General features: G+C 71.3%; 90 protein-coding genes and 1 tRNA gene. 51 read left to right on the top strand and 40 right to left on the bottom strand.

The features are described from left to right. The first annotated feature begins 158 nt into the window (after positions 1-158). On the top strand, positions 159-722 hold the full coding sequence (locus tag ACFYZA_RS35325; RefSeq protein ID WP_388494567.1) for a GNAT family N-acetyltransferase: 564 nt from the start codon (positions 159-161) through the stop codon (positions 720-722). A 16-nt stretch (positions 723-738) separates the two neighbouring features. On the opposite strand, the gene ACFYZA_RS35320 is transcribed toward ACFYZA_RS35325, so the two are convergent. From ACFYZA_RS35320 to ACFYZA_RS35295, 6 genes are all read right to left on the bottom strand, one after another. After that, on the bottom strand, positions 739-2466 hold the full coding sequence (locus ACFYZA_RS35320; protein WP_388494566.1) for a type VI secretion protein: 1728 nt from the start codon (positions 2464-2466) through the stop codon (positions 739-741). Between the two features lies 1 nt (position 2467). After that, positions 2468-3892, bottom strand: coding sequence for an ATP-binding protein (locus tag ACFYZA_RS35315; RefSeq protein ID WP_388494565.1), 1425 nt, complete (start codon positions 3890-3892; stop codon positions 2468-2470). A 19-nt stretch (positions 3893-3911) separates the two neighbouring features. Beyond that, complete coding sequence (locus ACFYZA_RS35310; protein ID WP_382596249.1) at positions 3912-5459, bottom strand: SCO6880 family protein; 1548 nt, start codon at positions 5457-5459, stop codon at positions 3912-3914. Then, a complete protein-coding gene (locus ACFYZA_RS35305; RefSeq protein ID WP_388494564.1) occupies positions 5456-6811 on the bottom strand; it encodes a hypothetical protein in 1356 nt (451 codons plus the stop codon). The genes ACFYZA_RS35310 and ACFYZA_RS35305 overlap by 4 nt, the downstream gene beginning before the upstream one ends. Further along, positions 6801-7664 (bottom strand): hypothetical protein, encoded by an 864-nt coding sequence (locus ACFYZA_RS35300; protein WP_388494563.1) that lies wholly within the window; start codon positions 7662-7664, stop codon positions 6801-6803. The genes ACFYZA_RS35305 and ACFYZA_RS35300 overlap by 11 nt, the downstream gene beginning before the upstream one ends. Before the next feature lie 174 nt (positions 7665-7838). Then, entirely contained in the window at positions 7839-8147 is a 309-nt protein-coding gene (locus ACFYZA_RS35295; RefSeq protein WP_053729027.1) for a hypothetical protein, read from the bottom strand. A gap of 403 nt (positions 8148-8550) precedes the next feature. Between ACFYZA_RS35295 and ACFYZA_RS35290 the strand changes: the two genes are divergently transcribed. The 3 genes from ACFYZA_RS35290 (at position 8551) to ACFYZA_RS35280 (ending at position 11614) form a co-directional block, all read left to right on the top strand. Beyond that, entirely contained in the window at positions 8551-9477 is a 927-nt protein-coding gene (locus ACFYZA_RS35290) for a trypsin-like serine peptidase (RefSeq protein ID WP_382596259.1), read from the top strand. A gap of 237 nt (positions 9478-9714) precedes the next feature. Continuing rightward, on the top strand, positions 9715-10707 hold the full coding sequence (locus ACFYZA_RS35285) for an NlpC/P60 family protein (RefSeq protein ID WP_382596404.1): 993 nt from the start codon (positions 9715-9717) through the stop codon (positions 10705-10707). Positions 10708-10909: 202 nt separating this feature from the next. After that, positions 10910-11614 (top strand): phosphatase PAP2 family protein, encoded by a 705-nt coding sequence (locus ACFYZA_RS35280; RefSeq protein WP_382596262.1) that lies wholly within the window; start codon positions 10910-10912, stop codon positions 11612-11614. A 72-nt stretch (positions 11615-11686) separates the two neighbouring features. Here ACFYZA_RS35280 and ACFYZA_RS35275 read toward each other — a convergent pair whose 3' ends face one another. Continuing rightward, complete coding sequence (locus tag ACFYZA_RS35275; RefSeq protein WP_388494562.1) at positions 11687-13264, bottom strand: FAD-binding oxidoreductase; 1578 nt, start codon at positions 13262-13264, stop codon at positions 11687-11689. A 115-nt stretch (positions 13265-13379) separates the two neighbouring features. Continuing rightward, positions 13380-13532: a hypothetical protein gene (locus ACFYZA_RS35270; RefSeq protein WP_382596268.1), complete on the bottom strand. Its 153-nt coding sequence runs from the start codon at positions 13530-13532 to the stop codon at positions 13380-13382. A gap of 88 nt (positions 13533-13620) precedes the next feature. Between ACFYZA_RS35270 and ACFYZA_RS35265 the strand changes: the two genes are divergently transcribed. Next, positions 13621-14412: a hypothetical protein gene (locus ACFYZA_RS35265; protein WP_388494561.1), complete on the top strand. Its 792-nt coding sequence runs from the start codon at positions 13621-13623 to the stop codon at positions 14410-14412. Positions 14413-14553: 141 nt separating this feature from the next. Then, positions 14554-14745: a hypothetical protein gene (locus ACFYZA_RS35260; RefSeq protein ID WP_382596274.1), complete on the top strand. Its 192-nt coding sequence runs from the start codon at positions 14554-14556 to the stop codon at positions 14743-14745. A gap of 394 nt (positions 14746-15139) precedes the next feature. On the opposite strand, the gene ACFYZA_RS35255 is transcribed toward ACFYZA_RS35260, so the two are convergent. Next, a complete protein-coding gene (locus ACFYZA_RS35255; RefSeq protein ID WP_345259546.1) occupies positions 15140-15484 on the bottom strand; it encodes a metal-sensitive transcriptional regulator in 345 nt (114 codons plus the stop codon). Between the two features lie 233 nt (positions 15485-15717). Here ACFYZA_RS35255 and ACFYZA_RS35250 point away from each other — a divergent pair, with 233 nt between their 5' ends. Together ACFYZA_RS35250 and ACFYZA_RS35245 are read left to right on the top strand one after the other, a co-directional pair. Continuing rightward, positions 15718-16338: a DUF47 domain-containing protein gene (locus tag ACFYZA_RS35250; RefSeq protein ID WP_053729022.1), complete on the top strand. Its 621-nt coding sequence runs from the start codon at positions 15718-15720 to the stop codon at positions 16336-16338. Positions 16339-16345: 7 nt separating this feature from the next. Next, positions 16346-17344 (top strand): inorganic phosphate transporter, encoded by a 999-nt coding sequence (locus ACFYZA_RS35245; protein WP_100577830.1) that lies wholly within the window; start codon positions 16346-16348, stop codon positions 17342-17344. A 406-nt stretch (positions 17345-17750) separates the two neighbouring features. Here ACFYZA_RS35245 and pstB read toward each other — a convergent pair whose 3' ends face one another. The 8 genes from pstB to mshD all read right to left on the bottom strand — a co-directional run bounded on the left by pstB (position 17751) and on the right by mshD (position 27398). After that, a complete protein-coding gene (gene pstB / locus ACFYZA_RS35240) occupies positions 17751-18527 on the bottom strand; it encodes a phosphate ABC transporter ATP-binding protein PstB (RefSeq protein WP_161253268.1) in 777 nt (258 codons plus the stop codon). Between the two features lie 78 nt (positions 18528-18605). After that, positions 18606-19682 (bottom strand): phosphate ABC transporter permease PstA, encoded by a 1077-nt coding sequence (gene pstA / locus ACFYZA_RS35235; protein WP_388494560.1) that lies wholly within the window; start codon positions 19680-19682, stop codon positions 18606-18608. Positions 19683-19737: 55 nt separating this feature from the next. Beyond that, on the bottom strand, positions 19738-20736 hold the full coding sequence (pstC, locus tag ACFYZA_RS35230) for a phosphate ABC transporter permease subunit PstC (protein ID WP_382596282.1): 999 nt from the start codon (positions 20734-20736) through the stop codon (positions 19738-19740). A 137-nt stretch (positions 20737-20873) separates the two neighbouring features. Then, a complete protein-coding gene (gene pstS / locus ACFYZA_RS35225; protein ID WP_382596285.1) occupies positions 20874-22016 on the bottom strand; it encodes a phosphate ABC transporter substrate-binding protein PstS in 1143 nt (380 codons plus the stop codon). A gap of 399 nt (positions 22017-22415) precedes the next feature. Next, the gene (locus ACFYZA_RS35220) at positions 22416-22844 is read right to left on the bottom strand and encodes an NUDIX hydrolase (RefSeq protein WP_388494559.1); all 429 of its coding nucleotides are present in this window, start codon (positions 22842-22844) and stop codon (positions 22416-22418) included. Further along, the gene (locus ACFYZA_RS35215; protein ID WP_382596291.1) at positions 22841-23848 is read right to left on the bottom strand and encodes a CHAD domain-containing protein; all 1008 of its coding nucleotides are present in this window, start codon (positions 23846-23848) and stop codon (positions 22841-22843) included. Before ACFYZA_RS35215 ends, ACFYZA_RS35220 begins: the two co-directional genes overlap by 4 nt. Before the next feature lie 76 nt (positions 23849-23924). Beyond that, entirely contained in the window at positions 23925-26150 is a 2226-nt protein-coding gene (locus ACFYZA_RS35210) for an RNA degradosome polyphosphate kinase (protein WP_382596294.1), read from the bottom strand. Between the two features lie 324 nt (positions 26151-26474). Then, a complete protein-coding gene (gene mshD, locus ACFYZA_RS35205; RefSeq protein ID WP_382596297.1) occupies positions 26475-27398 on the bottom strand; it encodes a mycothiol synthase in 924 nt (307 codons plus the stop codon). A gap of 201 nt (positions 27399-27599) precedes the next feature. Between mshD and ACFYZA_RS35200 the strand changes: the two genes are divergently transcribed. Continuing rightward, positions 27600-29423: a bifunctional metallophosphatase/5'-nucleotidase gene (locus ACFYZA_RS35200; RefSeq protein WP_388494558.1), complete on the top strand. Its 1824-nt coding sequence runs from the start codon at positions 27600-27602 to the stop codon at positions 29421-29423. Between the two features lie 197 nt (positions 29424-29620). On the opposite strand, the gene ACFYZA_RS35195 is transcribed toward ACFYZA_RS35200, so the two are convergent. The 5 genes from ACFYZA_RS35195 to ACFYZA_RS35175 form a co-directional block, all read right to left on the bottom strand. Continuing rightward, positions 29621-31000 (bottom strand): sensor histidine kinase, encoded by a 1380-nt coding sequence (locus tag ACFYZA_RS35195; RefSeq protein WP_388494576.1) that lies wholly within the window; start codon positions 30998-31000, stop codon positions 29621-29623. A gap of 26 nt (positions 31001-31026) precedes the next feature. Continuing rightward, entirely contained in the window at positions 31027-31758 is a 732-nt protein-coding gene (locus ACFYZA_RS35190) for a response regulator transcription factor (RefSeq protein ID WP_382596300.1), read from the bottom strand. 135 nt (positions 31759-31893) lie between these two features. Beyond that, on the bottom strand, positions 31894-33054 hold the full coding sequence (locus ACFYZA_RS35185) for a S1C family serine protease (protein ID WP_388494557.1): 1161 nt from the start codon (positions 33052-33054) through the stop codon (positions 31894-31896). Positions 33055-33176: 122 nt separating this feature from the next. Beyond that, positions 33177-34199, bottom strand: a complete 1023-nt coding sequence (locus ACFYZA_RS35180) for a LacI family DNA-binding transcriptional regulator (protein WP_167158168.1) — start codon at positions 34197-34199, stop codon at positions 33177-33179. An 81-nt stretch (positions 34200-34280) separates the two neighbouring features. Then, on the bottom strand, positions 34281-35048 hold the full coding sequence (locus ACFYZA_RS35175) for a response regulator transcription factor (RefSeq protein ID WP_382596308.1): 768 nt from the start codon (positions 35046-35048) through the stop codon (positions 34281-34283). A gap of 237 nt (positions 35049-35285) precedes the next feature. Here ACFYZA_RS35175 and ACFYZA_RS35170 point away from each other — a divergent pair, with 237 nt between their 5' ends. From ACFYZA_RS35170 to ACFYZA_RS35135, 8 genes are all read left to right on the top strand, one after another. Beyond that, positions 35286-36104: an alpha/beta hydrolase gene (locus tag ACFYZA_RS35170; protein WP_382596311.1), complete on the top strand. Its 819-nt coding sequence runs from the start codon at positions 35286-35288 to the stop codon at positions 36102-36104. Positions 36105-36137: 33 nt separating this feature from the next. Further along, entirely contained in the window at positions 36138-36392 is a 255-nt protein-coding gene (locus tag ACFYZA_RS35165; RefSeq protein WP_100577815.1) for a MoaD/ThiS family protein, read from the top strand. 10 nt (positions 36393-36402) lie between these two features. Beyond that, positions 36403-37656 (top strand): hypothetical protein, encoded by a 1254-nt coding sequence (locus ACFYZA_RS35160; RefSeq protein ID WP_388494556.1) that lies wholly within the window; start codon positions 36403-36405, stop codon positions 37654-37656. Positions 37657-37764: 108 nt separating this feature from the next. Beyond that, a complete protein-coding gene (locus ACFYZA_RS35155; protein WP_388494555.1) occupies positions 37765-38514 on the top strand; it encodes a DUF2993 domain-containing protein in 750 nt (249 codons plus the stop codon). Positions 38515-38839: 325 nt separating this feature from the next. Further along, entirely contained in the window at positions 38840-38920 is an 81-nt protein-coding gene (locus ACFYZA_RS35150) for an Ms5788A family Cys-rich leader peptide (protein WP_350751515.1), read from the top strand. Between the two features lie 145 nt (positions 38921-39065). After that, positions 39066-39911 carry a sulfurtransferase gene (locus tag ACFYZA_RS35145; RefSeq protein ID WP_382596320.1) on the top strand — a complete coding sequence of 282 codons (846 nt, stop codon included), beginning with the start codon at positions 39066-39068 and terminating at the stop codon, positions 39909-39911. Positions 39912-39969: 58 nt separating this feature from the next. Beyond that, entirely contained in the window at positions 39970-40257 is a 288-nt protein-coding gene (locus ACFYZA_RS35140) for a DUF1416 domain-containing protein (protein WP_030362227.1), read from the top strand. A 160-nt stretch (positions 40258-40417) separates the two neighbouring features. Further along, a complete protein-coding gene (locus tag ACFYZA_RS35135; RefSeq protein ID WP_261714070.1) occupies positions 40418-40678 on the top strand; it encodes a DUF3099 domain-containing protein in 261 nt (86 codons plus the stop codon). A gap of 49 nt (positions 40679-40727) precedes the next feature. Here ACFYZA_RS35135 and ACFYZA_RS35130 read toward each other — a convergent pair whose 3' ends face one another. Continuing rightward, positions 40728-41093, bottom strand: a complete 366-nt coding sequence (locus tag ACFYZA_RS35130; RefSeq protein ID WP_382596325.1) for a DsrE family protein — start codon at positions 41091-41093, stop codon at positions 40728-40730. Positions 41094-41236: 143 nt separating this feature from the next. Here ACFYZA_RS35130 and ACFYZA_RS35125 point away from each other — a divergent pair, with 143 nt between their 5' ends. The 6 genes from ACFYZA_RS35125 (at position 41237) to ACFYZA_RS35100 (ending at position 46263) form a co-directional block, all read left to right on the top strand. Beyond that, positions 41237-42004, top strand: coding sequence for a hypothetical protein (locus tag ACFYZA_RS35125; RefSeq protein WP_388494554.1), 768 nt, complete (start codon positions 41237-41239; stop codon positions 42002-42004). Continuing rightward, the gene (locus ACFYZA_RS35120) at positions 42004-42978 is read left to right on the top strand and encodes a hypothetical protein (protein ID WP_388494553.1); all 975 of its coding nucleotides are present in this window, start codon (positions 42004-42006) and stop codon (positions 42976-42978) included. The genes ACFYZA_RS35125 and ACFYZA_RS35120 overlap by 1 nt, the downstream gene beginning before the upstream one ends. Before the next feature lie 41 nt (positions 42979-43019). Then, the gene (locus ACFYZA_RS35115) at positions 43020-43892 is read left to right on the top strand and encodes a hypothetical protein (RefSeq protein WP_388494552.1); all 873 of its coding nucleotides are present in this window, start codon (positions 43020-43022) and stop codon (positions 43890-43892) included. Between the two features lie 324 nt (positions 43893-44216). Further along, complete coding sequence (locus ACFYZA_RS35110; protein WP_100577809.1) at positions 44217-44789, top strand: FABP family protein; 573 nt, start codon at positions 44217-44219, stop codon at positions 44787-44789. Between the two features lie 60 nt (positions 44790-44849). Further along, positions 44850-45287: a Fur family transcriptional regulator gene (locus ACFYZA_RS35105; RefSeq protein ID WP_161250111.1), complete on the top strand. Its 438-nt coding sequence runs from the start codon at positions 44850-44852 to the stop codon at positions 45285-45287. A 10-nt stretch (positions 45288-45297) separates the two neighbouring features. Beyond that, positions 45298-46263: a YgfZ/GcvT domain-containing protein gene (locus ACFYZA_RS35100; protein ID WP_382596338.1), complete on the top strand. Its 966-nt coding sequence runs from the start codon at positions 45298-45300 to the stop codon at positions 46261-46263. Between the two features lie 19 nt (positions 46264-46282). Here the strand turns inward: ACFYZA_RS35100 and dtd are convergent, their stop codons facing one another. After that, positions 46283-46708, bottom strand: coding sequence for a D-aminoacyl-tRNA deacylase (gene dtd, locus ACFYZA_RS35095; protein ID WP_382596341.1), 426 nt, complete (start codon positions 46706-46708; stop codon positions 46283-46285). A 166-nt stretch (positions 46709-46874) separates the two neighbouring features. On the opposite strand from dtd, the gene ACFYZA_RS35090 reads away from it, so the two are divergent. The 3 genes from ACFYZA_RS35090 (at position 46875) to ACFYZA_RS35080 (ending at position 49774) form a co-directional block, all read left to right on the top strand. Beyond that, complete coding sequence (locus ACFYZA_RS35090) at positions 46875-47468, top strand: ABC transporter substrate-binding protein (protein ID WP_388494551.1); 594 nt, start codon at positions 46875-46877, stop codon at positions 47466-47468. Between the two features lie 61 nt (positions 47469-47529). Then, on the top strand, positions 47530-48489 hold the full coding sequence (locus ACFYZA_RS35085) for an asparaginase (protein WP_382596347.1): 960 nt from the start codon (positions 47530-47532) through the stop codon (positions 48487-48489). A gap of 25 nt (positions 48490-48514) precedes the next feature. Continuing rightward, complete coding sequence (locus ACFYZA_RS35080; protein WP_388494550.1) at positions 48515-49774, top strand: GNAT family N-acetyltransferase; 1260 nt, start codon at positions 48515-48517, stop codon at positions 49772-49774. Positions 49775-49879: 105 nt separating this feature from the next. Here the strand turns inward: ACFYZA_RS35080 and ACFYZA_RS35075 are convergent, their stop codons facing one another. Beyond that, complete coding sequence (locus ACFYZA_RS35075) at positions 49880-50851, bottom strand: zinc-binding dehydrogenase (protein WP_388494549.1); 972 nt, start codon at positions 50849-50851, stop codon at positions 49880-49882. A gap of 212 nt (positions 50852-51063) precedes the next feature. On the opposite strand from ACFYZA_RS35075, the gene ACFYZA_RS35070 reads away from it, so the two are divergent. The 4 genes from ACFYZA_RS35070 to ACFYZA_RS35055 all read left to right on the top strand — a co-directional run bounded on the left by ACFYZA_RS35070 (position 51064) and on the right by ACFYZA_RS35055 (position 53626). Then, positions 51064-51660 carry a TetR/AcrR family transcriptional regulator gene (locus tag ACFYZA_RS35070; RefSeq protein ID WP_382596410.1) on the top strand — a complete coding sequence of 199 codons (597 nt, stop codon included), beginning with the start codon at positions 51064-51066 and terminating at the stop codon, positions 51658-51660. A 459-nt stretch (positions 51661-52119) separates the two neighbouring features. Further along, positions 52120-52548 (top strand): helix-turn-helix domain-containing protein, encoded by a 429-nt coding sequence (locus ACFYZA_RS35065; RefSeq protein ID WP_388494548.1) that lies wholly within the window; start codon positions 52120-52122, stop codon positions 52546-52548. A gap of 22 nt (positions 52549-52570) precedes the next feature. Next, entirely contained in the window at positions 52571-53164 is a 594-nt protein-coding gene (locus tag ACFYZA_RS35060) for a hypothetical protein (protein WP_382596370.1), read from the top strand. Between the two features lie 117 nt (positions 53165-53281). Next, positions 53282-53626 carry a DUF2516 family protein gene (locus ACFYZA_RS35055; protein ID WP_382596373.1) on the top strand — a complete coding sequence of 115 codons (345 nt, stop codon included), beginning with the start codon at positions 53282-53284 and terminating at the stop codon, positions 53624-53626. Between the two features lie 49 nt (positions 53627-53675). On the opposite strand, the gene ACFYZA_RS35050 is transcribed toward ACFYZA_RS35055, so the two are convergent. From ACFYZA_RS35050 to ACFYZA_RS35040, 3 genes are all read right to left on the bottom strand, one after another. Further along, the gene (locus ACFYZA_RS35050) at positions 53676-54935 is read right to left on the bottom strand and encodes a PP2C family protein-serine/threonine phosphatase (protein ID WP_382596376.1); all 1260 of its coding nucleotides are present in this window, start codon (positions 54933-54935) and stop codon (positions 53676-53678) included. A gap of 449 nt (positions 54936-55384) precedes the next feature. Further along, on the bottom strand, positions 55385-56449 hold the full coding sequence (locus ACFYZA_RS35045) for an NlpC/P60 family protein (protein ID WP_388494547.1): 1065 nt from the start codon (positions 56447-56449) through the stop codon (positions 55385-55387). 382 nt (positions 56450-56831) lie between these two features. Beyond that, positions 56832-57629 (bottom strand): class I SAM-dependent methyltransferase, encoded by a 798-nt coding sequence (locus ACFYZA_RS35040; RefSeq protein ID WP_388494546.1) that lies wholly within the window; start codon positions 57627-57629, stop codon positions 56832-56834. A gap of 193 nt (positions 57630-57822) precedes the next feature. Between ACFYZA_RS35040 and mshA the strand changes: the two genes are divergently transcribed. Beyond that, complete coding sequence (mshA, locus tag ACFYZA_RS35035) at positions 57823-59166, top strand: D-inositol-3-phosphate glycosyltransferase (RefSeq protein ID WP_388494575.1); 1344 nt, start codon at positions 57823-57825, stop codon at positions 59164-59166. A 42-nt stretch (positions 59167-59208) separates the two neighbouring features. Further along, positions 59209-59697 carry a YbjN domain-containing protein gene (locus ACFYZA_RS35030; RefSeq protein ID WP_382596385.1) on the top strand — a complete coding sequence of 163 codons (489 nt, stop codon included), beginning with the start codon at positions 59209-59211 and terminating at the stop codon, positions 59695-59697. Positions 59698-59729: 32 nt separating this feature from the next. Here ACFYZA_RS35030 and ACFYZA_RS35025 read toward each other — a convergent pair whose 3' ends face one another. Continuing rightward, positions 59730-61073, bottom strand: a complete 1344-nt coding sequence (locus ACFYZA_RS35025; RefSeq protein ID WP_388494545.1) for an MDR family MFS transporter — start codon at positions 61071-61073, stop codon at positions 59730-59732. Positions 61074-61248: 175 nt separating this feature from the next. Between ACFYZA_RS35025 and ACFYZA_RS35020 the strand changes: the two genes are divergently transcribed. Both ACFYZA_RS35020 and ACFYZA_RS35015 read left to right on the top strand, forming a co-directional pair. Beyond that, entirely contained in the window at positions 61249-62007 is a 759-nt protein-coding gene (locus ACFYZA_RS35020; RefSeq protein ID WP_161248451.1) for a phosphoglyceromutase, read from the top strand. 219 nt (positions 62008-62226) lie between these two features. Next, positions 62227-62640: a hypothetical protein gene (locus ACFYZA_RS35015; RefSeq protein WP_382596392.1), complete on the top strand. Its 414-nt coding sequence runs from the start codon at positions 62227-62229 to the stop codon at positions 62638-62640. A gap of 336 nt (positions 62641-62976) precedes the next feature. Here ACFYZA_RS35015 and phoU read toward each other — a convergent pair whose 3' ends face one another. Beyond that, entirely contained in the window at positions 62977-63654 is a 678-nt protein-coding gene (gene phoU / locus ACFYZA_RS35010) for a phosphate signaling complex protein PhoU (protein WP_382596395.1), read from the bottom strand. A 201-nt stretch (positions 63655-63855) separates the two neighbouring features. Here phoU and ACFYZA_RS35005 point away from each other — a divergent pair, with 201 nt between their 5' ends. Both ACFYZA_RS35005 and ACFYZA_RS35000 read left to right on the top strand, forming a co-directional pair. Then, complete coding sequence (locus ACFYZA_RS35005) at positions 63856-65136, top strand: sensor histidine kinase (RefSeq protein ID WP_382596398.1); 1281 nt, start codon at positions 63856-63858, stop codon at positions 65134-65136. Continuing rightward, positions 65133-65813, top strand: coding sequence for a response regulator transcription factor (locus ACFYZA_RS35000; protein ID WP_017242433.1), 681 nt, complete (start codon positions 65133-65135; stop codon positions 65811-65813). Before ACFYZA_RS35005 ends, ACFYZA_RS35000 begins: the two co-directional genes overlap by 4 nt. A 116-nt stretch (positions 65814-65929) precedes the next feature. On the opposite strand, the gene ACFYZA_RS34995 is transcribed toward ACFYZA_RS35000, so the two are convergent. Next, complete coding sequence (locus ACFYZA_RS34995) at positions 65930-66595, bottom strand: DUF461 domain-containing protein (RefSeq protein WP_388494544.1); 666 nt, start codon at positions 66593-66595, stop codon at positions 65930-65932. 635 nt (positions 66596-67230) lie between these two features. Between ACFYZA_RS34995 and ACFYZA_RS34990 the strand changes: the two genes are divergently transcribed. From ACFYZA_RS34990 to ACFYZA_RS34960, 7 genes are all read left to right on the top strand, one after another. Continuing rightward, positions 67231-67713: a CarD family transcriptional regulator gene (locus tag ACFYZA_RS34990; RefSeq protein WP_003953493.1), complete on the top strand. Its 483-nt coding sequence runs from the start codon at positions 67231-67233 to the stop codon at positions 67711-67713. A gap of 300 nt (positions 67714-68013) precedes the next feature. Then, complete coding sequence (gene ispD / locus ACFYZA_RS34985) at positions 68014-68751, top strand: 2-C-methyl-D-erythritol 4-phosphate cytidylyltransferase (protein WP_388494543.1); 738 nt, start codon at positions 68014-68016, stop codon at positions 68749-68751. Continuing rightward, positions 68741-69262 (top strand): 2-C-methyl-D-erythritol 2,4-cyclodiphosphate synthase, encoded by a 522-nt coding sequence (gene ispF / locus ACFYZA_RS34980; protein WP_388494542.1) that lies wholly within the window; start codon positions 68741-68743, stop codon positions 69260-69262. The genes ispD and ispF overlap by 11 nt, the downstream gene beginning before the upstream one ends. Before the next feature lie 64 nt (positions 69263-69326). Continuing rightward, positions 69327-69731: a PPOX class F420-dependent oxidoreductase gene (locus tag ACFYZA_RS34975; protein WP_382598592.1), complete on the top strand. Its 405-nt coding sequence runs from the start codon at positions 69327-69329 to the stop codon at positions 69729-69731. An 81-nt stretch (positions 69732-69812) separates the two neighbouring features. Then, entirely contained in the window at positions 69813-71210 is a 1398-nt protein-coding gene (cysS, locus tag ACFYZA_RS34970; RefSeq protein WP_388494541.1) for a cysteine--tRNA ligase, read from the top strand. Between the two features lie 109 nt (positions 71211-71319). Then, positions 71320-72276 (top strand): 23S rRNA (guanosine(2251)-2'-O)-methyltransferase RlmB, encoded by a 957-nt coding sequence (rlmB, locus tag ACFYZA_RS34965; RefSeq protein WP_167158106.1) that lies wholly within the window; start codon positions 71320-71322, stop codon positions 72274-72276. A 75-nt stretch (positions 72277-72351) separates the two neighbouring features. Further along, complete coding sequence (locus tag ACFYZA_RS34960) at positions 72352-73851, top strand: DoxX family protein (protein WP_388494540.1); 1500 nt, start codon at positions 72352-72354, stop codon at positions 73849-73851. 154 nt (positions 73852-74005) lie between these two features. On the opposite strand, the gene ACFYZA_RS34955 is transcribed toward ACFYZA_RS34960, so the two are convergent. The 3 genes from ACFYZA_RS34955 to ACFYZA_RS34945 form a co-directional block, all read right to left on the bottom strand. Next, the gene (locus tag ACFYZA_RS34955) at positions 74006-74737 is read right to left on the bottom strand and encodes an NDP-sugar synthase (RefSeq protein WP_382598600.1); all 732 of its coding nucleotides are present in this window, start codon (positions 74735-74737) and stop codon (positions 74006-74008) included. A 33-nt stretch (positions 74738-74770) separates the two neighbouring features. Continuing rightward, the gene (locus ACFYZA_RS34950; RefSeq protein ID WP_100577781.1) at positions 74771-75178 is read right to left on the bottom strand and encodes a hypothetical protein; all 408 of its coding nucleotides are present in this window, start codon (positions 75176-75178) and stop codon (positions 74771-74773) included. A 210-nt stretch (positions 75179-75388) separates the two neighbouring features. Beyond that, positions 75389-76525 (bottom strand): ABC transporter ATP-binding protein, encoded by a 1137-nt coding sequence (locus tag ACFYZA_RS34945; RefSeq protein ID WP_382598602.1) that lies wholly within the window; start codon positions 76523-76525, stop codon positions 75389-75391. Positions 76526-76943: 418 nt separating this feature from the next. On the opposite strand from ACFYZA_RS34945, the gene ACFYZA_RS34940 reads away from it, so the two are divergent. From ACFYZA_RS34940 to ACFYZA_RS34930, 3 genes are all read left to right on the top strand, one after another. Beyond that, positions 76944-77020, top strand: a tRNA-Thr gene (locus tag ACFYZA_RS34940). Between the two features lie 409 nt (positions 77021-77429). Beyond that, complete coding sequence (locus tag ACFYZA_RS34935) at positions 77430-78077, top strand: hypothetical protein (protein WP_388494539.1); 648 nt, start codon at positions 77430-77432, stop codon at positions 78075-78077. 203 nt (positions 78078-78280) lie between these two features. Beyond that, entirely contained in the window at positions 78281-80425 is a 2145-nt protein-coding gene (locus ACFYZA_RS34930) for a restriction endonuclease (protein ID WP_388494538.1), read from the top strand. A 492-nt stretch (positions 80426-80917) separates the two neighbouring features. On the opposite strand, the gene ACFYZA_RS34925 is transcribed toward ACFYZA_RS34930, so the two are convergent. Further along, positions 80918-82309: an NAD(P)/FAD-dependent oxidoreductase gene (locus tag ACFYZA_RS34925; protein WP_388494537.1), complete on the bottom strand. Its 1392-nt coding sequence runs from the start codon at positions 82307-82309 to the stop codon at positions 80918-80920. Positions 82310-82500: 191 nt separating this feature from the next. Between ACFYZA_RS34925 and ACFYZA_RS34920 the strand changes: the two genes are divergently transcribed. Beyond that, positions 82501-83226, top strand: coding sequence for a DsbA family protein (locus ACFYZA_RS34920; protein ID WP_382598610.1), 726 nt, complete (start codon positions 82501-82503; stop codon positions 83224-83226). Here the strand turns inward: ACFYZA_RS34920 and ACFYZA_RS34915 are convergent. After that, entirely contained in the window at positions 83223-83957 is a 735-nt protein-coding gene (locus ACFYZA_RS34915; protein WP_382598652.1) for a rhomboid-like protein, read from the bottom strand. The two genes, ACFYZA_RS34920 and ACFYZA_RS34915, sit on opposite strands and share 4 nt — an antisense overlap. A 371-nt stretch (positions 83958-84328) precedes the next feature. On the opposite strand from ACFYZA_RS34915, the gene ACFYZA_RS34910 reads away from it, so the two are divergent. Next, on the top strand, positions 84329-84814 hold the full coding sequence (locus tag ACFYZA_RS34910; RefSeq protein ID WP_388494536.1) for a GNAT family N-acetyltransferase: 486 nt from the start codon (positions 84329-84331) through the stop codon (positions 84812-84814). 340 nt (positions 84815-85154) lie between these two features. Next, positions 85155-85838, top strand: coding sequence for a pentapeptide repeat-containing protein (locus ACFYZA_RS34905; protein ID WP_382598614.1), 684 nt, complete (start codon positions 85155-85157; stop codon positions 85836-85838). Between the two features lie 125 nt (positions 85839-85963). Here the strand turns inward: ACFYZA_RS34905 and ACFYZA_RS34900 are convergent, their stop codons facing one another. The 3 genes from ACFYZA_RS34900 to ACFYZA_RS34890 form a co-directional block, all read right to left on the bottom strand. Beyond that, on the bottom strand, positions 85964-86464 hold the full coding sequence (locus ACFYZA_RS34900) for a hypothetical protein (protein ID WP_382598616.1): 501 nt from the start codon (positions 86462-86464) through the stop codon (positions 85964-85966). A 426-nt stretch (positions 86465-86890) separates the two neighbouring features. Then, positions 86891-87526 carry a response regulator gene (locus ACFYZA_RS34895; protein ID WP_388494535.1) on the bottom strand — a complete coding sequence of 212 codons (636 nt, stop codon included), beginning with the start codon at positions 87524-87526 and terminating at the stop codon, positions 86891-86893. Beyond that, positions 87523-88887 (bottom strand): sensor histidine kinase, encoded by a 1365-nt coding sequence (locus ACFYZA_RS34890; RefSeq protein WP_388494574.1) that lies wholly within the window; start codon positions 88885-88887, stop codon positions 87523-87525. The genes ACFYZA_RS34895 and ACFYZA_RS34890 overlap by 4 nt, the downstream gene beginning before the upstream one ends. A gap of 197 nt (positions 88888-89084) precedes the next feature. Between ACFYZA_RS34890 and ACFYZA_RS34885 the strand changes: the two genes are divergently transcribed. Then, on the top strand, positions 89085-89639 hold the full coding sequence (locus tag ACFYZA_RS34885) for a heme-binding protein (RefSeq protein WP_388494534.1): 555 nt from the start codon (positions 89085-89087) through the stop codon (positions 89637-89639). Between the two features lie 64 nt (positions 89640-89703). Next, complete coding sequence (locus ACFYZA_RS34880; protein ID WP_388494533.1) at positions 89704-91152, top strand: M1 family metallopeptidase; 1449 nt, start codon at positions 89704-89706, stop codon at positions 91150-91152. A gap of 65 nt (positions 91153-91217) precedes the next feature. Here the strand turns inward: ACFYZA_RS34880 and ACFYZA_RS34875 are convergent, their stop codons facing one another. Further along, entirely contained in the window at positions 91218-92720 is a 1503-nt protein-coding gene (locus tag ACFYZA_RS34875; RefSeq protein WP_382598654.1) for a M4 family metallopeptidase, read from the bottom strand. Positions 92721-93014 lie beyond the last annotated feature (294 nt).

Genomic DNA, 93014 nt, shown 5'->3' with positions numbered 1-93014 from the left:
CCGGAAGCTAAGCCTTTCAGCGCCGATGGTACTGCAGGGGGGACCCTGTGGGAGAGTAGGACGCCGCCGAACAAATTTTAGGGGAAAGCCCCGCATCATGATCTGTAGAAATACGGATCACGGTGCGGGGCTTTTTCGCGTTGTGGCAGTATCTGCCCATGGAAATGGAACGTCCCTCGCACCACGTCATACGTCCCGTGCGTGCCGACGAGTGGCGCAAGGTGAAGGAGCTCCGGCTCGCTTCCCTTGCCGATCCGGCCGCGCCGGTCGCCTTCCTCGACACGTTGGAGAGCGCCTCCGCGCAGCCCGATGAGTTCTGGCAGCAGCGGGCGAAGAACGCGCAGAGCCCGTCCGTGCGGCAGTTCGTCGCCGAGGGGCCGGACGGTGAATGGGCCGGCAACGTCGTGGTGCTGATCGAGGCCGAGGGTGCCGACGATGTCTTCGGGAACAGGATCGCCTCGCCCCAGGCGCACATCGTGGGCGTCTTCGTACGGCCGGAATTCCGTGGGATCGGGCTGACCGAGCGGCTCTTCGCGGCCGCGCTGGAGTGGGCCTGGGCGCTGGAGGACCCGCGGGTGAACCGGGTCCGCCTCCTTGTGCACGAGAACAACCCGCGCGCTCGGGGCTTCTACCGGAAGGCCGGCTTCGTACTCACCGGGTTCACGGCGCAGCTGACCGATGACGGGTGCCATGACCTCGAGATGGAGATCGTGCGGCCGTAGCGGCCGAGAGCGGCGACTACGTCAGGGCCTCGGTCCAGCGGGCCCGGGCCTGTTCGGGGGAGCGGAGCAGGACCAGGAGCGGGAGTCCCTGGTCCTGACCGGTCGACAGCAGCTCCGGTAGCCGGGGAAGCGGAGCCACGGCCGCGACGTCGTCAAGGACGAGCGTCATTGGTGGGTCGAGGCGACCGTCAGATGACCGTTCGGCCATGCGGCGGCCGCGCTCGACCACGTCTGCGGCGAGTGCCGTGAGGAGCGGCATCGCGGCGGGGTCGGACCGGGGGTCCTCGATCGCTTCGCCCACCACATAAAGAGTGCCCCCCTCGTTCACAAATGATTCCAGAGCGAGCGAATCCGCTCGGTTCGGTGTGCAGGCCTCGCGGATGTGGATCGAGGAGAGGCAGGTCAGGGCTCGGGCCGTCAACTGCTGGGCGATTTCCCGGCGTTCGGGGTAGCCCGTGAGTGCCGACTCCAGGAGTCCCGCGCTGCCGCTCTGTGCCTTGGGGTGGGTGCGGAGGATGCGTACGGCCTCGTGGGCGGCCGTTCCCTGGGCCCAGCGGTGCAACTGTTTCGTCGCCCTGCCGTCGCGGCTCTCCAGGGCGGCGGCGTGCAGCCAGCAGCGCAGCAAGGTCTCCGCGGTGTCTGCCATGGCGGCGTCCATACGGGCCTGGGGGCGTACGGGGGCGAGGAGGGCGGCCGCCCTCGCGGCGGCGGTGTCCGCGTCTTCGCAGCCGGCGGTGGGGGACCAGTGGAGTCTGGCGGGGGTGTCGCAGCGGTGGGTCGGGTCGTAGACGTGTACGGGGCCGAGCTTGGCCCGGGCGTCCTTGGTCTCTGCCCACAGCGTGGGGTCCGAGGTGACGACGAGGGCTGCGCCCTCTGCGTCCTGGATGGCCTGTAGGGCGCGGGGCCTTCGGGAGTCCGGGGGGCCGAAGTGGAGGCGGGGGGTTGGCTGTTCGGGCCGGGGGGTGGGGAACTGTTCCACCCCGTTCCGCGTGGTGGGGGTTCCGGCTCCCCATGCGGGGTGGGCGGGTTCGGGGATGACGGGCACTGCCGGCGCGGGGGCGGGGTCCAGCGGGTGCTCGGGGCCGGGGGCCAGTTGGCCGTCGGGGCCCGGGGCGGGCGCCAGTTGCTGCGCGGGGTCGGCCGCGGGAATCGGGGTTCCGGCGAGCGGCGTTCGCTGCGCCCACCCCTCCCCAAGGTCTCGGCTCCGCTCGACCGGGGGAGACCCCGATTGACCTGCGGAACGACTGCCCACAGCGGGAGCGGGAGGGGAGGGGGCGGCGGCCGCGTTGCTCTCGGCGAGGGTGGAGGGGGCCGCGTTCTCCACAGCAGGGGCGGAGCTGTCCTGGGGCAGGGGCACTGGGCCTGCCAGGCGTTGCTGTCTTGTTCTCGCTCGTACGGCTCGCCAGCGGGTGAACGTACCCAGGGTGAAGATCGTCAGGACGATCAGGATCAGGAGTTCGCCGATCAGGAGGCCCCAGAAGAGGCCGTAGCCCGGGAGGGCGGGGGGTGGGGTGTCCGGCCAGGCGGTGGGGAGGTCCTGGGGGGAGGTCACCAGGGATCTCAGGGCCATCGGGCTGTGGGTGAACGATACGCCTGGGGGCCAGGACCCGTGGGTGAAGAGGCCGGCCAGGCCGGTGGCCGTCCACACCAGTACCGTCAGGCCGAGCAGGAAGGCCAGGAGGCCGACCAGGAGGGAATCGGGGATGCCTCGCTGGTCGCCTCTCGGGGTGCCGGTTCCGCTCACTTCAGGCCACCGTGGACTCGGGGGAGTCGGATGCGGACAGTTGTTGTTCGATCATCGCTGCCCGGCGTTCCGTCTCCGATTCGAGTTGGGAGTCGAGCTCCGAGGCCAGGATGTCGTCCGTCGCCGCGGACTCCGTCATCGCGCGGTCGGTGAAGACCAGCGGGCGTTCGCGTTCCGTGATCAGGTGCTTGACCACTTGGACATTGCCGTTCACGTCCCATACCGCGATGCCGGGGGTGAGGGTCGGGATGATCTCCACCGCCCAGCGTGGCAGGCCGAGGACCCGGCCCGTCGCCCTCGCCTCGTCCGCCTTCTGGGCGTAGATCGTCCTGGTCGAGGCCATCTTCAGGATCGCTGCCGCCTCCCTCGCCGCCGCGCCGTCCACGACGTCGGAGAGGTGGTGGACGACCGCCACGAAGGACAGGCCCAAGCGGCGGCCGAACTTCAGGAGACGCTGGAAGAGCTGGGCCACGAAGGGGCTGTTGATGATGTGCCAGGCCTCCTCGACCAGGAAGATGCGCTTCTTCCGGTCGGGGCGGATCCAGGTGTGCTCCAGCCAGACGCCCACGATCGCCATCAGGATCGGCATCGCGATCGAGTTCCGATCGATGTGCGAAAGGTCGAAGACGATCAGGGGGGCGTCCAGGTCGATGCCGACCGTCGTCGGGCCGTCGAACATGCCGCGCAGGTCGCCGTCGACCAGGCGGTCGAGGACCAGGGCGACGTCAAGGCCCCAGGCCCGTACGTCGTCTATGTCGACGTTCATCGCCTCGGCCGACTCGGCCTCGGGGTGGCGGAGTTGTTCCACGATGTCCGTCAGGACCGGCTGGCGGTCCGTGATCGTGCCGTTGACGTAGGCGTGCGCCACCTTGAGAGCGAAACCCGATCGTTCGTCCAAGCCGTGGCCCATCGCAACTTCGATGATCGTTCGAAGCAGCGCGAGCTGGCCGGTCGTGGTGATCGCCGGGTCCAGGGGGTTGAGCCGGATGCCGCCGTCCATCGCGGTCATCGGGTCGAGCCGGATGGGGGTTATCCCCAGCTCGCGCGCGATGAGGTTCCACTCGCCGACGCCGTCCTCGCCCTGTGCGTCGAGTACGACGACCTGACGGTCGCGGAACCTCAACTGCCGTAGGACGTACGTCTTTTCCAGCGCGGACTTGCCGTTGCCGGACTCGCCGAGCACCAGCCAGTGCGGGGCCGGGAGCTGCTGGCCGTACAGCTGGAAGGGGTCGTAGATGTAGCCCTTGCCGCTGTACACCTCGCGTCCGATGATCACGCCGGAGTCGCCGAGGCCGGGGGCGGCGGTCGGCAGGTAGACGGCCTGGGCCTGGCCCGTGGAGGTGCGGACGGGCAGCCGGGTGGTCTCCACCTTGCCGAAGAGCAGGGCGGTGAAGGCGTCGGAGACGAGAGACAGCGGATCTCGCATGGCGGGTACTGCCTCTCGGCTAGCGGCGGATTCCGGTCGCGAACGGCAAGGTGTTGACGAAGGCCCGGTGGTGCTCGCGGTCGCACCACTCCAGCTTCAGGTACGACTTGCCGGCGGAGGCTCTGATGGTCCGCTTGTCGCGGGCGAGGGCCTCCGGCGAGCGCGAGGACACCGTGATGTAGCCGACCAGGTTGACGCCGGCGGCGCCGCTTGCGAGGTCCTCGCCGCGCTGGTCCAGACGGCCGTGGGCGGCGATGTCGCGCGGGTCGACGGTGCGGTTCATCTTGGCGGCGCGGGACGCCTCCGCCTCGTCGTTGGTCTTCTCCGTGAGCATGCGCTCGATCGCGACTTCGGTCGGTTCGAGGTCCATGCAGACGGCGACCGTGCGGATCACGTCCGGGGTGTGGACGAGCAGCGGCGCGAGGAAGTTGACGCCGACCGGGGTCATCGGCCACTCCTTCACCCAGGCCGTGGCGTGGCACCAGGGCGCCCGCGTCGAGGATTCGCGGGTCTTGGCCTGGAGGTAGGTGGGCTCCACGGCGTCGAGCTCGGCCGGCCAGGCGTTGCGCTTGGTCATGGCCTGGATGTGGTCGATGGGGTGGTCCGGGTCGTACATGGAGTGCACGAGCGAGGCGAGGCGGCTCTGGCCGAGCGGCTGGCGCACCCGGATGTCGGCTTCCGCCAACCGGGCGCAGATGTCGGTCAGTTCGCGGGCCATGACCACGGCGAGGCCCGCGTCGCGGTCGAGCTTGCGGCCGTGCGGGTTGGCGGCGCGGGCCATCGCGTTGGCCTCGGCGGCGAGTTCGCGGCTGTACTGCATGCAGGCCACGAGGTAGGCGCGGTGCTGCTCGCTGGAGGTGGACACCATCGACTGGAGCTGCTCGTACGACTCCTGGAGCCAGCCGGGGGACTTGGTGTCGCCGCGCTGGGCGACGTCCTTGGCGTGCGCGTCGGGGTCGGCGGGCAGGGTGCGGGCCAGCATCTGGAGGCGCGTCACGAAGCCGTCGCCGTTGGCGACATGCTTGAGCAGCGTGCCGAAGCGGTCGACGAGGGCCTCCTGGTCCTCGCTGTCGCGCAGGCCGACGCCGGGGCCCTCGATCTCGATGGCGGCGGTGACGGTACGCCGGTCGGCGTGCAGCAGGACCGCGATCTCGTCGGGGCCGAAGGGCGCGGCCAGCCAGTTCACATGGCCGATGCCGGGCGGGGGACCCACCTCGACCTCGCGCCCGTCGAGGCGTACGCCGGCCTCGGCCGCGCCCGAACGGAAGGCGGTGCCGCGGCGCAGCGAGCGCTTGTAACTGCGGTTGATCTCGAACCACTTGTAGAACGTGCGGTGCTTGTACGGCAGGTACACCGCGGCGAGCGCCAGGAACGGGAAGCCCATCAGGAGCACGATCCGCAGGGACAGGACGGGGACGAGGAGCCCGCACATCATGCCGAGGAACGCGCCGCCGATGATCAGTACGATCTCGCCGGTCTCGCGGTTCTTGCCGACGACGGCCGACGGCCGGGCGCGGCCGATCAGATACGTACGGCGGGGCGCGACCGGTTGGGACTGGGTCGTCAACGCCCTCCACCTCCAGTGTTCTTGTTGCCTGCGGTGCCGCCGGAATTACGGCGGTGAGTGTGCGGCGTGCCGGACGTCGGGCCGGAGCCGCTGCGCGGCGGAGGTGCGGCGGAGGGGACAGATCCGCCGCCGACCCCGCCGCCGGAGCCCCGGCTGCTGTGCGCGGCCACGCCACCGGACATGGGGTTGGCGGGGCGGGCCTGGGCGGCGCCGCCCCCCTGGTTGCCCCGGCCGCTGTGGGTCTTGATGCCCTGGGAGACGAGGGCTGCGGGCGAGGAGATGAGGGCGGCGGCCTGGGAGCCGTCGGTGGCCTGCTTGCGGTTGGTGCGGGCCGAGGCGATCTCGTCGCCGAAGCCGGGTACGAAGCGGTAGATCATCGCCGAGGCGAAGATCGCGAGCAGGATGATGGCGAGGCCCGAGACGACGGCCGAGAAGGAGTCGGGGCCCTTGCCGGAGGAGAGCGCGCCGGCGAGCCCGAGCACGATCACGATGACGGGTTTCACCATGATCACGGCGATCATGATGCCCGCCCAGCGGCGTACGTGGCCCCACATGTTCTTGTCGACGAGCCCGGCGTACACGACGGTGCCGAGCAGCGCGCCGACGTACAACAGGGCGGCGCGGATGACCAGTTCGAGGAAGAGGACGCCCGCGGCGAGGATCGAGACGAGGGCGACGACGATCAGCATGATCGGGCCGCCGCCGATGTCGGTGCCCTTCTTGAGGGCGGCCGAGAACGAGCCGAAGAACACGTCCGACTGGTTGCCGGTCGCGTTCGCGATGGCCTCCGTGACGGCATCGGTGGCCGATACGACGGTGTAGAGGATCAGCGGGGTGAACGCGGAGGCGAGCACGGTCAGCCACAGGAAGCCGACGGCTTCCGAGATCGCCGTCGACAGCGGCACCCCCCGGATGGCGCGCTTGGCGACGGCCAGGAGCCACAGGACGAGGGTGAGGAAGGTGGCGGCGGCGAAGACGACGGCGTACTGGGTGCGGAAGCTGGGGTTGGTGAAGTCGACGGTCGCGGTCGACTTCACCGCGTCGGAGAGCTTGCCGACGATCCAGGCGGCGGCGTCGGCGCAGCCCTTTGCGAGGGAGGTCAGGGGGTCGGAGGCGGCGCCGCTGTCGCTGGGGGGCGGGGTGCTGCCCTTGCTCGCGCCGGATTGGCAGTACTGCTTGGCAGGGCCGATCAGAAGGTCGCAGGGGTTGTTGCTGCCGCTCGGCGAGGGCGTCGGGGTAGGCGTGGGTGTCGGGGCCGCCACGGCTCGGGTTGCGAGCAGCACCGCTGTGGTCTGCAGGGTCACGAACACCCCGGCAAGCAAGCGGAAGCGGGGACGAGGACTACCGGGCATAAGTGAAGCCTCCGTACTCCTCGACGGCCTTGCTGATGACATCGGCGCTGGACGCAGCGACATCGCCGGGGACTGGGGCCGGCCCGTCGACCTGGGTGTCGGTGGCGATCTTCCAGTCGTTGCTGGACCACTTCAGATCGAAGGTCCAGGTCTTCCACGTCGTGCGTACGGGATCGGTCGAGCCGGGTCCGGACATGCCGATGAGGCCGGTGTACCAGACGGCGATCTTCGCGCTGTCCGCGCTGTAACTCACCACTTTGGTGCCGACCGGGATGGTGCGGGACACGAACGTATTGCCCTGGGGCGGATTGCCCTCCGCGTCGAGCCCGAGCTTCTTGAGGAAGTCGGCCGAGTAAGCGCCGTCCTGAGGGCCCTTCAGGCCATCGGCGGCTTCGCTCGTGTAGGTCGAGTCCAGAATCCGGTGGCGGCTGTCCTTTTTGAACATCCCGGTGGACCCCAGCACCACGGCGTAGTTCGAGGCGGCAGACTGCGCACCCTGCTCATCGTGGGCGAAGCCCGACGCGATGCCGGCCTGTTTGCCCGGTACCGGCTTCGTGCCCGTGGCCGCCGTGGACCGCGCCGCGGGCGCCTTCGCGGTGTCGCCGTCCCCCGAGGACGGCGCGTCTGCGCCCCGGTTGGCGAAGGCGATCGCGGCCACGAGGAGGACCACGACGCCGACCACCATCACGAGCGAGCGCGAGGTGCGCTGGGGGCGGCGGGCGCCGCCGTAGACGTCGCCGGTGGTCTCGGGCATGCGCGTACGGGTCTGCCGGGTCCCGCCCAGCGTGCTGAAGCGGTCGTCGCCGCGGCCGGGGTCGCCCCCGACATGGCCCGGCTCGTCGTCGAAACTCATGCCTGCGCCCCCTCGGCCGTGTACGAATCCGCGTAGTACGACGGTAGCCGTGCTGGTTGCCGCGCGGGCGCGGTGTGGTGACTCGACATCAGGGAGACGCAACCTCTGCCGGTGGGCACGACGGACGGATGGTGTGAGGGGGACGGGAGGGGTGGCGATCCGGCTGACGCGGGGTCAGACGGCCATCCCGTACACGATGGTGAAGAGCGTGCCGAGCGAGCCGATGATGAAGACTCCGGTCAGGCCGGCCACGATCAGGCCCTTGCCCTGTTCGGCGCTGAAGGTGTCGCGCAGCGCCGTCGCTCCGATCCGCTGTTTGGCCGCGCCCCATACCGCGATGCCGAGGCAGAGGAGGATGGCGACCGCCATCACCACCTCCACCATGATGCGGGCCTCGTTGCCGAGCGTCCCGAACGGCCCCCAGTTGGGGGCGATTCCGCCGATGATGGTGGTGATGTCGCCTTTTCCGGCTGCCAGGTACATGTAACTCACCGCCCCTGTCGGGTAGTTCGATGCCCCTGCCCCACGGCATGGGTCAGGTTCTATCTTCGCTGATGAAACCGGCGGAGTGGGACGCCTTGGTGCCCCTCTTTACCCGCCCTCGCACACATGTGCCGGTCGCACCGCCCTGACCTGCGGTGAACCGGGCGTATGCGAAAACGCGTATGGTCACTCTGTGTATCACGCAGGGTGACTCCGGGCAATGACTGTCGTTGTTACACCCTTGGGCCGCTTGTCGTGTCGGCGGTCGGCGGCGCAGGTCGGAGCGACGGGCCGTTCATAGAAACTTCTCAGAAAAGGTTCATGGTCGCTCTCAGTCGGGGCAGCGAGAGTCAGAGTGTTCGCAGTCAGCAAGCACGCCCGCCGACCCCAGGAGACGCACCGTATGAAGCGCACTGGCATCTTCGGGACGAGATTCGCGACCGGCCGGGGAAGGTTCGGCGCGCTGTCCGCCGCGGCGGTGCTCCTCGTCATACCGACGTACGGGGCTCATGACGCGGGGGCGAGCGGCCGGACCACGACGGCGCCGGCCACGGCCGCCAACGCCCGGGTGGGTGCGCTGTTCAAGGGGAGCCTGGACGACGGGCACTACTGCACCGCGTCGGTGGTGCACAGCTCGGGCCACGATCTCATCGTCACGGCCGCGCACTGTCTGCCGGCGGACGAGTCGGAGGGCGGCAAGGCGGTGTTCGCGCCCGCCTATCGGGACGGTTCGGCGCCGTACGGGACGTGGCCGGTGGAGTCGGTGTACGAGGACGACAGCTGGAACGAGGACGGCGACCAGGACAGCGACGTCGCGTTCGCGGTCCTGGGGGCGGGTTCCGAGGGGGGCAGGCAGATCGAGGACGCGGTGGGCGCCGCCCCGCTGTTCGCGGGCCGCGCGACCGGGGAGTCCGCGACGCTGACCGGATACCCCTCCGACACCGATGTGCCGCAGGTCTGCGAGAACACGTCCGTCGCGTACGGGGACACCCAGCAGCGCATCGACTGCCCCGACTTCCCGGGCGGCACCAGCGGCAGCCCGTGGGTCGTCGAGGGCGGGGCGGTGGCGGGGGTGATCGGCGGCTACCAGTTCGGCGGGGACGACCCCGACGTCTCCTACAGCATCGTCTTCGGGCCGCGCGTCAAGTCGCTGTACCAGCTGGCGGACGCCGCCGGTGCGCCGAAGCCGGCGGTTCCCGAGGCCTCGGCGGCGAAGGCGGACCCGGTGCCGGTGGCGGCCGCAACCGAGGAGCCCGCCGCCGAACCTCCCGTCTCCAGCACGCCCCTGAAGAACGGTCAGGCCATGCCGTGCGCCTGCATGATGCCGTGAGCGTCGGCAGGACCGGCATCCGCCGAGCGCTTCCGCAGTCCCCGTAGGCCCTGCGCCGTTACGCCCTCCCCTGCGCCTGGACGGTGACGTACCGTCATGCGAGCGTGGTCCGGGGTCACGGGAGCGACGTGTGCGACCGGCTCCTGGCCGAATGAGCGAGGGTCCGACACGAGTGCGAGCGAAGTGGCGGTGAACCGCGCCTCGATGGGGGAGGGTTGAGGGGTGCGCAGAGTCTGGGTGATCGGCGGGATCGGGTTCGGGGTGTGCCTGAGCTTCGTCGCGCTGCTCGTCGTCGGTACGTATTCGGCCGCCGCCGGGCTGGCCTCCCGGGCGGGCGGTGCCGTCGGCCTCGCCAAGGGGGCCGTGCCCGCGCTCTACCAGCCGCTCGTGCAGAAGTGGGGCGACTACTGCCCCAGTCTCAATCCGGCGATGCTCGCCGCCCAGCTCTACTCGGAGAGCGGCTGGAAGACGACCGCCGTCAGCCCGGTCAACGCGCAGGGCATCGCCCAGTTCATGCCCGCGACCTGGGCGAGTCACGGCATCGACGGCAATGGTGACGGCAAACGGGACATCTGGGATCCGGCCGACGCCATTCCGTCAGCGGCCTCCTACGACTGCGAATTGGCCAAATACGTCAAGGACGTGCCCGGCGACGCGAGCGACAACATGCTGGCCGCGTACAACGCGGGCGCGTACGCGGTCATCAAGTACAAGGGCGTTCCGCCGTACAAGGAGACCCAGGGCTATGTGAAGACCATCCGCTCCCTGGAGAAGAGTTTCGCCGCCCCCGTGGGCCGGGTGCAGCCCTCGCAGCAGGCCGCCGGGGCCATCTACTACGCGCAGCAGAAGCTCGGCACGCCCTACCTCTGGGGCGGGGAGGGGACGCCCGAGCAAGGGGGGCGTTTCGACTGTTCGGGGCTTACGCAGGCCGCGTACCAGAGCGTCGGGATCACGCTGCCCCGCGTCGCCAACGACCAGTACAACGCCGGCCCGCACCCCGCCCGCAACGAGCTGCTGCCGGGCGACCTGGTGTTCTTCTCGACCGACCTCGGCAATTCGCGGGCCATCCACCACGTGGGCCTGTACGTGGGTGGCGGGTACATGATCAACGCCCCCTACACCGGCGCCGTCATCCGCTTCGACAAGATCGACGCACCCGACTACTTCGGCGCGACCCGGGTGACCAAGGACGGCGCCGCGGCGCTCCCCACGCTCCAACCGGGGGCTTGAACAAGGCCTTTCGATGGCTGGAACTCTCCGTGAAGCCAGGGCCCTGAGCTGCGGCTATTCGTCACTCTTCGATAACGTCGAGGTGATCATTCAGTGGAGAGTGGAACGCGGCGGCCGTGGAGGGCGTTCCCTGGACAGTGACTGATGTACGTACTGACCACGGGGGTTGGTAGCAGGACGGATCAAGGCAAGGGGCCGCAGCATGGCTGGACTCGCATTCGACGGAGCGAATCCCGATGTCAGCCTGCTCTACGACATCAACGGACTCGCCAAGGACGCCCCCTCCTGGCTCGACCGGGCCATGGCCTTCGTCGGGGAGTACGGGATCCTGCTCGGCCTCGTGCTCGTCGTGCTGTGGTGCTGGTGGAGCGTGCGGGGCTCGGAGGACCGGCAGGCGGCGGTGGCTTCCGTCGCCGGGATCGTGTGGGCGCCGCTGGCCGCCGGGATCGCCGTCCTGGTCAACATCCCCATCCGCGGTTTCGTGGAACGGCCGAGGCCCTTCCTCGACCACAAGGGGCTCGACGTCCTGGTCGGCGGTAAGACCGACTTCTCGTTCGTCAGCGATCACGCCACCCTCGCCATGGCGCTCGGGGCCGGACTGTTCGTCGCCCACCGGAAGTTCGGCCTGATCGCGCTCGGCCTCGCCCTGCTCGAAGGGTTCTGCCGGGTCTACATGGGCGTGCACTACCCGACCGACGTCGTCGGCGGGTTCGCGCTCGGCACGGCGGTCACGCTGCTGCTCGCCCCGCTCGCCCAGCTGCTGCTCACCCCGGTCGTCGCGGCCGTCGCCCGCTCGCGGCGGCTCGGCCTCCTGGTGCACTCGCGCAAGGCCCTGACGGTGGTTCACGCCGCGCCCGGCGGCGCGGTCGAGCGCTCGGGTCCCGAGGAGCGCGACCTCGCGGCCTGACGCCCCCGCCCGGCCCGGCTTGTTCAGAGGGTCTGTCGGAGGGCTTGTCGGAGGATCGGTCGCAGGGTCCCGTCAGAGGGCCTGGGGGAAGTCGAAGAGCCGGTCCGGGTCGTACTGCTTCTTCAGCGCGGCCAGGCGCGGCGCGGCCGTCCCGTAGTAGGCCGTACGCCAGTCCGTGAGCGAGGGGTCCGGGTAGTTCTGGTAGGCCGCGCCCGAGGCGTACGGGCGCATCGCGTCGTGCGTACGGGCCAGCCAGGACTGCTGGGTCGAGCCGGAGGTGCCCGGCCGCCACGAGGCGATGTACTGGGCGAGCACGCGTGAGGTGCGGTGCACGAAGGCGGTGGCGTCGGGGGCGACCCGGTTGATCGCGCCGCCGAGCGCGGTGAGCACGACGGTCCCGCCGCCCCCGTTGTCGGCCGCCGCGATGTGCGTGAACTCCTCGGTGCTGGTGAGGAGTTGGCGTATCCCGGCGTCCGGTATCGCCTTGGTGTAGAAGTCGGACTTCGCGGCGTACGTCTCGCGCTGGAGCACTCCCTGCGGGCTGCGGCCGGGGGTCCGGCCGGGCAGGTGGCACTGGGTCTGGCTGAACGTCGAGCAGCCCCCGTACAGCAGCATCGCGTCCTGGAAGCCGGTGCGGTGCAGGGACACCGAGGACGCGGAGGCGCCCGCCCGGTCGGCGAGGCGGTCGAGGGCGTTCTGCAGGTCCCCGTACGAGCCGAGGGAGAACGCGGTGACGGTGAGCGTCGGGTTGCCACCGCCGGCGCCGCCCGCCAGATGCGCGGCGGACCAGATCTCGTCCGCCTGGTCGGGACCCCACTCCTGCCAGGCCCCGATCACCGCCCGCGCCTGGCGCCACGGCCAGGTGAGATAGGCGGTGACGCCCTGCGGGGCCTCGTGGGTGCGGAAGGCGAGGCCGGTGACCACGCCGAAGTTGCCGTTGCCCGCGCCGCGCAGGGCCCAGAACAGATCCGGGTTCTGTTTCCCACTCGCCGTCAGTTTCCGGCCATCGGCGGTGACGAGGCTCACGGAGGTCAGGCTGTCGCAGGCGAGCCCGTACGCGCGGGCCGTGACGCCGTGGCCGCCGCCCAGGGTCAGGCCCGAGACGGCGACGGTGGGGCAGGAGCCGCCGGGGATGGTGCGGCCGCTCTTGGCGAGGCCGGTGTACACGTCGAGCAGCCGGGCGCCCGCGCCGACGGTGCCGTCGGCCGACACGGCGTTCAGGCGCGATACGTCGATGACCAGGCGCCCGGTCCCCGACGACCAGCCGGCGTAGTCGTGGCCGCCGCTGCGGACGGCGATCGGGGCGTGGTGGGCGCGGGCGTAGGCGAGGCACTCCTGGACGTCCGCCTCGTGCGCCACGTACGCCACGGCGTCGGGCTTCTGGTCGTCGAAGCGGGTGTTGTAGAGCTGGCGGGCGGTGGCGTAGTCGGCGTCCCCGGGGCGGACGAGCTTGCCCTCCAGGGAGTGGGCCAGGGCGTTCCAGTCGGCGGGGGCCGAGGCGCTCGGCGACGGGCTGCGGCTCGCGGTGCCGGTGGGCTTGCCGGTGCCGGTCGGGGCGGGTTCCGGGTGCGCGGTGCTGCCGCAGGCGGAGGTGGCGAGGGTGCCCGCGGCGGTGCCGGTGGCTGCGGTCAGGAGGGTGCGGCGGCGCATGGGGGCTCCCGGGGGGCGTGGGGGGCGCTGGGCTGGCTCCTTCCCCGGGCCGCCCGTTCCCGAACCGGGAAAGGTGCGGGGAAAGGGGCAGGGGGGCCCGTCGGCCGCCCCGGGCTCAGTCGGCGGACGCGGCCGGGTCGGGGGAGTCGTGGGCTTCGGCGTCCGTACGGGCTCTGTCGCGGCTGCGGCGGGCCGGGCCCGTCCAGCCGCAGGAGCAACGGGCCACCGCGAAGCTGCCGCGTTCCGTGATGGTGGTCTGGTGGGGCACCTCACCACCGTACTGCGGGCGTGACGGCGGCCGTACCGCGGTCGTTAGGGGTACGGGCTATGCCAAGGGCGTTGGGGGTTCGGCGGCGATGGTGGTGCAACGGCACGGAGCCGGGCGAGCGGGCGCGATCGTGACCGCCGCGGTGGTGAGCGCGGTGGTGGCGGCCGCCGGCGGATGCGGTGGGAGCACGGCGGAGATGGCGGGCGGGCCCGCGTCCGACCCGGCCGCGCTGGTGCGCACGGCCGCCGACCGCCTGGTGGCGGCGGGCAGTTCACAGGCCACCACCTCCATGGAGATGGCCACCGGGGGCACCCGGGTCACCATCCGGGGCGAGGGCACCTACGACTTCCGGCGCAGGACCGGGCAGTTGACGGTGATGCTGCCCAAGGACGCGAAGGGCGCGGAGGAACGGCGCCCGATCACCGAGATCCTCGCGCCGGGCGCGCTCTACATGAAGAACCGGGGAGCCGGGGTGCCCGCGGACAAATGGGTACGGGTCGACACCACCGCGCTCGCCGACGGCAACCTGGTCACGGGCGGCGCCACCGACCCGTACGCCGCCGCCGAACTGCTGCGCGGCGCGCGGGACGTGACGTACGTAGGTGAGGAGAGCCTCGCCGGGGTGAAGGTGCGGCACTACCGGGGGAGCGCGGTGCTGCTGGCGAAGGTGGCGAAAGGGTTCTCCAGGGCCGCTGTGCCGTTCGACGCGTACTTCGACGGGGCGGGGCGGCTGTGCAAGGTGCGTCAGCAGTTCAGTTACGTCAACCGGGACCGGCCCGTCGCGGTCGCCTCGACGACGCTGCTGTACGGGTTCGGGGCGGCGGTCGGCGTACGGCTGCCGGAGGCGCGGGACATCTTCGACGGGAAGATCCAGCCGTAATCAGCCAGATATGGCCCCCTCAGGTGGGGTGGGGGTGGCGGAAATGGTCCGTCCGTGCCATGCGCGGTCCGTGTCTCCCTCCCTACGCTAGGAAGCCGAGCGGCGACGGCGGAAGAGCGGGAAGAGGTCGAGGAAGAGGTGATGTGCGTGGCTTCGCTTCGCGGTGCGACCGTCCAGGACCACGTGGCCCTCGTCGAGATCGAACTGTGCGGTGAGTTGATGATCGCGGCGTCTGCGGCGGAGGGGGACCGGCTCAGTCCGGACCTCATCGACGAGGTCCTGAACGTCGGACGCCCGGGCCCGCCCCCACCGCCCGGGGCCCGGCCCCGGTAGCCCCCTTGGTGTGGGGTGCGCCCTCGGGGGCGGGGGCGCTGTTGCGGGTTCGGGGTGCGGGTCCTGCGGGCCTGCCGGTCCTGCGGGGCCGTTCGCGCAGTTCCCCGCGCCCCTGAACCTGCTTTCGGCTGCGGGCCGTGGGGGCCGTTTGCGCAGTTCCCCGCGCCCCTAACCCCTTGTTCGGGCTCGCGTCGTGCTTGGTTGCTCGCGCAGTTCCTCGCGCCCCTAACCCCGTTTTCGGCTGCGGGTCGTGGGGGCTGCTCGCGCAGTTCCCCGCGCCCCTTAGCGGTGCTGGTGCGGCCCGCATTGGGGCGTTTCAGCCTGTTCGGCGTTTGAGGGCGAGTGCCCTTGAGGCGCGAACGGGGGGCGGGGCGGGGCTCCGGAGGGGGGCGCGTCAGGTGCGCATCATGCGGGCGATGGCCTTGGTGGCCTCTTCCACCTTCGCGTCGATCTCGTCCCCGCCCTTGACCGCCGCGTCGGCCACGCAGTGCCGCAGGTGCTCCTCCAGGAGCTGGAGCGCGAAGGACTGCAGGGCCTTGGTGGACGCGGAGACCTGGGTGAGTATGTCGATGCAGTAGACGTCCTCGTCGACCATCCGCTGGAGGCCGCGGATCTGGCCCTCGATCCGGCGCAGCCGCTTGAGGTGCTCGTCCTTCTGCTGGTGATAGCCGTGCACGCCGCGGTCGTGATCGGTCACAGGGGTCTCGACCGGGGGGCCGGCTGCCTCGGTGGTCGTCATCGCGTCCTCCCGTTGTCTGCCAAGTGGTCTGCCATGTGCCTGGTGGCCTGCCGTGTGGGGCAAGGGGTTTGATACCCCTCATGGGTATATGGTAACGAATTTCCGGATCCCCGGCGGGGGCCCGTGCTGATCACTGTGCCTGATGGGCGACACTGAAGAACGCCGGTTAGCCGTGGCCGGATGATGCGCCTAGCATCAGCCTGACCGAATCCCAAGCACTCCGAGGACCCCACGTGCGCTTTCGTCTGACCCCCAGGGAGACGAGCTTCTACGACATGTTCTCCGCATCCGCGGACAACATCGTCACGGGCTCGAAGCTCCTCATGGAACTGCTCGGAGCGGATTCCGCGTCCCGGGCCGAGATCGCGGAGCGCATGCGGGCAGCGGAGCACGCGGGGGACGATGCCACCCACGCGATCTTCCACCAGCTGAACTCCTCCTTCATCACGCCGTTCGACCGCGAGGACATCTACAACCTCGCCTCGTGTCTCGACGACATCATGGACTTCATGGAGGAGGCCGTCGACCTGGTCGTCCTCTACAACGTGGAGGAACTGCCCAAGGGCGTCGAGCAGCAGATCGAGGTGCTCAACCGGGCGGCCGTCCTGACCGCCGAGGCGATGCCGAACCTGCGGACGATGTCAAATCTGACCGAGTACTGGATCGAGGTCAACCGCCTCGAGAACCAGGCCGACCAGATCCACCGCAAGCTGCTCGCCCACCTCTTCAACGGCAAGTACGACGCCATCGAGGTGCTCAAGCTGAAGCAGATCGTGGACGTACTCGAAGAGGCGGCGGACGCGTTCGAGCACGTGGCGAACACGGTGGAGACCATCGCCGTCAAGGAGTCCTGACCCAGTCATGGACACCTTTGCGTTGATCGTGACCATTGGCGTCGCGCTCGGATTCACGTATACGAACGGCTTTCACGACTCGGCGAACGCCATCGCCACGTCGGTCTCGACCCGGGCGCTGACCCCTCGGGCCGCGCTTGCCATGGCCGCCGTCATGAACCTCGCCGGCGCCTTCCTCGGCAGCGGCGTCGCCAAGACGGTGAGCGAGGGGCTCATCTCCACGCCCGAGGGCAACAAGGGGATGGGGATCCTGTTCGCGGCGCTGGTCGGCGCGATCATCTGGAACCTGGTCACCTGGTACTTCGGGCTGCCGTCCTCGTCGTCGCACGCCCTGTTCGGCGGCATGGTCGGCGCGGCCCTCGCGGGCGGTACGACCGTGTACTGGTCCGGGGTGCTCGACAAGATCGTCATCCCGATGTTCGTCTCGCCGGTGGTCGGCCTGGTCGTCGGCTACCTGGTGATGTGCGCCATCCTCTGGATGTTCCGCAAGGCGAACCCGCACAAGGCCAAGCGCGGATTCCGCATCGCGCAGACCGTCTCGGCGGCTGGCATGGCCCTCGGCCACGGCCTTCAGGACGCCCAGAAGACGATGGGCATCGTGATGATGGCGCTGGTCATCGCCGATGTTCAGGACGCGGGCTCGGAGATCCCGATCTGGGTCAAGATCGCGTGCGCGGCGATGCTTTCGCTCGGTACGTACGCGGGTGGCTGGCGGATCATGCGGACGCTGGGGCGGAAGATCATCGAGCTGGATCCGCCGCAGGGGTTCGCCGCGGAGGCGACGGGGGCGTCGATCATGTTCGGGTCGTCGTTCCTGTTCCAGGCGCCGATCTCCACGACGCATGTGATCACCTCGGCGATCATGGGTGTGGGGGCGACGAAGCGGGTCAACGCGGTGCGGTGGGGGGTCGCGAAGAACATCATTCTGGGGTGGTTCATCACGATGCCGGCGGCGGCGCTGGTCGCTGCGCTGAGCTATCTCCTGGTGCACGTCTTCTTCAGCTAGCCCTGGCTTTCCGGCTCCGCCCGGAGCTCACCCCGCCTCTTCCGGCTCCGCCGGGGGGCGGGGTTTCGGCTTTTCGGGGGTGCGCGATGGGGCTTCGCCCCGGGCCCCCTTTTTTTTCGGCTGCGGACCGTGCGGGGCTGGTCGCGCAGTTCCCCGCGCCCCTAAATGCCCCGGGTACAGGCATCTTCAGACCGTCATCGGGGTTCCCCCTGGCCCTTCGGGCGCGAACGGGGTCTGGGGCGGAGCCCCAGAGGCCGAACCATCCGACCCCTTGCGCGGGCGGGTGGGTGGGCGAACACCCAGGGGCCCGGGGTAGGAAAAGGGCCCGCCTCCCGTGGTACGGGAGGCGGGCCGTTCGTCTTGCGGTGGCACCGCCATGCAGCACCGCAGACGGTCGGGGGCGGGCCTAGCCGAAGCGGCCCGAGATGTAGTCCTCCGTGGCCTGCACGGAGGGGTTGGAGAAGATCCGCTCGGTCTCGTCGATCTCGATCAGCTTGCCGGGCTGGCCGACCGCCGAGAGGTTGAAGAAGGCCGTACGGTCCGAGACGCGGGCCGCCTGCTGCATGTTGTGCGTCACGATCACGATCGTGAAGCGCTCCTTCAGCTCCCCGATCAGATCCTCGATCGCGAGCGTCGAGATCGGGTCGAGCGCCGAGCAGGGCTCGTCCATGAGCAGCACGTCCGGCTCCACCGCGATCGCCCGCGCGATGCACAGCCGCTGCTGCTGGCCGCCCGACAGACCGGAACCCGGCTTGTTGAGGCGGTCCTTGACCTCGTTCCAGAGGTTGGCGCCCTTGAGCGACTTCTCCACCACGTCCGCCAGCTCGTTCTTCTTGAACTTGCCGTTCAGACGCAGCCCCGCCGCCACGTTGTCGAAGATCGACATCGTCGGGAACGGGTTGGGGCGCTGGAAGACCATGCCGACCGTGCGGCGCACGGCCACCGGGTCGACGGCGGAGCCGTACAGGTTCTCGTCGTCCAGGAGCACCTTGCCCTCGACGCGGCCGCCGGGGGTCACCTCGTGCATGCGGTTCAGGGTGCGCAGGAACGTGGACTTGCCGCAGCCGGACGGGCCGATGAAGGCGGTCACGGAGCGCGGCTCCACGGTCATCGAGATGTCGTCGATCGCCTTGTGGGCGCCGTAGTAGGCGGAGAGGCCCGATACGTCGATTCGCTTGGCCATGACTTGATCACTGCTTCTTTCGGGATGGCGAGACGGTCGCTGGGGTGGCCCCGCCCGGCGGGACCGAAGGGTGTCGCGTCAGCGACCGGTCTTGGGGGCCTTCCAGCGGGCGATGCCGCGGGCCACCAGATTGAGGATCATGACGAAGGCGATCAGGACCAGGGCGGCGGCCCAGGCGCGGTCGTACGCCGCGTCGCTGCCGACCCGGTACTGCTCCCAGATGTAGAAGGGGAGCGAGGACTGGGCGCCTTCGAAGGGGTTGGTGTTGATCAGCTGGCTGCCGAAGACGAGCAGCATGATCGGGGCGGTCTCACCGGCGATGCGGGCGATCGCGAGCATGACGCCGGTGGTGATGCCGCCGATCGCGGTCGGCAGGACCACCTTCAGGATGGTGCGCCACTTCGGCACGCCGAGGGCGAGGGAGGCCTCGCGCAGCTCGTTCGGGACGAGCTTGAGCATCTCCTCGGTGGAGCGCACCACGACCGGCATCATCAGGATCGTGAGGGCGAGCGACCCCATGAAGCCCGAGGGCCCGAAGTCGAACATCAGCATCAGGGTCAGGATGAACAGGCCGGCCACGATGGACGGGATGCCCGTCATGACGTCCACGAAGAAGGTGACGGCCTTCGCGAGCGCGCCCTTGCCGTACTCCACCAGGTAGACCGCGGTGAGCAGGCCGAGCGGCGCGGAGATCAGGGTGGCGAGGCCGACCTGCTCCAGGGTGCCGATCAGCGCGTGGTAGACGCCGCCGCCCGTTTCGAAGCCGGGGACGCCGGCCATCGAGTGGGACAGGAAGTACCCGTTGAGGACCTTGGTGCCGCGGCTGATCGTCGTCCACAGCAGGGAGGCGAGCGGGATCACGGCGAGGATGAAGCAGACCCAGACCAGGGAGGTCGCCACCCGGTCCTTGGCCTGCCGCTTGTTCTCGACGGCCGTGGTGACCGCGTACGAGATGAGGATGAAGAGCAGGGCCGCGATCAGGCCCCACTGGACCTTGCTGCCGAGGTCGAAGGCGAGGCCGATGCCGACCGCGAGCGCGACGGAGACGACCGCGAAGCCGGCCCCCGCCCAGCGCGGAAGCGCGCGGGCGCTGAGGCTGCCCTTGCGGGGGGCCGGAGTGGCGGGCCGGGCGTCCTGAACGGCTACGTGGCTCATGCGGGGCTCCCCTCGGGGGCTGCTGCGGTACGGGGGTCTCGGGACGGGGCGTGGCTCATGCGTTGGCCCCCGAGTACTCCTTGCGGCGCGCGATGATCATGCGGGCGGCGCCGTTGACCAGCAGGGTCAGCACGAAGAGGACCAGGCCGGAGGCGATCAGGGCGTCCCGGCCGAGCTGGTTGGACTCGTCGAACTTCGCGGCGATGTTCTGCGCGAAGGTGCCGCCGCCGGGGTCGAGGACGTGCAGCGACAGGACGTAGCTCGGGGACAGGACCGTGGCGACGGCCATCGTCTCGCCGAGCGCGCGGCCCAGGCCCAGCATCGAGGCGGAGATCACGCCGGAGCGGCCGAAGGGCAGGACCGAGAGGCGGATGACTTCCCAGCGGGTCGCGCCGAGGGCCAGGGCGGCCTCCTCGTTCATGCGCGGGACCTGGAGGAAGACTTCGCGGCTGACGCTGGTCACGATCGGCAGGATCATGATCGCGAGCAGGATGCCGACGGTGAACATCGAGCGGGCGACGCCGACTTCGGTCTTCTCGAAGACGTAGGTCCAGCCCATGTACTGGTCGAGCCAGTCGTTGAGCCCGCCGAGGTAGGGCACCAGGAACAGGGCGCCCCACACGCCGTAGACGATCGAGGGCACCGCGGCGAGCAGGTCGACCACGTAGGCGAGGGGCGCGGCCAGCTTGCGCGGCGCGTAGTGCGAGATGAACAGGGCGATGCCGACGGCGATCGGGACCGCGATGGCCATCGCGATGACCGAGCTGACGACGGTGCCGAAGAGCAGGACCGCGATGCCGAACACCGGCGGGCTGCCGGCCGGGTCCCAGTCGAAGGTGGTCAGGAAGTTGCCCTGGTCCTTCGAGATGGCGATGCCGGCCCGGACGCTCAGGAAGACGGCGATGGCCGCCATGATGACCAGCAGGAAGATGCCGGAGCCCCGGGAGAGTCCGAGGAAGATCTTGTCGCCCGCGCGGCCGGTGGACTGCTTGCGGCGCTGCGCGGAGGCGGGAGCGGGTGGTGGCGGTGTGTCGGTTGCTATGGAAGAAGCCATGATCTTTCCGGTCTGTGGGCGGGGACCTGATGGGTCCCCTGGCGGCGGTGCACCGGATGGTGTGCGGCGGGGGCCGGATCGGGGCCCCCGCCCCACCTGAGCCGCCGGGTCTTCGGCCCGGCGGCTCACCTGTGGTTCTACGAGAGGGAGTTGACCGTCTCGAGGACCTTGGCGTTGATCTCGGCCGGGATGGGCGCGTAGCTGGCGTCGGAGAGCAGCTTCTGGCCGTCGGCGCCGGCCGTGTAGGAGAGGAAGGACTTGACGGCGGCCAGCGTCGCGGGCTTGTTGCCCTTGTCGCAGGCGACCTCGTACGTGACGAGGACCAGCGGGTAGGCGCCGTCGGCCTTGGTCGTGTAGTCGAGCTTCAGGGCCAGGTCCTTGCCGGTGCCGGCGATCTTCGCGGCGGCGATGGCCTTGGAGGCGTTCTCGGCGGTCGCCTTGACCGGGGCGGAGGCGCCGGTGTTGATGTCGACGGTCTTGATGGACTGCGAGGCGGCGTAGGAGAGCTCGAAGTAGCCGATCGCGCCGTTGACCTGCTTGACCTGGGCGGCGACGTCGCCCGAGCCGGAGGCGGCCTGACCGCCGGAGGCGGCCCACTTCTTGGCCGGCGGGTAGGGCCAGTCGGCCTTGGCGGTCGCGGAGAGGTACTTGGTGAGGTTCTCGGTGGTGCCCGAGTCCGTGGAGCGGTGGAAGGCCTGGATCGCGAGGTCGGGGAGCTTGGCGCTCGGGTTAAGCTTGGCGATCGCCTCGTCGTTCCACTTGCTGATCTTGCCGTTGAAGATCTTGGCGATCGTGGAGGCGTCCAGGACCAGGCTGTCGACGCCCTCGACGTGGAAGCCGACCGCGATCGGGCCGCCGACCATCGGGAGGTTGATGCCCTGGCCGCCGGAGCAGACCTTCTTGGAGTCCTCGACCTGCTGGGCGTTGAGCGGCGAGTCCGAGCCCGCGAAGCCGACCGTGCCCTGGGTGAACGCGACGATGCCGTCACCGGAGGAGGAGGACTTGTAGTTGACCTGGGCGTCCTTGCAGGCCGCCATGTAGTTCTTGACCCACAGGTCCATGGCGTTCTTCTGGGCGGACGAGCCGGAGGCCAGGAGCTGACCCTTGGCGCCGTCGCACTTCACGCTGGAGGCGGCCCCGGTGGTCTTGTCGCCGCTGCCGCCCGTGCTCCCGCCGCCGCTGTTGTTGTCGCTGCCGCACGCCGTGAGGGCCAGGGCGCTGGACACGGCGATGACGCCGAGGGCGGTGGCGCGGAGCCGGTTCTTGCGCTGAAGCTTCACTTTCGGGTGTTCCTTCCGGGAGCCGCCGGTTTCCGTTCGTTGTACGGCGGCGTGCGTTGGATGGGCGGTGTGGGCGGGATGCCGTGCACCGTGTAAGGCCGAAATTAGGCAGAACAGGTGAAGTGGTCGGCGGGGAAGAGTTAACGGAAGGTGAACCGTGGCGGGCAGTGCGGTGCCGACCGTTACCGGTTCGTGTTCAGGAGGCGTACGGAACCGGATCCGCGCCGGTCCCGCGCCCGCCCGCGACCCGGCCCCGCGCCCGCCCGCACCCCGGCCCCCGCCCGCCCGGCACCGCCACCGCGCCCGGGCCCGCCCCCACCCGGGCCGGGTCCCAGGCCAATCTCTGGCGGATCGCGAGGCGGGCCTCAGCGCGGATCCCGGGCGGATCTCAGGCGGATCTCAGGCCGAGTGCAGCGCGTCGAGCAGGGCGAGGACCAGCTGGCGGTCGCGCGGGTGGGTGAGGCGGTGGTGGGCGGCCGCCGGGGTCAGCCACAGCAGCCGGTCGACCTCGGAGTTGGGGACGAAGCGCCCGTCGCCCGCCTCGGCGGCCCAGTAGTCGACGCGCTTGGGGCGGCGCTGGCCGTCCGTGTAGTGGGCGGTGGGCAGCACCGCGCCCGGTGTGCAGGCGAACCCGGTCTCCTCCAGGACCTCGCGCAGCGCACCGTCGAGCGCGGCCTCGCCCCGCTTCAGCTTGCCCTTGGGGTGCGACCAGTCGTCGTACTTGGGCCGGTGCACCAGGCAGATCTCGATGCCGCCGTCGCCCCACGGGGAGCGGCGCCACAGGACGCACCCCGCGGCGAGGACGGTTCCGTCGGGTGCGGTGCTCATGGGGCGGCCGTGGTCGCCGGCGCTGCTGTGGTCACCGCCACAGGCTGCCAGATCCGCTGGAAGGCGAACCGCGCAGCCTCCACCTCGTGCCGCTGATCGGCGTGCAGCACCCCGAGCGCGTACGCGGTGGCCGGGGCGATCCGGGGGGTGCGGGCCGCGGCCGCCGCGGCCGAGGCCGCCTCCGCCGCGTCCCGGTGCCGGTCGAGGGCCCGCCCCGCGGCCAGCAGCCGCTCGGGCGGATCCGGCTCGCCGAGCCCGTGGTGCAGCACTTCCCGCGCGTACCGGTACAGGCGCAGCAGCAGCCGCACCTGGTGCCAGGGGCTGTCCTGGCTCTCGCTCTCCTGGACCAGGGCCTCCGCGTTGTACGGATGCGCTGCCCGGGCCAGCGGCAGCGCGGCCACCGCCCGGTCCAGCCGGTCCTCGGCGTCCAGGGCCGCGGGCGCGAGCACCTCGCAGGCGTGCGCGGCGGCGGCCGACGCCAGGGGCACCTCGCTGGCGAGCAGCGCGACCGCGTCCGCCACCGCGTGGAAGCGGGAGGAGCCGAGTGCCTGGAGCGCCGCCGAGTGGGCCCGGGTGCGGGCCAGTGTCAGCTGGCGGTCGAGCAGGGCGCCCGCGCGGGCGGCGCCCACGGTGAGCGTGCCGGTGTCGCCGCGCGCGGGAGGCACCCGGCCGCCGCCGAGCCGGTGCAGGGCGTCCAGGAGCCGGGCGAGCCGGGCCGAGCAGGCGTGCTCGCCCGCCAACGTGCCGGACAGCCAGGCGAGTTCGGCCCGCAGCTGGTCGGCCCAGGCCGCGTCGAGCAGCGGCCGGAAGGTGTGCAGGGTCGCGCTGATGCGGCGGGCCGCGGCCCGCAGGGCCTGGGCGGCCTCCTCGGTGGACTGGTTGTCGGGCCCCGCCTCGCGGTGGAGCCGGAGGCCACGCAGGAACTCCCCCGCCTGTACGTGGAGATAGGGGGCGAGGATCTCGCCCGCCAGCTCCTGCCCGGCGACTGCGGCGGCTCCGGCCACGCCGGCGCCTCTCGTGCCTCCGGTGCTTCCGATGTTTCCGGGGTTTCCGGCGAATCCGGCGGTTCCGGCGGTGTTCTCAGGGCGTTGCACGCCGGCGCCTCCGGGCGTCTATCAGCATCTCCTGTACGTTCCGCAGCGGCTGGCCCTCGGCGTCCGTGGAGTGCCGGGTCCAGTTCCCGTCGGCCCCCAGGTGCCAGGACGAGGTGCCGTCCGACATCCCGGTCTCCAGGAGCCGGCTCAGGGCCGCGCGGTGGGCCGGGTCGGCGACCCGGACCAGAGCCTCGATGCGTCGGTCGAGGTTGCGGTGCATCATGTCGGCGCTGCCGAACCAGACTTCGGGCTCGCCGCCGTTGCCGAAGGCGAACACCCGCGAGTGTTCCAGGAAGCGTCCGAGGATCGAGCGCACCCGGATGTTCTCCGAGAGGCCGGCGACCCCGGGCCGCACCGCGCAGATGCCGCGGACCCAGATGTCGACCGGCACGCCCGCCTGCGAGGCCCGGTAGCAGGCGTCGATGACGGCCTCGTCGACCATCGAGTTGACCTTGATGCGGACATAGGCGGGGCGCCCCGCGTGCTGGTGGGCTATCTCCTTGTTGATCCGCGAAACCAGGCCGTCCCGAAGGGACTTGGGGGCCACGAGCAGCCGCCGGTAGGTCTCCCTGCGGGAGTATCCGGACAGCCGGTTGAAGAGGTCCGAGAGGTCCGCGCCGACCTGCGGGTCGGCGGTGAGCAGCCCCAGGTCCTCGTACAGACGGGCCGTCTTGGGGTGGTAGTTGCCGGTGCCGACGTGGCTGTAGCGGCGCAGCGTCTCGCCCTCCTGGCGCACCACGAGCGACAGCTTGCAGTGCGTCTTGAGGCCGACGAGCCCGTAGACGACGTGACAGCCGGACTCCTCCAGCTTGCGCGCCCACTTGATGTTGGCCTGCTCGTCGAAGCGCGCCTTGATCTCGACGAGGACCAGCACCTGCTTGCCCGACTCGGCCGCGTCTATCAGCGCGTCCACGATCGGCGAATCGCCCGAAGTCCGGTACAGGGTCTGCTTGATGGCCAGGACGTCCGGGTCGGACGCGGCCTGTTCAAGGAAGGCCTGCACCGAGGTGGAGAACGAGTCGTAGGGGTGGTGGAGCAGCACGTCCCGCTCGCGGACCGCCGCGAAGATGTCGGGCGCGGAGGCGGATTCCACCTCGGCGAGGTCGCGATGGGTGCCGGCGACGAACTTGGGGAACTTCAGCTCGGGCCGGTCGAGCGCGGAGATCCCGAACAGACCGGTCAGGTCGAGCAGCCCGGGCAGCGGGTAGACCTCGGCGTCCGAGATCTTCAACTCCCTTACGAGGAGGTCGAGTACGTACGGGTCGATGGACTCCTCGACCTCCAGACGCACCGGCGGCCCGAAGCGGCGCCGCATGAGTTCCTTCTCCAGGGCCTGGAGCAGGTTCTCGGCGTCGTCCTCCTCGACTTCGAGGTCCTCGTTGCGCGTCACCCGGAACATGTGGTGCGCGAGCACCTCCATGCCGGGGAACAGCTCCTCCAGGTGCGCGGCGATGACGTCCTCGAGCGGTACGTAGCGCTGCGGCGAGGCCTCCAGGAAGCGGGAGAGCAGCGGCGGCACCTTCACGCGCGCGAAGTGGCGGTGGCCCGAGACCGGGTTGCGCACCACCACGGCGAGGTTGAGCGAGAGCCCCGAGATGTACGGGAAGGGGTGCGCGGGGTCCACGGCCAGCGGGGTCAGGACCGGGAAGATCTGCTGCCGGAACAGGGTGAAGAGGCGGGCCTGCTCCTTCTCGGTGAGCTCCGGCCAGCGGATGAGGTGGATGCCCTCGTCGGCCAGGGCGGGGGCCACGTCCTGCTGGTAGCAGGCGGCGTGCCGGGCCATGAGTTCGCGCGAGCGGGTCCAGATCAGGTCCAGGACCTCGCGGGGCTGGAGGCCGGAGGCCGACCGGGTGGCCACCCCGGTCGCGATGCGGCGCTTGAGCCCGGCCACCCGGACCATGAAGAACTCGTCCAGGTTCGAGGCGAAGATCGCCAGGAAGTTCGCCCGTTCGAGGAGCGGGGTCGCCGGGTCCTCCGCGAGCTCCAGGACGCGCTCGTTGAACGCGAGCCAGCTGCGCTCACGGTCCAGGAAGCGGCCCGAGGGCAGCTCGTCGCCCTCGCTCTCGTCCTCGTAGGCGTCCAGGTCCGCGTCGAGGTCCGGCTCCAGGTCGGAGACGGCGGCCGCGAGTGTGTGCGGCCGGTGCGCGGCTATGGAGCCGACGGACGGCTGGGCGGGCTTGAGCGGGACGTCGGCGCTGGGCTGCTGGCTCATGTCCCCATTGTTCCGCGCACCGGGGTCCTCCAGCGCGTCGGAGAGCGCGGGAGTGAGCGCCCGTGGGGTTCTGGGCGGGGGAACTGTTCCGTTCCGGGAGGCGGGCGCCGGCGGCTTCATTACGCGAGCGTCGCAAGCGTGTCTGAATGGCTGGTTACGAGGACATGACGTGCGGGCAAGCGAACCCGGGCCCCCGGGCGTCACGGCGGGGCCGCGCGTCGCCCCGGGGCGCGGCCGGGACCCAGGATGCGGCGCCGGGGCCGCATCGGGCAAGGCCGCCGGGGCCGGGCTCGGGGGTGGGCGCTCAGGCCGCCGGCCGGTGGCTCAGGACTCCGCGCGGTACATCAGGTCCACCTCGTGGGTGGTGAAGCCGAGGCGCTCGTAGACGGTGACGGCCGCCGTGTTGTCGGCGTCGACGTACAGCATCGCGGTCGGCAGGCCCTCGGCCGCGAGGTGGCGCAGGCCGGTCGCGGTCAGCGCCTTGCCGAGGCCGCCGCCCTGGGCGTCCGGCCGGATCCCGACCACGTACACCTCGCCGAGCCGCTCCTCGGCGTGCACCTTCGTCCAGTGGAAGCCGACGAGTTCGCCGTTCTTCTCCGCGAGGAAGAAGCCCTTGGGGTCGAACCACGACTCGGCCTTGCGGTCGTCGAGGTCGCGCTGGGTCAGCGAGCCCTGCTCGGGGTGGTGCGAGAAGGCGGCCGCGTTCACCGCGAGCCAGGCCGCGTCGTCCTCGCCCGGGGTGAAGGTGCGCACGGTGACGCCCTCGGGCCACACCGGCTCGTCGATGCCGAGCGGGTTCAACGGCCGCCGCAGCTGGCGCAGTTCGCGGAACAGGGTGAGGCCGAGGACCTGCGCGAGATGGCGGGCCGCCGAGTGCCCGCCGTGCGCCCACACCCGCAACCGCTTGCCGGTCGCCCCGAGCAGCGCGCTGCCCAGCGCCCGGCCGTGCCCGTGGCCGCGGTGCGAGGGATGCACGACCAGCTCGGCGGCGGGTGCCTCGACGGGGTCGGCGTCCTCCAGCTGGGCGTACCCGGCGAGCACACCGTCGGCGGTCAGCAGAAAATGCCGCACGCCCTCGCGCCGGCCCCCGCGCAACTGGAGCCGCCCCTGCTCGGAGACCGCCTGCTGCCCGTCGGTGCGGGCGGCTTCGGCGATGAGGTCGAGGACGGCCCCCGCCTGGGAGGGACTGAGCTCGTCGAGCGTCTGGATGTCGCGGGAGGACGGCGAGGGGGCGGCTGCGTCTGTCATGGATACGAGGGTACGGCGGGGGCGCGGTGGACGGGGGTGGGTGCGCGGCCCGGACCGCCGCACCCGTCGCGAAGGGGAATCGCCCCGTGGCGCGGCGAACGGCAACCAGCTCGTAACCCGCCACCCCCTGTTGCGCTACGCGCGTTGACCCTAGGCTGCGCCGGGACTTCACCGGACACTCACAGGGGACTCAAAGAACACATGCCAGCGAAACCCCACATGAAGCGTGCCGCCACACGAATGTGGGCGGGGGCCGCCGGACTTGCCACCGTCGGAGCGCTCGTCGCCGCGATGCCCGCCGACGCGCACGAGCGCGGCCACGGACACCACCCGAAGCCGGACCGCACGGTCGATGTCCAACTGCTCTCCTTCAACGACCTGCACGGCAACCTGGAACCCCCGGCCGGTTCGGCGGGCGCGGTGACGGAGCGTCAGGCGGACGGAACCACCAAGTCCGTGCCGGCCGGTGGCATGGAATACCTCGCCACCTCGCTGCGCACCGCCCGCAAGGGCCACCCGTACTCGATCACCGCGGCCGGCGGCGACATGATCGGCGCGAGCCCGCTGCTGTCCGGGCTCTTCCACGACGAGCCGACCATCGAGGCGCTCAACAAGCTGAAGCTGGACGTCACGGCCGTCGGCAACCACGAGTTCGACGAGGGCGCCACCGAGCTCGCCCGCATGCAGAACGGCGGCTGCCACCCCACCGAGGGCTGCTACGAGAAGGGCAAGAAGTTCCAGGGCGCGGACTTCCCCTACCTCGCGGCCAACGTGACGAACGAGAAGACCGGCAGGCCGATCCTCAAGCCGTACACGGTCTGGGAGAAGAACGGCGTCAAGATCGGCTTCATCGGCGTGACGCTCGAAGGCACCCCGAACGTCGTGACCGCCTCCGGCGTCAAGGGTCTCAAGTTCGCCGACGAGATCGAGACCATCAACAAGTACGCCAAGGAACTCGACCGCCAGGGCGTCAAGTCGATCGTGGCGCTGATCCACGAGGGCGGCATGCCGTCCAGCAACGCGTACAACGACAGCTGCGACAGCCAGGGCCCCGGCAGCGGGATCTCCGGCCCGATCGTCGACATGGCCAAGGGCATCACGCCCAAGGTGGACGCGCTGATCACCGGCCACACCCACCAGGCGTACGTCTGCACCATCCCGGACCCGGCGGGCAACCCGCGCCTGGTGACCTCGGCGGCCTCGTTCGGCAAGCTGTACACGGACACGACGCTGACGTACGACCGCCGCACCAAGGACATCGTGCGCACCGCCGTGACGTCGCCGAAGTCCCCGAAGTCGGCGAACCACATCGTCAGCAGGGACCAGGCGAAGGCTCCCGACATGACCCAACTGATCGCCCGCTGGGGCAAGTTGGCGGCCCCGGTCGCGAACCGGCCGCAGGGTTACATCTCGGCCGACATCAACGGGCGCGGCTCCGACGCCCCCGAGAAGCCGCTCGGCGACCTGATCGCGGACGCGCAGCTCGCCGGGCTCTCCGCCCCCGACAAGGGCGGCGCACAGCTCGCCCTCATGAACCCCGGCGGCATCCGCTCCGACCTCGTGTACAAGGCGAGCGGGAGCGAGGGGGACGGGGTGGTGACCTACGGCGAGGCGTTCACGGTCCAGCCGTTCACCAACATGATGAACGTGGTCGACCTGACCGGGGCGCAGCTCATCGCGGCGCTCCAGCAGCAGGTCAGCGGCCCGAACGCGGCGGACCCGAAGATCCTCCAGGTCTCCAAGGGGCTGACCTACACGCTCGACCTGACGAAGTCGGGTGCGGCGCGGGTGGTCGTCGACACGGTGAGGCTGAACGGGGCCGCGATCGATCCCGCGAAGACGTACCGGGTGGCGATGAACGAGTTCCTGGCAGGCGGCGGTGACGGATTCCCGGCGCTGGTCGGCACGAACAAGCTGGTCGGGGCGTCGGACCTGGACGTCTTCGACGCGTACCTGGCGGCGAACTCGTCGGCCTCCGCGCCGATGGCTCCGCCGGTCTCCGGACGCATCACGGTGCTGAAGTAGCCCCTGCGGGCGGGTAGTTGGGGGTGGCGGTCCTCGGTCGGGCCGCCGCCCCCTTTCTTTCGCCCCGCCCCACCCCTTCCCGAAACCCTCCGGGGGTGGAACGGGGAGGACTGGCTTCCGGGGGCTGCGCCCCGCGCCCCCGCAGGTGGCCCGGCACGGGCGTCTTCAACCCGTCCGGGATCCGAGGGGGCGGAGCCTCAGGGGGTTTCCGGCGGGGGGGTCGGGGCGCCGGGCAGGGTCAGGGTGGCCAGGGTGCCGCCGCCTTCGGCGGGGGACAGGGTCACCTCGCCCCCCGCGTGCCGGACCGTACGGGCCACGATCGAGAGGCCGAGCCCCGAGCCGGGCAGGGCCCGCGCCGAGGGGGAGCGCCAGAAGCGCTCGAAGACGTGTGGCAGGTCCTCCGCCGGGATGCCGGGCCCCTGGTCGCGGACCGTCAGGACACCCCGGTCCAGGGTCACCGTGACCGTCCCGTACGGCGGGCTGAACTTCACCGCGTTGTCCAGGACGTTCACCACCGCCCGCTGCAGCGCCGCCGGCTCGGCCCGTACATACCAGGGCGCGAGCTCCGCCGTGATCGTCAGCTCGGGCCCGCGCAGCCGCGCCCGGTCGAGCGCGATCCGGGTGATGTCGTGCAGGCCGACCACTTCGAGCGGGCCCTCGCGGACCGCGTCCGGACGGGACAGCTCCTGCAAGTCCCCGATGAGGGAGGCGAGTTCGGACATCTGGGCCGTCACGGACGCCATCAGCGCCTTGCGGTCGGCGGGCGGAATGGCCCGCCCCGTCTCCTCGCTCCTGGCGAGCAGCTCGATGTTCGTACGCAGCGAGGTGAGCGGGGTGCGCAGCTCGTGCCCCGCGTCCGCGATGAGCTGCGCCTGCCGGTCCCGCGAGGAGGCGAGCGCGGCGGTCATCGCGTTGAACGAGAGCGAGAGCCGGGCGATCTCGTCCTCGCCCTCGACGGGGATGCGCACCGTCAGGTCCTCGGTGCGGGCCACGTGCTCGACGGCCCCGGTCAGCTTGTCCACGGGCCGCAGCCCGGTCCGCGCGACCCAGAGGCCGGCCGCCCCGGCCGCGACCACGCCGATGCCGGCGAGACCGGTCAGCAGCAGCGCGAGCCGGTTGAGGGCGGAGTCGATCTCGGTCAGCGGGCGGGAAAGGGAGACGGTGACCCACCGGCCGCCGAACTCCTGGTACTGGGTGTGCACCCGTACCTCCATGCCGCCTTCGGTGGTGCTGTTGTGCAGGGACTCGGCCTTGAGGTTGCGGCCGGCGGCGATCGCCACGTCCTGGGGCCTGACCTGTACGGGCGGGGAGTCCGGGGCCACGCAGCGGGTGCCGTCCGGCAGCACCACCTGGATGTAGGCGAACGGCTTCTGCCCCGGCGGCATGCTGCCCTGCGACGTGCAGGACTGGAGCGCGCCCTGCACCAGGCTGCCCGGCGCGCTGGTGTTGCGCAGCGTGGTGTCGAGCTCGGCGCGCAACTGGGCCCGGGTCAGCAGCCAGCAGGCCACCGCGACCGCCGCCACCGCCACCGCGACAGCCGTCGCGACCAGCATCGCGAGCCGGGAGCGGAGCGGCATCGCGCGGTAGCGGCGCAGTACACGGTTCACTCCGCGCCGCCGGGCCGGAGTGCGTACCCCACGCCCCGCACCGTGTGCACCAGGCGCGGCTCGCCGCCCGCCTCCGTCTTGCGGCGCAGATACATCACGTACACGTCGAGGGAGTTGGACGAGGGCTCGAAGTCGAAGCCCCACACGGCCTTGAGGATCTGCTCGCGCGTGAGCACCTGGCGGGGGTGGGCCAGGAACATCTCCAGGAGGGTGAACTCGGTACGGGTCAGCTCCACCACCCGGCTGCCGCGGGTGACCTCGCGCGTGGACAGGTCCATCCGCAGGTCCGCGAAGCTGAGGACGTTCCCGGCGTCCTGCCCGGCCGCCCCCGCGTCGACCGCGTACGAGCTGCGGCGCAGCAACGCCCGGATGCGGGCGAAGAGTTCGTCCAGCTCGAACGGCTTGACCAGGTAGTCGTCGGCGCCCGCGTCGAGGCCGGTGACGCGGTCGCCCACCGTGTCGCGCGCGGTCAGCATCAGGATGGGCGTGGTGGAGCCGGCCGCGCGCAGCCGGCGGGCCGCGGTGAGCCCGTCCATCCTGGGCATCTGGATGTCGAGGACGATCAGCTCGGGCCGGTAGGCCTCCGCCTTCGCGAGGGCGTCGAGGCCGTCCACGGCGACTTCGGTGCCGTATCCCTCGAAGGCGAGACTGCGCTGCAGCGCCTCGCGGACGGCGGGCTCGTCGTCGACGATCAGGATGCGCTGCGGTTCGTCCTCGGCGGGGCTCATGAGCGGGTTTCCTTCGGGTGCGTCTTCTCGGCTCGGGACCATCAGCCTCGCATGCGGACGGTGTGGCGCGGGGCGGCTCGCTGCCCCGGGAGGGTCAGCTGCTGCCCCGCGCGGTTCGGTGGGCGTCGGGGCGGCTCAGTAGCTGCCGCCGAAGCCGCCGGAGCTGTCGCTGCCCTGGCTGTTGTCGTTGCCGCCGGTGTCGGCGCCACCGCTGCCGCCGCCGCGCAGGCTCGCGAGGTCGGACTTGACGGTGTTGATCGGGATGGCGAAGCCGAGCCCGACACTGCCGGCCGAAGAACCGCTCGCGGCACTCGAACTCGGCGAGTACATCGCGGAGTTGATGCCGATGATGTTGCCGTTCATGTCGATGAGCGCGCCGCCGGAGTTGCCCGGGTTGAGCGAGGCGTCGGTCTGGAGCGCCTTGTACGTGGTCTTCGACGAGCCCGTGTCGCCGTTGAACTGCTGCCCGCCGAACTCGAACGGCCAGCCGCCCTGGCCGCGCCCCTGTCCCTGTCCTTGGCCCTGCCCCTGGTTGCCCTGCTCCTTGGCGACGGTGACATCGCGGTCGAGGGCGGAGACGATGCCGCTGGTGACGGTGCCGGTGAGGCCCTCGGGGGAGCCGATGGCGACGACCTGGTCGCCCACCGCGATCTTGCTGGAGTCGCCGAGGGAGGCGGGCTTGAGGCCGCTCGCCCCGTCCAGCTTGATCAGCGCGAGGTCCTTGTCGGGGTCGGTGCCGACGACCTTCGCGGTGTACGTCTTGCCGTTGCTCAGCTTCACCTTGATGGAGGTCGAGCCCGAGATGACGTGGTTGTTGGTGATGATCTCGCCGTTGGCGGTGACGATCACGCCGGCGCCGGTCGACTCGCCCGAGCCGGACGTCGCGTTGATCTCGACGATGCTCGGCATGACCGCCTTGGCGACGCCGGAGACCGTGCCGTTGGTGCTGTTGGACGCGTTGGTGCCGCTGACCCCGGAGCTGACGGTGGCGCTGTCGTTGCCGACGTAGTGCTCGACGAAGCTCGCGGTGCCGCCGCCTATCGCCGCCGCGATGATGGCGACGGCCGCGATGAGGCCCACCGAACGCTTGGCCCGCCGCGGCTTCGGGGCCTCCGGCTCGGCGGTGGCGAAGTGCGCGGTGGCCGGGTACTGGGGCGGCGGCGGATAGGCGGCCGCGTAGGCCTCTGCCTCTCGCCGGGCGTCGTCCTTGGCTCGCTGCCAGGACTCGTCAGCGTGGTCGGAGTGCTGAGGCTGCTGCTCGGGGTACTCGCCGCTGTGGCGGGGGCTCTCGGTCATGTCTATGACCTTCGCCACGGATGATGAGAGCAGTCTGAGGACGGGGTAAGAAGCCCGGCAGAACCGCGTTTGCCCGAAATAAGGACGCCTCGCGGCGTCCGTCAACGGCTGGTCGGGCGGGCTCAGCCGCAGCCGCAGGAACGGCGTACGACGAGCCGCGAGGGGAACTGTTTGAGGCGTTCGCGGCGCGAGCCCGCGACCCGCAGCCCGTCGTCCAGGACCAGGTCCACCGCGGCCCGCGCCATCGCGGGCCGGTCGGAGGCGATCGTGGTCAGCGGCGGGTCGGTCAGCGCCGCTTCCTTGACGTCGTCGAAGCCCGCCACGGCCAGCTCGCCCGGCACGTCGATGCGCAGCTCGCGGGCGGCCCGCAGCACCCCGATCGCCTGGTCGTCGGTCGAGCAGAAGATGGCGGGCGGCCGCTCGGGCCCGGCGAGGATCTCCAGGGCCACCTTGTAGGCGTCGTAACGGTTGTACGGGGCCTGGAAGAGGCGGCCTTCGAGCGAGCGGCCGGACTCCAGCATGGCCCGGCGCCAGCCCTCGACGTGGTCGGCCACCGGGTCGCCGACGGCCGGGGTCGACTCGACCCCGCCGAGGCAGGCCACGTACTCGTGGCCGTGTTCCAGCAGGTGGCGGGTGGCGAGCTGGGCGCCGCCGATGTCGTCGGTCACCACCGCCACGTCGTCGATCGCCTCGGGCCGCTCGTGCAGCAGCACCACCCGGGCGTCCCAGGCGTCGATCTCGGCCGCGGCCCGCTCGCTGGGGCCCTGGCTGACCAGGATCAGGCCGGCCACCCGCATGCCGAGGAAGGCCCGCAGATAGTGGACCTCGCGGTCGTCGACGTAGTCGGAGTTGCCGACCAGAACCATTTTTCCGCGCTCGGACGCGGCCTGTTCCACGGCGTGCGCCATCTCCGCGAAGAACGGCTGGCGCGCGTCCGGGACGATCATTCCTATGAGGTCGGTACGCCGCGACGCCATGGCCTGGGCGACCCGGTCGGGCCGGTACCCCAGTTCCTTGATCGCGGCGAGGACACGCTCGCGCGTGGCCGGGGCGACCGGCCGGGGTCCGTTGTTGATGACATAGCTGACGACGGCGGTCGAAGTACCCGCAAGTCGTGCCACGTCGTCCCGCGTCACCTTGGCCACGCGCGGCAGTCTACGCGGGGTGACCCCCCGCTGGGCAGGGCGTATCGCAGGTCGTACCCCAGGTGTGATCTACCGTTCGGGTTACCGCTTCGAGGAGCGGGCCGCCGCCTCCTTCGCCTCGGCGGTGGCCGCGTCCACGACCGCCTTCGCCTTGGCGTCCTCGGAGGAGCGCTCGGGCTTCTCCGGGGTCACGAAGCGGTAGCCGACGTTGCGCACGGTGCCGATCAGCGACTCGTGCTCGGGGCCGAGCTTGGCCCGCAGCCTCCGTACGTGGACGTCGACCGTGCGGGTGCCGCCGAAGTAGTCGTAGCCCCACACCTCCTGGAGCAGCTGGGCCCGCGTGAACACCCGGCCCGGGTGCTGGGCGAGGTACTTCAGCAGCTCGAACTCCTTGAAGGTCAGGTCCAGGACCCGCCCCTTCAGCTTCGCGCTGTACGTGGCCTCGTCGACGGAGAGGTCACCGTTGCGGATCTCCATGGGGGAGTCGTCCGAGACGGCCTGCGCGCGGCCGGTCGCGAGCCGGAGCCGGGCCTCGACCTCTGCGGGGCCCGCGGTGTCCAGCAGGACGTCGTCGATGCCCCAGTCCGCGGTGACGGCGGCCAGGCCGCCCTCGGTCACGACCAGGACCAGCGGACAGCCGGGGCCGGTGGAGCGGAGCAGCTGGCACAGCGACCGCACGTGCGGCAGGTCGCGGCGGCCGTCGATCAGGATGACGTCGGCACCCGGGGTGTCGACGAGGGCCGGGCCCTCGGCGGGGGCGACCCGCACGCTGTGCAGCAGCAGGCCGAGGGCGGGGAGCACCTCCGTCGACGGCTGGAGGGCGTTGGTGAGGAGCAGCAAGGAGCTCATCGGGCTCCACCTGCCCAGGTCGTCCGCTTCGTATCGTGCACGGTTGGCTCGCCCATGACGTCGGTTCCTCCTGCTCGCTGAGAGCTCGGGGGTGTTGCGGCACTGCTTCGTACTTTTCGGAGCCTTGCTTCAGGCCCTTTGTGAGCGTTTGTTCACCCGTCCGTAACAACGACCGGGAAACACAAAAGGACCCGGGGGCTACGGTGCCCGGATCCTCTGCCAAGGAGAATAGCCCACATGAATGCCGAGGCAGATGATCGATTTCACACTTCCGCTGTTTCCTCGATCACTCCCGGCCTCCGGCGCGCAACCCTGTGTACGAGCGATGGTGTCCGGATCGAGGCGCTTTACACGCCTTGTGTGAAGGGCCACAGCGATACCGCGATCGTGGTCGCGCACGGCTTCACGGGGTCGGTGGACCGGCCCGCCGTACGACGGGCCGCGGGGGTGTTCGCGCAGTACGCGGCCGTGGTCACCTTCTCGTTCCGGGGGCACGGAAGGTCCGGCGGCCGCTCGACGGTCGGCGACCGCGAGGTGCTCGACCTGGCGGCGGCCGTCGAGTGGGCGAGGTCACTCGGGTACGAACGGGTGGTGACCGTCGGCTTCTCGATGGGCGGATCCGTGGTGCTGCGGCACGCGGCGGTCCACGAGGGGAGCATCCGGGGGCGCACCGATGCAGTGGCGGCGGTCAGCGCGCCCGCACGCTGGTACTACCGGGGCACGGCCCCCATGCGGCGGGTGCACTGGCTGATCACCCGGCGCGCGGGCCGTCTCGTGGGCCGCCTCGGCTTCGCCACCCGCATCCACTCCGAGGACTGGGACCCGGTGCCGCTCTCGCCCGTCGAGGCGGTTCCGCTGATCGCGCCGACCCCTTTGCTGATCGTGCACGGCGACCGCGACCCGTACTTCCCGGTGGACCATCCCCGCATGCTCGCGGCGGCCGGACCTGCGCGGTTGTGGCTGGAGGCGGGCATGGGCCACGCCGAGAACGCGGCCGGTGACGAGCTCCTCGGGCGGATCGCGGACTGGCTCATCGCCGCCCGGCCCGCCGCGTAGCCCATCATGGAGGGCGACGAAAGGAGCCTGACCATGGCAGCGGGAACCATCCGCTTCTGGGCCGCGGCCAAGTCCGCCGCCGGTGTCGCGGAGGAGCCGTACGCCGCCCGTACGCTGGCCGAAGCCCTCGACGCGGTGCGCGAACGGCACCCCGGAGAGCTCACGCGCGTACTCCAGCGGTGTTCCTTCCTGGTCGACGGTGACCCCGTCGGCAAGCGGAAGCATGAGACCGTACGCCTTGCCGAGGGCGGCACGGTCGAGGTGCTCCCGCCGTTCGCAGGAGGGTGACCCCCACGTCATGAGCGAGCAGTACCCGTATCAGCAGCAGCCGCAGTCCCAGCCCCAGTACGACCAGTACGGGCAGCCCGTGCAGCCCCAGCCGCCGTTCCCGTACGAGCCGTACCAGGACCACCAGCAGTACACGCAGACGTGGGAGGGGCAGACCTGGGACACCCAGTACCAGCCCACCATCCCGCCCGTGCGGGAGCAGCCGGTGGAGCCCGAGCCGCGCCGGGGCCGGCACGCCCAGCCCGACCCGTCCTGGGAGGAGCGCCCGGTGGACCCGGCTTACGCGCCGCCGAGGCACGCGGGCGCCGAGGAGACGGCGTACCTGCCGCCCCAGCACGGCGCGGGGACGGCCTCCGTGCCGCTGCCGCCCGAGATGCCGATGGCGTCCGCGCCCGCTCCCGCGCCGGTGTACGAGCCCGCGGCCACCCCGGCCCCGGCTCCCGCGCCGGCCGCCGCGCCCGGCTCCGGCCCGGCCTACGGCTCGCCCACCACGGTCGGCAACGCGCGGATCACCGACGCCCAGCGGGCCCGCGCGGAGGGCCGCTCCCCGGTCATCGCGCCCGGCATGCAGCCCGCCGCCCTGACCGCCGTCCTGGGCCTGCTCCTCGCGGTGGCCGCGCCCATCGGTCCCTACGCCCTCGCCGTCCCGCTCGTCGCCCTCCAGGCGGTGACGGCGGCGGGCTGGTTCCGGCTCAACGGGATGTGGCCGGCCCGGCAGGGCATCGCGCTCGCCTTCGCGGGCGGGCTCGTCGCCGACGTGGCCCTGCTCGCGCTCGGCCGTGAGCACGCGCCCGCCGCGATCCTGGGCACGCTCGGCGTCTGGGTGCTGCTCACCCTCGTCCTCCAGCTCCGCTCGCACGCGGACCCCGACGAGCGGATGTACGGGCTGATGGCGACCGTCACCTCGGCCGCGCTCGCGGTCCTGGCGGGCGGCCACCTCGCGGCGCCGCCGCACGCGGTGTCCGTCGGCGCGGCCGCGGTGGCCGTCGCCGCGCTCGCCCGTGCCCTGCCGCTGCCGTCGGCCGTCTCCGTGGCGGTCGCGCTGCTCGCGGCCGCCGGCTCCGGCATCGCGGTCGGCGGTCTGACCGGCATCGGCGCGTCCGGCGCGCTGCTCGGCCTCGCGGCCGGCGTCTGCGCGCTGATCGGGCTGCGGGTCGCCTCGTACGACTACCCGTCCCGGTTCGTCCACATGACGGCGGGCGTGGCCCTGCCGCTCACGGCGGCGGTGCCCGCGCTGTATCTCATCGGCCGAGCCGTGGCGTAGGGAACCGCGGCGGGTCTCGTGATCGTCATTGCGAGAACTTCTGTTTTCCGTTTTTGATCAAAGGGTCGATGGCCGACTGGCGGCCGACTGGTGGGGGACACGTAGGCAATGCGCGCACTGCGAATACTTCTGGTCATCGCGATCGTTCTCGGCGGCATCTTCGTCGCCGTGGACCGCATCGCGGTGAACGTCGCCGAGTCGAAGACGGCCGACAAGATCAAGAGCAGCCAACGGCTCGGCTCGACGCCCGACGTCGACATCAAGGGCTTCCCCTTCCTGACCCAGGTGGTCGGCAAGGAGCTCGACGAGGTCGACGTCTCGCTGTCCGGGGTCACCGCGACGGCCGGTGGCCACTCGGTCAACGTCACCGAGGTGACGGCCGAGCTGTACGCGGTGAAGATCGACAGCTCGTTCTCGTCGGCGGTGGCGGGCCGGGCGGACGGGGCGGCGAACATCTCGTACGCGGACCTCTCCAAGGCCGCGCCCAAGGGGGCGACGGTCGGCTACGCCGGGCCGGAGCGGGCGGCCAAGGGCCAGGTGAAGGTGTCCGGCCCCCTCGCGGACCTGCTCGAAGGCCAGGGCGTGATGCTGCCGGCGGCGGCGAAGGCGCTCCTTCAGGGCCGTACGGTCTCCGCCTACAGCACGGTCGGCCTGAACGGGGCGGGGGAGGTCCAGCTCCGGGCGGAGTCGTTGCCGAAGCTGCCGTTGCCGGGGTTCGACGCGCGGCTGCGCAAGGCGGTCGACTACGACCTGAAGATCGAGGGCATGCCGTCGAGCATCAAGCTGAACAAGGTCACGGCCTCGGAGTCCGGCCTCCGCTTCTCGGGCGAGGGCAAGGAAGTCCGCCTGGCGGGCTGATTCCTTCCCGCCCCCCCAGCCCCCGGCCCGTCATGGGGGTGCCCCCTGGCCCTTGAGGCCTTGGGGGAGTTTGAGGACGAGCGCCGTTCAGGCGCGAACGGGGTCCGGGGCGGAGCCCCGCAGGGGGTCCGGGGCGGAGCCCCGGGGAGGGGGCCGCATTCTGAGACGGGGGTGTCCGTAGGGCAGGAGCGGGGGCGGGGGCCCGGCCCCGGGAGGCGGGCGGAGGGGGCTTCGCGGGGGCTCGCGTATCAGTATGCGGATGATCGAGTCTCAGCATGCGACACACCGGTGACACGCCCCGGTTTGCCTCCCTACGATCGGACACATGAAGCGACAGGCGGACCTCACGAAGCGGCGGGCAGTAGACCTGTGCCGCGTCGCCGCCATGCTCTGTCGCCCCTTCTGAGCGGGACGCTCGACTCCCGCATTCCCCGGGCCGCTTGGCCGCACTCAGGCCCCTCAGGCCCACCCCTCGTGCCGCCGTACGCACGCCGCAGCCGCGTACCCGCACACCTGCACCGCCCCCGCAGACTGCCCCGGAGGAGAAGAACATGAGCCGCAGCGACGTCCTGGTAGACGCCGACTGGGTCGAGGCCCACATCGAGGACCCCAAGGTCGCCATCGTCGAGGTCGACGAGGACACCTCGGCCTACGAGAAGAACCACATCAAGAACGCGATCCGGATCGACTGGACGAAGGACCTCCAGGACCCGGTCCGCCGCGACTTCATCGACCAGGAGGGCTTCGAGAAGCTCCTCTCCGCCAAGGGCATCGCGAACGACACCACCGTCGTCCTGTACGGCGGCAACAACAACTGGTTCGCCTCGTACGCCTTCTGGTACTTCAAGCTCTACGGCCACCAGGACGTGAAGCTCCTCGACGGCGGCCGCAAGAAGTGGGAGCTCGACTCCCGCGACCTCGTGGACGGCGACCAGGTCCCCAGCCGCCCGGCCACCCAGTACAAGGCCAAGCCCCAGGACGCCTCGATCCGCGCCTTCCGCGACGACGTCGTGAACGCGATCGGCTCCAAGAACCTCGTCGACGTGCGCTCGCCCGACGAGTTCTCCGGCAAGCTGCTCGCCCCGGCCCACCTCCCGCAGGAGCAGTCGCAGCGCCCGGGCCACGTCCCGTCCGCCCGCAACATCCCGTGGTCGAAGAACGCCAACGACGACGGCACCTTCAAGTCGGACGACGAGCTCAAGGCCCTCTACGAGGACGAGCAGGTCGACCTCGCGAAGGACACCATCGCGTACTGCCGCATCGGTGAGCGCTCGGCCCTGACGTGGTTCGTGCTGCACGAGCTGCTCGGCCAGACGAACGTCAAGAACTACGACGGTTCGTGGACCGAGTACGGCTCCCTCGTCGGCGTGCCGATCGAGCTCGGCGCCAACAAGTAGTCCGCACAGCCCGCTCAGCCCCCAGCCCCCAGACCAGCAGAGACCGTAAGGAAGACCCATGTGTGGAGCGAAGGCCGGCGGCCCCGACGCCTCGACGATCAAGCCTGGTGAGACCACGATCCAGGGCCAGGTGACCCGCGACGGCGAGCCCGTCACCGGTTACGTGCGCCTGCTGGACTCGACGGGCGAGTTCACCGCCGAGGTCCCGACCTCGGCCACCGGACAGTTCCGCTTCTACGCGGCCGAGGGCACGTGGACCGTGCGCGCCCTGGTGCCGGGCGGCAGCGCGGACCGTACGGTCGTCGCCCAGACCGGTGGCCTCGCCGAGGTCGCCATCGCCGTCTGACCGACGGCGGCAGTACCGCAGTACCGCAGTACCGCAGTACCGGCCGGAGGGCCGCACCCCGGGGGTTGGACGCCTTGGAATGGGGTGCGGCCCTCCGTGCCGTTCGGCCGGGCGGCCTCTTCCCGTATCCGGGTCGGCTCCCCGGTCGTACGCTGGAAGCATGTTGGCCCGGCGTCGGCGCGGCTATTTCTGGATGATGGGCGGCTGCATCCTGCTTTTCGTGTCCGCCTGGGGCTTCGTGCGCCTGTGGTCGATTCCCGTGGCGGTCGGGATGTGCGTGGTCGCCATGGTGATCCCGCCCGTCGCCGCGATGGTCGCCAATCGGCGCGGCCCCGACGACCGCTGGTGGGACGATCCCTCGGGCGACCCCAAGTCCGACGAGTGGTGGGACGAGCTGGACGGCAAGAAGCGCCGCCCGTAGCTCGCGCCTATAGCCGGCTGCCCGCTGCCCGCACCCGAAGCCTGCGGCCTCAGTACACGAGCGCCTGTACGCCGTCCGCCATGATCTCCTGCACGAAAACCTGGGCCCCCGCGATCCGTACGCCCTCCAGGACGTCCTTCTCCGTGATCTCCCGCCGGGTCGCGCACTGCGTGCACAGCGTGATCCGGCCGCCCGCCCGAATCGACTCGATGAGGTCCGGCAGCGGCGCGGCGTGAGGGAGCGTGAACTCGGCGGCCCGGCCCGGCAGGGCGAACCAGGACGATTCGCCGGTGAGCCAGAGCGAGACCTCGACCCCGCTGGCCGCGGCCACCGCGGCCACGGTGAAGGCCTGCGAACACCGCTCGGGTGCGTCGGCACCGGCGGTCACCTTGATCACGAGCTTCTTGTTCGGCATATGCGGAACTGTAATCCGCCGGCTCACAACCTCCCCCGGCGGTTGTGAGTCCCCTGTGTGCCGCGGCTGACGCCGTCCGCGTCCCAAGCCGTGGCAAGTCTCGCCAAATCGTGGCAAGACCTTTCAAGTCCTCTGGGGAGTAAGTGAGTTCAACCGAAGTGCCGCCTGATCCGTCCGGGCGCGTACGCCCCCGTCGCCGCCGGGGCCGCACCACCCTGATCGTCGCGGGCGCGGCCGTCCTCGGGGTGCTGGCGGGGACGGTCACCGGATACGTCGTGCAGTACCAGCGTCAGCCGACCCCCCTGGGGCCGCTCGCCCAGCGGAACCTGGCGGAGTCCAGGACCACGCCGGCGGACACGCGGACGACGCCCCGCACCGTCTCGGCCAACCGCTGGTCCGAGAAGCCGGACGGCGATCTGCGCCACCTCCTCCTGCCGAAGCCGGACGGCGCGAAGACCGAGGTGGAGCCCGGCTATCGCGACCTGGAGATGACGGCGGCGGGCTACATGTATCCGGACAGGGCGTTTCCGCACCTGCTGGACGAAGGGTTCCGGCGGAGCGTCACGACGTCCTGGTCCCGGGACGGCCGGGTTTTCGTCACCGTCAGGCTGACGCAGTTCGCCGACGACACGGCGGTCAAGTCCCGGGACTTCGCCCGGAAGCAGCAGGATGGCATGCCGTCGAAGGAGTACGCCGGCAACTACGGCAAGCCGATTCCGGGCAGCGACAACGGCCGCACGTACGTGTTCGACAAGCCGTACTCCGAGCCCGGCTACGAGCCCGTGTACGAGGGCCGGGCCTATGCCTGGCGCGACGGGACGATCATGGAGATCGAGTACGTGGACAACTCGGGTTCCGTCTCGGAGCCCGCGCTCCAGGCCCTGGCCAAGCAGCAGTTGGAGCGCCTGTGATGACGAACGAAACCCCCGACCCGGCCACCGAGCCCGCGAAGCCTGCGGGGCCCGTGGCGCCCACTGAGCCCGCCGAACCCGCCGAGCCTGTGAAGCCCGCGCAGCCTGCGGAGTCCGTGGCGTCCACCGAGCCCGCCCAGCCCGCGCACCCTGCGGAGCCCGTGGCGTCCACCGAGCCCGGCGAGCCCGCGCAGCCCGCCGCGCTCGTCGGGCAGGTGGGGGTCGTCGATTCCGCCGGTTCCGTTTCGTCGTCCCGTCGGCCCCGACGTCTCGTGCCGCTCATATCGGGGGCCGTCGCGCTGCTGCTCCTCGCCGGGGGCGGGGTCTGGGCGTTCGGCGTGCTGGGGGACGCGGATCGCAGTGCGCCCACTGTCCTCGTGGCCGCCTCCACCGGACCGGCGACGCAGTCGCCCAAGGCCTCGGCGGCCCCCCTCGCCGGGCTCGGCGGCAAGTTGCTTCCGCTGCCGCCGGGCTATCAACTCGGCCCGGATCTGGGCGAGTTCGCCAACAACTCGGTGCTCGGCGCCCAACAGGCCACCGCTCTCCTGAAGGAGGGCGACCGAGGGCTTCCGGCCGACCAGCGCGAGAAGCACGACAAGGCCGTGGACGGTCTGAAGATCAAGGGCGTCGCCCTGCGCAGCTACACCGACACCAACTTCGTCACCGAGATGCGGCTGTCCCAGATGGGGAACACCCAGGCCATCAAGGAACTGAACGCCTTCCAGGGCGAGCTCACGCGCACCCTGAAGGAATTCCGCGCGGGCCCGAAGATCGAGGGCCACGCCAACGCCATCTGCTTCCTGCTGCCCAAGGACGACAAGGTGAAGCTCGACGCGATGTTCTGCAACGCGTACGAGGGCGACGTCATGGTCACCACCTACACCTACGCACCGGCTCCGCTGGCCACCGCATCGGCGGCCGGGCTGCTGCGCAAGCAGCTCGACTTCATCAAGTCTCCCGGGGAGTCCGTGTGAGTGACGTGAGCGATGTGACTGATTTGGGTGACGTGACTGACGTGACTGACGTGACTGACGTGCGTGGTTCGGCCGGCCGGACCTCGGTCCTGCCCCCGCTCCCGGAGGCCCCGCCCGCCGTCCCCGAGGCCCCGCCCGCCGTCCCCAAGGACCGCCGGGCGCTGCGGGCCGTGGCGCGCTGGACGGCGGCCGTGGTCGCCTTCGGCGTGCTCGGCAGCGGGGTCGCGTACGGGATCACCGAGCAGGAGCGCACCGACGTGCCAGGGCTCTCCACCAAGAGCGACGGTCGCTGGGACTACCCGGCGCTGGTGAAGCCGGCGCTGCCGGCCGGGGCCGCGCTGCCGTACGCCGCCGACAACCCCGGCATGATCCACTACGCCGATCTGGAGCAGCTCCTGCTGCCCGCCCCGGCGGGATCGGTCCCGGATCCCACGCTCAAGGGCGACAGGAGCCGGATCTCCACCGCCCGGTTCCTCCAGGAGTTCGGCACCGACTACCGGATCCCCAGCATGCGCGACGACCTCGCCCAGGGCGGTCCGCTCCAGATCGCGGCCCGTGGCTGGACCATGCCGGACGGCACCGCCACCCGCATCTACCTGGTCCGCTTCCACAGCGCCGGCTACCAGAGCGCGTTCACCACGCTCTACCTCTCCAACGCGGGCGTCGCCCCGCGCGTCCTGAAGGACGTGGAGGGCGAGTCGGCGCTGGACGAGGACTACGACACGGGCAACGGGATGCCGCACGTCCGGCACGACGTGTACGTCGAGTCGGCGCCGACCGGGCCCGTCCAGGTCCGGCACGCCTATCTCGCCGCCGGTGACATCGTCGCCCTGGTCGTGCAGTCGAGGAAGGGCTCCGCCGCCGCGGTCCCCTTCCACCAGACCACCATCCTCCAGGAGCAGCTCCTGGGCTGATCCGCCCGTTCCCCGGGTCGCGCGACCGGCGGCGGACCTCACGTCCCCCCGGGGCGCGCGACCGGCGGCGGACCTCACGTCCCCAGGGGCGCGCCACCGGCGGCGTACCTCACAGAGAGGGCCGGCCCCCCACCCATTAGGCTGGGGGCCGGCCCTGACCGCCCCTACACCCGCTCATGCGAGGAGCCCCCCGTGCTTGAGGCTGTTTTCTCCACCCTCCTTGTCCTGGTCTGCGTCGGCGTCCTCGCCTTCGCCGGTCTGACCGTGAAGAAGCTGTACCAGGGTCAGCGCTAACCCCGACCGCAACGAAGAGATCGCAGCCTCATGATCGAGATTCCGTCCGACCTCCACCCCGACCTGGTCCCCCTGGTCTTCCTCCTCGGTACGTGGGAGGGCGCCGGTGTGACCGACTTCCCGGGCGCCGAGAAGGCCAACTTCGGGCAGTCCGTGACCTTCTCCCACGACGGCCGCGACTTCCTGGAGTACGTCTCGCACTCCTGGATCCTGGACGCCGAGGGCAACAAGGTGAAGCCGCTGGAGTCCGAGTCGGGCTACTGGCGCATCGACAAGGACCGCAAGGTCGAGGTCGTCATGGTCCGCGACCAGGGCATCGTCGAGATCTGGTACGGCGAGCTCGCCCACCAGAAGCCGCAGATCGACCTGGTCACCGACGCCGTCGCCCGCACCGCGGCCTCCGGCCCGTACACCGGCGGCAAGCGCCTGTACGGCTACGTCAAGAGCGACCTGATGTGGGTCGGCGAGAAGGCGACCCCCGAGGTCGAGCTCCGCCCCTACATGTCGGCGCACCTGAAGAAGGTCGTCACCCCGGAGGAAGTCGCCGACATGGCCCGTGGCCTGGGCGACCTCCCGGACGACGGCATCGCCTTCTTCAAGTAGGCCGCGAGGCGGACCGCCTTCGCCCCTGGGCGTCGCCGGGATCCCTCCTACACTGGGAGCGTGGTGACCACCGACTGGCAGAGCGACCTCCGCAGGCGCGGGTACCGGCTGACCCCCCAGCGACAGCTCGTCCTGGAGGCCGTCGACGTACTCGAACACGCGACGCCCGACGACATCCTCACCGAGGTGCGGAAGACGGCGGGCGGCGTGAACATCTCCACCGTGTACCGGACCCTGGAGCTCCTGGAGGAGCTGGGTCTGGTCTCGCACGCCCATCTGGGCCACGGCGCCCCGACGTACCACCTGGCCGACCGGCACCACCACATCCACCTGGTGTGCCGGGACTGCACCACGGTGATCGAGGCCGACGTGTCCGAGGCCGCGGACTTCACCGCGAAGCTCCGGGACACCTTCGGCTTCGAGACGGACATGAAGCATTTCGCCATCTTCGGGCGCTGCGCGGACTGTGCAAAGAAGGCTTCAAGCGCCGGGTCGTAGGCTTGCCCGTATGAAGAGCCCCTTGCTGTCCAAGCCCGGCGCCGTCCCCGCCGAAGGGCGCGACGAAGGAGTCGCGGCGCACTACGGCGACCTGTTCCGCGAGCAGCGCGCGCTCGCCGGCGGCACCGGTCTCGTCGACCTCTCGCACCGCGGGGTCGTCACCGTCACCGGCGACGACCGGCTGAGCTGGCTGCACCTGCTGCTCACCCAGCACGTCAGCGAGCTGCCCGTCGGGCAGGCCACCGAGGCGCTGGTGCTTTCGGCGAACGGACACGTCGAGCACGCCCTCTACCTCGTCGACGACGGCACCACCGTGTGGATCCACGTCGAGCCCGACACCCAGGGCGAGCTGATCGCGTACCTGGAGTCGATGAAGTTCTTCTACCGGGTCGAAGTGGCCGACCGCACCGAGGAGTTCGCGGTCGTGCACCTGCCGGCCGGCTCCATCGCCGAGGTGCCGGACGGGGTGGCCGTGCGCGAGACGGCGTACGGCCGCGATCTGTTCCTGCCGCGCGCCGACCTGGAGGAGTACGCGGACCTCGCGGGCCCGCTCGTCGGGATCCTGGCGTACGAGGCGCTCCGGATCGAGTCGCACCGACCCCGGCTCGGCTTCGAGACCGATCACCGCACGATCCCGCACGAGGTGGGCTGGATCGGCTCGGCCGTCCATCTCCAGAAGGGCTGCTACCGGGGCCAGGAGACGGTCGCCCGCGTCCACAACCTGGGGAAGCCCCCGCGCCGCCTGGTCTTCCTGCACCTGGACGGCAGCGAGGTGCTGCTGCCCGGGCCGGGCACTCCGGTGCGGCTCGCGGCCGACGGCGCCGAGGGCCGCCAGCTCGGCTTCATCACCACCTCGGCCCGCCACCACGAGCTGGGCCCGATCGCCCTGGCCCTGGTCAAGCGGAACGTGCCGGTGGACGCGGAGCTGCTCGCGGGCAACACGGCGGCGGCCCAGGAGGTCGTGGTCGAGCCGTAGGACGGGCGGGCCGGCGTTCTCAGACCTCGATCTGGAGCGTGAACGGGCCGTGGTTGGTGAGGGACACCCGCATGTCCGCGCCGAACCGGCCCGTCTCCACCAGGGCGCCGAGCGCCCGCAGTTGGGCCACCACCTCGTCGACGAGGGGCTCGGCCACCTCGCCGGGGGCGGCCGCGTTCCACGTGGGGCGGCGGCCCTTGCGGGCGTCCCCGTAGAGAGTGAACTGCGAAATCACCAGCAAGGGCGCATTCACGTCCGAGCAGGACTTCTCGCCCTCAAGGATGCGAACCGACCACAACTTGCGGGCGAGCTGCGCCGCCTTGTCCGGATCGTCCCCGTGGGTGACCCCGACCAGGACACAGAGGCCCTCGCCCTCGATCTCGCCGACCGTCTCACCGTCCACGACGACCTTCGCGCCGTCGACCCTCTGCACCACCGCTCGCATGCGCCCCAACCTATGTCACCGGCGCGTCCGAATTCCGAGCGGCTGAACGGGTGCAGTGCACCTGCACGTGCCGTACCCGGAGTGGCACGATGCGTACAGGCGGTGCTTCCCCTGGGTCCCTTGGGCCGGGGGAGACCCCATGCACCGGTCGAGGGGACGAAAAAGCATGAGCACATCAGGCGCCGGGCAGCCGCCCGGTCCCGTATCGCTGACCCGGACCAACCCGCGTACCGCCGTGCGACCGCCCGTGCAGCGGGCCGGGGGCACCCTGCCGCCCCAGCGCGACCACGACCTGGCCGCGCTCCGGCTGGCCGAGCTGCGCACCCTGCGCCGCCAGTCGCAGCGCGACGAGGCCGACCTCAGCTACGTACGGCGGCTGCTGCACGGCCGGATCGACATCCTGCGGGCCGAGCTGGCCCGGCGCACCGGGCCGCAGGCGCCGGTGGTGGAGCGGCTCGCCGAGATCCTCACCGACGCGCCGTCCTCGCACCGCGCCTCGGCCCGCCACGTCACGCTCTCCGCGCCGCGCAGCGAGGAGTACCGGCTGCTCGCCGCCGAGATGGACGCCGAGGTCGAGCTGTCCGACCTGGCCGCCCGTACGGACGAGGAACTGCACACCGCGACCGGGCGCCTGATCCGCTACGAGCAGCAGGTCTCGCGGAGCCGCAAGGAGGTCCAGCGGACCGCCGACGATTGCAGTGCGGAGATCGCCCGCAGGTACCGTGATGGGGAAGCACAAGTAGACGATCTGCTCATGTGACCCGCCCGTATCGGAAGCGATCCCTCCGGGGCAGGTCACCCGCCCGGAAGGCCGCACCCCCATGACCGCCGTGACGCCCCCGATACCCCCGGTCCTCGCCGAAGTCGTACGTTCCGGATTCGTCGAGGGCCATCATCGGGGCTCGCTGGTGGTGCTCGCCGCCGACGGCAGCGTCGAGTTCTCGCTCGGCGACCCGGCCGCGCCCGTCTTCCCCCGCTCGTCCAACAAGCCGATGCAGGCCGCCGCCGTGCTGCGGGCCGGGCTCCAGCTGTCGGGCGAGCGCCTGGCCATCGCCGCCGCGAGCCACTCGGGCGAGGGCTTCCACCTCGATCTCGTACGCAAGATGCTGGCCGAGCACGGCCTGACCACGGACGACCTCCAGACCCCGCCAGACCTGCCGCTCGACCCCGCCGAGGCCGAGACGTACCTGGCCTCGGGCCAGGTCCGTGAGCGGCTCACCATGAACTGCTCCGGCAAGCACGCGGCGATGATCGCGGCCTGCAAGCTGAACGGCTGGGACCAGGCCGGCTACCTCGACCCGGCCCACCCGTTGCAGCGGCTGGTCCTGGAGTCCGTCGAGTCGGCCGCGGGCGAGCGGGTCGCCTCGGTCGGCACGGACGGCTGCGGGGCGCCGCTCATGGCGATCAGCCTGACCGGTCTCGCGCGCGCCTTCCGCACCTTCGCGACGGCGGACGCGGGCACGGTCGAGGGCCGGGTCGCCGAGGCGATGCGCGCCCACCCCGAGTACGTGGCCGGCACCCGGCGGCCCGACACCTGGCTGATGCGCGAGGTGCCCGGCACCCTGTCGAAGATGGGCGCCGAGGCCGTGCAGGCGGTGGCCCTCGCCGATGGCCGCGCGCTCGCCTTCAAGGTCGACGACGGCGCGATCCGCGCGCTCGGCCCGATACTGGCCCGCGCGCTGCACCACCTGGGCGTCGAGGGCCCGGTCGTGGACCGGATCGGCCGGGCGCCGCTGTTCGGCGGGGCCGTGGAGGTCGGCGAAATCCGGGCGACATTCTGAGCGGGAGCCGTTTAGCGTGGCCGGCATGAGCACTCCGGCCGAGCCCGACATCGAGGTCCGCACCGTCGCCGACGACGAGTTCACCGACTGGATCAGGGCGGTCAACGTGGGGTTCCTGCGGCCGCCGACGGTCAGTGACCAGTACGCGCGGGCACTGCGGGCCAACAGCGACCTGGACCGGGTGCAGGGCGCCTCCGACGGCGGCCGGTGCGTGGCGACGTTCCGCTCCTTCGCGCAGGAGCTGACGACGGTGGGCGGCGCCGCGCTTCCCGTGAGCGCGGTCAGCGGCGTCACCGTCACGCCCACCCACCGCAGGCGCGGCCTGCTGACGCGGATGATGGCGGCCGAGCTCGCCGCGGCCAGGGAGCGCGGCGAGGTCGCGTCCACGCTGATCGCCGCCGAGTACCCGATCTACGGCCGCTACGGATACGGCCCCGCCGCCCACATCACCGAGTGGGAGATCGACACCGCGCGGGCCGGGCTCGACCCGCGTTGGGCGGCCCCGGCCGACGGCGGCAGCGTCGAACTCGTGGATCTGGCCGACGCGGCCAAGCTCGGCGTCGAGGTGTTCGAACGTTTCCGGCCGACTCGCGCGGGTGCGATCAGCCGTGACCGGCGCTGGTGGGACCTGGCCACCGGCGCGGCCCGCCGCGACGAGCCGTGGACCGAGCCGTTCTTCGCGGTGTACCGCACGGCCGACGGCGAACCGGCCGGGTTCGTCCGCTACCGCGCCGACGACAAGTGGAGCGACGCCAAGCTGCCGGAGAACACGGCGACGGTGGCGGACCTCATCGCGCTCACCCCCGAGGCCGAGCGCGCCCTGTGGCACTACCTGTGCTCCATCGACTGGATCCGCAAGGTGCGCACCGGCCGCCGCGCCCCCGACGACCTGCTGCCCCTCCTCCTCCCGAACCCGCGCGCGGCCCGGATCGTGACCCACTCCGACTATCTGTGGCTGCGGCTGCTCGATGTCGTACGGGTCCTGGAGGCGCGCACCTACGCGGCCGAGGGTGCCGTGGTACTTGAGGTCGTGGACCCGGCAGGCCTGGCGGCGGGCCGCTTCCTGCTGGAGGCGGGCGAGGGCGGAGCCCGCTGCGCCCCCACCACCCGGAGTGCCGAACTGACGCTGGACGTAAAGGAGTTGGCGTCCCTCTACCTCGGCGACGAATCGGCGGAGCGGCTGCTCGCGCTCGGCCGGGTGGCGGAGGAGCGGGCGGGGGCGGCGGCCCGCACGGACGAACTGTTCCGCACGGCCGGCCGCCCCTGGTGCCCCGACATGTTCTGACCCCCACCCCCGTGGGAGGTCGGTGGCATGCCGGGTGTTCTTACGGGTGTGCCGGAGCGGGGGGCCCGGCCTTCGGCCGGCCCCGACGGTTACGACTTGGCTCGGTCACGGCTTGAGCAGCACCTTTCCGAGCAGGGCGCGGCCCTGGATCGCCCGGTGCGCGTCGGCGGCGCGGGCCAGCGGGAACACCTCGCCGATCACCGGCCGCAGCCGCCCGGCCGCCGCCTCCCGGAGCACCCGGCCGAGCAGCGCGGTACGGAGCTCAGGAGTCAGCTGTACGTCGCCGATGCCGAGCAGGGTGATGCCGCGCCGCCGGGCCTCGTCCGGGTCGACGGCCGCGAAGCCGGTGCCGGTGGGGGCGCCGTGCGCGGAGAAGCGGCCGCCGTCGGCGGTCAACGGGAAGGCGTCCAGGCCGAGTTGGCCGCCGACGCCGTCCAGTACGAGATCCGCGCCGCGCTCGCCGAGCGCCGCGCGGGCGTGCCGGCCCCAGCCCGGATCCGCCGCGTCGATGACCTGGTCGGCCCCCAACTCCCGTACCAGCGAGGTCTTTTCGGGCCCGCGTGCCACGCCCACCACACGGGCGCCGAGCGCGCGGGCGAACTGGACGAGCAGGGTGCCCATGCCGCCCGATGCGCCGGTGACCAGTACGGTCTCGCCCGGCTTGAGCGCGGTGTTGTCCAGGAGCGCGAGGGCGGTGACCCCGTCGTGCACGAGGGAGGCCGCCTCGCGCAGGCCGAGGCCGTCGGGGACGGGGGAGAGGTGGGCGGCGGGGACCGCCACGAGCTCGGCGTACGTGTCGGCCGCGCCGGACACGGCCACCCGGCGGCCGAGCAGGGCGGCGTCGACACCGGGGCCGATGGCGGTGACCGTGCCGGAGACGCCGCCGCCGGGCACGTAAGGGGGCTTGACGCCGAAGACCTCGTTGAAGGCGCCCGCGCGGATCTGGGTCTGCACGAAGAGGGTGTCGATGTGGTCGACGGCCACCACGGCCTCGCCCTCCCCGGCGACCGGGTCCGGCGCGCTCGCCGTCACCAGTACTTCGGGCCCGCCGAACTCCTCGACCTGTGCCACACGCATGTCGATCACTTCTCCCACCCGTTGTCCGCGCCGGTGCGCGGCCCGTGTCGTTCTCGCTGCTCTCGCTGCTCGTACGTCGAGTGTTCAGCCTCAAGCGCACTTGAGGTCAAGGGCGGCCCGGCGGCGGTCACTAACGGTGCTGGGATCCTCTTAAAGTGCTTAAAGTGGGGGTGTCTTCGTCGGGCCAGGAACGGGAGTCGCGCGTGGAGGGCATGGAGCCGGGGACGGTCCGGCCGGGCGGGCGGACCGCCCGGGTGCGGGCGGCGGTGCTGCGGGCGGCCGGGGACGCGCTGGTGGAGCACGGCTTCGACCGGCTCGACCTCGCGGACGTCGCGCGCCGGGCGGAGGTGGGCAAGACCACCGTCTACCGGCGCTGGTCCACGACCACGGGCCTGGTCGCCGACCTCCTGGACGACATGGCCGAGCAGTCCTCGCCGCGCGCGGACACCGGTTCGCTCGACGGCGACCTGAGGGCGAACGCCCGGCTCGTCGTCGGGACGCTGACCGATCCGCGACAGGGCGCCCTGTTCAAGGCGGTGATCGCCGCCGCCACCTGCGACGACCGCGCGGCCGGCGCGCTGCGCCGCTTCTACGCGACCCGCATCGAGGAGTGGGCCCCGTGCGTGACGCTGGCCGCCGAGCGGGGCGAGGTCCCGCCCGGCACGGACGCGCGCGAGGTGATCCGGGCGGTCTCCGCCCCCCTCTACTACCGCTTCCTGGTGAGCGGCGACCCCCTGGACGAACCGTCCGCAGACCGCGCGGCGCTGGCCGCCGGGGCGGCGGCGAGGGCGGGGGCGTACGGGAGTTGAGGGGGGTGCTGCTTGGCGGTGCCGGTGCGGGCAGGCCGACGAGCGGGTGGGTTTCGGTGCCCGGCATCGGGTGGCGGAGGGGTATCCCGGACATCAGGTCGGCCAAGTGACCCTGTACAGCCGGGAGTTGAGCCGTACCCGTGAAGACCTCCCGGGCGGCCGGCACGTCCGGATCGCGGGTGCCGGCCCAGTCCATCAGGAGGCTCTGCGCCCGGACGTTGCGCAGGACGGCGACCCCGGCCGGGTGCCGTTCCGCGTGGTGTGCGCGGACCAACGGGAGCTGTACCGGTACCTGACCACCCGGGTCGCGGCGCTCCGGCCGTCACTCACCTCGAAACGGCACCGGTGATCAAGACCATGGAACAGGCGGCGAACCGGACGGCCCCCGACAGGGTGGCGCAGCACACTATTGCAAGCATCCGCTTGCAATAGTTAGCGCGATGGGTGCACCATCGGGGCATGGCATCGCTCAACGTCGGCAATCTCGGCGAGTATCTGCGCGAGCAGCGGCGCAACGCGCAGCTGTCGCTGCGGCAGCTCGCCGATGCCGCCGGGGTGTCCAATCCGTATCTGAGTCAGATCGAGCGCGGGCTGCGCAAGCCGAGCGCGGACATTCTGCAGCAGCTCGCGAAGGCGCTGCGGATCTCCGCCGAGACTCTGTACGTGCAGGCCGGGATTCTCGACGAGCGGTCTCCCGAGGCCGCTGGGACGCGGAGCGTCATTCTCGCCGACCCCTCGCTCAGCGAGCGTCAGAAGCAGGTTCTGCTCCAGATCTACGAGTCCTTCCGCAAGGAGAACGGGCTCGACGCCGACACGGACACCGAAGGCGCGGCCGACGGCAGTGCTGCCGACGGCAGTGATGCCGACCACCCTCAAGCGAGTAACTGAGCACTGATCCGGGAGGACAGTCATGGCCATCACCGATGACCTGCGCAAGACCCTCACCGACCCCACCCCCCTCTACTTCCTCGCCGGCACGGCGGACCTCGCGGGGCAGCAGGCCAAGAAGGTTCCGGCTCTGATCGAGAAGATCCAGTCCGAGGCGCCCGAGCGCATCGAGGCCGTGCGCCGCACCGACCCCAAGGCCGTGCAGGAGAAGGCCACCGCGCGGGTCAAGGAGGTGCAGAGCGCCGTCACCACCCGGGCCAACGAGTTCCTCGGGTCCCTCGACGGCGATCTGAAGAAGCTCGGTGAGAACGCCCAGGACCTGGCCCTGCGCGGCGTCGGCGTCCTCGCCGAGTACGCCGTCAAGGCGCGCGAGGGCTACGACTCCGTCGCCGAGCACGGCCAGGAGGTCGTCAAGCAGTGGCGCGGCGAGGCCGCCGACGAGATCGTCGAGATCGCCAGTGCCGTCGAGCCCGACGCGGAGAAGAAGGACGAGGCTCCGGCCCAGGGCGAGCCCACCGTCGGCGACCTCTCCGCCGACGCCGACAAGCCCGCCGCCAAGAAGGCCGCTCCGCGCAAGGCCCCGGTGAAGAAGACCACCGTCAAGTCCGCGGAGTAGCGCTTACCGCGCCGGTTTCGCGGGGCGGGCACCTTCACGGTGCCCGCCCCGTTCAACCAGTACCTTGGCCGCTAGGCGCTCTCCACACTCATCAGTACTGACTAGGCGGTGCACGACATGTTGCTCACGGGATTCAGCCTTCTGACGTCGCTGCTCTATCTCGCGATGCTCGTCATCGCCGTGGTGGCGCTGGTCTTCGCCGTCATCGCGCGCGAGGACGCGTACCGCGCGGCCGGGAAGCAGACCAAGCCGTTCTGGCTCATCGTCCTCGGCATCACGGTCGTGGTGAACCTGTTCGTGCCGATGCTCTTCCTGCAGCTCGCCGGGCTCGTCGCCTCGATCGTGTTCATGGTCGACGTGCGGCCCGCGATCCGGCAGGTCTCCGGCGGTGGCCGGGGCGGCCGCCGGGGCGGCGGCTCCAGCAGCGACGGTCCGTACGGGCCCTACAACGGCGGCCGCTAGGCCGTAGGCCCGGGCCGCCCGTCGGGCGCGGCGGCCCCCGCACGACTCCTCAGGCCGGGCGGCCTTCCCGGTCCGCGCGCTTGCGTTCCAGCAGGACCACCGCCACGTCGTCCGTCAGCTCGCCCCCGTTGAGTTCGCGCGCCCGGGTCACCGCCGCCTCCAGCAGTGACTCGCCACGGAGGCCGGACGCCAGCTGGGTGTTGATCATCTCCAGCATGCCGTCCTGGCCGAGCCGCTGGCCGCTGCCCTCGCCGGTGCGGCCCTCGATCAGGCCGTCCGTGTACATCAACAGGCCCCATTCCCGGCCGAGTTGAACCTGCCGGCGCGGCCAGCGGGCGCGCGGCAGCAGGCCGAGCGCCGGGCCGCCGTTCTCGTACGGGAGCAGCTGGGCGCGGCCGTCCAGGGCGATCAGGGGCGCGGGGTGGCCGGCCAGGCACAGGCCCGCGCTGCGGCCGTCGGGGGCGATGTCGACCGTGCACAGCGTCGCGAATATCTCCTCGCTGTCGCGCTCGTGCTCCAGGACCTCCTGGAGCGTCGATAGCAGCTGGTCCCCGCAGAGCCCCGCGAGGGTCAACGCCCGCCAGGCGATGCGGAGTTCGACCCCGAGGGCCGCCTCGTCGGGGCCGTGTCCGCAGACGTCGCCGATCATCGCGTGGACGGTTCCGTCCGGGGTGCGCACCGTGTCGTAGAAGTCGCCGCCGAGCAGGGCCCGGGAGCGGCCCGGGCGGTAGCGGGCCGCGAAGCGCAGGTCGGATCCCTCGAGCAGTGGCGTCGGCAGGAGACCGCGCTCCAGACGGGCGTTCTCCTGGGCGCGCAGCTTCGACTCGGCCAGCTTGTACTGGGCCGTGTCCGCGCGCTTGCGCTCCACCGCGTACCGGATGGCCCGGCTCAGGAGCCTGCCGTCCAGCTCGTCCCGGAACAGATAGTCCTGCGCGCCGACCCGGACCGCCTCGGCCGCCCGCTCCGCGTGCCCGGAGGGGGTGAGGGCGAGCACCGCGTGGCGCGGCGCGAGGAGCAGCAGATGGCGCAGGGCGGCCAGCTCGTCGTCGGGGTCGCGGCCGGGCAGCGCCAGGTCGAGCAGGATGCAGTGGATGTCGTCGGTGAGCAGCCGCTCGGCCTCGGTGAGGTTGCGGGCGGTGCGGATGCGGACCCGGGTGCCCGCCGCGTCGAGCAGCTCGTGCACGGTGAAGGTGCCCGCCGGGTCGTCCTCGATGACCAGCAGGTTGAGCGGACCGTCGCCGGCGCCGCCCGGCGCCGCCGGAGGGGCGGCTCGCTGGTGCGGTACGGGTACGTGCTGGGATGCGGGCATCGTCGGTTCCGGAATCCTTCCCTCCCCCCGAGGGCGCGGAGGAGCGCCGGTCGGCGCCCCACCAGCCGGGACCCTAGCGCCATCCCCGGGCGTGGCGGAATGGCGTTGGGTGGTTCATCACTCCCGACCGGATGGCATATGCCACATGCCTGATTTGTCCGGGCCTCAGGAAGTTGCGGACTGCCCGTATCGCCGGTCCGCGGCTGCCCGGCCGTACGGGAGCGGCTGCCCGCCCGCCCCTCGAAACGGCCGGCGCGCGAAAGCCGCCCGTCCTCGGGGCCGTGGCCGTCGATACGCCCAGCCGCCCACCCTCGCCCCCGGAGCGGCCGATGCGCGCGGCCGCCCGCTCCCGGAGCCGCCGATGCGCGCAGCCGCCCGCCCCCAGGGCCGTGGCCGTCGGCGCGCGGCCGCTCACCCCCGGGCCGTCGGCGCCCCGGTCCGTACGCCCGCTACTTGTCCGGCCGTACGACGCCGAGTATCGGCATGGAGCCCGCTCCGGTGATCGTCACGGTCCGGCCGGGGCGCGGTGAGTGCACGATCGCGCCGTCGCCGATGTACATCCCGACGTGGGTGGCGTCGGCGAAGTAGATGATGAGGTCGCCCGGGCGCATGTCCTTGATCGCGACGTGCGGCAGCTGGGCCCACTGCTCCTGCGAGGTGCGCGGGATGGGGTGCCCGGCCGCGAGCCAGGCCTGGGAGGTGAGACCCGAGCAGTCGAAGGTGTCGGGACCGGCGGCGCCCCAGATGTACTTCTTGCCGATCTGGTCCGTGGCGAACTTCACGGCCTTCTTGCCCTGCTCGCTCGCGCTGCCGCTGATGTCCTTCAGGACGCCCGTGCTCAGCCAGGCCGTCTGCGAGTCGAACTCCTTCTTGCGCTCCAGCTCGGCCAGGCGCTCGCGCTCCTGCTCCTTGAGCTGGGACTGGAGCTTCTCGGCCGCCGCGATCTTCTCCGTTATGTCCTTCTGCGCGGCTTCCTTCTTGACCCGGTTGGCCTCCAGGCTCTTCCACTGGGCGGTGGCGTCCGCGCTGTAGGCCGCCAAGTCGGCCTGCGTTCTGTCCAGTTCGCCCAGCAGGCCCTGGGCCGCCTGCTGGCCCTGGCGCAGCGAGTCGGCCCCGTCGAGGAAGGTCTCCGGGTCGCCGCTGAGCATCATCTGCGCGCCGGGTGGCAGGCCGCCGTTGCGGTACTGCATCCGCGCGGTGGCGCCCGCCTGGTCCTTCAGGCGCTTGATCTTCTCCTGGCCCTTCACGATCTCCTGGGCCAACTGCACGATCTGCGCGGACTGTTGCTTGGTCTTCTCCTCGGCGAGGTTGTACGCGTCGGTGGCCGCGGCCGCCTGGCGGTACAGGTCGTCGATCTCCTTGCTCACCTCGTCGAGCGTCTTGGGCGCGCCCGGCGCCGAGGCCGAGGCCGACGGCGTCGGTGCGGGGTCGGCGAACGCCGTGCCCGGCGCGGCCAACGCGGTCAGGGCGCACACCAAGGCGATCGCGGCCGCCAACTGGCGCTTCTTCGGCACTGAGAACCCCCTCCAGTCAACTCCGGCCCCACACCGGAACGCTCCGGCCCCACGCCGGAACACACCGGACACCCCGCATGTGATTTACCGTCAGTAACATCACACCGGTGCCCGCGATGCTGCCACGCCCCCGGCCAAAACGACAGAGGCGTCGGGGCACCGGACGAGGCACGTCCCCTTGCGCGTTCCGCCGCCCGGGTCCCTCCCGTCTGACGAACCCCGGGTTCCACGCGTTCCGCCGGCCACGGGAGTTCACCCGTAAGACGACGTCAACAACTGGCTCACCCGGCTCCGGCCAAGCCCCGGCCGGGTGGCCGCCCCGGGCGGACGCGAGCCGCACCCGACGGCCCGGCGCACGCGCCGCCGCATGCCGCCCCGCGCGTCAACTGGGCGCGAGCGCAGACCAGTTGACCGTCACCTCGCCCTGCCGCCAGCGCCGCACCCCGTCCACCACCGGCCAGTCGCCCGCCAGGTCCCGTACCGACTTGATCCAGCGCTGGCGCGCGCCGAGCGAGGCGTACGGGGCCGCCGCCGCCCACGCCCGGTCGAAGTCGCGCAGGAACGCGTGCACCGGCTCGCCCGGCACATTGCGGTGGATCAGCGCCTTGGGCAGCCGCTCGGCCAGGTCGGAGGGGCGGTCGAGGGAGCCGAGCCGGGTCGCGAAGGTCACCGTGCGCGGGCCCGAGCGGTCGAGCGCGACCCACACGTGGCGGCGCCCGATCTCGTCGCAGGTGCCCTCGACGAGCAGCCCGCCGGGCGCGAGCCGCGCGCACAGGCGGGCCCAGACGGCGGCCACCTCCGCCTCGTCGTACTGGCGCAGCACGTTCGCCGCGCGGATCAGCGCCGGCGGCTCGGGCAGCGGGACCTCGAAACCGCCGTGCCGGAAGGTGAGGCCCTCGCGCCCGTACGGCTTGGCGGCAGCCACCCGGGCCGGCTCGATCTCGATGCCCACCACCGAGACGGCCGGGGCCGCCGTGCGCAGGCGCTGGAGCAGCTCCACGGCGGTCCAGGGGGCGGCCCCGTACCCGAGGTCGACGGCGACCGGGGCCGTCGCGCGGCGCAGCGCCGCCCCGTGCGCGTCCGCGATCCAGCGGTCCATGCGGCGCAGCCGGTTCGGGTTGGTGGTGCCGCGGGTGACGGTGCCGACGGGGCGTTTCGCGGGTGGGGCGGGTGGAGCCATGGGACGAGGGTAGGCGGCGCGAGCGGCAGCCCCGCAGGTCCGGGGCGGCGCAAGCGGCTCCCCGGCGGGTCCGGCAACATTTTGGCAAAGTGGAAATGAAAGGGCGGGTTCCGGTGTTCGGGGCTTTGGAGGGGCGTCCCGCATGCCCGATCCGCGTCCCAAGGCAGTGCCCCGAACCGAGGAGGCCCTCGACGTGAGCCAGTACGTGTCCCGGTTCGCCGGCACCCTGGCGGGGCCGCCCAGGCTCCGGCTGCCCGGCGGCCACCGCAAGCCCCGGCGGGTCGCCATGCTCAGCGTCCACACCTCCCCGCTGCACCAGCCCGGGACGGGCGACGCCGGCGGCATGAACGTGTACATCGTCGAGCTCGCCAAGCGCCTGGCCGCGATCAACATCGAGGTCGAGATCTTCACCCGGGCCACCACGGGCGGCCTCGCGCCGGCCGTGGAGATGTCGCCCGGTGTCCTCGTGCGGCACATCGACGCGGGGCCGTACGAGGGCCTGGCCAAGGAGGAGCTGCCCGCCCAGCTCTGCGCGTTCACACACGGCGTGATGACGGCCTGGGCGCGCCACCGGCCGGGCTACTACGACCTGGTCCACTCCCACTACTGGCTCTCCGGGCACGTCGGCTGGCTCGCCGCGCAGCGCTGGGGCGTGCCGCTCGTGCACGCCATGCACACCATGGCCAAGGTCAAGAACGCGGCGCTCGCCGAGGGCGACAACCCCGAGCCGGCCGCGCGGGTCATCGGCGAGACGCAGATCGTGAACGCGGCGGACCGGCTGATCGCCAACACCGCCGAGGAGGCCGACGAACTCGTCCGCTTCTACGACGCGGACCCCGGCAAGGTCGCCGTCGTCCACCCCGGTGTGAACCTCGACCGCTTCCGCCCGGCGGACGGCCGCGCCGCCGCGCGCGACCGGCTCGGGCTGCCGCGGGACGCCTTCGTTCCGCTCTTCGCGGGCCGCATACAGCCGCTGAAGGCGCCGGACATCCTGCTGCGCGCGGCGGCCGAGCTCCTCGACCGGGACCCCTCCCTGCGCTCGCGGATGATCGTGCCGATCGTGGGCGGCCCGTCGGGAAGCGGCCTGGCCAAGCCGGAGGGCCTGCAGAAGCTGGCGGCCAAGCTCGGCATCAGTGACGTCGTACGGTTCAGGCCGCCGGTCGGCCAGGACCGGCTCGCGGACTGGTTCCGGGCGGCGTCCGTCCTGGTCATGCCCTCGTACAGCGAGTCGTTCGGACTGGTCGCCATCGAGGCGCAGGCGGCCGGGACACCGGTGGTCGCGGCGTCGGTGGGCGGGCTTCCGGTGGCGGTACGGGACGGCTCGACGGGCTTCCTCGTCCAGGGCCACGACCCCGGGGACTACGCGACCGCCCTGCACCGCTTCGTCGAGGAACCCGCGCTGGTGGACCGGATGGGCGGCGCGGCCGCCCGGCACGCGCAGTCGTTCGGCTGGGGGACGGCGGCCGCGGCGACGGCGGACGTGTACACGGCGGCGATGCAGGAGCACCGGCGGCGGGTCCGCTCGCACCACGGCTGAGGCGCCCCGGCCGGGCCCGGGGGCTTCGCGTAGGCTCGCGGCATGGCTGACGTGCGGCAGGTCATCGAGGCGGCGCTCAAGGACGCGGAGCTCTCGTGGGAGTCCCCGGAGCCGGGCGCGTACGTGGTGACGCTGCCGGGCACGCGCAAACTCTCCACGACCTGCTCGCTGCGGCTCGGCCGCCACTCCCTTTCCGTGAACGCGTTCGTGGTGCGCCACCCGGACGAGAACGAGCCGGCCGTCCACCGCTGGCTCCTGGAGCGCAACCTCCGTCTGTACGGGGTGAGTTACGCGGTCGACCGGCTCGGCGACGTCTACCTGGCGGGGAAGGTTCCGCTCTCCTCGGTGACGCCGGAGGAGCTCGACCGGCTGCTCGGGGTCGTCCTGGAGGAGGCGGACGGGTCCTTCAACACCCTGCTGGAGATGGGGTTCGCGTCCGCCATCCGGCGGGAGTACGCGTGGCGGGTGTCGCGGGGGGAGTCCACTCGGAACCTGGAGGCGTTCGGGCGGGTCACGGGGGAGGCGGGCTAGGGGTTCTCCCACCGCCCGCCCCGGGAACGCCCTCACACCCCGGAATCCGCCCGCACCTCGACCGGCGCCGCCGCCACGGCCACCGGGGCGGCCGGGGCGGCCGGGGCGACCTGCGCAACCGGCGCGACCGGGGCCGCTGGCGCGACCTGTGCGACCGGTGCCTCCGCCGCCCCGTCCGTCGGCAGGCTTCGCATCAGCCCCCAGTACCCCGCCGCGGTCACCGACCCGAGCACCGCGCACGTGCCCCACAGCCACCCCGCCCCGAAGTGGTCGATGACGTAACCCGACATCAGCGGGGCGACCAGGGCCGCCACCGACCAGGACATGGTGTAGACGCCCTGGTAGCGGCCCCGGCCGTGCACGGGGGAGAGGCGGACCACCAGGCCCGTCTGGATGGGGGCGTTGACGATTTCGGCCAGGGTCCAGACGCAGATCGTCAGGGCGTACACCGCGACCGAACCGGCGAACGCCGTCAGTCCGAAGCCGTAGCCCGCGAGCAGCGCCGAGACCATCAGCAGGCGGCGCGGGTCACGGTGCTGGATGTAGCGCGTGACGGGGATCTGGACCGCCACGATCAAGATGCCGTTCACCGCGATCGCCAGGCCGAAGTCCGCGCTGGAGAACCCGTCCGTGCCCATCGCGACCGGCAGGCCCACATAACCCTGCTGGAAAATAAGGGAGATGAGGAAGGACAGGCCGACCACGCTCATGAAGCGGCCGTCCCGCAGCACCGTACCGATGCCGACCTGATGCTCCGTCACCTTCTCTTCGGCCGTGCGCTCGGGGCGCGACTCCGGCAGCTTGAGGAACACCACGATCGCGCAGACCAGGGTCAGCGTCGCCTCGCCGAGGAAGCCCGCCAGGTAGCTGTACTGGGCGATGAAGCCCGCCGCCATCGACGAGACGGCGAACCCCAGGTTGATCGCCCAGTAGTTGAGGGAGAACGCCCGCACCCGGTCCTCGGGCCGCACGATGTCCGCCATCATCGCCTGCACCGCGGGCCGCGACGCGTTGCTCGCCATGCCGACGAGGAAGGCGACGCCCGCGATCGCCACCGGATCCGTCATGAAGCCGAGCAGCGCGACGGAGAAGGCCGTCGCCGTCTGGGCGATGACGAGGGTGGGCCGGCGGCCCAGGCGGTCGGTCATCACGCCGCCGCCGAGGGACGAGACGACCCCGCCGAGCCCGTGCAGCGAGGCCACAAGTCCCGCGTACGAGGCCGAATAGCCCCGGTCCAGGGTGAGGTAGAGCGCCATGAAAGTGGCGACGAAGGCCCCGAGCCGGTTGATCAGGGTGCTGGTCCACAGCCACCAGAACTCCCGGGGCAGCCCCGAGACGGTTTCTCGTGCGGCGCGTCTCAGGCTGGCGACGGACATGCGGCTTCCCCCCGGAACTGTGGCTCTGCTGTAAGTGGTGCGGCTGATGTCCGCAAGTTACAAGTGGGCGAGTTCCGGGGGCCACTGAATTGACGGCGTCCGTCAATCGAGACGGGCCCGGGACCTTGGTCCCTGCGCGCGCGAGGGCCCCGGAACGTCGATTAGGCTCGGACGCATGGCCGACGCACCGTACAAGCTGATCCTGCTCCGCCACGGCGAGAGCGAGTGGAACGAGAAGAACCTGTTCACCGGTTGGGTGGACGTCAACCTCACGCCGAAGGGCGAGAAGGAGGCGGCGCGCGGCGGTGAGCTGCTCAAGGACGCCGGCCTGCTCCCCGACGTGCTGCACACCTCCCTCCAGAAGCGCGCGATCCGCACCGCCCAGCTCGCGCTGGAGTCCGCGGACCGCCACTGGATCCCGGTGCACCGCAGCTGGCGCCTGAACGAGCGCCACTACGGCGCGCTCCAGGGCAAGGACAAGGCGCAGACGCTCGCCGAGTTCGGCGAGGAGCAGTTCATGCTGTGGCGCCGCTCCTACGACACCCCGCCGCCGGCCCTCGAGGACGGCACGGAGTTCTCGCAGAGCGACGACGCCCGTTACGCGACGATCCCGCCGGAGCTGCGCCCGCAGACCGAGTGCCTCAAGGACGTCGTCACGCGCATGCTGCCGTACTGGTACGACGGCATCGTCCCGGACCTGCTCGACGGCAAGACCGTCCTGGTCGCCGCCCACGGCAACTCGCTGCGCGCGCTGGTCAAGCACCTCGACGGCATCTCCGACGCCGACATCGCGGGCCTGAACATCCCGACCGGCATCCCGCTCGTCTACGAGCTCGACGCCGACTTCAAGCCGGTCAAGCCGGGCGGCACCTACCTGGACCCGGACGCGGCCGCCGCCGCGATCGAGGCCGTGAAGAACCAGGGCAAGAAGTAACCCGCCCCGACGCCCGCCGAGCCCCCTGTCACCCGTCCCGGGTGGCAGGGGGCTCGCGTTTTTCCGGGCGGAAGAGGGCCGCTTTTACGCTCCGTCACGGCCGCGGCACCCTCCGGTCGCCGTCTCCCGGTCTCGTGGATAGCCTCGAAAGGTGCATTTCGCCCGAAGTGGTGAACTGCGTTCCACCTGGGGGAGTCCGCCAAGACGGGAGTCCAGAACGTGAATACCACCCTGCGCAGCCGTTGTGTCCGTACCTTCGCCGCCGGTGCGCTGTCCGCCGCCCTGCTGACCGCCGGTGCCGCCGGCACCTTCGCCTCGGCCGCCGCGAGCCCCAAGCCGAGCCCCTCCGCGTCCAAGATGACCGGCTCGATCACCATCAAGGCGTCCTCGACCTCGGTGAAGGCCGGCGACAAGGTGACCTTCACGGGCCGCACCAAGGGCCTGCCCATAGGCACGAAGGTGGTGCTCCAGCACAAGAAGGGCAGCAAGTGGACGACCCTTCAGGCGAGCACGCTGGTCAAGCAGGGCAGCAGCTACTCCCTCGACGCCAAGCTCAACGACAAGGGCAAGCAGGAACTGCGGATCAAGTACGACGAGGTCACCTCGCCGTCGGTCACCGTCACCGTGAAGTGACCCCCGCCGCGCGCTGAGCACGCGAGGGGCCCCGCCCGAACCCGGGCGGGGCCCCTCCTCGTGCCGGTCCCTCGGGTCAGCCGCCGCACTGGCAGGGTGCGCCCGACTGGCAGCCGCAACCGCAGCCGGAGCCGCAGCCGCACGCGCCGATCAGTGGGAGCCGGACCACTTCGACAGGTGTGACGGATGCTTCCTGGCGTGGTTCGGGCGTGGGTGAATCGGCCATGGGTCCCTCCCGGGGGTAGGCAGCCGCGACGAGCCTTCGCCCATTGCATGCCCACTGGGACGGGCGCATCAACGGCGCATGCGCGCAAGCCTGTTGGGGCCGGTACGGCCTCAGGCCCCCTCGACCTGCGCGGGCGGCTGGAGTTCGTCGGCGTGCTCGCCCGTGACCAGGTACACCACGCGCTTGGCGACCGACACGGCGTGGTCCGCGAAGCGCTCGTAGTAACGGCCGAGCAGCGTCACGTCGACCGCCGTCTCGATGCCGTGCTTCCAGCGGTCGTCCATCAGGTGCTGGAACAGGGTCCGGTGCAGCAGGTCCATCTCGTCGTCGTCCTGCTCCAACTGGAGGGCCAGGTCGACGTCCTTGGTGATGATGACCTCGGCCGCCTTCGCCATCAGGCGCTGGGCGAGCTGGCCCATCTCCAGGATCGTGGCGTGCAGGTCGTGCGGTACGGCACGGTCCGGATAGCGCAGCCGGGTCAGCTTGGCCACGTGCTGGGCGAGGTCGCCCGAACGCTCCAGGTCGGCGCTCATGCGCAGGGAGGTCACGACGATCCGCAGATCGGTGGCGACCGGCTGCTGGCGGGCCAGCAGGGCTATCGCGCGGGCCTCCAGATCGTGCTGGAGATCGTCGACCTTCTGGTCCGCCGCGATCACGCTCTCGGCGAGCTTGAGATCGGCGTCGAGCATGGCCGTGGTGGCGCGCCCGATCGCCGACCCGACAAGACGGGCCATTTCGACCAGGCCCTCGCCGATCGAGTCAAGTTCCTCGTGGTACGCGTCCCGCATGGGGTGTCCCTCTCTACAGCGGTCTCCGGGGGGCCGGGGGTGCCTGTGACCCCCACGCTCCCACGTTCCGTCCCTTACGCGTCCGATTCGGCCATAGGAAGTGAACCGCCCCTATCACCTCGGTGAACTCTGGGCGACGAACGTTCGAGCGGCCACCCGTTTGGCTGGGAGAGTGTCGGTGACCCCGCATAACCTGGGTGCATGGACGTGAACGCGGCGGTCGCCGCATTGGCAGCGATCGCCGGGGTGTGCACCGGCGTGATCGCCATGCTGGCGTTCCGCTGGAGCGAGCGCGACCAGGCGCGGCCCACCCGGAGCTCCCTGCACACCGACGCCGTACTGCCCCCTGGCGTGGACACGGTCCTTTCCGTGCTGCGCTCCTCCGCGGTCGTCCTCGACGAGAGCGACTCGGTGGTCAAGGCCAGCTCGGCGGCGTACGCGCTGGGTCTGGTCAGGGGCGGCAAGCTGGCCGTCGAGCCCATGCTGCACATGGCGCGCGACACCCGGCGCGACGGCGAGATACGGCAGGTCGAGCTGGACCTGCCCCGGCGCGGCACCGGCCGCGGCGAGGCCCTCGCGGTCTCCGCCCGGGTCGCCCCGCTCGGCTCCCGGCTGGTCCTGCTCCTGGTGGAGGACCTCACGGAGGCCCGCCGCATCGAAGCCGTACGGCGTGACTTCGTGGCCAACGTCAGCCATGAGCTCAAGACCCCGACCGGGGCGCTCTCCCTGCTCTCCGAGGCCGTCATGGACGCCTCGGACGACCCCGAGGCGGTCACCCGCTTCGCCGGCCGGATGCAGATCGAGGCGACCCGGCTCACCAACCTGGTCCAGGAGCTCATCGACCTCTCCCGGGTCCAGAACGACGACCCGCTGGAGGACGCCGAGCCGGTCCGCGTCGACGAACTCGTCGCCGAGGCCATAGACCGCTCCCGGCACACCGCGTCCACCAAGCAGATCACCATGGCCGCGGGCGGCACCGCCGACCTGTACGTGTGGGGCAACCGCGGCCAGCTCGCCGCGGCCCTCGGCAACCTGGTCGAGAACGCGGTGAACTACTCGCCGGCCAGGACCCGGGTCGGCATCGCCGGGCGGCGCATCGCCGCACCTGGTGGGGACCTGATCGAGATCGCCGTGACCGACCAGGGCATCGGCATCTCGGAGAAGGACCGGGAGCGCGTCTTCGAGCGCTTCTACCGGGTGGACCCGGCCCGCTCCCGTGCCACCGGCGGCACGGGCCTCGGCCTCGCCATCGTCAAGCACGTGGCCGCCTCGCACGGCGGGGAGGTCACGGTGTGGAGCTCCGAGGGACAGGGCTCCACCTTCACCCTGCGGCTGCCGGAAGCCGGCGCCGTTCGCGACCGCGCATCGGCCGGGCGCGGTCCGGTCACGGTCGACGAGGACGACGACGTCCCGTACGAGACCTTCAGTTCCGCTGTGCCTCATTCACCAGCCATAGTTCCTGCCCCGGAGGTCCTTCCGTGACCCGAGTGCTCGTCGTCGAGGATGAGGAATCCTTCAGCGACGCCCTGTCCTACATGCTCCGCAAGGAGGGCTTCGAGGTCGCGGTGGCGGCCACCGGGCCCGACGGCCTCGACGAGTTCGAGCGCAACGGCGCCGACCTGGTCCTGCTCGACCTGATGCTGCCCGGCCTGCCCGGCACCGAGGTCTGCCGTCAGCTGCGCGGCCGCTCCAACGTCCCGGTCATCATGGTGACGGCGAAGGACAGCGAGATCGACAAGGTCGTGGGCCTGGAAATAGGAGCCGACGACTACGTCACCAAGCCGTTCTCCTCGCGCGAGCTGGTCGCCCGCATCCGCGCGGTCCTTCGCCGCCGCGGCGAGCCCGAGGAGGTCACCCCGGCCGCCCTGGAGGCGGGCCCGGTCCGCATGGACGTCGACCGGCACGTGGTCACCGTCTCCGGCGGCAAGGTCGACCTCCCGCTGAAGGAGTTCGACCTGCTGGAGATGCTCCTTCGCAACGCGGGCCGCGTCCTGACCCGTATGCAGCTCATCGACCGGGTGTGGGGCGCGGACTACGTCGGCGACACCAAGACGCTCGACGTCCACGTCAAGCGCCTGCGCGCCAAGATCGAGCCGGACCCGGGCGCCCCGCGCTACCTGGTGACGGTCCGCGGTCTCGGCTACAAGTTCGAGCCGTAGGCCGACGGGCGACAGGCGACGGCCGGCGTGGAGACGGCCGGCATATGAAGGAGGGCGGCCCCGGATCGGATCCGGGGCCGCCCTCCTTCGTGGCTCACGTCAGCGTCGCGACGGCGTCACTGACCGGTGCCGGTGCTCGCGGTGTGCGAGGGCGAGCCGGAGCCGGCCGGCTTGCCGCTGCCGCCCGCGTTCGGGTTGGCGGAGTTGGACGGGGTGCCCGAGGGGGAGGCCTTGCCCGACGGCTCGCCGGAGGGGGTCTCCTTGGGCTTGGGGAGCTCGCTGGGGCCGACGCCCTCGAAGTAGCTGGTGGCCGGGACGACGAAGGCCTCCAGGCTCACCGCGCCGGCCTTGCTGAACTGGAAGGTGACCTTCTGCGCGTCACCGTTCTTGGCGGCCTCGCGGCCGTTGTCGACGACCGCGGAGGCGTTGTCCTTGCCGCCGATCACGACCGAGCCGTGGCCCGGGACGGTGATCGCGCCGGTGCCCTTGGCGGGCGAGAGCTTGACGGTGGCGCTGCCGACCTGGACGGAGTCCAGGGTCTGCGGGTCGGCGCCGTTGTTGAACAGCGTCGCCGCGACGACGGCCGGGCCCTCGGCGTCGGCCTTCGGCTGGGTGACGACCGTCGCGTTCTGGACCTTGATGTCGCCGACGGTGACGTAGGCGTTGTCGGCCTTGACCCCGAGCGTCTGGGCGTTGTTGCCCGCGGCGCAGGCGGAGAGGGAGGCGAGCGAGAACGCGATGGCAGAAGCGGCGAGGGCGCCGCGTCGAAGGCTGCGGCTCACGGCGGCGGCAACTCCTTGGACGTACGAGACGGATTGCTTCGGACGGGCTACGGATCAGCCGGCCGCATACCTAAGGGCCAGCTAAGGGTGTGTCAGCGGGCCTAGATTACCGAGCCGTCCCACGCGCCCCGCACCCGACCCGCCCCTACGGACGGCGGGCCCGCGGAAGTCGAGCGGATCACCCGCCGATCTCGGGCGGATCCCCCGCTGATCTCGCGCTTTCGTACGCCGTTCACATATCTACGGGTGATCAATTCCCCGGCCCGCCACGCATTCCTTACCGAAAATCCACCCGGGCGGTCGGACCCGGCCGTTCGTTGATCAATTCCGGAAAGAATCCCACGCGGCCGAACGGGTGAACGAGCGCCGAACGGAGTAGATGAAGTTCACCGCCTGGAACCCGGCAAACCGGGACGTTCGGCCTCTCGGGACCCCTTCCGGGGGTGGGTAACGTACGCGTTTCGCGGCCCCTTCGCAGCCGCTCCGACCTGCGAATACCGCCTTCCGGAAGCCCTGCGCAGCACGTTCCTGTTGCTGTTGTCAAGCCCCGAGATATGCCCTGACCTGCGAAAACGCCATTCAGAAGAAGCAGTTTCCGTGTTACCCTGGATAGCCACGGAAGGGGTACCTGTCACATGACGTTCAAGGTTGGCGACACCGTGGTCTATCCCCATCACGGGGCCGCGCTGATCGAGGCCATCGAAACTCGCCAGATCAAAGGCGTGGACAAGACCTACTTGGTGCTCAAGGTCGCCCAGGGCGACTTGACTGTGCGCGTGCCCGCGGACAACGCGGAGTTCGTCGGCGTTCGCGATGTAGTTGGTCAGGACGGGCTGGACCGGGTCTTCGAGGTGCTGCGCGCGCCGTACGCGGAGGAGCCCACTAACTGGTCCCGTCGTTACAAGGCAAACCTTGAGAAGCTCGCCTCCGGCGATGTCATCAAGGTCGCCGAAGTGGTGCGTGACCTGTGGCGTCGTGAGCGCGAGCGCGGACTGTCCGCAGGTGAGAAGCGCATGCTCGCCAAGGCGCGCCAGATCCTGGTGAGCGAGCTGGCCCTCGCGGAAAACACCAACGAAGACAAGGCCGAGGCCCTCCTCGACGAGGTTCTCGCGTCCTGACGCCGTCAGTTCCGGGGCCGCCGCCCCGGAATGCCCGGCTTTGCCGCGGTGCCCGCTGACCAGCAGTGAAAATTGCTGTGTCGCCGGGCGCTGCGGCATGTTCGTATCCCCTTACCGCCGGCGCCCGTACTTCATGTCCCGGTCGCCATCGGCGCCCGCACTGTGCGTGCCGGGCCCGGGCGGCCTGCCTGACCGGTGTCACGGAAGGGCCGGTCAGGGCGTCGCGCCCGGCACTCCCCCAGGCTCCAGGAGCAGGGGGTACTCCCAGGCCACTACCCATGTCGTTTGAGGACACAAACCTTGTCTGACGAATCGCGCTCTTTCCGCACCGCCGCGGTGATTCCGGCGGCCGGTCGCGGTGTGCGGCTCGGCCCGGGCGCCCCCAAGGCGCTCCGCGCGCTGAACGGCACTCCCATGCTCGTGCACGCCGTACGGGCGATGGCCGCGTCCCGGTCCGTCTCGCTCGTCGTCGTGGTCGCCCCGCCGGACGGGGCGACCGAGGTGAAGAACCTCCTCGCCGAGCACGCCCTGCCGGACCGCACCGACTTCCTCGTGGTGCCCGGCGGCGAGAGCCGCCAGGAGTCCGTGAAGCTCGGCCTGGACGCGCTGCCGCCGGGCTTCGACGTCGTCCTGGTCCATGACGCGGCCCGCCCGCTCGTCCCCGTCGACACCGTCGACGCGGTCATCGAGGCGGTACGCGACGGCGCCCCCGCCGTGGTGCCCGCGCTCCCGCTCGCCGACACCGTCAAGCAGGTCGAGCCGCGTACCGACGGTTCGCCCGAGCCGGTCGTGACCACCCCGGAGCGGAGCCGGCTGCGCTCGGTGCAGACCCCGCAGGGCTTCGACCACGCCACGCTCGTACGCGCCCACGAGAGCGTCACCGAGAACGTCACGGACGACGCGAGCATGATCGAGCAGCTCGGCCTGCCCGTCGTGGTGGTGCCGGGGCACGAAGAGGCGTTCAAGGTGACCCGCCCGCTCGACCTCGTACTCGCCGAGGCCGTACTCGCACGACGGAGGGCCAACGATGGCTTCTGAAGCGTCCGAATCCGGGCGGCCGCCCGGTGGTCCGGTGATCCCCCTGGTCGGGATCGGCACCGACGTCCACGCCTTCGAGCCCGGCCGCGAGCTGTGGTGCGCCGGGCTGCTCTGGGAGGACCAGGAGTACGGTCTGGCCGGGCACTCCGACGGCGATGTCGCCGCGCACGCCGCCTGTGACGCCGTCTTCTCGGCGGCCGGCGTCGGCGACCTCGGCGCCCACTTCGGCACCGACCGCCCCGAGTGGTCCGGCGCCTCGGGTGTGAGCCTGCTCGCCGAGGCCGCCCGGATCGTGCGCGCCGAGGGCTACGAGATCGGCAACATCGCGGTGCAGGTCATCGGCGTACGCCCGAAGATCGGCAAGCGGCGCGAGGAGGCGCAGAAGGCGTTGTCGGCCGCCGCCGGGGCGCCCGTCTCGGTGTCCGGCACCACCACCGACGGGCTCGGGCTCACCGGCCGGGCCGAGGGACTCGCGGCGATCGCCACGGCGATGGTGTACCGGTTGCCATAGAAACGCGGCGGACTGGGGTAGTAGAGGAGGCAACCACTTCGCTCCTCTTCCGGAAGGACCGCACGTGTCCGCTCAGCTCAGCGACGACCTCAAGGCACTCCTCGACACCCCCGTCTTCGTCAACATCGCCACCATCCAGCCCGACGGAAGCCCCCAGGTGTCCCCGGTCTGGGTGAAGCGGGACGGCGACGACGTACTGATCTCGACGACCGTGGGCCGGCGCAAGGAGAAGAACCTGCGCCGCGATCCGCGCGTCACCGTCCTCGTCCAGCCCTTCGACGCCCCGTATACGTACGCCGAGATCCGGGGCACCGCCGAGCTCACCACCGAGGGCGGGCAGGAGCTGATCGACGAGCTCGCGATGAAGTACATGGGCAAGAAGTACCGGGAGTTCAACCCGGACTCGGTCAACGACGCCCCGCGTGTGGTCGTCCGGATCACCCCGCGCAAGATCGTCGGAAGGCTCTGAGACCCAACAGTCGCCAAATTGTGTGCCCCGGGGCCGGTAAAGGGTCGCGGGGCACTGGTATTGGGCCACTACCCTGGTGTGGTGACCATTCGCCTGTACGACACCAGCGCCCGGCAGATTCGCGACTTCGTCCCGCTCACGCAGGGCTGTGTCTCGATCTACCTGTGTGGCGCCACGGTCCAGGCGGCCCCGCACATCGGACACATCCGGTCGGGACTCAACTTCGACATCATGCGCCGCTGGTTCGAATACCGCGGCTACGACGTCACGTTCATCCGTAACGTCACCGACATCGACGACAAGATCATCAAGAAGTCGGCCGAGCAGGGCCGCCCCTGGTGGTCGATCGGCTACGAGAACGAGCGGGCGTTCAACGACGGCTACACCGCGCTCGGCTGCCTCGCGCCCACCTACGAGCCTCGCGCGACCGGCCACATCACCGAGATGGTCGAGATGATGCGCGGCCTCATCGAGCGCGGCCACGCCTACGAGGCGGACGGCAGCGTCTACTTCGACGTGCGGTCCTTCCCCGAGTACCTGTCCCTGTCCAACCAGGACATCGACGACCTGCGCCAGCCCGACGAGGGCGTCGCCGGCAAGCGCGACCCGCGCGACTTCGCGATGTGGAAGGCCTCCAAGCCGGGCGAGCCCGACTGGGAGACCCCGTGGGGCCGCGGCCGGCCCGGCTGGCACCTGGAGTGCTCGGCGATGGCCCACAAGTACCTGGGCAGCGCCTTCGACATCCACGGCGGCGGTCTCGACCTGATCTTCCCGCACCACGAGAACGAGATCGCCCAGGCCAAGGCCTTCGGCGACGACTTCGCCGAGTACTGGGTGCACAACGCCTGGGTGACGATGTCCGGCGAGAAGATGTCGAAGTCGCTCGGCAACAGCGTGCTGGTCTCCGAGATGGTCAAGCAGTGGCGCCCGATCGTGCTGCGCTACTACCTGGGCACCCCGCACTACCGGTCGATGATCGAGTACAGCGAGGAGGCCCTGCGCGAGGCCGAGTCGGCGTTCGCGCGCATCGAGGGCTTCATCCAGCGCGTGGTGGAGAAGGCGGGGGGCGTCGTCGAGCCCGCCGCCCAGGTCCCGCCGGCGTTCGCCGAGGCCATGGACGACGACCTGGGCGTGCCCCAGGCCCTCGCGATCGTCCACACCACGGTGCGCCAGGGCAACAGCGCCCTGGCCGCCGACGACAAGGAAGCCGCGACCGCGCGCCTGGCCGAGGTCCGTGCGATGCTCGGCGTCCTCGGCCTCGACCCGCTGGACCCGCACTGGGCCGGCGAGACCGACCGGGGCGAAGACCTGCACGGGGCCGTCGACACCCTCGTACGCCTGGTCCTGGAGCAGCGCGAGGCCGCCCGGTCCCGCAAGGACTGGGCGACCGCGGACGCGATCCGCGACCAGCTCACCCAGTCCGGCCTGGTCATCGAGGACGGCCCCAGCGGCCCCCGCTGGACCCTCGGCCCGCGCTGAGCGGAGCCTGATGTGCCGCCCGGGCGATCGGGCGGCACACTTCATATACGTACGTACACGATCTGCATCCGCATGTGGATCGCGGATTCACTGAGGAAATAGGTAGGTCATGGCCGGGAACAGCCAGCGCAGGAACCGCCGCACGTCCAACAAGAAGGGCGCGACGGTCGGCAGCGGTGGCCAGCGGCGCCGTGGCCTGGAGGGCAAGGGCCCCACTCCCAAGGCCGAGGACCGCAAGAAGCACAAGAAGAACCGCATCGCGACGGCCAAGGCCAGGCAGGCCGCGACCCGCCGCCCCGCGCCGCGGCGCGGCGGCTCCAAGGGCACGTCGGAGATGGTCGTGGGCCGCAACCCCGTCTTCGAGGCGCTGCGCGACGGCGTCCCGGCGACCACGCTCTACGTCCAGCAGTACATCGACAACGACGAGCGGGTCCGCGAGGCCCTCCAGCTCGCCGGCGAGCGCGGCAACATCAACCTGATGGAGGCCCCGCGCGCCGAGCTCGACCGGATGACCAACGGGCTCAACCACCAGGGTCTCGTCCTCCAGGTCCCGCCGTACGAGTACGCGGAGCCGCAGGACCTCACCGCCGCCGCGTACGACAACGGCGAGGACCCGCTGATCGTCGCGCTCGACGGCGTGACCGACCCGCGCAACCTCGGCGCCATCGTCCGCTCCACCTCCGCCTTCGGCGGCCACGGCGTGGTCGTGCCCGAGCGGCGTGCGGCCGGCATGACGGCGGGCGCCTGGAAGTCGTCCGCCGGCACCGCGGCGCGCACCCCGGTCTCCCGCGTCACCAACCTGACGCGCGCCCTGGAGGCCTACAAGAAGGAAGGCCTCACGATCGTCGGTCTGGCGGCCGACGGCGAGCACACGGTCGAGGAGCTCGAGCAGATCGCCGGCCCCGTCGTGATCGTGATCGGCAGCGAGGGCAAGGGACTTGGCCGGCTCGTCGGCGAGACCTGCGACTACCGCGTGCGGATCTCGATGCCGGGCGGCGCCGAGTCCCTCAACGCCGGTGTGGCCGCGGGCATCGTGCTCTACGAGGCGGCCCGCCGACGCGCCTGAGCTGGGTGATCTTGACGGGTCTCGGACAGATTCGGACCCGTCAAGCAGTGTCCTAAACACCCATCACTCGGTTAGATGAGTGTGGACACCAGAACGCCCCGGCCCGGGTTCGACGACCAGCCTGCCCTGAGCATGGCCAAGGTGGACTGCGACCCCGCGCAGGTCATCGTCAACCACGCGAGTTTCAGGGTGAAGCTTGCCCCCAAGTCGCTGCCGCAGCCCGTCATTTCGAGCACCGCGGTGCGCCGCAGGGCGCCCGTGGTGTGGAGCGGGAAGTCGGCGCCGGGGGCGAGCGGACTGCTGCAGGCGGTCCGCGCCACCTCCGTCGGCGGCGGTGGCGCGAGTTACGACACCGGCGCGACGCAGACCATCCCGCGCATCTCCGTCGACGACACGATGCCGACGCCGCTGGTCCCCGGACCCGGCGCCGGGCCGGAGACCGCACTGCTCCCGCAGATGCGTACGCCGTACGGTCAACAGGCTTACGCCCAGGGCGACTTCGAGGACTTCGACGAGTTCGACGACGGCGCCGACGACGGCTCGCCCGCCAAGCGGCGCGGCGCCGATCCCGTCCGGCACGCCTACTATCCGGGCCGCCGGATGAACCTCGGCGTCGTGCTGCTCCCGCTGCGCGTCTTCCTCGGCTTCATCTCCGTGTACGCGGGCATGGGCAAGCTGTGCGACCCCGTCTACTTCGACGGCGGCGAGCGCGGCTCGATGGTCAAGTGGCTCAATTCGCTGCACCCTTGGGCGCTCGCCGAGCCCCTGCGCGACTTCGCCCTCCAGCATCCCGTGGGCGCGGGCCTGACCGTCGCCTTCCTCCAAGTCGTCGTCGGCGTACTGACGATGCTCGGTCTGTGGCAGCGGGTGGCCGCCGTGTTCGGCGCGCTGCTCTCGGCGGCCCTGCTCGTGACCGTCAGCTGGCAGACCGTGCGCGCCTATGACGCGCCCGACATCATCTACCTCGCCGCCTGGTCCCCGCTGATCATCGCGGGCGCGCCGGTCTACTCCCTCGACGCGCGGCTCGCCGGCGAGGCCTGGCGCAAGCTCGGCCCGCGCTCCGAACTCTGGGAGCTGCGGCGGCGGGTGCTGCGCCGGGGGCTCGTCATGACGACCGTCGTCATCGGCCTCACCCTGACCACCGGCGCGCTGCTCGGCGGCGCGGTCCGCTCCACCACCGTGGTGACCGTGCCCGGACCCGACGACGACCCGACCAACTACCTGCCCGGCACCCCGCTGCCGAGCGAGACCGGCCCGGCGCTCGCGCCGCGTACGACCCCCAGGGCGGTCAAGCCCTCGCCCAAGGCGAAGAGTTCGGCGAGCCCGTCCGCGAAGGCGTCCAAGAAGCCGAAGGCGCACCAGACGGCCACGGCGGGCACCACCGGACAGCCGAGCCACTCCGCCGGCACCGGCGGCCACGCCCCCTCCCGCCACCGGGGCACCACGCCCCAGGCGCCGGCGCCCACCAGCGCGGGTCCGACCTCGTCGGGCGGTACGGGCTCCAGCGGCGGCCACGGCGGCTCCAGCGGTGGCGGCGGCAGCAACCGCAACCCGATCGGCGGGCTGCTCGGGTAGCCCCCAACACGCTTCAGGGGGCGGCCACTTGAGCCGCCCGACGCACGGCAGGGGCCGGACGTTCGAGGCCCCAACGCACGGCAGGGGCCGGACACTTGAGGTGTCCGGCCCCTGCCGTGTGCGTGTCAGTCAAGGGAGTTGACACGCGGGTCGCTCAACTGCCGCCGCTGGAAAGCTCCTTGGCGGCTTCGGTGAGGTCCTTCACGGTGTCGATGGCGCGCCAGTACGCCCCCTGCGGCAGCGGGAAGCCGGCCAGGCGGCGTTCGCGGGCGAGGCGGGGGAAGGTGGTGCGCTCGTGGTCGCCGACGTCCGGCAGCATCGCGGTGAAGGCCGCGGAGAAGACGTACACGCCCGCGTTGATGAGGTACGGCGAGGGCGGCGACTCGATGAAGTCGGTGATGTGGCCGAAGGCGTCGGTCTCGACGGCGCCCCACGGGATGCGGGGGCGGGCCAGGGCGAGGGTGGCGGTCGCGTCCCGCTCGCCGTGGAAGGAGGCCATCTCGCGGAGCGAGAAGCGCGTCCAGATGTCGCCGTTGGTGGCGTACCAGGGCTGGTCGTGGTGGGGCAGCGAGGCCGCCGCGTACTTGAGGCCGCCGCCCCGGCCCAGCGGCTCGTCCTCGACGACCGTGGTGACGCGCAGCGGAAGATCGGCCTTGGCCAGCCAGTCCTTCAGGACGTCGGCGAGGTGGCCGCAGGAGACAACGGCGTCAGTGACGCCCTCGGCGGCCAGCCAGGCGAGCTGATGGCCGATGATCGGGACCCCGGTGCCCGGGATCTCGACCATCGGCTTGGGGCGGTCGTCGGTGTAGGGCCGGAGCCGTGAGCCCTGGCCGCCCGCCAAAACCACGGCCTGGGTCGGAAAAGTCGCAGTCGTGCTCGCAGTCATGCGGTGAACGATAGGCGTCCCCGCAGCGGGACGTCACCGCTCCTGGGCCACGCCGGAGGCGAAGGAGGTGTCGCAGACCGGGCGGGAGAACGACTGGGCCTTCACGGGCCCGTAGTGCTCCACGGCGGCCCTGCCGAGCGCGCGGGCGATGGACATGCAGTGCTGGGCGAGCGAGGGGCGGTGCTCGACCTCGCGCTGGAGGTGGGTCAGCGCGGTGCCGGGGTCCTTCTCCTGGAGTTCGGTCAGGAGCGCGTCGCGCAGTACGTCCTGCGGGGCGCGCGACTTGGCGCGTACGGAGACGTTCTCGGATGAGGCGGTCAGGATCTGCGATTCGTTTCCGGCCCAGTTGACCCGGGTGACCGCGAGCGTCCCGGAGAGGACGAGGACGACGGGCAGGACGAGGGCGAGAGTTCGGCCGATTCGGCGGGCTGTGTGCGTCACGCAGGCGAGCGTAGCGGGGAGTGATGATTTGGCGACATTTAGTCACCCTGTCGGGGGATGGTTCGACGTCGTTTTTCGAATGGTGTGTTGACGAACACGATTCGAAATGACCGGTGTGCCGGGGTATTTGTCGACAACCGGCTGCGGCCCCGCACTCGCGTGCGGGGCCGCCACAACCGTAGACCCCCTGGTGGCGGCCGCCTCACGGTCTCAGTCTGTAAGGCGCTCGCCCGTAGAGGTGGAGAACACGTGGGTCTCACCCGGACGCGGGACGACGTGAAGCTGTGTGCCCTTGTCCGGCACCGCGCGGCCGTTCACGCGGACCACGAGGTCCTTGGTCTCGCCGCCGACCTCGGCGGAACCGTACACATAGCCGTCGGCGCCGAGTTCCTCGACGACGTTGACGGTGACGGCCAGGCCGGCCGGGGCGTCCGCGGACTCCTTGGTGAGGGACGTGGCGGCGGCGCCGTTCTGCTCGACGATGTCGAAGTGCTCGGGGCGCACGCCGACGGTGACCGTACGGTCGCCGCGGTCGGCGGCCGCGGCCAGCGCCTCACGGCTGACCGGCACCACGCTGTTGCCGAACTTCACGCCGCCGTCGGTGATCGGCACCTCGACCAGGTTCATCGCGGGCGAGCCGATGAAGCCGGCGACGAAGAGGTTGGCCGGGCGGTCGTACATGTTGCGCGGCGAGTCGATCTGCTGGAGCAGACCGTCCTTGAGGACCGCCACGCGGTCGCCCATCGTCATGGCCTCGACCTGGTCGTGCGTGACGTACACGGTGGTGATGCCGAGGCGGCGCTGGAGCGAGGCGATCTGCGTACGCGTCGAGACGCGGAGCTTGGCGTCGAGGTTGGAGAGCGGCTCGTCCATGAGGAAGACCTGCGGCTCGCGCACGATGGCGCGGCCCATCGCGACGCGCTGACGCTGACCACCGGAGAGCGCCTTCGGCTTGCGGTCCAGGTACTCGCTCAGGTCGAGGATCTTGGCCGCCTCCTCCACCTTCTTGCGGATCTCCGCCTTGTTCACGCCGGCGATCTTCAGGGCGAAGCCCATGTTGTCGGCGACGGTCATGTGCGGGTACAGCGCGTAGTTCTGGAACACCATCGCGATGTCCCGGTCCTTGGGCGGCAGGTGCGTGACGTCACGCTCGCCGATGCGGATCGCTCCGCCGTTGACGTCCTCCAGGCCCGCGAGCATGCGCAGGGAGGTGGACTTTCCGCAGCCGGAGGGGCCGACGAGGACGAGGAACTCGCCGTCCTCGATCTCGATCTCGAGCCCGTCGACGGCGGGCTTGGTGGAGCCCGGGTAGATCCGGGTCGCCTTGTCGAACGTGACAGTGGCCATGACTGATGTGTCCCTTCACCGGCAGGAACGTGCCGGACGATCCGAGTAGAGGGAGGAGTGGTTTAGTCCACCTGGGTGGGCTGGGTCAGGACGCTACCGGTCGCTGTCCGTGTTGTCAGCAGCCCGGGCCACCCAATTCCGGGGGCCGGGCCACCATGCCGGGGGTGTCGGTGCGGGCGGGTTGGGGTCTTGGTGGTCACCCCCGGCCGTACCGAGCCGGCCCACCCCGGCCGGTCCGGGCCGTCGCCCGGGCCCGCCGACACCGACGGCTCGCCCTCGCCCCGGGCCCCTGTCTACGCCGGGCCGCCCTCGCCCCGGGCCCGCCGACTCCGACGTATCGCCTTCGCGGCGCCTTGGAGCCCACCCCCGGCAAATTTCCGGCCGCGCCCGGGCGAGGGTTGGTTACACTTCACGGGTTGCCTCCTTAGCTCAGTTGGCCAGAGCACCGCTCTTGTAAAGCGGGGGTCGTCGGTTCGAACCCGACAGGGGGCTCCAGGGCGAAGGGCCCCAGCCGGTGTCGGCTGGGGCCCTTTGGCGTTCATCGCTGACGTCTCCACCGGATGGGCAGCCTGGGTCGGGCGGCGCTTGAGCATCCGGAGCCCGCCGGTTTCGGGTGAGTTGATGCGGCTGGCGATGGGGTATCGGCTCGCCGGGGAGGTCCAGTCCGGCGGTCTCGTACTCTCCCGGCGGAATGACGATGGCCTGGCGGACCGTCCCGGCGCGGGTGGCCGCTCGGCGCCGTCCTTCGTGGGGGCGGGCCGCCGATGTGTGTCGATCGGGCTGCCGTGGTGCGTATCGGCGTGATTCGGCCAGGGAACGCTCGTGTATTCGCCATCTGCTGTCTCGCAGGTGAGAGCCGTGGAAGAATCGCCGATATTTTGGACTCGTCCACAGAGGGATGGGAATGAAGGACGCCACGGCTCTGGTAGAGGCGCTCACGGGACTGGCGTGGCCTGCCATTTTCGGCTTAATAGTCTGGAGGCTGTTTCCCGTACTCAAGGAGATCATTCGGTCGCGCGGCTTCACGGTCAAGGTCGGGCAGGCGGAGCTGACCGTTCAGGAACTGTCGGAGCGGGTGCTTCGGTCCACGGCGGAGATGCAGGGCCGGCTCGCGGATGTCACGGCGGTGCAGGTGCCGGAAGCGGGCGCTGCGTCCAGGACCCTCCGGAGGATCCTGTGGGTCGACGATCACCCGGAGAACAACACGTACGAGGCCGAGCAGTTGCGCACTCTGGGTGTCACGGTGGACATCGCGAAGTCCACGGCCGAGGCGCACCGGGCCATGCTCAGAACCCCCGAGCCCTTCGACGCCATCGTCTCCGACATGGGGAGACAGGAGGGCGGCGCGGACAACGCGAATGCCGGACTCGATTTGATTCACGAAATTCGGAGTCGTGGCGACGGCGTGCCCGTTTTCATCTATGCGTCCATGCGTCAGGCGGAAAGGGTGCCGGAGATTACCGCCGTCGGTGGGAATGGTTCCACCCATTCGATTTCTCAGCTGTTCGAGCTTCTGCGTGGCGTGGGCAAGTTTCCACGGGACGTCGACTGAGGGCGACGGCTTCGGAGCCGGCGCAGAGCAGCCTCGTGATGGCCGGCCGGGCGGGGCCGCTGCGCGCCTGGGGCCGTCCGGTGCGGACGTGGTTCCACTGATCCGTCGCGGGGGATGGCCGCGTTGGGCGTGACGGATGGTCCCGGGACGTCAGGTCCGGGACACTTGTGTTTTCGGGGTGTGGGGAGAGAGGCAGTCAGCGCATGAGCCGGCGTTCCAGTGGGCTTGTCGGGGTCTGGGCCGAGGCGCAGCGGCAGCAGCAGCGGCAGCGGGAGGCGCAGCAGCGGGCGGTGGTGCGGCAGCAGCGGGAGCAGCGGGCGTACGAGCGGGATCTCGCGCGGATGCAGCGCGAGCAGCAGGCGGCGTACCGGCAGGGGCGGGAGGCGGATGCCCGGCTGCGTACGGAGGAGATTGAGGGTCAAGTCGCGGCGCTGGGAGGGTTGTTGGGCGAGGGGTGTCGGGCGGCGCCGTTTCGGGTGGCGGCGCTGAACCGGACGGAGGCGGTCGCGCCGTTCGAGCCGGGGCAGCTCGCGCAGCCGGTGCCCATGCCCGACCCGGCGCACTACCAGGCCCAGGGCGGCTGGACGGCCGGGCGGCGGGCGCAGGCGCAGCATGAGGCGCAGGCCAGGTACCAGTACGACTGGCAGGCCGCGCGGGCCGCCGAGGCGCAGCGGGTGCGGCAGCTCGCGGAGTACCGGGCGCAGTACGACGCGTGGGCGTCGGGGCAGCTCGCGGAGGTGCGGGCGCACAACGCGGGGCTCGCCCAGCTGGTGGAGGCGCTGCGGGCCGGGGAGCCGGGTGCCGTGGTCGACTACTTCTCGGCCGCGCTGTATGCCTCGGGCGCCTGGCCGGAGGGGTTCCCCCGGCAGGTGGCGGCCGCCTTCGACCGGGGTGCGCGCCAGCTCGTACTCGACTGGGAGCTGCCTCCCATCGACGTGGTGCCCGAGGTCAAGTCCGTTCGCTACGTGGCCAGTTCGGATCAGGAGAAGGAGACCGCCCGGCCCGTCACGCAGCGGCGCGCGCTCTACCGGGACGCGCTCGCGCAGTGTGTGCTGCTGGTGCTGCGCGATCTGTTCGCGGCCGATGAGTTCGGGGTGCTCGAATCGGTTGTCCTCAATGGGTTCGTTGATGATGTCGATCCGGCTACCGGGCGGCGTGCGGAGATCTTTCTCGCGGCGGTGAGCGTGCCGCGCGCCGCGTTCGCGCCGCTCAACCTCGGGCAGGTCAGCGCGGTCGACTGCCTGGTGGAGGCGCTGCGTGGGCAGCTGTCGGCGCGGCCCGACCAGCGTGCGGCCGTACGTCCTGGGCGGCGGCCCGCCGACGTGGGTACGGGTGTCGTGTCGCACGGGGGCGGCGGGGAGCCGGACCTGTTCACGATGGACCCCATCGAGTTCGAGGGACTCGTCGCCGAGCTGTTCCGGGCGCGGGGGATGCAGGCGCTCACCACGCAGCGCTCCAACGACGGGGGCGTGGACGTCGAGGCGCTCGATCCCGACCCGATCAGCGGCGGGCGGATCATCGTGCAGGTCAAGCGCTACCGCAATACGGTGCCGCCGACCGCGGTGCGGGATCTGTACGGGACGGTGCAGGGGGCCGGGGCCAACAAGGGTGTGCTGGTGACGACTTCGGGGTTCGGGCCCGGGTCGTACGGGTTTGCCGAGGGCAAGCCGCTGACGTTGGTTTCGGGGGCCGAGCTGGTGGATCTGCTGCATCAGCACGGGTTGCGGGGGCGGCTCGGGGAGGGGGCCCCGGCCGGTCCCGGTTCCGGTTCCGGTGCCGGTGCTGGTGCTGCGGGGGCGGCCACCGTTCCGGCGCCCCGGGCCGCGGGCGGCTCCGGCTCCGGCTCCGCGCCGGACGAGGTCGAGGACTTCAATCTGCTGGGCATGGTGTGGGACGGGGCGGTCGCCGTCGATGTGTGCGCGCTGGTGTGCGCCGGGGGGCGGGTGCTGGCCGAGGAGGAGTTCGTTTTCTTCAACAACCCCTCCAATCCTGGGAGTTCGGTGCGGATGGTGCCGGGGGTGGGGGGTGACCGGGCTGCGATTCGGGTCGCTTTCGATGCGCTGCCGGAGGGGGCGGACCGGGTGGTGCTCGTCGCCGCCGTCGACCCCGAGGGGGCTCCGGGTGGGGATCTGGCGGGGTTCACCTCGGCGGTGATCTGCCTGCGGGATGCGGGTGGGGTTGAGCTGGATCGGTTGCCCGTTGCGGACGGGCGGCCGGGGGAGACGGCGTTGGTGCTGGGTTCCTTTCGGCGGCGGGGTGGGGGTGACTGGGACTTCGTCCCGGGTGGGAAGGGGTATCGGGGTGGGTTGGGGGAGTTGGTGGGGGAGTACGGGGTGGTTGTGGCGTAGGTGGGTTTCCCCACCCCGCCCCTTCCCGAGACCCTCCGGGGGTGTGAGTGGGCTGAGCTGGACTCCCGGGCCTGCGCCCCGGCCCCCTGCGGGGCTGCGCCCCTGCACCCCTGCGGGGCTGCGCCCCTGCACCCCTGCGGGGGCTCCGCCCCCTGCACCCCCGTATCGCGCCTGAACGGCGCTCGTCCTCAAACGCCGGACGGGCTGAAGATGCCCAACGCGGGCCAGCGCCAGGGCTTCTAGGGGCGCGGGGAACTGCGCGACCAGCCCCGCACGGCCCGCGGACGAAGGCCAACCGGAGCGCGGCCAGCCACCCGCGTAGGTCCGAGCCAAGGCCGGGTTGAGGGCGCGCCCCTGCGTCGGCCCGAGCCAAGGCCCGGTTGGGGGCGTGGGGAACCGCATGAGCGGCCCCGCGTGGGCAGGGCAGGGCAGGGAAGCGCATTCATGGCCGCGGGCCGCGTGGGCAGGGGGCCGGGTGTGGGCGGGGCCGGGTCAGTGGCGGCCTGCTATTCGGTCGGCCAGGGTCGCCAGGGGGTCGGTCGTGGGGCGGGGGCGTAGCAGCTCGCGGCGGTCCGCCGAGCGGTACGCCGCGTACATGCCCCGCACCCCCGCCCACCGGAACGGCTCCGGCTCCCACATCCGCACCTTGTGGTTGACCCAGGGGAGGGCGGTCAGGGCGGTCGCACCCGCCTGGCCCGAGTCCTGGCGGACCAGGTCGCGCAGCGTCCGCGCCGCCAGGTTCGCCGTGGCCACCCCGGAGCCGACGTAACCGCCCGCCCAGCCAAGGCCCGTCGTGCGGTCGAGCGTGACCGAGGCGCACCAGTCGCGCGGTACGCCGAGCACTCCCGACCAGGCGTGGCTGATCCGTACCCCGGCCAGCTGGGGGAAGAAGCGGACCAGGATCTCCCGCAGCGCCTCGATCGTCGCCGGCTGTGTACGGCCGTCGTTGTCGGTGCGCGAGCCGAAGCGGTACGGCACGCCCCGCCCGCCGAGCGCGATCCGGTCGTCCGCAGTGCGCTGCGCGTACATGTACGCGTGCGCCATGTCGCCGAGCGTCTCGCGCCCCGCCCAGCCGATCGCCTCCCACACCTCGGGACCGAGGGGCTCGGTCGCGATCATCGAGGAGTTCATGGGCAGCCAGGCCCGCCGCTGCCCCTTGAGGGACGCGGTGAAGCCCTCCGTGCAGCGCAGCACGTACGGCGCGCGGACGGTTCCGTACGGGGTGACCGCGTGCCCGGGGCTGATCTCGGTGACCGGTGTCGACTCGTACACCCGCACGCCGAGGGCCTCGACCACCCGGGCCAGGCCCTTGACCAGTTTCACGGGGTGGACGCGCGCCCCGTGCGGGGTCCAGGTCGAGCCGACCGCCCCGGCGACCCGGATCCGCTCGGCGGTCTCGCGCGCGCCGAGCAGTACCCGTTCCTTCTCGCCGAAGGCGACCTCGGAGGAGTGGAAGGCCTTCAGACGTCCCAACTGGGCGGGTGTGTAAGCGACTTCGAGCACCCCGCCCCGGTGGATGTCGGCGTCGATGCCCTCCTCGTCGGCGACCCGCACCACCTCGCCCACCGTGTCGTCCATCGCCTCCTGGAGGCGCACGGCGCTCTCCTGGCCGTGCAGCTTCGCGTACCGGTCGCGGCCCGCGATGCCGTTGTAGAGCCAGCCGCCGTTGCGGCCGGAGGCGCCGTAGCCGCAGAAGCGGGACTCCAGGACCGCTATGTCCAGGAAGGGGGCCGCCTTCTTCAGGTAGTACGCCGTCCACAGGCCGGTGTAGCCACCGCCGACGATCACCACGTCGGCGGTCGTGTCGCCGGGCAGCGGCTCGCGAGGGGTGGGGAGGCCGTCGGTTGCGTACCAGAAGGAGATTCCGCCGTTGATCGCGCTCATGGGGCTTGTTCGTACACCCGCCTCCCGGAACTGTCCACCCATGGAATTCGCAGGTGGCGGGCGAGTTGCGGAATCCGTGGGACCAACGGCGGCGTGGGGCGGGACCTTTGGCGCGGGTGGCGGCGGGGGTGGGTGTTTAGTGTCGAAGGTCAGGTGGTTTCGCCGCGTTTGTGCCGAAGGGTTGAGTGTTCATGGGTGTACGCAGTTTCCGTCGTGCCGCCGTCGCGGCGGTGGCGGCCGCCGCCCTCGGCCTCTCGGCGGCCGCCTGCTCCTCCGGCTCCGGATCGGGCACGTCCGCGCAGGCGGAGCTGACCGCCAAGTCCTCCCCGGACGCGGCCACGCTGGCGAAACTGCCCGCGAAGGTCGAGGGTGCGGAAATCGTCGTCGGCGACCCGAAGGCGCCCCACACCGTGACGGTGTACGAGGACCCGCGCTGCCCGTTCTGCAAGCACTTCGAGGAGGGCGGCGCGGTGGCGGTCGCCCAGCTCGCGGCCGAGGGCAAGGTCAAGGTCCGCTACACGATCGCCTCGTTCCTCGACCGCAACTTCGGCGGGGACAGCTCCAAGCGGGCCGTCAACGCGATGCGGGCCTCGGTCGAGCGGGGCAAGTTCCCCGAGTTCCACGCGGCCGTCTTCGCCAGCCAGCCGAAGGAGGAGACGGACGACGCCTTCACCGCCGACAACCTCCTGAAGATCGCCGACCAGGTGCCCGGCCTGCGCGGGGCCGCCTTCGACAAGGCGGTGCGCGAGAACACGTACAAGGACTTCGTGAGCGCGGCGGAGAAGGCGTTCGAGGACTCGGGCGTCCAGAGCAGTCCCGTGGTCCTGATCGACGGCAAGAAGCCGGCGGGCGACGGCCGGGCGCTCTTCGACGCGGACGCGTTCAAGAAGGTGCTCGCCGAGGCGGGCGTCTCCTAGCGGGGGCCCCGGGCGGCGCCCTCGGGGTTCGGCCGGCGGGCCCGCCGGAGCCGCCGGCCGGCCGCGGCCGCACTCCGTACGGTGTCGGCCGGATTCCACGGCGGACCGCCCTGCCCGCGCGTGAGCGGATACCAGGCGAGCCCGACGAGCACGGACGCGAAGTGCCCCAGATCGGTGAAGGTGCGGCCGCTGATCAGCGGGGCGCCGTAGATGACGAGCACGCCGAGCAGGTAGAGGTAGCGGTACGGAGCCGCGATCCGGTACGTGAGTACGGCGACGACCCCGGCCAGCGCGTAACTCACGCCCACATCAAGGGTGTTGACGGCGGACTGCGGCGCATGGCCGTGCCGGATCGCCCACAGCAGAGCGCCCTCGCTGATGAAGGTGGCGGCCACGTGCGTACCGAAGGCGACGACCAGCCAGCGGGCGGTGCCGAGCCAGCGTTCGGCCTGGGCGTGGAAGACGCTGTAGAGCACGGCGTACGAGAGCCAGCTGCCGCCGTCGGTCCAGAACGCGCTCGCGATCAGGACCCGGCGGGGGTTGGTCGACAGCTCGTGGATGTTGGTGGACCGCTGCCGCAGGAAGTCGGCCTCGAACTCCGGTGACATGTGGCGCATGGCGATGGTGGTGACGAACAGCGCGGCCAGCCAGAGGTAGGTGCCGGGCGCGCTGCGGATGTACCCACCGATGCGGCGGCAGATGGAGCGCGGCACGTGCCGGATCGGTCGCATGCCGGGGGTGAGGGGCCTCATGCCCCGATTCACGCACGGGGGCGGGGTGCGTGGGCGGACCGACATCCCGGCCGCCGGTTCCGCCACCCCGGATCGCCTGGCATCCGCCTCAGGGCGGGCGGAGCGGCTGTCCGGACGAGGCTTCGGGGTGGGGCTTCCGGGTGGGTTCGCGTGGGGCTGTCCGGCCGGGGCTTCGGCGACAAGTGCGGCCGCAAGCCCTGTCCGGGCGGGGCTTCGGGGTGGGTCCGCATCCTTCGGGGCCGGCCGGCCGGTCCGCGTCCTTCGGGGGCGGTTCCGATCCTTCGGGGGCGGCCGGTCCGCATGACGAAATGGTCGTGCGGGGCACGGGAGCCGGTGCCTACCCTTCGCCCATGATCCGCAACGCCACCGCCGCCGACGTCCCCGTGATCCACGAGATGATCCGCGAGCTCGCCGAGTACGAGAAGTCCCTGGACGAGGTCCGCGCCACCCCCGCCCAGCTCCACGAGGCCCTGTTCGGGGAGCACCCGGCCGCCTTCGCGCACATCGCCGAGCACGAGTCGGGCGAGCCGGTCGGCTTCTCGATCTGGTTCCTCAACTTCTCGACGTGGCGCGGGGTGCACGGCATCTACCTGGAGGACCTGTACGTACGCCCCGAAGCCCGGGGCGGCGGTCACGGCAAGGCGCTCCTGAAGGAACTGGCCCGCATCTGTGTGGCCCGTGGCTACGACCGCCTGGAGTGGTCGGTCCTGAAGTGGAACGCGCCGACGATCGACTTCTACGAGTCGTTGGGCGCGCGGCCGCAGGACGAGTGGTCGGTGTACCGGCTGACCGATGCGGCGCTGGGGAAGCTGGGGGCGGCGGAAGCCGGGGCGTAGCCGCGGTCCGTCGTGGACGGAAGCGTTCCAGCCAGGCCGGGGTGTCCGGATCGGCGACGGCGAAGGCGGGCGCGACGCCATGCGCCCGCCGAGCGCGGCCCGCTCACCCGCCGGGTGCCGCGCGCCGACGTGGGTCCCCTTCCGTACGGCACCCGGCGCCGGTGGAACGGGCGCGTCCCCGGTCGTGGTCCGGTCGTGGTTCCGGTCCCGGAAGGCGTACGGAAACGGGACGGGACGGGCGGCTGGAATGTGACATGTCCAGGCCGCGAATTTATGGAGTGAGTGGTTCCCCCGGGTCCGAGCAGGGGTGATTGTCAGTGCCATGGTCCAGCATGGGGACATGGCAGCGGCACGGAGTGCGAAGAAGACGGCGGCTACGGCGGGTGCCCGCAGGGCGGAGGTGCGACTGCCGCCACTGGCGCCGTTCGGTGCGGGCGAGCTGGAGCCGGAGGGTGACTATGACGGGCTCGAGTTCAGGGATCTCGACCTGGCGCGCCAGCAGGCGCACAGCTCGCGCTTCCTCGACTGCGGCATGTACGGATGCGTCCTGGACGACACGCGGCTGACCGGAGCCCGCTTCATCGACTCGGTCCTCTCCGGGATCCGCGGGGTGGGTACGGATCTTGCGCGGGCCAGCCTGCGGGACGTGGAGGTGCGCGACGTCCGGATGGGCGGGGTGCAGCTGCACGGCTCGGTCCTGGAGCGGGTGCTGATCCGGGGCGGAAAGATCGACTACCTGAACCTGCGGGAGGCCGAGCTGCGCGACGTCGTCTTCGAGGGCTGTGTGCTCTCCGAGCCGGACTTCGGCGGGGCCTCGCTGGTAAGGGTCGAGTTCCACGGGTGCGAGCTGCGCGGGGCGGACTTCACCGGGGCCCGGCTCAAGGACGTCGATCTGCGCGGGGCGACGCTGCTCGACATCTCGCGCGGGGTGGAGCGGCTGGCCGGGGCGGTCATCAGCCCATCCCAACTCCTGGACCTGGCACCGGCGTTCGCGGCGCAGGTGGGGGTGCGGGTGGAGGCTTGAGCCCTCCTTTCGCTCCCGAGTCCCCTTCGTCCCGAATCCCCTTCGTCCCGAATCCCCTTCGTCCTGGTCCCCTTCGTCCTGGTTCCCCGGGGCCGGCCCCTCGGCCGGTTTGCCCAGGGGCGGGGTCAGTCGGTTCGGGGGAAGCGGGCCTGGAGGTCCCAGACGATCGGGTTTTCGCCGAGGTCCTCGTGGAGGTCGGTCAGGTCCGCGATCAGGTCGTGCAGGAAGTCCCTTGTCTCGCGGCGGAGTTCGGTGTGCGAGAAGGTGAGCGGGGGCTCGTCGGCGGGCATCCAGTCCGCTTCCACGTCCACCCAGCCGAAGCGGCGCTCGAACAGCATCCGGTCCGACGACTCGGTGAAGTCGATCTCGGCGTACTGGGGGCGGGCGGCGCGGGAACCCAGGGGGTTCTCGTCCAGCCGCTCGACGGTGTCGCACAGTGCCCAGGCGAAGTCGAGCACGGGCACCCATCCCCAGGCTGTGGACACCTCGCGGTCCGCCTTGGTGTCGGCGAGGTAGACGTCTCCGCAGAAGAGGTCGTGGCGGAGGGTGTAGACGTCTGCGCGGCGGTAGTCGATGCGGGTGGGGTCGGGGAAGCGGCGGGATAGGGAGTAGCCGATGTCGAGCACGCCTCGATGGTGCCATGGCTCGGGCGCCCGCCTTTTGCGGCCCCCTTCGCGGGCCCCCCTCCCGGGGGGCGGGTGGGCGTGGGCTCTGCCCTTGGGTCCGGGGGCGCTCAGGGGGTTGTTTTGCCCCACCCCGCCCCTTCCCGAGACCCTCCGGGGGTGTGAGTGGGGGTGGGTGGGCTTCCGGGGGCTGCGCCCCGGACCCCCTTTTTTCGGCTGCGGACCGTGGGTGGCTGGTCGCGCAGTTCCCCGCGCCCCTGTAGGTGACCCCGAATGACTCTGTGCTGGCCAGCATCGGGGCATCCTCAGCCCGTCCGGCGTTTGAGGACGAGCGCCCTTTAGGCGCGAACGGGGTCTGGGGCGGAGCCCCAGGGGCCCGGAACCTAACAACCCCGGGCCACGGGCGGGTGGGTGGGCAACCCCCCCCCGTCAGGGCAGAAGGCGATGTTCCTTGGCGACGGACACCGCCCCCGCCCGCGTGTCGACGCCGAGCTTCTCGTAGATGCGGCCCAGGTGCGTCTTCACCGTCGCCTCGCTGATGAAGAGCGCCCGGGCGATCTCCCGGTTGCCGAGGCCGTTGGCCAGCTGGGCCAGGATGTCGAGCTCGCGCGGGGTCAGGGCGGGCCGGGAGGCACCCCGCAGCCGGCTCATGACGCGGCTCGCCACCGGCGGGGAGAGGACGGTGCGGCCCTGCGCCGCCGCCCGGATCGCGGCGAACAGTTCCTCGGGCCGCTCCGCCTTGAGGAGGTAGCCCGTCGCCCCCGCCGCGATCGCCCGGGTGATGTCCGCGTCCGTGTCGTAGGTCGTCAGGACCAGCACGTGAACCCCGCTCGCCGCGATCCGCCGCGTAGCCTCGACGCCGTCGATGCCGGGCCCCAGCTGGAGGTCCATCAGGACCACGTCCGGCTTCAGCTTCGCCGCCGCGGCCACCGCCTCCTCGCCGCTGCCCGCCTCGCCGACGACCTCGATGTCCGGCTCGCTGCCGATGAGCGCGAGCAGCCCCGCCCGCACCACCACGTGGTCGTCGCAGAGCAGGATCCGTACGGGCACGGACGATGGGGTCATGGGCGCGGCTCCAAGGGGATCGCGGCGGACAGGACGGTGCCTTCGCCGGGGGAGGACTCGACGGTCAGGGTGCCGCCCAGCTGCCGTACCCGCGCGTGCATCGCGGGCAGGCCGTGCCCCCGTACGCCGGGGGACGGGGCCCGGGCGCCGAGGGCTCCGGGCGTGAAGCCCCGGCCGTCGTCCGCGATGTCCAGGACCACCTGGTCGCCCAGGTAGGTGAGGCTGAGCGCCGCCGTCGTCGCGCCCGCGTGCTCGCGTACGTTCGCGAGCGCGCCCTGGGCGATGCGCAGCAACGCCGAGCCGACCCGGTCGGGCAGCGCCGCGACCGGCGCCCCGTCGATGTGGCAGCGCACCTCGAAGGCCCCCGACTCCGCCGACTCGCGCGCCGCCAGCGTGCGCAGCGCCTCGTCCAGGCCGCCGCCCTCCGCGAGGTCGGCGGGGGTCAGGTCGTGGACGAACCGGCGGGCCTCGGCGAGGTTGCGTTCCGCGATGGACTCGGCGGTACGGACGTGACGACGCGCGGCGTCGGCGTCGGTGGCCCACACCCGGTCGGCCGCCTGAAGCAGCATCTGCTGGCTGGACAGGCCCTGCGCGAGGGTGTCGTGGATCTCCATGGAGAGCCGCTGGCGTTCGGCGAGGGTGCCCTCGCGGCGTTCGGTGGCGGCGAGTTCGCGCCGGGTGCGCAGCAGGTCGTCGATCAACTGCCTTTGCCGCTCGGCCAGTTCACGCTGCCGGTCCGCCTGGCGCTGCATCTGTACGAACACGGCCGTCGCGATGGCCGCCACGGCGGGCGGGGCGAGCACCAGATTCGGGTCGAAGCCGCTGGTCGAGAGCTCGACCTGGGCGATCACCACGAAGGCGGTCAGCACCGTCACGAGTACCAGCGCCGCGCGCGGCCGCAGCGTACGCAGACCGGTGTAGAACAGCGGGACCGCGCACCACGCGAAGCTCGGCGCGAGCACCACCAGGACCATCCAGGTGGCCACGACCCCGCCGAGCCAGGCGAGCCGGCGCGGGGTCGGCCGCGAGCCCAGCGCGGGCCCCAGCACGTACAGCAGGGCCAGCGCCGTCGAAAGGGCGATGATCCAGGGGGTGCGGGCGTCCCCGGGGTGCCGGATCAGGAACCGGGCGAGCGAGGCGCCGAGCAGCAGGAAGAACGCCGCGTGCATGACCACCGGAAGCCACCGCTCGGTGCCGGGAGCATCAGCGACGGGACCATCAGCGACGAGAGCATCAGCTACGGGAGTACCGGCTACGGGAGTACCGGCGGCGGGGGTACCGGCGGCGGGGGTACCGGCGGCGGGGGTACCGGCCTCGTCCTCGCCCTGATGCGTCCGCCCGGATCCGCTCACCCCGCTCACCCCGTTCACGCCTCCCGCTCCGCTCTCGCCCGCCGGACCTCTCACCTGCCCGTACGTACGGGCAGCCCCCTCATCGTCACCCGCCCCGGCCACCCCCGCATCAACCGATCGGCTGACGGGCCCATCCGCCGTAACGCTCCGCACGAGCAGCCGGTACGCCGAGGGGGAGGGCGCTCCCGCGCCGGGAGGATCGAAGCATGAACCTCACCACGAAGAACAAGAAGCTCGCCCTGTCCGCCACCGCGCTCGCCATCGCCGCAGCCGGCACCTTCGGCGTCGTCACCGCCAACGCCGCCAACGCGACCGGAACGGCCGCCCCCGCCGCGGCCGCCGCCTCCGGCCACAACCTCACCACCTCCACCCACCTCACCGTGGCCGCCGCCACCAAGGCCGCCCAGGCCGCACTGAACGAGGCCGTCAAGGAGAACCAGAAGGTGTCCGTCGCCGTGGTCGACCGCGACGGCAACACCCTGGTGACGCTGCGCGGCGACGGCGCGGGCCCGCAGTCGCCGGAGTCCGCCGAGCGCAAGGCGTACACCGCGATCTCCTGGAACGCGCCCACCTCCGAGCTGGCCAAGCGCCTCGCCCAGACCCCGAACCTGAAGGACATCCCCGGCACCCTGTTCCTCGCCGGCGGCGCCCCCGTCCAGGTGAAGGGCGCCCCGGTCGCCGCCGTCGGCGTGGCCGGCGCCCCGAGCGGCGACCTCGACGAGAAGTTCGCCCAGGCGGGCGTCGCCGCACTGGGGAAGTAAAGCCCTGGTAGGGGAAACACGGCCGCCGTGAGCGGGTGGCCGTGTCGCCCGTAGGATCACAGACGTGGACAAACGACCGGAGAGGCGGACAGTACCGGCACGGCTCGGGGGCAGCCGACACAGCCGATTCCGCCGTACCCGCCTCGCGGCCGTCGCGCTGCTCACCGCCCTCGCCGTCACCTCCTGCTCCGGCGGAGTGATCGGCACCCCGGGCGCCTCCGGCACGCGCGACGCGCTCTTCCCCAAGCTCGGCAACGACGGCTACGACGTCCAGCACTACAGCCTCGACCTGGACTACGACCCGGGGAGCGGGATCCTGAAGGGCGGGGCCACGATCGTGGCCAGGGCCGCCAAGGACCTCAGCGCCTTCGACCTCGACTTCGCGGGCATGGACGTGGAGTCGGCCACCGTCGACGACGAGGCGGCCGCCGTGAACCGCGCCGGTGACGAACTGACCCTGCGCCCCAGGGAGGACCTCGTCGAGGGCGAGACGTTCACGGCGTACGTGCGCTACTCGGGCCGCCCCAAGACCCTCACGGACCTCGACGGCTCCGAGGAGGGCTGGCTGCGTTCGCCCGGCGGGCGCGTGCTCGCGCTCGGCGAACCGACCGGCTCGATGGCCTGGTTCCCGTCCAACAACCACCCGAGCGACAAGGCCACGTACGACATCAAGGTGACCGTCCCCGACGGTCTGCAGGCCGTGTCCAACGGCGAGTTGGTGTCACGGACCGTCAACAAGGGCCGTGCGACGTTCAGTTGGCGTACCGAGCAGCCGATGGCCACCTATCTGGCGACCGTCGCGATCGGGCCGTACGAGATCGACAAGGGGACGACCAAGTCCGGCATCCCCATCTACAGCGCCATCGACCCCGGGGTGCGCAAGCAGACCGCCGATGTCGTCGCGCAGCTGCCGGACATGCTCGCCTGGGAGGAGAAGCGGTTCGGGCCCTACCCGTTCGCGTCCACCGGTGTGATCGTGGCGCCGGCGAAGGCCGCGGGCTACGCCCTGGAGACGCAGAACCGGCCCGTGCTGCCGCTGGACCACTTCGACGCCAGCACCCTGGTGCACGAGCTGGCCCACCAGTGGTTCGGCGACTCCGTCACCCCCGCCGCCTGGCGCGACATGTGGCTGAACGAGGGCTTCGCGCAGTACACGGAGTGGCTGTGGAGCGAGGACCACGGCGGTCCGAGCGCGCAGCAGATCTTCGACGGGGAGTACGCCAAGGACGACGGCGACGACATCTGGGCCTTCCCGCCGGCCAAGCCGCCGACCGCCGCCGACGTGTCGGGGCGGCCGGTGTACGTGCGCGGCGCCATGGTCGTCCACAAGATCCGCGAGGCCGTCGGCGACGCCAGGTTCCGCACCCTGGTCCAGGACTGGGTGCGGGTCAACCGCCACGGAAACGCCTCGACCAAGGACTTCATCCGCTTCGTGGACGAGGAGGCGGGCCACCGCCTCTCGGCGGTGTGGGACACCTGGCTCTACGGAGACGGAAAGCCCGACACCCCGTAGGGTGCCGGGCTCAACTGCCCGTGGAAGCAGGCGTGTTGGTGCCCTGCTTCAGGACTTCGGGCGGGTCACTTCACGTTGATGGCGGTCCAGGCGGCCGCCACCGTCTTGTACTCGGTGCTGGTCGTGCCGTACAGGTCGCCCGCCGCCTTCAGGGTCGCGGCACGCGCGGCCTTGTAGTTGGTGGTCGAGGTCATGTACGTGGAGAGCGCCTTGTACCAGATCTTGTACGCCTTGACGCGGCCGATCCCGGTGACCTTGGAGCCGTCGTACGTCGGCGAGTTGTAGTTCACGCCGTTGATCGTCTTCGCGCCGCTGCCCTCGGACAGCAGGTAGAAGAAGTGGTTGGCCGGGCCGGACGAGTAGTGCACGTCCTTGTTGCCGACCCCGCTCGACCAGTAGTCGGCCGAAGCGCCGTCCTTGCTGGGCTTGTCCATGTAGCGCAGCGGGGTGCCGTTGCCGTTGATGTCGATCTTCTCGCCGATGAGGTAATCGCCCTTGTCCGAGGCGTTGTTGGCGAAGAACTCGACCGAGGTGCCGAACATGTCGCTGGTCGCCTCGTTGAGGCCGCCGGACTCGCCGCTGTAGTTCAGCTTGGCGGTGGCCGCGGTCAGGCCGTGGCTCATCTCGTGGCCGGCCACGTCGAGCGCGGTGAGCGGCTTGTTGTTGCCCTGGCCGTCGCCGTACGTCATGCAGAAGCAGCTGTCGTCCCAGAACGCGTTGACGTACGCGTTGCCGTAGTGGACCCGCGAGTAGGCGGCCTTGCCGTTGCCCGCGATGCCGTTGCGGCCGAGCTCGGTCTTGTAGAAGTCCCACGTCTCGGCCGCACCGTAGTGGGCGTCGACGGCGGCGGTCTCGCGGTTGGACGGCGAACCGTTGCCCCACGTGTCGGTGGACTTCGTGAAGAGCGTGCCGGTGCCGGAGCTGCCGCCCTTCAGGTCGTACGTCTTGTGGCCGCCGCGCGCGGCGTCGGTGAGGCTGTAGGTCGAGCCGCTCTTGGTGGTGCCGAGCGTGACGGTGCCGGAGTACTCGCTGGTCCCGGTGCCGGTCTCGATCTCCTCGTGGGAGTAGATCTGGGCGCCGGTGGCGGCGTCCGTGACGATGTCGCGGCGGCTCGGCGTGCCGTCCGGCTGGGTGCCGGTGACCGTGCGCTCGTACGCGAGGACCGGCTTGCCGGAAGCGGCCCAGACGACCTTGCGCGAGCCGGTGGGGGCGGCCTTGAGCGAGGTGGTGGTGGCGACGGCTATCTTCGCGTCGGTCGCCTTGTCGACGCCCTTGACGGCGCCGTCCTTCGAGGAGTGCACGACGAGGTCGCCGCCGAGGACGGGCAGGCCGTCGAGGGTGCGCTCGTAGCGGGTGTGGACCGTGCCGTCGGCGTCCTTGATGACGTCGCGGACGACGAGCTTTTCCTTGGCGCCGAGCCCGAGTTCCTTGGCGGTGGCGGGCGCCGCGTCCTGCGCCGCGCTCAGGGCGTCGGCGCGCTGGGCGCTGCTGAGGTCCAGGGCGGTGGCACCGGCGGCGCGGTCGGTGGCGCCGGCGGTGGAGCCGGCCTGTACGCCGACGACGACCATGGCGGCGGATGCAGCAAGAGCGGCGGCACGCAGAGTGGTTCGCACTCGGTGGTCTCCTTCACTCGTTCCGTGGGGGCGAATGGGAGACTGCCAGCCGATGACCACTCCTTGACAGTGACGCGACAACTATTTGACCTGATCGTGTCCGAAAACAGGTCGATGCTGTCCGCTGACCGACTAATTCAAGCCGCGCGTAAGGGAGTTGGGGGGAGGGCGCGTGTGCGCGCCGCGAGCGCGCGGAGCCTTCGTCCGGAGCCTTCGTCCGGAGTCCTCGTCCGGAACTTCGGTCCCGTG

It is taken from the genome of Streptomyces sp. NPDC001828 (genome assembly GCF_042892175.1).
Taxonomy (GTDB): domain Bacteria; phylum Actinomycetota; class Actinomycetes; order Streptomycetales; family Streptomycetaceae; genus Streptomyces.
The sequence above is the reverse complement of the archived record's forward strand: the minus strand, read 5'-3'. Positions and strand labels throughout refer to the sequence as shown.

Bases quoted from the DNA above. Each gene is read 5' to 3' on its own strand.
- ACFYZA_RS35260 (WP_382596274.1), top strand. From the start codon at position 14,554: ATGTGCGTGGCTTCGCTTCGCGGTGCGACCGTCCAGGACCACGTGGCC.
- ACFYZA_RS35030 (WP_382596385.1), top strand. From the start codon at position 59,209: ATGGCTGACGTGCGGCAGGTCATCGAGGCGGCGCTCAAGGACGCGGAG.
- pstB (WP_161253268.1), bottom strand. From the start codon at position 18,527: ATGGCCAAGCGAATCGACGTATCGGGCCTCTCCGCCTACTACGGCGCC.
- ACFYZA_RS35080 (WP_388494550.1), top strand. From the start codon at position 48,515: ATGAGCACTCCGGCCGAGCCCGACATCGAGGTCCGCACCGTCGCCGAC.
- ACFYZA_RS35200 (WP_388494558.1), top strand. From the start codon at position 27,600: ATGCCAGCGAAACCCCACATGAAGCGTGCCGCCACACGAATGTGGGCG.
- rlmB (WP_167158106.1), top strand. From the start codon at position 71,320: ATGGCCGGGAACAGCCAGCGCAGGAACCGCCGCACGTCCAACAAGAAG.
- ACFYZA_RS35140 (WP_030362227.1), top strand. From the start codon at position 39,970: ATGTGTGGAGCGAAGGCCGGCGGCCCCGACGCCTCGACGATCAAGCCT.
- pstC (WP_382596282.1), bottom strand. From the start codon at position 20,736: ATGGCTTCTTCCATAGCAACCGACACACCGCCACCACCCGCTCCCGCC.
- ACFYZA_RS35275 (WP_388494562.1), bottom strand. From the start codon at position 13,264: ATGCGCCGCCGCACCCTCCTGACCGCAGCCACCGGCACCGCCGCGGGC.
- ACFYZA_RS35100 (WP_382596338.1), top strand. From the start codon at position 45,298: ATGAAGAGCCCCTTGCTGTCCAAGCCCGGCGCCGTCCCCGCCGAAGGG.
- ACFYZA_RS35255 (WP_345259546.1), bottom strand. From the start codon at position 15,484: ATGACGACCACCGAGGCAGCCGGCCCCCCGGTCGAGACCCCTGTGACC.
- ACFYZA_RS35315 (WP_388494565.1), bottom strand. From the start codon at position 3,892: ATGCGAGATCCGCTGTCTCTCGTCTCCGACGCCTTCACCGCCCTGCTC.
- pstA (WP_388494560.1), bottom strand. From the start codon at position 19,682: ATGAGCCACGTAGCCGTTCAGGACGCCCGGCCCGCCACTCCGGCCCCC.
- ACFYZA_RS34875 (WP_382598654.1), bottom strand. From the start codon at position 92,720: ATGGTCGTCGTCGGCGTACAGGCCGGCTCCACCGCCGGCGCCACCGAC.
- ACFYZA_RS35040 (WP_388494546.1), bottom strand. From the start codon at position 57,629: ATGGCTCCACCCGCCCCACCCGCGAAACGCCCCGTCGGCACCGTCACC.
- ACFYZA_RS35070 (WP_382596410.1), top strand. From the start codon at position 51,064: ATGGAGCCGGGGACGGTCCGGCCGGGCGGGCGGACCGCCCGGGTGCGG.
- ACFYZA_RS35295 (WP_053729027.1), bottom strand. From the start codon at position 8,147: ATGTACCTGGCAGCCGGAAAAGGCGACATCACCACCATCATCGGCGGA.
- ACFYZA_RS35185 (WP_388494557.1), bottom strand. From the start codon at position 33,054: ATGACCGAGAGCCCCCGCCACAGCGGCGAGTACCCCGAGCAGCAGCCT.
- ACFYZA_RS35170 (WP_382596311.1), top strand. From the start codon at position 35,286: ATGAATGCCGAGGCAGATGATCGATTTCACACTTCCGCTGTTTCCTCG.
- ACFYZA_RS35050 (WP_382596376.1), bottom strand. From the start codon at position 54,935: ATGCCCGCATCCCAGCACGTACCCGTACCGCACCAGCGAGCCGCCCCT.
- ACFYZA_RS35075 (WP_388494549.1), bottom strand. From the start codon at position 50,851: ATGCGTGTGGCACAGGTCGAGGAGTTCGGCGGGCCCGAAGTACTGGTG.
- ACFYZA_RS35005 (WP_382596398.1), top strand. From the start codon at position 63,856: ATGGACGTGAACGCGGCGGTCGCCGCATTGGCAGCGATCGCCGGGGTG.
- ACFYZA_RS35110 (WP_100577809.1), top strand. From the start codon at position 44,217: ATGATCGAGATTCCGTCCGACCTCCACCCCGACCTGGTCCCCCTGGTC.
- ACFYZA_RS35120 (WP_388494553.1), top strand. From the start codon at position 42,004: ATGACGAACGAAACCCCCGACCCGGCCACCGAGCCCGCGAAGCCTGCG.
- ACFYZA_RS34945 (WP_382598602.1), bottom strand. From the start codon at position 76,525: ATGGCCACTGTCACGTTCGACAAGGCGACCCGGATCTACCCGGGCTCC.
- ACFYZA_RS34930 (WP_388494538.1), top strand. From the start codon at position 78,281: ATGAGCCGGCGTTCCAGTGGGCTTGTCGGGGTCTGGGCCGAGGCGCAG.
- ACFYZA_RS35130 (WP_382596325.1), bottom strand. From the start codon at position 41,093: ATGCCGAACAAGAAGCTCGTGATCAAGGTGACCGCCGGTGCCGACGCA.
- ACFYZA_RS35055 (WP_382596373.1), top strand. From the start codon at position 53,282: ATGTTGCTCACGGGATTCAGCCTTCTGACGTCGCTGCTCTATCTCGCG.
- ACFYZA_RS34920 (WP_382598610.1), top strand. From the start codon at position 82,501: ATGGGTGTACGCAGTTTCCGTCGTGCCGCCGTCGCGGCGGTGGCGGCC.
- ACFYZA_RS35305 (WP_388494564.1), bottom strand. From the start codon at position 6,811: ATGCCCGGTAGTCCTCGTCCCCGCTTCCGCTTGCTTGCCGGGGTGTTC.
- ACFYZA_RS35175 (WP_382596308.1), bottom strand. From the start codon at position 35,048: ATGAGCTCCTTGCTGCTCCTCACCAACGCCCTCCAGCCGTCGACGGAG.
- ACFYZA_RS35190 (WP_382596300.1), bottom strand. From the start codon at position 31,758: ATGAGCCCCGCCGAGGACGAACCGCAGCGCATCCTGATCGTCGACGAC.
- ACFYZA_RS35145 (WP_382596320.1), top strand. From the start codon at position 39,066: ATGAGCCGCAGCGACGTCCTGGTAGACGCCGACTGGGTCGAGGCCCAC.
- ACFYZA_RS35020 (WP_161248451.1), top strand. From the start codon at position 61,249: ATGGCCGACGCACCGTACAAGCTGATCCTGCTCCGCCACGGCGAGAGC.
- ACFYZA_RS35195 (WP_388494576.1), bottom strand. From the start codon at position 31,000: ATGCCGCTCCGCTCCCGGCTCGCGATGCTGGTCGCGACGGCTGTCGCG.
- ACFYZA_RS35085 (WP_382596347.1), top strand. From the start codon at position 47,530: ATGACCGCCGTGACGCCCCCGATACCCCCGGTCCTCGCCGAAGTCGTA.
- mshD (WP_382596297.1), bottom strand. From the start codon at position 27,398: ATGACAGACGCAGCCGCCCCCTCGCCGTCCTCCCGCGACATCCAGACG.
- ACFYZA_RS34885 (WP_388494534.1), top strand. From the start codon at position 89,085: ATGAACCTCACCACGAAGAACAAGAAGCTCGCCCTGTCCGCCACCGCG.
- ACFYZA_RS34990 (WP_003953493.1), top strand. From the start codon at position 67,231: ATGACGTTCAAGGTTGGCGACACCGTGGTCTATCCCCATCACGGGGCC.
- ACFYZA_RS34910 (WP_388494536.1), top strand. From the start codon at position 84,329: ATGATCCGCAACGCCACCGCCGCCGACGTCCCCGTGATCCACGAGATG.
- ACFYZA_RS35150 (WP_350751515.1), top strand. From the start codon at position 38,840: ATGAAGCGACAGGCGGACCTCACGAAGCGGCGGGCAGTAGACCTGTGC.
- ACFYZA_RS35245 (WP_100577830.1), top strand. From the start codon at position 16,346: ATGGACACCTTTGCGTTGATCGTGACCATTGGCGTCGCGCTCGGATTC.
- ACFYZA_RS35220 (WP_388494559.1), bottom strand. From the start codon at position 22,844: ATGAGCACCGCACCCGACGGAACCGTCCTCGCCGCGGGGTGCGTCCTG.
- ACFYZA_RS34955 (WP_382598600.1), bottom strand. From the start codon at position 74,737: ATGACTGCGAGCACGACTGCGACTTTTCCGACCCAGGCCGTGGTTTTG.
- ACFYZA_RS35325 (WP_388494567.1), top strand. From the start codon at position 159: ATGGAAATGGAACGTCCCTCGCACCACGTCATACGTCCCGTGCGTGCC.
- ACFYZA_RS34960 (WP_388494540.1), top strand. From the start codon at position 72,352: ATGAGTGTGGACACCAGAACGCCCCGGCCCGGGTTCGACGACCAGCCT.
- ACFYZA_RS35060 (WP_382596370.1), top strand. From the start codon at position 52,571: ATGGCCATCACCGATGACCTGCGCAAGACCCTCACCGACCCCACCCCC.
- ACFYZA_RS35290 (WP_382596259.1), top strand. From the start codon at position 8,551: ATGAAGCGCACTGGCATCTTCGGGACGAGATTCGCGACCGGCCGGGGA.
- ACFYZA_RS35280 (WP_382596262.1), top strand. From the start codon at position 10,910: ATGGCTGGACTCGCATTCGACGGAGCGAATCCCGATGTCAGCCTGCTC.
- ACFYZA_RS34895 (WP_388494535.1), bottom strand. From the start codon at position 87,526: ATGACCCCATCGTCCGTGCCCGTACGGATCCTGCTCTGCGACGACCAC.
- ACFYZA_RS35210 (WP_382596294.1), bottom strand. From the start codon at position 26,150: ATGAGCCAGCAGCCCAGCGCCGACGTCCCGCTCAAGCCCGCCCAGCCG.
- ispF (WP_388494542.1), top strand. From the start codon at position 68,741: ATGGCTTCTGAAGCGTCCGAATCCGGGCGGCCGCCCGGTGGTCCGGTG.
- ACFYZA_RS35300 (WP_388494563.1), bottom strand. From the start codon at position 7,664: ATGAGTTTCGACGACGAGCCGGGCCATGTCGGGGGCGACCCCGGCCGC.
- ACFYZA_RS34925 (WP_388494537.1), bottom strand. From the start codon at position 82,309: ATGAGCGCGATCAACGGCGGAATCTCCTTCTGGTACGCAACCGACGGC.
- ACFYZA_RS34915 (WP_382598652.1), bottom strand. From the start codon at position 83,957: ATGCGACCGATCCGGCACGTGCCGCGCTCCATCTGCCGCCGCATCGGT.
- dtd (WP_382596341.1), bottom strand. From the start codon at position 46,708: ATGCGAGCGGTGGTGCAGAGGGTCGACGGCGCGAAGGTCGTCGTGGAC.
- ACFYZA_RS35090 (WP_388494551.1), top strand. From the start codon at position 46,875: ATGAGCACATCAGGCGCCGGGCAGCCGCCCGGTCCCGTATCGCTGACC.
- ACFYZA_RS35065 (WP_388494548.1), top strand. From the start codon at position 52,120: ATGGCATCGCTCAACGTCGGCAATCTCGGCGAGTATCTGCGCGAGCAG.
- phoU (WP_382596395.1), bottom strand. From the start codon at position 63,654: ATGCGGGACGCGTACCACGAGGAACTTGACTCGATCGGCGAGGGCCTG.
- ACFYZA_RS35025 (WP_388494545.1), bottom strand. From the start codon at position 61,073: ATGTCCGTCGCCAGCCTGAGACGCGCCGCACGAGAAACCGTCTCGGGG.
- ACFYZA_RS35155 (WP_388494555.1), top strand. From the start codon at position 37,765: ATGCGCGCACTGCGAATACTTCTGGTCATCGCGATCGTTCTCGGCGGC.
- ACFYZA_RS35165 (WP_100577815.1), top strand. From the start codon at position 36,138: ATGGCAGCGGGAACCATCCGCTTCTGGGCCGCGGCCAAGTCCGCCGCC.
- ACFYZA_RS35135 (WP_261714070.1), top strand. From the start codon at position 40,418: ATGTTGGCCCGGCGTCGGCGCGGCTATTTCTGGATGATGGGCGGCTGC.
- ACFYZA_RS34905 (WP_382598614.1), top strand. From the start codon at position 85,155: ATGGCAGCGGCACGGAGTGCGAAGAAGACGGCGGCTACGGCGGGTGCC.
- ACFYZA_RS35160 (WP_388494556.1), top strand. From the start codon at position 36,403: ATGAGCGAGCAGTACCCGTATCAGCAGCAGCCGCAGTCCCAGCCCCAG.
- ACFYZA_RS34935 (WP_388494539.1), top strand. From the start codon at position 77,430: ATGAAGGACGCCACGGCTCTGGTAGAGGCGCTCACGGGACTGGCGTGG.
- ACFYZA_RS35265 (WP_388494561.1), top strand. From the start codon at position 13,621: ATGGTGGTGCAACGGCACGGAGCCGGGCGAGCGGGCGCGATCGTGACC.